Source organism: Streptomyces sp. NPDC027189 (assembly GCF_055566975.1).
Genome location: NZ_JBVHRI010000020.1, coordinates 1 through 115343 on the forward strand (window position 1 = coordinate 1; position 115343 = coordinate 115343).

The 115343-nt window shown below is 69.9% G+C and carries 94 protein-coding genes and 5 pseudogenes (1 of these 99 running past the window's edge); 55 read left to right on the forward strand and 44 right to left on the reverse strand.

Going from position 1 to position 115343, the window contains the following annotated elements; translation table 11 throughout:
* Positions 1 to 243 precede the first annotated feature (243 nt).
* Positions 244 to 609 (forward strand): ISL3 family transposase, encoded by a 366-nt coding sequence (locus ACZ4RZ_RS35530; RefSeq protein WP_467751146.1) that lies wholly within the window; start codon positions 244 to 246, stop codon positions 607 to 609.
* Positions 610 to 1143: 534 nt separating this feature from the next.
* Here the strand turns inward: ACZ4RZ_RS35530 and ACZ4RZ_RS35535 are convergent.
* Positions 1144 to 2235 carry an alkene reductase gene (locus ACZ4RZ_RS35535; RefSeq protein ID WP_467750967.1) on the reverse strand — a complete coding sequence of 364 codons (1092 nt, stop codon included), beginning with the start codon at positions 2233 to 2235 and terminating at the stop codon, positions 1144 to 1146.
* Positions 2236 to 2339: 104 nt separating this feature from the next.
* Here ACZ4RZ_RS35535 and ACZ4RZ_RS35540 point away from each other — a divergent pair, with 104 nt between their 5' ends.
* Positions 2340 to 2801 carry a MarR family winged helix-turn-helix transcriptional regulator gene (locus ACZ4RZ_RS35540; protein ID WP_467750968.1) on the forward strand — a complete coding sequence of 154 codons (462 nt, stop codon included), beginning with the start codon at positions 2340 to 2342 and terminating at the stop codon, positions 2799 to 2801.
* Here ACZ4RZ_RS35540 and ACZ4RZ_RS35545 read toward each other — a convergent pair.
* Positions 2795 to 3741: pseudogene (locus ACZ4RZ_RS35545) on the reverse strand (LLM class flavin-dependent oxidoreductase). The gene ACZ4RZ_RS35540 and the pseudogene ACZ4RZ_RS35545 sit on opposite strands and share 7 nt — an antisense overlap.
* Before the next feature lie 327 nt (positions 3742 to 4068).
* Entirely contained in the window at positions 4069 to 5184 is a 1116-nt protein-coding gene (locus ACZ4RZ_RS35550) for a CE1758 family FMN-dependent luciferase-like monooxygenase (protein ID WP_467750969.1), read from the reverse strand.
* Positions 5185 to 5420: 236 nt separating this feature from the next.
* Between ACZ4RZ_RS35550 and ACZ4RZ_RS35555 the strand changes: the two are divergent.
* The 3 genes and pseudogenes from ACZ4RZ_RS35555 to ACZ4RZ_RS35565 form a co-directional block, all read left to right on the forward strand.
* Positions 5421 to 5813, forward strand: a pseudogene (locus ACZ4RZ_RS35555) (transposase); the annotation flags it as partial.
* Between the two features lie 54 nt (positions 5814 to 5867).
* Positions 5868 to 6719: pseudogene (locus ACZ4RZ_RS35560) on the forward strand (IS5 family transposase).
* Complete coding sequence (locus ACZ4RZ_RS35565; protein ID WP_467751147.1) at positions 6688 to 7380, forward strand: arginase family protein; 693 nt, start codon at positions 6688 to 6690, stop codon at positions 7378 to 7380. Before ACZ4RZ_RS35560 ends, ACZ4RZ_RS35565 begins: the two are co-directional and overlap by 32 nt.
* Positions 7381 to 7389: 9 nt before the next feature.
* Here the strand turns inward: ACZ4RZ_RS35565 and ACZ4RZ_RS35570 are convergent, their stop codons facing one another.
* Both ACZ4RZ_RS35570 and ACZ4RZ_RS35575 read right to left on the reverse strand, forming a co-directional pair.
* Positions 7390 to 8730, reverse strand: coding sequence for a SpoIIE family protein phosphatase (locus ACZ4RZ_RS35570; RefSeq protein WP_467750970.1), 1341 nt, complete (start codon positions 8728 to 8730; stop codon positions 7390 to 7392).
* Positions 8727 to 9782 (reverse strand): PAS domain-containing protein, encoded by a 1056-nt coding sequence (locus tag ACZ4RZ_RS35575; protein WP_467750971.1) that lies wholly within the window; start codon positions 9780 to 9782, stop codon positions 8727 to 8729. Before ACZ4RZ_RS35575 ends, ACZ4RZ_RS35570 begins: the two co-directional genes overlap by 4 nt.
* Before the next feature lie 1324 nt (positions 9783 to 11106).
* Between ACZ4RZ_RS35575 and ACZ4RZ_RS35580 the strand changes: the two genes are divergently transcribed.
* The 3 genes from ACZ4RZ_RS35580 to ACZ4RZ_RS35590 are packed head-to-tail and all read left to right on the forward strand — an operon-like array spanning position 11107 to position 13288.
* On the forward strand, positions 11107 to 12171 hold the full coding sequence (locus ACZ4RZ_RS35580; RefSeq protein WP_467750972.1) for an aromatic ring-hydroxylating dioxygenase subunit alpha: 1065 nt from the start codon (positions 11107 to 11109) through the stop codon (positions 12169 to 12171).
* The gene (locus ACZ4RZ_RS35585; protein ID WP_467750974.1) at positions 12168 to 12353 is read left to right on the forward strand and encodes a hypothetical protein; all 186 of its coding nucleotides are present in this window, start codon (positions 12168 to 12170) and stop codon (positions 12351 to 12353) included. Before ACZ4RZ_RS35580 ends, ACZ4RZ_RS35585 begins: the two co-directional genes overlap by 4 nt.
* Entirely contained in the window at positions 12350 to 13288 is a 939-nt protein-coding gene (locus tag ACZ4RZ_RS35590) for a PDR/VanB family oxidoreductase (RefSeq protein ID WP_467750975.1), read from the forward strand. Before ACZ4RZ_RS35585 ends, ACZ4RZ_RS35590 begins: the two co-directional genes overlap by 4 nt.
* Here ACZ4RZ_RS35590 and ACZ4RZ_RS35595 read toward each other — a convergent pair.
* Positions 13239 to 14063: an IclR family transcriptional regulator domain-containing protein gene (locus ACZ4RZ_RS35595; protein WP_467750976.1), complete on the reverse strand. Its 825-nt coding sequence runs from the start codon at positions 14061 to 14063 to the stop codon at positions 13239 to 13241. The genes ACZ4RZ_RS35590 and ACZ4RZ_RS35595 overlap by 50 nt on opposite strands.
* A 187-nt stretch (positions 14064 to 14250) precedes the next feature.
* Here ACZ4RZ_RS35595 and ACZ4RZ_RS35600 point away from each other — a divergent pair, with 187 nt between their 5' ends.
* The 4 genes from ACZ4RZ_RS35600 to ACZ4RZ_RS35615 are packed head-to-tail and all read left to right on the forward strand — an operon-like array spanning position 14251 to position 17634.
* On the forward strand, positions 14251 to 15222 hold the full coding sequence (locus ACZ4RZ_RS35600) for an ABC transporter substrate-binding protein (RefSeq protein ID WP_467750977.1): 972 nt from the start codon (positions 14251 to 14253) through the stop codon (positions 15220 to 15222).
* Positions 15219 to 15992: an ABC transporter permease gene (locus tag ACZ4RZ_RS35605; protein ID WP_467750979.1), complete on the forward strand. Its 774-nt coding sequence runs from the start codon at positions 15219 to 15221 to the stop codon at positions 15990 to 15992. Before ACZ4RZ_RS35600 ends, ACZ4RZ_RS35605 begins: the two co-directional genes overlap by 4 nt.
* A gap of 35 nt (positions 15993 to 16027) precedes the next feature.
* Complete coding sequence (locus ACZ4RZ_RS35610; RefSeq protein WP_467751148.1) at positions 16028 to 16807, forward strand: ABC transporter permease; 780 nt, start codon at positions 16028 to 16030, stop codon at positions 16805 to 16807.
* 20 nt (positions 16808 to 16827) lie between these two features.
* Entirely contained in the window at positions 16828 to 17634 is an 807-nt protein-coding gene (locus ACZ4RZ_RS35615; protein ID WP_467750980.1) for an ABC transporter ATP-binding protein, read from the forward strand.
* Here the strand turns inward: ACZ4RZ_RS35615 and ACZ4RZ_RS35620 are convergent.
* Entirely contained in the window at positions 17606 to 19756 is a 2151-nt protein-coding gene (locus ACZ4RZ_RS35620) for a discoidin domain-containing protein (RefSeq protein WP_467750981.1), read from the reverse strand. The genes ACZ4RZ_RS35615 and ACZ4RZ_RS35620 overlap by 29 nt on opposite strands.
* Before the next feature lie 233 nt (positions 19757 to 19989).
* Here ACZ4RZ_RS35620 and ACZ4RZ_RS35625 point away from each other — a divergent pair.
* Positions 19990 to 20514, forward strand: a pseudogene (locus ACZ4RZ_RS35625) (IS200/IS605 family accessory protein TnpB-related protein); the annotation flags it as partial.
* Positions 20515 to 20560: 46 nt separating this feature from the next.
* On the opposite strand, the gene ACZ4RZ_RS35630 reads toward ACZ4RZ_RS35625, so the two are convergent.
* The 11 genes from ACZ4RZ_RS35630 to ACZ4RZ_RS35680 form a co-directional block, all read right to left on the reverse strand.
* A complete protein-coding gene (locus ACZ4RZ_RS35630) occupies positions 20561 to 22162 on the reverse strand; it encodes a glycoside hydrolase family 13 protein (RefSeq protein WP_467750983.1) in 1602 nt (533 codons plus the stop codon).
* Positions 22163 to 22228: 66 nt separating this feature from the next.
* Positions 22229 to 23104 carry a carbohydrate ABC transporter permease gene (locus tag ACZ4RZ_RS35635; RefSeq protein ID WP_467750985.1) on the reverse strand — a complete coding sequence of 292 codons (876 nt, stop codon included), beginning with the start codon at positions 23102 to 23104 and terminating at the stop codon, positions 22229 to 22231.
* Positions 23101 to 24069, reverse strand: a complete 969-nt coding sequence (locus ACZ4RZ_RS35640) for a carbohydrate ABC transporter permease (protein ID WP_467750987.1) — start codon at positions 24067 to 24069, stop codon at positions 23101 to 23103. The genes ACZ4RZ_RS35635 and ACZ4RZ_RS35640 overlap by 4 nt, the downstream gene beginning before the upstream one ends.
* Positions 24070 to 24077: 8 nt before the next feature.
* Positions 24078 to 25430 carry an ABC transporter substrate-binding protein gene (locus tag ACZ4RZ_RS35645; protein ID WP_467750989.1) on the reverse strand — a complete coding sequence of 451 codons (1353 nt, stop codon included), beginning with the start codon at positions 25428 to 25430 and terminating at the stop codon, positions 24078 to 24080.
* A gap of 163 nt (positions 25431 to 25593) precedes the next feature.
* The gene (locus ACZ4RZ_RS35650) at positions 25594 to 26592 is read right to left on the reverse strand and encodes a LacI family DNA-binding transcriptional regulator (RefSeq protein ID WP_467750990.1); all 999 of its coding nucleotides are present in this window, start codon (positions 26590 to 26592) and stop codon (positions 25594 to 25596) included.
* Between the two features lie 52 nt (positions 26593 to 26644).
* Positions 26645 to 27334 (reverse strand): GntR family transcriptional regulator, encoded by a 690-nt coding sequence (locus tag ACZ4RZ_RS35655; RefSeq protein WP_467750991.1) that lies wholly within the window; start codon positions 27332 to 27334, stop codon positions 26645 to 26647.
* Positions 27335 to 27391: 57 nt separating this feature from the next.
* Positions 27392 to 28393, reverse strand: coding sequence for a proline racemase family protein (locus tag ACZ4RZ_RS35660; protein WP_467750992.1), 1002 nt, complete (start codon positions 28391 to 28393; stop codon positions 27392 to 27394).
* 35 nt (positions 28394 to 28428) lie between these two features.
* Positions 28429 to 29328, reverse strand: coding sequence for a dihydrodipicolinate synthase family protein (locus ACZ4RZ_RS35665; RefSeq protein ID WP_467750994.1), 900 nt, complete (start codon positions 29326 to 29328; stop codon positions 28429 to 28431).
* A gap of 72 nt (positions 29329 to 29400) precedes the next feature.
* Positions 29401 to 30888: an FAD-dependent oxidoreductase gene (locus ACZ4RZ_RS35670; protein WP_467750995.1), complete on the reverse strand. Its 1488-nt coding sequence runs from the start codon at positions 30886 to 30888 to the stop codon at positions 29401 to 29403.
* A complete protein-coding gene (locus tag ACZ4RZ_RS35675; protein ID WP_406175696.1) occupies positions 30881 to 31180 on the reverse strand; it encodes a (2Fe-2S)-binding protein in 300 nt (99 codons plus the stop codon). Before ACZ4RZ_RS35675 ends, ACZ4RZ_RS35670 begins: the two co-directional genes overlap by 8 nt.
* The gene (locus ACZ4RZ_RS35680; protein ID WP_467750996.1) at positions 31177 to 32334 is read right to left on the reverse strand and encodes an NAD(P)/FAD-dependent oxidoreductase; all 1158 of its coding nucleotides are present in this window, start codon (positions 32332 to 32334) and stop codon (positions 31177 to 31179) included. Before ACZ4RZ_RS35680 ends, ACZ4RZ_RS35675 begins: the two co-directional genes overlap by 4 nt.
* Positions 32335 to 32410: 76 nt before the next feature.
* Here ACZ4RZ_RS35680 and ACZ4RZ_RS35685 point away from each other — a divergent pair, with 76 nt between their 5' ends.
* A complete protein-coding gene (locus ACZ4RZ_RS35685) occupies positions 32411 to 33820 on the forward strand; it encodes an aminopeptidase P family protein (protein ID WP_467750998.1) in 1410 nt (469 codons plus the stop codon).
* Between the two features lie 75 nt (positions 33821 to 33895).
* On the opposite strand, the gene ACZ4RZ_RS35690 is transcribed toward ACZ4RZ_RS35685, so the two are convergent.
* From ACZ4RZ_RS35690 to ACZ4RZ_RS35705, 4 genes are read right to left on the reverse strand one after another with little or no spacing between them, the layout of a single operon-like run.
* Positions 33896 to 34711, reverse strand: coding sequence for an ABC transporter permease (locus ACZ4RZ_RS35690; protein WP_467750999.1), 816 nt, complete (start codon positions 34709 to 34711; stop codon positions 33896 to 33898).
* Positions 34712 to 34721: 10 nt separating this feature from the next.
* Positions 34722 to 35612 (reverse strand): ABC transporter permease, encoded by an 891-nt coding sequence (locus ACZ4RZ_RS35695; RefSeq protein ID WP_467751001.1) that lies wholly within the window; start codon positions 35610 to 35612, stop codon positions 34722 to 34724.
* Between the two features lie 7 nt (positions 35613 to 35619).
* Complete coding sequence (locus ACZ4RZ_RS35700) at positions 35620 to 36819, reverse strand: ABC transporter substrate-binding protein (protein WP_467751003.1); 1200 nt, start codon at positions 36817 to 36819, stop codon at positions 35620 to 35622.
* Between the two features lie 37 nt (positions 36820 to 36856).
* A complete protein-coding gene (locus tag ACZ4RZ_RS35705) occupies positions 36857 to 37894 on the reverse strand; it encodes an ABC transporter ATP-binding protein (RefSeq protein ID WP_467751005.1) in 1038 nt (345 codons plus the stop codon).
* A 125-nt stretch (positions 37895 to 38019) separates the two neighbouring features.
* On the opposite strand from ACZ4RZ_RS35705, the gene ACZ4RZ_RS35710 reads away from it, so the two are divergent.
* Together ACZ4RZ_RS35710 and ACZ4RZ_RS35715 are read left to right on the forward strand one after the other, a co-directional pair.
* Positions 38020 to 38826, forward strand: a complete 807-nt coding sequence (locus ACZ4RZ_RS35710) for a FadR/GntR family transcriptional regulator (RefSeq protein WP_467751150.1) — start codon at positions 38020 to 38022, stop codon at positions 38824 to 38826.
* The gene (locus ACZ4RZ_RS35715; protein WP_467751007.1) at positions 38783 to 39562 is read left to right on the forward strand and encodes a PDC sensor domain-containing protein; all 780 of its coding nucleotides are present in this window, start codon (positions 38783 to 38785) and stop codon (positions 39560 to 39562) included. Before ACZ4RZ_RS35710 ends, ACZ4RZ_RS35715 begins: the two co-directional genes overlap by 44 nt.
* A gap of 54 nt (positions 39563 to 39616) precedes the next feature.
* Here the strand turns inward: ACZ4RZ_RS35715 and ACZ4RZ_RS35720 are convergent, their stop codons facing one another.
* Positions 39617 to 40273, reverse strand: a complete 657-nt coding sequence (locus tag ACZ4RZ_RS35720; RefSeq protein ID WP_467751009.1) for an MmyB family transcriptional regulator — start codon at positions 40271 to 40273, stop codon at positions 39617 to 39619.
* A 269-nt stretch (positions 40274 to 40542) separates the two neighbouring features.
* Here ACZ4RZ_RS35720 and ACZ4RZ_RS35725 point away from each other — a divergent pair, with 269 nt between their 5' ends.
* The 4 genes from ACZ4RZ_RS35725 to ACZ4RZ_RS35740 are packed head-to-tail and all read left to right on the forward strand — an operon-like array spanning position 40543 to position 44473.
* Positions 40543 to 41199 carry a helix-turn-helix domain-containing protein gene (locus ACZ4RZ_RS35725; protein ID WP_467751010.1) on the forward strand — a complete coding sequence of 219 codons (657 nt, stop codon included), beginning with the start codon at positions 40543 to 40545 and terminating at the stop codon, positions 41197 to 41199.
* A 32-nt stretch (positions 41200 to 41231) separates the two neighbouring features.
* The gene (locus tag ACZ4RZ_RS35730; protein WP_467751152.1) at positions 41232 to 41762 is read left to right on the forward strand and encodes a toxin-antitoxin system, toxin component; all 531 of its coding nucleotides are present in this window, start codon (positions 41232 to 41234) and stop codon (positions 41760 to 41762) included.
* Positions 41763 to 41775: 13 nt separating this feature from the next.
* Positions 41776 to 43011 (forward strand): MAB_1171c family putative transporter, encoded by a 1236-nt coding sequence (locus ACZ4RZ_RS35735; RefSeq protein WP_467751011.1) that lies wholly within the window; start codon positions 41776 to 41778, stop codon positions 43009 to 43011.
* Positions 42995 to 44473, forward strand: a complete 1479-nt coding sequence (locus ACZ4RZ_RS35740; protein WP_467751012.1) for an FAD-dependent oxidoreductase — start codon at positions 42995 to 42997, stop codon at positions 44471 to 44473. The genes ACZ4RZ_RS35735 and ACZ4RZ_RS35740 overlap by 17 nt, the downstream gene beginning before the upstream one ends.
* Positions 44474 to 44562: 89 nt before the next feature.
* Here ACZ4RZ_RS35740 and ACZ4RZ_RS35745 read toward each other — a convergent pair whose 3' ends face one another.
* On the reverse strand, positions 44563 to 45594 hold the full coding sequence (locus ACZ4RZ_RS35745) for an alpha/beta fold hydrolase (RefSeq protein WP_467751014.1): 1032 nt from the start codon (positions 45592 to 45594) through the stop codon (positions 44563 to 44565).
* Positions 45595 to 45834: 240 nt separating this feature from the next.
* Here ACZ4RZ_RS35745 and ACZ4RZ_RS35750 point away from each other — a divergent pair, with 240 nt between their 5' ends.
* A complete protein-coding gene (locus ACZ4RZ_RS35750; protein ID WP_467751015.1) occupies positions 45835 to 46071 on the forward strand; it encodes a hypothetical protein in 237 nt (78 codons plus the stop codon).
* A 149-nt stretch (positions 46072 to 46220) separates the two neighbouring features.
* Here the strand turns inward: ACZ4RZ_RS35750 and ACZ4RZ_RS35755 are convergent, their stop codons facing one another.
* Entirely contained in the window at positions 46221 to 46910 is a 690-nt protein-coding gene (locus tag ACZ4RZ_RS35755; RefSeq protein ID WP_467751016.1) for a 4'-phosphopantetheinyl transferase family protein, read from the reverse strand.
* Positions 46858 to 47766, reverse strand: coding sequence for a metallophosphoesterase family protein (locus tag ACZ4RZ_RS35760; RefSeq protein ID WP_467751017.1), 909 nt, complete (start codon positions 47764 to 47766; stop codon positions 46858 to 46860). The genes ACZ4RZ_RS35755 and ACZ4RZ_RS35760 overlap by 53 nt, the downstream gene beginning before the upstream one ends.
* A gap of 298 nt (positions 47767 to 48064) precedes the next feature.
* Here ACZ4RZ_RS35760 and ACZ4RZ_RS35765 point away from each other — a divergent pair, with 298 nt between their 5' ends.
* From ACZ4RZ_RS35765 to ACZ4RZ_RS35775, 3 genes are all read left to right on the forward strand, one after another.
* Positions 48065 to 49258 (forward strand): ATP-grasp domain-containing protein, encoded by a 1194-nt coding sequence (locus ACZ4RZ_RS35765; RefSeq protein ID WP_467751019.1) that lies wholly within the window; start codon positions 48065 to 48067, stop codon positions 49256 to 49258.
* Between the two features lie 126 nt (positions 49259 to 49384).
* Positions 49385 to 51067 (forward strand): carbohydrate binding domain-containing protein, encoded by a 1683-nt coding sequence (locus ACZ4RZ_RS35770; RefSeq protein WP_467751020.1) that lies wholly within the window; start codon positions 49385 to 49387, stop codon positions 51065 to 51067.
* Positions 51068 to 51171: 104 nt separating this feature from the next.
* Positions 51172 to 52158 (forward strand): D-cysteine desulfhydrase family protein, encoded by a 987-nt coding sequence (locus tag ACZ4RZ_RS35775; RefSeq protein WP_467751022.1) that lies wholly within the window; start codon positions 51172 to 51174, stop codon positions 52156 to 52158.
* Between the two features lie 4 nt (positions 52159 to 52162).
* On the opposite strand, the gene ACZ4RZ_RS35780 is transcribed toward ACZ4RZ_RS35775, so the two are convergent.
* From ACZ4RZ_RS35780 to ACZ4RZ_RS35795, 4 genes are all read right to left on the reverse strand, one after another.
* Entirely contained in the window at positions 52163 to 53047 is an 885-nt protein-coding gene (locus tag ACZ4RZ_RS35780) for a sulfotransferase family protein (protein WP_467751024.1), read from the reverse strand.
* Positions 53048 to 53222: 175 nt separating this feature from the next.
* Positions 53223 to 56270: an alpha-mannosidase gene (locus ACZ4RZ_RS35785; RefSeq protein WP_467751026.1), complete on the reverse strand. Its 3048-nt coding sequence runs from the start codon at positions 56268 to 56270 to the stop codon at positions 53223 to 53225.
* 28 nt (positions 56271 to 56298) lie between these two features.
* Positions 56299 to 57636 carry a 6-phospho-beta-glucosidase gene (locus tag ACZ4RZ_RS35790; protein WP_467751027.1) on the reverse strand — a complete coding sequence of 446 codons (1338 nt, stop codon included), beginning with the start codon at positions 57634 to 57636 and terminating at the stop codon, positions 56299 to 56301.
* Between the two features lie 52 nt (positions 57637 to 57688).
* On the reverse strand, positions 57689 to 58438 hold the full coding sequence (locus ACZ4RZ_RS35795; protein ID WP_406178218.1) for a DeoR/GlpR family DNA-binding transcription regulator: 750 nt from the start codon (positions 58436 to 58438) through the stop codon (positions 57689 to 57691).
* Positions 58439 to 58564: 126 nt separating this feature from the next.
* On the opposite strand from ACZ4RZ_RS35795, the gene ACZ4RZ_RS35800 reads away from it, so the two are divergent.
* From ACZ4RZ_RS35800 to ACZ4RZ_RS35835, 8 genes are all read left to right on the forward strand, one after another.
* The gene (locus ACZ4RZ_RS35800; protein WP_467751028.1) at positions 58565 to 59611 is read left to right on the forward strand and encodes a carbohydrate kinase family protein; all 1047 of its coding nucleotides are present in this window, start codon (positions 58565 to 58567) and stop codon (positions 59609 to 59611) included.
* 82 nt (positions 59612 to 59693) lie between these two features.
* Positions 59694 to 60980 (forward strand): ABC transporter substrate-binding protein, encoded by a 1287-nt coding sequence (locus ACZ4RZ_RS35805; RefSeq protein WP_467751030.1) that lies wholly within the window; start codon positions 59694 to 59696, stop codon positions 60978 to 60980.
* On the forward strand, positions 60980 to 61942 hold the full coding sequence (locus ACZ4RZ_RS35810; protein WP_467751031.1) for a carbohydrate ABC transporter permease: 963 nt from the start codon (positions 60980 to 60982) through the stop codon (positions 61940 to 61942). Before ACZ4RZ_RS35805 ends, ACZ4RZ_RS35810 begins: the two co-directional genes overlap by 1 nt.
* 12 nt (positions 61943 to 61954) lie before the next feature.
* Positions 61955 to 62791, forward strand: coding sequence for a carbohydrate ABC transporter permease (locus ACZ4RZ_RS35815; protein ID WP_467751033.1), 837 nt, complete (start codon positions 61955 to 61957; stop codon positions 62789 to 62791).
* Positions 62791 to 65808, forward strand: a complete 3018-nt coding sequence (locus ACZ4RZ_RS35820; protein ID WP_467751034.1) for a glycoside hydrolase family 2 TIM barrel-domain containing protein — start codon at positions 62791 to 62793, stop codon at positions 65806 to 65808. The genes ACZ4RZ_RS35815 and ACZ4RZ_RS35820 overlap by 1 nt, the downstream gene beginning before the upstream one ends.
* A 99-nt stretch (positions 65809 to 65907) precedes the next feature.
* Positions 65908 to 67764, forward strand: coding sequence for a LamG-like jellyroll fold domain-containing protein (locus ACZ4RZ_RS35825; RefSeq protein WP_467751036.1), 1857 nt, complete (start codon positions 65908 to 65910; stop codon positions 67762 to 67764).
* 28 nt (positions 67765 to 67792) lie between these two features.
* Positions 67793 to 69460, forward strand: a complete 1668-nt coding sequence (locus ACZ4RZ_RS35830; RefSeq protein ID WP_467751038.1) for a histidinol-phosphatase — start codon at positions 67793 to 67795, stop codon at positions 69458 to 69460.
* Entirely contained in the window at positions 69460 to 70308 is an 849-nt protein-coding gene (locus ACZ4RZ_RS35835; protein WP_467751039.1) for a hypothetical protein, read from the forward strand. The genes ACZ4RZ_RS35830 and ACZ4RZ_RS35835 overlap by 1 nt, the downstream gene beginning before the upstream one ends.
* Before the next feature lie 3 nt (positions 70309 to 70311).
* On the opposite strand, the gene ACZ4RZ_RS35840 is transcribed toward ACZ4RZ_RS35835, so the two are convergent.
* Genes ACZ4RZ_RS35840 through ACZ4RZ_RS35855 form a run of 4 tightly spaced genes read right to left on the reverse strand, consistent with a single transcriptional unit; the run spans position 70312 to position 74131 of the window.
* Positions 70312 to 70767 (reverse strand): MaoC family dehydratase, encoded by a 456-nt coding sequence (locus ACZ4RZ_RS35840; protein WP_467751041.1) that lies wholly within the window; start codon positions 70765 to 70767, stop codon positions 70312 to 70314.
* On the reverse strand, positions 70764 to 72290 hold the full coding sequence (locus tag ACZ4RZ_RS35845; RefSeq protein WP_467751042.1) for an acyl-CoA synthetase: 1527 nt from the start codon (positions 72288 to 72290) through the stop codon (positions 70764 to 70766). The genes ACZ4RZ_RS35840 and ACZ4RZ_RS35845 overlap by 4 nt, the downstream gene beginning before the upstream one ends.
* Before the next feature lie 51 nt (positions 72291 to 72341).
* On the reverse strand, positions 72342 to 73214 hold the full coding sequence (locus tag ACZ4RZ_RS35850) for an amidohydrolase family protein (protein WP_467751044.1): 873 nt from the start codon (positions 73212 to 73214) through the stop codon (positions 72342 to 72344).
* Positions 73214 to 74131 (reverse strand): SDR family NAD(P)-dependent oxidoreductase, encoded by a 918-nt coding sequence (locus ACZ4RZ_RS35855; RefSeq protein WP_467751045.1) that lies wholly within the window; start codon positions 74129 to 74131, stop codon positions 73214 to 73216. The genes ACZ4RZ_RS35850 and ACZ4RZ_RS35855 overlap by 1 nt, the downstream gene beginning before the upstream one ends.
* 410 nt (positions 74132 to 74541) lie before the next feature.
* On the opposite strand from ACZ4RZ_RS35855, the gene ACZ4RZ_RS35860 reads away from it, so the two are divergent.
* The 6 genes from ACZ4RZ_RS35860 (at position 74542) to ACZ4RZ_RS35885 (ending at position 80576) form a co-directional block, all read left to right on the forward strand.
* Entirely contained in the window at positions 74542 to 74970 is a 429-nt protein-coding gene (locus tag ACZ4RZ_RS35860) for a MarR family winged helix-turn-helix transcriptional regulator (protein WP_399090686.1), read from the forward strand.
* Positions 74967 to 75734 (forward strand): IclR family transcriptional regulator, encoded by a 768-nt coding sequence (locus ACZ4RZ_RS35865; RefSeq protein WP_467751047.1) that lies wholly within the window; start codon positions 74967 to 74969, stop codon positions 75732 to 75734. The genes ACZ4RZ_RS35860 and ACZ4RZ_RS35865 overlap by 4 nt, the downstream gene beginning before the upstream one ends.
* Positions 75735 to 75819: 85 nt before the next feature.
* Positions 75820 to 77082: a sensor histidine kinase gene (locus tag ACZ4RZ_RS35870; protein ID WP_467751048.1), complete on the forward strand. Its 1263-nt coding sequence runs from the start codon at positions 75820 to 75822 to the stop codon at positions 77080 to 77082.
* Positions 77079 to 77747 (forward strand): response regulator, encoded by a 669-nt coding sequence (locus tag ACZ4RZ_RS35875; RefSeq protein WP_467751049.1) that lies wholly within the window; start codon positions 77079 to 77081, stop codon positions 77745 to 77747. Before ACZ4RZ_RS35870 ends, ACZ4RZ_RS35875 begins: the two co-directional genes overlap by 4 nt.
* A gap of 249 nt (positions 77748 to 77996) precedes the next feature.
* Complete coding sequence (locus ACZ4RZ_RS35880) at positions 77997 to 80150, forward strand: MMPL family transporter (RefSeq protein WP_467751050.1); 2154 nt, start codon at positions 77997 to 77999, stop codon at positions 80148 to 80150.
* Between the two features lie 168 nt (positions 80151 to 80318).
* Entirely contained in the window at positions 80319 to 80576 is a 258-nt protein-coding gene (locus ACZ4RZ_RS35885; RefSeq protein ID WP_467751051.1) for a hypothetical protein, read from the forward strand.
* Here the strand turns inward: ACZ4RZ_RS35885 and ACZ4RZ_RS35890 are convergent.
* Together ACZ4RZ_RS35890 and ACZ4RZ_RS35895 are read right to left on the reverse strand one after the other, a co-directional pair.
* Positions 80545 to 81069 (reverse strand): hypothetical protein, encoded by a 525-nt coding sequence (locus ACZ4RZ_RS35890; protein WP_467751053.1) that lies wholly within the window; start codon positions 81067 to 81069, stop codon positions 80545 to 80547. The two genes, ACZ4RZ_RS35885 and ACZ4RZ_RS35890, sit on opposite strands and share 32 nt — an antisense overlap.
* Positions 81070 to 81114: 45 nt before the next feature.
* The gene (locus ACZ4RZ_RS35895; protein WP_467751054.1) at positions 81115 to 83796 is read right to left on the reverse strand and encodes an FAD/NAD(P)-binding protein; all 2682 of its coding nucleotides are present in this window, start codon (positions 83794 to 83796) and stop codon (positions 81115 to 81117) included.
* Positions 83797 to 84091: 295 nt separating this feature from the next.
* Here ACZ4RZ_RS35895 and ACZ4RZ_RS35900 point away from each other — a divergent pair, with 295 nt between their 5' ends.
* From ACZ4RZ_RS35900 to ACZ4RZ_RS35910, 3 genes are all read left to right on the forward strand, one after another.
* Complete coding sequence (locus tag ACZ4RZ_RS35900; RefSeq protein ID WP_467751055.1) at positions 84092 to 85354, forward strand: L,D-transpeptidase; 1263 nt, start codon at positions 84092 to 84094, stop codon at positions 85352 to 85354.
* 239 nt (positions 85355 to 85593) lie between these two features.
* Entirely contained in the window at positions 85594 to 87009 is a 1416-nt protein-coding gene (locus ACZ4RZ_RS35905; RefSeq protein WP_467751056.1) for a glycoside hydrolase family 16 protein, read from the forward strand.
* A gap of 15 nt (positions 87010 to 87024) precedes the next feature.
* Positions 87025 to 88551: a glycoside hydrolase family 64 protein gene (locus ACZ4RZ_RS35910; protein WP_467751057.1), complete on the forward strand. Its 1527-nt coding sequence runs from the start codon at positions 87025 to 87027 to the stop codon at positions 88549 to 88551.
* Positions 88552 to 88628: 77 nt separating this feature from the next.
* Here ACZ4RZ_RS35910 and ACZ4RZ_RS35915 read toward each other — a convergent pair whose 3' ends face one another.
* Complete coding sequence (locus ACZ4RZ_RS35915; RefSeq protein WP_467751059.1) at positions 88629 to 89525, reverse strand: helix-turn-helix transcriptional regulator; 897 nt, start codon at positions 89523 to 89525, stop codon at positions 88629 to 88631.
* A 146-nt stretch (positions 89526 to 89671) separates the two neighbouring features.
* On the opposite strand from ACZ4RZ_RS35915, the gene tkt reads away from it, so the two are divergent.
* The 7 genes from tkt (at position 89672) to ACZ4RZ_RS35950 (ending at position 98862) form a co-directional block, all read left to right on the forward strand.
* Positions 89672 to 91759, forward strand: a complete 2088-nt coding sequence (gene tkt / locus ACZ4RZ_RS35920) for a transketolase (RefSeq protein ID WP_467751060.1) — start codon at positions 89672 to 89674, stop codon at positions 91757 to 91759.
* Positions 91760 to 91778: 19 nt separating this feature from the next.
* Positions 91779 to 92924 (forward strand): transaldolase, encoded by a 1146-nt coding sequence (tal, locus tag ACZ4RZ_RS35925; RefSeq protein ID WP_467751062.1) that lies wholly within the window; start codon positions 91779 to 91781, stop codon positions 92922 to 92924.
* Between the two features lie 302 nt (positions 92925 to 93226).
* Positions 93227 to 94792 (forward strand): glucose-6-phosphate dehydrogenase, encoded by a 1566-nt coding sequence (gene zwf / locus ACZ4RZ_RS35930; protein ID WP_467751153.1) that lies wholly within the window; start codon positions 93227 to 93229, stop codon positions 94790 to 94792.
* A complete protein-coding gene (opcA, locus tag ACZ4RZ_RS35935) occupies positions 94789 to 95724 on the forward strand; it encodes a glucose-6-phosphate dehydrogenase assembly protein OpcA (RefSeq protein ID WP_467751064.1) in 936 nt (311 codons plus the stop codon). The genes zwf and opcA overlap by 4 nt, the downstream gene beginning before the upstream one ends.
* Entirely contained in the window at positions 95717 to 97366 is a 1650-nt protein-coding gene (gene pgi / locus ACZ4RZ_RS35940) for a glucose-6-phosphate isomerase (protein WP_467751065.1), read from the forward strand. Before opcA ends, pgi begins: the two co-directional genes overlap by 8 nt.
* A gap of 6 nt (positions 97367 to 97372) precedes the next feature.
* Positions 97373 to 98251 (forward strand): phosphogluconate dehydrogenase (NAD(+)-dependent, decarboxylating), encoded by an 879-nt coding sequence (gene gnd, locus ACZ4RZ_RS35945; RefSeq protein ID WP_467751066.1) that lies wholly within the window; start codon positions 97373 to 97375, stop codon positions 98249 to 98251.
* Between the two features lie 5 nt (positions 98252 to 98256).
* Positions 98257 to 98862: a histidine phosphatase family protein gene (locus ACZ4RZ_RS35950; RefSeq protein ID WP_467751067.1), complete on the forward strand. Its 606-nt coding sequence runs from the start codon at positions 98257 to 98259 to the stop codon at positions 98860 to 98862.
* A gap of 188 nt (positions 98863 to 99050) precedes the next feature.
* On the opposite strand, the gene ACZ4RZ_RS35955 is transcribed toward ACZ4RZ_RS35950, so the two are convergent.
* Complete coding sequence (locus ACZ4RZ_RS35955) at positions 99051 to 100013, reverse strand: hypothetical protein (protein ID WP_467751068.1); 963 nt, start codon at positions 100011 to 100013, stop codon at positions 99051 to 99053.
* A gap of 10 nt (positions 100014 to 100023) precedes the next feature.
* Positions 100024 to 101508: an APC family permease gene (locus tag ACZ4RZ_RS35960; RefSeq protein WP_467751070.1), complete on the reverse strand. Its 1485-nt coding sequence runs from the start codon at positions 101506 to 101508 to the stop codon at positions 100024 to 100026.
* A 339-nt stretch (positions 101509 to 101847) separates the two neighbouring features.
* Between ACZ4RZ_RS35960 and ACZ4RZ_RS35965 the strand changes: the two genes are divergently transcribed.
* The gene (locus ACZ4RZ_RS35965; protein WP_467751071.1) at positions 101848 to 104466 is read left to right on the forward strand and encodes a glycoside hydrolase family 31 protein; all 2619 of its coding nucleotides are present in this window, start codon (positions 101848 to 101850) and stop codon (positions 104464 to 104466) included.
* A gap of 8 nt (positions 104467 to 104474) precedes the next feature.
* Here the strand turns inward: ACZ4RZ_RS35965 and ACZ4RZ_RS35970 are convergent, their stop codons facing one another.
* Both ACZ4RZ_RS35970 and ACZ4RZ_RS35975 read right to left on the reverse strand, forming a co-directional pair.
* The gene (locus ACZ4RZ_RS35970; RefSeq protein WP_467751072.1) at positions 104475 to 106292 is read right to left on the reverse strand and encodes a bifunctional sugar phosphate isomerase/epimerase/4-hydroxyphenylpyruvate dioxygenase family protein; all 1818 of its coding nucleotides are present in this window, start codon (positions 106290 to 106292) and stop codon (positions 104475 to 104477) included.
* 158 nt (positions 106293 to 106450) lie between these two features.
* Positions 106451 to 107332 carry a shikimate dehydrogenase gene (locus tag ACZ4RZ_RS35975; protein ID WP_467751073.1) on the reverse strand — a complete coding sequence of 294 codons (882 nt, stop codon included), beginning with the start codon at positions 107330 to 107332 and terminating at the stop codon, positions 106451 to 106453.
* Between the two features lie 173 nt (positions 107333 to 107505).
* On the opposite strand from ACZ4RZ_RS35975, the gene ACZ4RZ_RS35980 reads away from it, so the two are divergent.
* A complete protein-coding gene (locus tag ACZ4RZ_RS35980) occupies positions 107506 to 108171 on the forward strand; it encodes a TetR/AcrR family transcriptional regulator (protein ID WP_399090755.1) in 666 nt (221 codons plus the stop codon).
* A 266-nt stretch (positions 108172 to 108437) separates the two neighbouring features.
* On the forward strand, positions 108438 to 109790 hold the full coding sequence (locus tag ACZ4RZ_RS35985; protein ID WP_467751075.1) for an MFS transporter: 1353 nt from the start codon (positions 108438 to 108440) through the stop codon (positions 109788 to 109790).
* 100 nt (positions 109791 to 109890) lie between these two features.
* Here ACZ4RZ_RS35985 and ACZ4RZ_RS35990 read toward each other — a convergent pair whose 3' ends face one another.
* Complete coding sequence (locus ACZ4RZ_RS35990; RefSeq protein WP_467751076.1) at positions 109891 to 110241, reverse strand: VOC family protein; 351 nt, start codon at positions 110239 to 110241, stop codon at positions 109891 to 109893.
* A 276-nt stretch (positions 110242 to 110517) separates the two neighbouring features.
* Between ACZ4RZ_RS35990 and ACZ4RZ_RS35995 the strand changes: the two are divergent.
* Positions 110518 to 110967: pseudogene (locus tag ACZ4RZ_RS35995) on the forward strand (MFS transporter); the annotation flags it as partial.
* A 94-nt stretch (positions 110968 to 111061) separates the two neighbouring features.
* Here ACZ4RZ_RS35995 and ACZ4RZ_RS36000 read toward each other — a convergent pair.
* Positions 111062 to 111502, reverse strand: a complete 441-nt coding sequence (locus ACZ4RZ_RS36000) for a PPOX class F420-dependent oxidoreductase (RefSeq protein ID WP_467751077.1) — start codon at positions 111500 to 111502, stop codon at positions 111062 to 111064.
* A gap of 74 nt (positions 111503 to 111576) precedes the next feature.
* Here ACZ4RZ_RS36000 and ACZ4RZ_RS36005 point away from each other — a divergent pair, with 74 nt between their 5' ends.
* Genes ACZ4RZ_RS36005 through ACZ4RZ_RS36015 form a run of 3 tightly spaced genes read left to right on the forward strand, consistent with a single transcriptional unit; the run spans position 111577 to position 114821 of the window.
* Complete coding sequence (locus tag ACZ4RZ_RS36005) at positions 111577 to 112155, forward strand: TetR/AcrR family transcriptional regulator (RefSeq protein WP_467751079.1); 579 nt, start codon at positions 111577 to 111579, stop codon at positions 112153 to 112155.
* Positions 112152 to 113564 (forward strand): MFS transporter, encoded by a 1413-nt coding sequence (locus ACZ4RZ_RS36010; RefSeq protein ID WP_467751080.1) that lies wholly within the window; start codon positions 112152 to 112154, stop codon positions 113562 to 113564. Before ACZ4RZ_RS36005 ends, ACZ4RZ_RS36010 begins: the two co-directional genes overlap by 4 nt.
* A 30-nt stretch (positions 113565 to 113594) precedes the next feature.
* On the forward strand, positions 113595 to 114821 hold the full coding sequence (locus ACZ4RZ_RS36015) for a serine hydrolase domain-containing protein (RefSeq protein ID WP_467751081.1): 1227 nt from the start codon (positions 113595 to 113597) through the stop codon (positions 114819 to 114821).
* A gap of 9 nt (positions 114822 to 114830) precedes the next feature.
* Here the strand turns inward: ACZ4RZ_RS36015 and ACZ4RZ_RS36020 are convergent, their stop codons facing one another.
* Positions 114831 to 115343 carry the 3' end of an NAD(P)/FAD-dependent oxidoreductase gene (locus tag ACZ4RZ_RS36020; protein ID WP_467751083.1) on the reverse strand. 633 nt of this gene lie beyond the right edge of the window, so 513 of the gene's 1146 nt are visible here — the last part of the coding sequence; the start codon falls outside the window, past its right edge — the gene reads right to left on this strand; its stop codon occupies positions 114831 to 114833.

A 115343-nucleotide genomic window follows, 5' to 3' on the forward strand; every position in this document is an offset into this window, starting at 1 on the left:
AACACATCGCCTTCCCCCTCGAACTGACCGCAGCAGCTTGACGACTTGGCATCGTGAGATGTCTACCTCGATCAGCGTTGGCAGGAAGGCTGCACGAATGCTTGGAAACTGTGGGAGGAGATCAAGGAACAGGGCTATCCCCGGGGCTACGCCAGCGTCCGTGACTACGTCAGCAGGACTCTTCGCGGCAAGCCCCAACCGGTCGGCCCCCGGCCGCCATCAGCCCGAGCCGTCACACGCTGGATCCTCACCCACCCCGACGCCCTACCCGAAGGCGATTGGGTCCAGCTCAAAACCGCCTTGGCCAACTGCCCCGAATTGACGACGCTCGCCGAGCACGTGCGCTCCTTCGCCCACATGCTCACCAACCTGCAAGGCGACCGACTCCCCGAATGGATCGAAGCGGCCAGCGCCACCACCGAACTGCCCAGCCTCCGCCACTTCGCTCAGCACCTCCTTCGCGACCTCGACGCCGTCACCGCCGGTCTCACCCTCCCCTGGAACTCCGGCGTCGTGGAGGGCCATGTCAACAGGATCAAGATGCTCAAGCGCCAGATGTTCGGCCACGCAGGATTCGAACTCCTCCGCAAGCGGGTTCTATTGGCGTGACCGTGCGTTACAGGACCACACGAAGTGAACCAGAGCCGGGACTCACTGATAAAGCCACCCATCGGGCCCAGCCACGGCGGCTACTGACTGACGACGTCGACATCCGGCTCCCGATCACGCTGGCTGTGCGGCGGGAAGCGGTTACCCACCCCGCCGTACGGACCGTGCGCGACGCCCTGCACCAGGAAGTCGCCGACCGCATCACCGAACTGATCCCTCAGTAGCTCCCGGTGCGATTCCCCGGACCCGACTGGTCCAGTCGGGGACCGGACTGGCAGAGCTCCAGCGCAAGTTGATCGCGGTTCCGGCGATGTCGCTGCCGATGCAACGGGCAGCAGCAGCGACATCAGCTCGGCGTGGTATCCGTGGCGGGTCGTCCGCTCGAGCGGGTTGATGGCGATCCACTCGACGCCGACCCTGCTATGGCCCGGTCCCACTTCGGCTCAGTATGCCGGTCAGGACCAGGCCCTTGGGCGCCCGGCGACGTTCAGGGCGTAGGCGCGCAGGCTCGTGTTCCTTTCTGCCGAGCGTCGTTCAGAGCACCGGCACCGTGCCGGTGAGGGACGGGTAGTCGGTGTAGCCCTGGTGGTCGCCGCCGTAGGCCTTGCTCAGGTCGGGCTCGGCGAGCTCGGCGTCAGCCGCGAGCCGGGCGACCAGGTCCGGGTTGGAGATGTAGAGGCGGGCGAAGGAGACGGCGTCGGTCTTCCCGTTGTCGACGAGGCCGAGCCGGCGCGTCTGTCCGGCGGTGTCGGCGTCGGCGGGGTTGAGGATGAATGTGCCGGACCAAGCAGCGCGGAGTACCGGCGTCAGGGAGGGGTCGCCTGCCTCGACGAGGTGGAGGTAGGCGAGTCCGAGCTTGTCGAGCTCGGCGACCAGTAGGGGGTACAGCGTGGTGTGGTCGTCCTCTGCGGTGTCGCCCAGGCCATTGGCCGGGGAGAGCCGGATGCCGGTGCGGTCGGCGCCGATGGCCGCTGCGACGGCCTTGGCGACTTCCAGCGTGAAGCGGATCCGGTTTTCGGGTGAGCCGCCCCAGCGGTCGGTGCGCTGGTTGGCGTTGGTGGTCAGGAACTGGTGGAGGAGGTAGCCGTTGGCGCCGTGGATCTCGACGCCGTCAAATCCGGCGGCGATGGCGTTGCGGGCCGCGCTAGCAAAGTCGGCGATGGTTGCGGCGATCTGCTCCTCGGTCAGCTCGTCGGGAACGACGTGCTCATGCAGCCCGGTCGGCGTGAAGATCTGGCCGGCCGCCTTGACGGGGGACGGGCCGACTGGGGTGAGAGCGCCGTGGCCGACGGCCTCCGTGGTGCTCGGGTGGCCGATGCGTCCGGTGTGCATGAGCTGCGCGACGAGCGTTCCGCCGGCCGTGTGCACGCTGTCGGTCACCTTCCGCCACGCGGCGACCTGCTCGTCGGAGTGCAGGCCGGGCGTGAACGGGTAGCCCTGGCCGATCGCGGACGGCTGGATGCCTTCGGTGATGACCAGCCCGGCGGTCGCGCGCTGGGCGTAGTAGGTGGCCGTGTCCGCCGTGGGCAGTGTTCCGTTGGCGCGGCTGCGGGTCATCGGTGCCATCACGATCCGGTTGCGCAGCTTCAGGCTGCCGGCGGTCATGGGCTCGAACGCGGTGGTCATGGGGTCTCCAAGATTCAGAATGGTCAGACTCTTAGCCGAACAACTAACTCTGGGAAGCCTATTCCTTGGCCGGTCAACTTTTTTCCCGAGAGTACGATCGTGGCATGCGAGAACAGGCAACGGAGCAGGTCACGCCCCTGATGGTGGGGGCGGTCAGCCACGCGATCTTCCGGGTAGCCCGACTTCACAAGGCGCTCGCGGGCAAGCTGCTGCGGGAGAGCGGGCTGCACCCGGGGCAGGAGCTAGTGCTGATGGTCCTGTGGGACCACGGCCCGCAGCGTCAGGTCGACCTGGTCGAGGCGATCGAGTCGGACGCTCCGACGATGGCCCGCAGTATTTCCCGGATGGAAAAGGCGGGGCTCGTACGCCGCAGCCCGTCGCCCACGGACGGCCGTGCGGTGATCGTCGAGGCAACGGAGGCCAGCCTGACGCTGCGCGCGAAGGTGGACGGTGCATGGGCGGAACTGGAGCGGCTGACCACTACAGGTCTCAGTGCAGCCCAGCAGGCTGAGATCCTGGCGAACCTCGGCCTGCTGGAGTCCGTGCTGGCGGATGTAAGTCACTGAGCTTCGAGCAGGGCCCGCGCGGCCGGGGCGATCTCCTCACCGTATCGGCGGATTAGATCGGGGTCGTCGCTCATCAGGATGAAGGTGTCGATGCCGCGCACCAGGCCTAGCTCGGCCAGGGCCTCGGGACGCGCAAGGTCCGGTCCGATGTTCAGCATCCGGCGGATCGCCGCCGGGTCGCGGTCGGCAGCGACTGCGGCATCGTCGATGCGCTTGTTCGCCTCGGTGACAGCGTCCAGGGAATCGAGGTAGCTCAGCGTGGGCAGCCAGCCGTCCGCGCGTGTGCCGACGAGGCGGAGGCTGCGCGGCTTGTAGGCACCGAGCCAGACCGGGATCCGGTGGGCTGGAGCCGGGCCGCGCTTGGCGCCGGCGAGGCGATAGAAGTCGCCCTCGAAGCGCGCTCCAACTCGCTGCTCGGTGTCCCACAGTTGCCTGACGACAGTGACCGCCTCGTCGAGTGCTGTGACGGCCTGCGCGGGACTTCGGCGGGGGCCGCCCATGCCGACGATCCCCTCCCAGAATGCTCCTGAGCCAAGAGCCAGCGCGAACCGCCCCCCGGAGAGCAGGTCCAGGGACGCGCCTGCCCGCGCGAGCATGGCGGGCAGGCGGAGCGGGAGGTTCGTGACGTTGAGGACAGGGTCACCCGGCTGGTGCGCGCAGCGACGAATGACAGCAATGTCCAGGAGTCGAGGAACGCTGGCTGGTATGGATGGTCCTGGAAGGTCACCAGGTCCAGCTCCGACTGTTCGGCGAGGACCGCCAGCTCGACGGGCGAGCGGGGATGTGCGGCGGCCGGGGTGATAAAGGCTCCGAACTCGGCGGGGCGACGAAGGGCACTCACCGGCCCCACCCCCTTCCTGCAGTTGCGGCCGCTGCGGGCCGGCGGCAGGGCTGTGATGGCGAGGGCGGGGCGGCGGCCTGCTGTGGCTAGGGCCGCCACCGCGCAGCGGAGGGGTCAGCCACAGGGCCTCCCGTTCCGGTCCGCCGCGACATGGCATGCATGAAACTCTCCTTGCATAGGAGCGCTGAGTCCGGTCAGACCATATCCATGCCACGGTCGACAGTGTCTGGCCGCTGATGATGTCGGCGGCGAGAGGGCGAGGGAAGACCACCAGGCCCACCGAGCGGGGTTTTTTACTCCAGTTGGGGGTATTCAGGGTGGGTCGACGCCCGGACAGGCGGTCCGAACGCGGTCAGACCAGGCATCGACCGTCAGCTCGGGCTGACTGGAGCCTAACCACGGGGGTGCGAGACGCGCTACGGAGGCTCATGTTTCGCTCTGTCGGCCAAGACGGCGTTGAGGGCCGGTCGTTCTGGCCCGCACAGGCCTTGCCACGTTGGGGTGGACGGGGCCGTCCGGGATGTGCGTGGGGCGGCGGGCGTCGAATTCTCGCCGGAGCACAGGCAGGATTTCGCCGAACAGGTCGAGTTGCTCCAGCACCTTCTTCTCCGGCACTCCGCCGGCATCAAGGTTGAACAGCTGGCGCTGGTAGTCGCCGAAGGTGTCTCGGAAGGACAGTGTCTTGTCGATGACCTGCTGCGGGCTGCCGACCGTCAGGGGCGTCTGCTCGATGGCGTTCTCCAGAGACGTGCCGCTGTACACGGGTATGCTGCGGAAATACGGGAGGTAGTCCCGCATGGCCTCCTGAGAGTTGCGATGCATGAACACATGGCCGCCGAGGCCTACTATCGCCTGATCAGCGCTACCGTGCCCGTGGTGCTCGAAGCGCTGCCTGTACAGATTCACCAGGCCGACGAAGTGCTGCCGGGGGAAGAAGATGTGGTTGGCGAAGAATCCGTCGCCGTAGTACGCGGCTTGTTCGGCGATCTCCGGACTGCGGACGGAACCGTGCCAGACGAAGGGCGGCACTCCCCCGAGTGGGCGCGGCGTGGAAGTGAAGCCCTGCAACGGAGTGCGGAACTTGCCCTCCCAGTTGACGACGTCATCTCGCCACAACCGGTGCAACAAGGCGTAGTTCTCGATGGCGAGGGGTATTCCCTCGCGCACGTCCTTGCCGAACCACGGATAGACCGGGCCGGTGTTGCCGCGGCCCATCATGAGGTCCACCCGCCCGTCCGCGAGGTGCTGCAGGACCGCGTAGTCCTCAGCGATTTTCACCGGGTCGTTGGTCGTGATCAGCGTCGTGGACGTGGACAGGATGATCCGCTCGGTCCGCGCGGTGATGAAGCCGAGCAGAGTCGTCGGCGACGATGCCACGAACGGCGGGTTGTGATGCTCGCCAGTGGCGAAGACGTCGAAGCCGACCTCCTCCGCCTTGATCGCGATGCGGGTCATCATCCGCAGCCGATCCCGCTCGGCCATGGGTTGACCCGAAGCGGGGTCAGCTCGGACATCGCCGATGGTGAAAACACCGAACTGCATCTCGCCTTTCCTCCTTCACTGCGTTGAACGTGTCGAGCGGCAGGATAACCGTCGATAGATGTCCGAACAACTAAATCTCGCTGGACGTTCCCGGGCCGGGAAAACCATGGCGCCAATCCCCATATGCCCTGATGAGCGGCGGACGCCGGGCCCAAGATGGCAGTGATTGTCCGGTCAAGTACCGTGGGGTGCTGGCAAGATGTTCCCGCTCTCCGCAACAGGCGACAGGGACTGGAGTGATCTGCAGCCTGCCCGGAATGGGCACTCAGCTCGGTGCCGAGTTCATCGCCGCCACCGGCGGCCACATGACCGCCTTCGCGAGCGCCGACCGTCTTGCCGGCTACGGAGGCGTGGCCCCCGCTGCCCGCGACTCCGGCCGCATCAGCGGCAACCACCACCGCCCGCGGCGCTACCACCGCGGCCTGCTGCGGGTGTTCTACCTGTCGGCGATGGCGAGCCTCAAATCCTGTCCAGCGTCGCGGACCTACTACGACCGCAAGCGCGCCGAAGGCAAGGGGCACAAGCAGGCCCTGATCGCGCTCGCACGGCGGAGAGTGAACGTCCTCTGGGCGATGATCCGTGACGGAGCGTGCTACCAATCCGAACCGAGTGTTGCACCCGCGGTTTGACAACAACGGCTTCATTGGGATGTTCTCTACGCTCAGTGATCACGAAGGACAGCCGTGCCCGCACTGCCATCTTGCCTGCTCGAACCCCTCTGGAACCAGTTTGTGGCGCTCCTGCCTGCTCGGGAGGAGTTCGCCGCGGGCCACCCGCTTGGCTGCCACCGCCGCCGTGTCTCCGACCGGACTGTGTTCGAGCACGTGGTGCTCGCTTTGGTCCATGGCTCGGGCTACGAACGGGTCTCCAGCCCCGGATGCTCTGACCGGACCATCCGTCGACGTGTCAAAGAGTGGGCTGAGCAGGGGATATCCGAAGTGGTGCACGTTCTCGCCCTGGAAGCGTACGACCGGATGATCGGCCTGGAACTGTCCGAGATATCCGTGGACGGTTGCATCACCAAGGCCCCGTGCGGCGGCCAGAGTGCGGGCCGGTCTCCGGTGGACCGCGGGAAACAGGGCCTGAAACGCTCGGTCGCCACTGATGCCCGCGGCGTCCCGCTCGGCCTGGTCGCGGCGGGAGCCAACCGCCATGACTCGCCCCTGCTCGGACCGACTCTCCACGCAGCAATGGGCCAGGTCGGGCCCCTGCCGGACGAGGTGAACGTCAACCTCGACCGGGGCTATGACAGCAACACATCCCGCGTTCTGCTCCGGGAGCTGGGCTTCACCGGTGAGATCGCCCGTAAGGGCGTGCTCGCCCCGATCCAGGCCGGCAAGCGGTGGGTCGTGGAACGAACGCACTCGTGGATGAACAGCTAAGGCAAGCTACGACGCTGCACCGAGAAGAGCAGCACCGTCGTCGAGTTCTACCTCCACCTGGCCGCAGCACTCGTCACGCTCCGCATGCTGATCCGCCACGCCACCATTCGCTACCGCTGGGATCAGCGTCGCACCACACGCCGCCTCAAGTGATCCATTTGCCGGTCGGTCTAAATTCCACTTCGACGCCCACGCGGACACGGCAGACATCCAGTTCGGCTCGCTCGTCGCCCACGGCACGCCGATGCGTCGGCTGGTCGAGTCCGGGGCTCTTCGGGGCGATCGCTTCCTGCAGGTCGGGCTCCGCGGATATTGGCCCGACGAGCCGGTTCTGGCATGGATGGCGCAGCACAAACTGCGTTCCTTCGAGATGACCGAGATCGTCGAGCGAGGGCTCGACGACTGTCTCACCGAGGCGTCGGGTATCGCGCTGGACGACTGCGAAGGAGTGTTCCTCTCGATCGACGTCGACGTCGTCGACCCTGGTTCCGCTCCTGGCACCGGCACGCCGGAACCGGGTGGCCTCTCCTCGCGTCAACTTCTCGACGCTGTGCGTCGCCTGTGCTACGAACTCCCCGTGGTGGGGCTCGACCTCGTAGAGGTCTCTCCGCCCTTCGACCACGCCGACGTCACCGCCCTGCTGGGCAACCGCGTCATTCTCGAGGCGCTCTCAGCGATCGCCCGGCGCCGCAAGGATCAACGCGAGGGCACCGCCTGGGACCGACGCGAACCCCTGCTCCACGGCCGGGAGGCTGAAGAGCAGCTCGCCCGCATCGCGAATGGCCGGCTCCGCGGACACCACCACGGACACTGATCCCGGTCGTCACAGGGAGAGTTCCTCGACTGCCACGAGTCCTGGTAGTCCTCCCGGTGCCCGCGACACCTCGGTCCAGATCGTCTTGCCGGACGGTGTGTAACGGGTACCCCATCGTTCAGTGAGCTGCGCAACGAGGAAAAGCCCTCGTCCCCCTTCGTCCTCCATGGCCGCCCGTCGAAGGTAGGGGGACGTGTGGCCGCTGTCTGAAACCTCGACGATCAGGCCATGTTCTCGGATGAGACGGAGACGGACTGGTGCGCCGCCGTACCGGATGGCGTTGGTGACCAGTTCACTGACGACGAGTTCGACGACGAAGGTCGTCTCGTCCTCCATGTTCCATTCAGCGAGTTTGTCGCAAGCCAGGGACCGGGTGCGGGCCACTTCGCCGGCCTCGGCGGGGATGTCCCACGTCGCCACCAGATGCTCGTCGAGGGAGTGCACTCGCACCAGGAGGAGAGCTGCGTCGTCGTCAGGTGGAACGGGGAGCAGGGTGCTGATGACCTCCTCGCAAGTCTGCTCCAGGAGTTGGGCGCGCGAACGCGAGAGCGTGTCGCACAGGGCCTGTACGCCTGCGTCGACGTCCTGGTCGCGGCGTTCGACGAGCCCGTCGGTAAAGAGGGCCAGCAAGCTGTCTTCGGGCAGTTCGATGTCAGTGCTCTCGAACGGCAGGCCGCCGAGGCCCAGGGGCGGACCGGCCGGCAGGTCCACAAGCTTGGCGTGTCCGTCATGCGTGACCAGGACTGGTGGTGGATGCCCGGCCCGTGCCAAGACGCAGTGCCGGGAGACTGGGTCGTAGACGGCGTAGAGGCAGGTCACACCCAGTGCCTGGTCCTCGTCGTCCAACGGCTGGGGCGCCCCGGTGCGGGCCACGAGATCGTCGAGACGGGAGAGCAGTTCGTCCGGTGCGAGGTCGAGCGCCGCGAGAGCTGCCACGGTGGTACGCAGACGTCCCATGGTGGCGGCGGCCCGCATGCCGTGCCCTGCGACGTCGCCGACGATCAGCCCCACTCTCGCGCCGGAGAGCGGGATCACGTCGTACCAGTCGCCGCCGACACCGACTGGCCCCGCCGCGGGCAGGTAGCGATGCGAGATCTCTACTCCGGTCGGTTGAGGCAACGTGCGTGGCAGAAGATCCTTCTGCAACATCAGCGCAGTCGCGTGTTCGAGGGTGTACCGGCGTGCGTTGTCCAGGCACACCGCGGTACGGGAGACCAGTTCCCACGCGAGAGCGATTTCCTCTTCGTCGAAGGCATCGCGTGGTGGGACCCGGGCGAAGGTCGCCAATCCGAGGACGGCGCCCCGGGCCGTCAGCGGTGCAGTGAGCGAGCCGGTCACGGGGTCGCTCACAGGTAGTCCCTCGGCCAGGCAGCGCCGAACCTCACCTCCGGCACCGCTGCTCGGGCGCCGGGCGTCGCATCGCACGATCGTAGGGCTACCCGGCGCAGGCTCGGCTCCGCGGTGCCGTCGTAGGGCGGAGGCTCCAGGCCGCTCAGCACCGGTTCGAGCACGTCCACCGTGACCGTGTCCGCGAATTCGGGCACCACCAGCTGCGCCAGATCCTCGGCCGTCTGTCGGATGTCCAGCGTGCCGCCGATGCTGCCAGTCGCCCGGCTCAGCAGAGCCAGACGCCGGCGCGCCACATAGCGGTCGGTGACATCGAACCCGACCTCGCAGACGCCGGTCGGCCGGCCTGCGTCGTCCTGCAAACGGAAGTAGGAGAACGACCAGACGTGCTCATGACGGGGGTCCGACTGGGGCGTGCTCCGGTAGCGGATGTCGATCACGGGCTCGCCGGTGTGCAGGGCCCTCCGTATGGGCTCCTCGACGTCCAGGACTGTCTCACCCTCCTCGCTGAGGAGCACTCCGTCCGGTATGACCTCCGGCAGGCGCCGCCCAGCGACCTCGTCCGAGGTGACGCCGAACTGCTTTTCGACCGCAGTGTTGATCCAGGCGACCCGGGCGTCGGTGTCGTAGACGCTCAGAGTCACGGGTGTCTGGTGGAACAGCCCGGCAAGTATGGCCTGGTCCATCGCGCACTGACGCAGCGATTCCACGTTCATCGCCACCATGAGCCAGACGGTTTGTGCCGGATCGAGTGGGCGCACGCTCAGTGCCACGGGCACCGTTCGTCCATCGCGCTGGCGCACCCGCCGGATTCCGCGGATTCCCGCCGGGGCCGGTTCCCCGAGCGGACGGTCGTCAGCAGGGGCACCATCATCCGCCACGACCTCGCCCAGCACCTCGGCGGCGGGGCGGCCCTGCACCTCGTCCGACGTGTAGCCGAACATGGTCTCGGCTTCACGGCTCCAGGCCACAAACCGCATCCGACTGTCCAGTACCGCGGTCGCGCGCCCGGCCATCAGGCAGCCAGGGCCTGGATCGTAGTCCGTGCCCGGCATGGTGTTGTGAGAGCCGATGAGAGTCATCTGCCCGTCCCAGTGCTGCGCGTGATCCGGGAGTCACCCAGACAGAATCACTGTACTGCTGACGACCCCGGCTGGGTCTTGAGCCGTTTGGTATCTGCCGCCCGAACTTGTCTGGGCTGCTCGGCAGGGAGGTCTGCCCCCCAACAGGTTCCCGTGGGCTGCTTAGGCGTGATCAAGCGTCGCGACGAGTAGCGGGTGGTGTTGCCGCCGGTGCCCTCACCAAACCTTGGTGGGTCGTGAACCGTGACAGCACAGTGCTTTCTAGACTGCGCCGTTCGCGGCGGGCGCACGGGCGTCTGTCACCCCGCGCGGCAGCGCCGATCTGACACAGAAGATGTGTGCCCCCCAACTGCCCAGCCAAGAGCAGGACTTGGATGAGCGCCACTCAAGGGGCCTCGCGGACCCGTGAACTCGTCGAGGTACCAAGATTTTCCCGTTCGGCGTTGGTGACGGCGAGCCGACCGAGGCTGTGCTGATGTCGGCGCCGAGGAATGGCAGTTCCGGTGGTGTACCGGATGTTGCGAGAGCGCCGGCTGCCGCGCGAGGCAGCGGGGCCTCTGCCACATGGCCCGACCACCGCGCGGCTCCCGGACGGCCCCTAAAACGCTCGGCAGGACGGTTTCGGCCAGGAACCATCAATCCCGAGCCGTCACGCATCAGCCGTCCCGCCTGAAGACATTTCCGCAGGACATGATCACGAAGGGCGACCGCCACCAGCAGCGAAGAATCCGCTGGTCAGCCCCCGCCCCTGGCAGCCGACCACCGCCACTCAGTGCTTCTTCAGCGGCTCATCGGCCCGACTGCTTGCCGCGCCACCCCCATCCGCAAGGCGAACCAGCACGCGACCTCATACCACCCTGACCAGCGGCAACACGCTCAACAGTCTGAAAGGGTGCGGATTCGACCCGGATTCGCCCCGAGGGGCCCCAGACTCCCAAACGAACAGTAGTTGACCTGCAGTGATGCTGATTCTTGCCGCTGTACCGAGCATCCGCCGACAGAGGAGTCTCACAATTGAAACTAAGTGGACATTGTTGGGCGATTAACGCCACGCTGCGAGTAGTCGCGCTCGCCGTCGCCGCCTCCGGCTCCCCCGAGCTCGAACCGAATGGCCGCACCACGCGGCACTCCACTCTGGCGATCAGAGGTTGACAGTACAAGGCTCTGACCAGCCTCTTTACAGAAGTTCTTCCGCCTGACAGAAGCCGCCTTGCCGAGCCGGTGCAAGCCTCACGACCCTGATTCCAACCACGGGACGCGGGGCGAGGACGCCCCGCCGACAGGGACGGGAACTGCCATGCCGCACATCACCGCTTTTGCCAGAAACCAGTGGTACGTCGCCGCCTACTCACGCGAGGTCGGGCGTGAGCTGCTTGGCCGGACGATTCTCGGCGAACCGCTCGTCTTCTATCGCACCGAGGACGACGGGACGGCCGTCGCCCTGTCCGACCGCTGCGTGCACCGCCGCTTCCCGCTCTCGGAGAGCCGGCTCGACGGCGACAGGATCGTGTGTGGGTACCACGGGTTCACGTACGACACGACGGGCGCCTGCGTGTATGTGCCCGGCCAGAAGCGGATACCGCGCACGGCGCGTGTGGCCTCGTACCCGGTCGTCGAGCTGGACTCGTTCGTCTGGGTCTGGGTCGGCGACCCGGCCCTCGCCGACCCGGGGGCCATCCCGCGGGCCCGGCACATGGACTCGCCGGACTGGACCACGGTGTCCGGCATGGAGCCCATCGACGCCGACTACGGCCTCCTCGTCGACAACCTGCTGGACCTCTCCCACGAGACCTATCTGCACGGCGGTTACATCGGCACGCCCGAGGTCGCCGAGACGCCGATCAGCACCGAGGTCGACGAGGGCGCGGGCATCGTGCGGGTCAGCCGGCACATGGACGACGCCGAGTGTCCGCCGTTCTACGCCCGTTCGACGGGCATCGAGGGCCGCATCACGCGCTGGCAGGACATCGAGTACTTCGCCCCGTGCCTGTATCTGCTGCACAGCCGCATCGCACCGGTCGGTGTGCTGCCCGAGGCGGACGGCACCGACCCGAACGCCTTCCACACCGAGATCACGTACGCGATCACGCCGTCCGGCGACGGCACGGTGTACGACTTCTGGGCGGTCTCCCGGGACTTCGCCCGCGACGACGAGGAAGTCACCACGTTCCTGCGGGACTTCAACCACACCGTCGTGATGCAGGACGTCGACGCGCTCAACCTGCTGCAGAAGACGCTGGGCACCGAGCGCACCGGCTACCAGGAGCTGAGCATCAACATCGACACCGGAGGTCTCGCCGCCCGACGCATCCTCGCGCGTCTGGTCGAGGAGGGCGACAAGCCGATGGAGAAGGTCCAGTGACGAGCCCGACCGGCGAGGTCTACCGCGTCGACTGGCTCCCGGGCACCGACATCCTGCACGGCACCTGCCACTGCGGCGCCGAGCACACCGCCCAGGACCCGATCGAGATGTGGGAGTGGATGCTCGCCCACCCCGAAGGCCACACACCCGAAGGACACGCACCGCAAGGACGCAGTTCATGACCTCCTACGAAGCCGAACTCGTCGTCGGGCGGCGGGAGTCCGCGGCCGACGGCGTGCTCGCCCTGACCCTGCGCCACCCGCTCGGCGAGGAACTCCCCTCCTGGGAGCCGGGCGCCCACATCGACGTCGTGCTCGGGCCGGGCCTGGAGCGGCAGTACTCGCTGTGCGGTGACCCGTCGGAACGTCGTGCGTGGCGGATCGCGGTGCTGCGGGAGCCGGACGGGCGCGGTGGATCCTCGTACGTGCACGAGCAGTTGGGCCAGGGCGACAAGGTCCGGGTACGCGGTCCGCGCAACCACTTCGGCCTCCGGCCCGCGCCCGGCTACCGCTTCATCGCGGGCGGCATCGGCATCACACCGATCCTGCCGATGCTGGCCGCGGCGCAGGCGGCGGGCGCGGAGTGGACGCTGCTGTACGGCGGTCGGACGCGCCAATCCATGGCATTCGCCGAGGAGTTGAGCCGCCGCTACGGGGACCGGGTGCGGATCGCTCCCCAGGACGAGACGGGGCTGCTGGACCTGGCGTCCGTGCTCGCGGAGGTCCCCGGGGGCACGCTCGTCTACTGCTGCGGTCCCGGCCCCCTGCTGGACGCGGTGGAGGAGATGTGCCCGAGCGGGCTGCTGCACGTCGAGCGGTTTCAGCCGAAGGTCCAGGAGAGCGGCCAGGACGGCGAGTTCGAGGTCGTGCTGGAGCGCACCGGCCGCACGGTGACCGTCCCCGCCGGCGTCTCCGTCCTCGACACCGTGCGGGCCGCCGGTGTCGAGGTGCTCTACTCCTGCACCGAGGGCACCTGCGGGACCTGCGAGACGGACGTCCTCGAAGGGACCCCGGACCACCGGGACTCGGTGCTCACGGACGAGGAGCGGGAGGCGGGCGAGACGATGCTCATCTGCGTGTCCCGCTGTCTCGGGAAGCGGCTCGTGCTGGACCTGTGAGCCGGAGGTCCCGGAGGTCCGCCTCGATGCGGGCCACGGTCGCCAGCAGGTGGGGCAGCAGATCGCGGCGTACGGACGCCACGGAGTTGCGGCTCGCGTGCACCGGGATGTTCACCGCCGCCACCACCTCGCCGTCCCGGTCCCGCACCGGGGCGGCGACCGAGCGCAGCCCCTCCTCCAGCTCCTGGTCGACGATGGCGTACCCCTGACGGCGTACGCGGCTCAGTTCCGCTTTGAGCAGCTCGGCCGAGACAATGGTGCGCGCCGTCAGGGGCCGCAGTTCGGCGCGGGCGAGCCGGGCGTCCACCTCCTCGTCCGGCAGATGGGCGAGGATCACCCGGCCCACGGAGGTGACATGGGCCGGGAAGCGCGTGCCGACGGTGATGCTCGCGGTCATGATGCGGCAGGTGGGCACGCGCGCCACGTACACGATGTCGTCGCCATCGAGGAGGCAGAGCGAGGACGACTCCCCCACCAGGACAGCGAGTTGCTCCAGATGCGGTTGGGCGAGTTCCGGCAGTGTGCTGCCGGAGAGGTAGGCGTAGCCGAGCTCCAGCACGCGCGGGGTGAGCCGGAACATCCGGCCGTCCGTGTGGACGTATCCGAGGTCGACGAGGGTCAGCAGGAAGCGACGGGCCGCCGCGCGGGTCAGGTCGCAGGCGCGCGCGACCTCACTGAGCGTCAGTTCCGGGTGGTCAGCGCCGAAGACGCGGATGACGGCGAGGCCGCGTTCGAAGGACCGGACGAAGTGGGGCGCGCGGGCTGCCGCAGGCATCGTCGCCTCCAGGTGGACGTACGGAGCGCGTTCTCCGGTCAGGCCGGGAGTGCGCTTCGATAACTGTCAACAATATTGTTAGCCAAAGGCATTGACCCCGCCAGACGCGGGCCCTACCTTCGCGCTGAGCACCATTGTGCGGTGTGCGCACACCTGTCGGAACACTGTCGTCTGCACAGGAGGAGCCATGCGTCGTCTGCTCGCCGTTCTCGCGGCCGGAGCCTTTCTGGTCGCCGTGTCGGCCTGTGGCTCGTCCGACGGCGGTGGCGCCTCGGACAAGAACGCGTCGTCCGGCGGTACCACCACGGTCAAGGTGGGGATCATCCCCATCGTCGATGTCGCCCCCCTCTATCTGGGCCAGGCGAAGGGCTTCTACAGCAAGCGTGGCCTGAAGCTGTCCATGACGACCGCGCAGGGCGGCGCGGCGATCGTGCCGGGCGTGGTCAGCGGCCAGTTCCAGTTCGGCTTCTCCAACATGACCTCGCTGATGATCGCCCAGTCCAACAACGTGCCCGTGAGGGCCATCGCCAACGGCGTCGCCTCAACGGGCGTGGCAGGCAAGGACTTCGGCGCCATCACGGTGAAGAAGGGCAGCTCCATCAAGTCGGCGAAGGACCTCGAGGGGAAGAAGGTCGCCGTCAACACCCTGAAGAACATCAATGAGACCGCGGTCCGCGAGTCGGTGCGCAAGGCGGGCGGCGACCCGTCGAAGGTGAAGTTCGTCGAGCTCGCCTTCGACCAGATGCCCGCCGCCCTCGGCAACGGACAGATCGACGCCGCCATGGTGGTCGAGCCCGCGCTCGCCACCGTCAAGAGCCAGGGCGGCACGGAGATCGCCTCGTCCCTGGTCGACGTCGCCAAGGACCTCACCGTCGCGATGTACTTCACCTCGACGCAGTACGCGCAGAAGAACCCGGACGTGGTGAAGAAGTTCCAGGAGGCCACCGCGGAGTCCCTCGCCTACGCCGACGCCCACCCGGACGAGGTCCGGCAGATCGTCACCACGTACACGAAGATCCCGGCGGCGGTGCTGGCGAAGGTGACCCTGCCGAAATGGCCGGCCGAAGCGAACCGCGCGTCCATCGAGGCGCTGGAGAAACTGGGCCGGCAGGACGGGCTCTTCAAGTCGACGCCCGATCTGGACAAGCTGCTCCCGTGAGGGGTGCGAACGCCGCACTGGGTGCGGCCGGGCTCGCGGCCTTCCTCGCGCTGGGCGAGACGGTGCCGCGGCTCGGCCTGGTCAAGGAGGACTACTTCCCGCCGACCAGCCGTATCGCCGACGCGTTGGGACAGGAAGTCACCGACCACGCCTTCTGGACCGCCCTCGGCGACACCCTCACCGGCTGGGCGCTCGGCCTGGCGATCGCGGTGAGCGCCGGAATCCTGGTCGGCGTCGTGATCTCGGTCGTGCCCCACCTGCGCGAGGCGACCGCCTCGACGATCGAGTTCCTCCGCCCGATCCCCTCGGTCGCTCTGATCCCTCTCGCCGTCCTCCTCTACGGCACCGAACTGCGCTCCGTGCTCCTCCTCGTCGTCTACGCGTCCTTCTGGCAGGTCCTCATCCAGGTCATGTACGGCGTCCAGGACGTCGACCCGGTCGCCGACGAGACGGCCCGCTCATACGGCCTCGGCACCTGGGCGCGCGTCCGTCACGTGCTCTGGCCCACGGCTCTGCCGTACGTCATGACGGGCGTCCGGCTGGCCGCCGCGGTCGCCCTCATCCTCACCATCACCGCCGAACTCGTCATCGGCGCACCGGGGTTGGGCGCGCGCATCGCGGTCGCCCAGACCTCGCAGGCCGTGCCCGAGATGTACGCGCTGATCGTGGTCACCGGCCTGCTCGGGCTGCTGATCAACGTGGGCGCCCGCACGGTGGAGCGGCGGGCGCTGGCCTGGCACCAGTCGGTGCGCGGGGAGGTGACGGTGTGAAGCGCGAAGAACCGGGCAACCCGCGGCGTGGCGCCGTGCGGCGCGCCCTGCTGCGGCTGCTCTTCGTCGTCGGCCTGCCCGCCCTGCTCCTCCTGGGCTGGTGGCTCGCCTCCGACGGCAGTACGAACGTGTACTGGCCGCCCCTGCGCACGATCCTGAAGACGTTCCCGGACGTCTGGACGGGCGAGCGGCTGCGCGCCGACCTGCTGCCCAGCATGGAGCGGCTGCTCGGCGGGTACGCGGCGGCGGCCGTCGTAGGCGTGGCACTGGGCACGGTCATCGGCTCGTACCGCAAGGTGCGGGCCGTGTGCGAACCGGTCCTGGAATTCCTGCGCGCGGTCCCGCCACCGGTCCTCGTCCCCGTCATCATGCTGTTCGCGGGCATCGGCGACACCATGAAGATCGCCGTGATCGCGAGCGGCTGCGTCTGGCCGATCCTGCTCAACACGGTCGAGGGCGTGCGCGCGGTCGACTCCGTGATGTCCGAGACGGCACGCTCGTACGGCATCACCGGAGTCGCCCGGCTGCGCAGCCTGGTCCTGCGCTCGGCGAGCCCGCAGATCTTCGCGGGCCTGCGCCAGGCACTGTCCATCGGCATCATCCTGATGGTCATCAGCGAGATGTTCGCGGCCAGCAACGGCCTCGGCTTCACCATCGTCCAGTTCCAGCGCGGCTTCGCGATCCCCGACATGTGGACCGGGATCCTCGTCCTGGGCCTGCTCGGCTTCCTTCTCTCGGTCGTCTTCCAGCTGATCGAGCGCCGGGTGCTCGGCTGGTACCACGGCTTGCGCGCGTCCTCCAGGCGGTCCCCGTGAAGCTCGCGAAAGGACGGTCCATGCTCGACGTACGTGGCCTGAAGAAGGTCTACGAAGGTTCCGGGCGCCGGGTGGAGGCGGTACGAGACCTCACCTTCACCGTGGAGGCGGGCGAACTCGTCTGTCTCGTCGGCCCGTCGGGCTGCGGCAAGACCACGCTGCTGAAGTGCGTGGGCGGGCTGCTGACACCGACCGCGGGAGAGGTGTCGCTGGCAGGCCGCCGGGTCAGCGGGCCGCCGCCGGGCATGGCCTTCGTGTTCCAGGAGTACGGGCGGAGCCTGTTCCCCTGGATGCGGGTCCGGGAGAACGTCGAACTGCCTTTGAAACAGAAGCCATTGAGCAAGGCCCGGCGCCGTGAGCTGGTCGCGGACGCGTTGGAGTCGGTCGGGCTCACGGATGCCGCGGGGGCCCATCCCTGGCAGCTGTCCGGCGGGATGCAGCAGCGTGTCGCCATCGCCCGCGCGCTGGCGTACGAGCCCGATGTGCTGCTGATGGACGAGCCGTTCGCGGCGGTCGACGCGCAGACGCGCGCCGATCTGGAGGACCTGGTGCGCGGGCTGTGGCGGCAGCGCGGGATCACGATCCTGTTCGTGACCCACGACATCGACGAGGCCGTCTACCTGGGCGAGCGGGTGCTGATCCTCTCCGCCTCCCCCACCGTCGTACAGGAGCAGTTGAAGGTCGATCTGCCCGACGAGCGCGACCAGTTGCACACTCGGGTCACCCCGCGCTTCGCCGAGCTGCGGACCCATGTGTACGAGCAGATCCAGGCGGCGAAGCGCGGGACGACCTCGGGCATCAGGACAGATACGCCTCCACCTCACTGAACTGGGCCGCCGGCCAGCCGGTGTTGGCGGTCACGTTCAGCCGCAGGTAGCGCAGGTTCGTTCCGCCGGGCAGGGTCACCGCGACCGTGTTCCCGGTGGCCGGGTCGAAGCGGTAGTCCTTGGAGGCCACGACCGTCGAGTACGCCGAACCGTCCGTGCTGCCCAGGACCGAGAGGGTCTGTGTGCGCGCCCCCCAGGCGGCGGCGGGCGGTAGCTTGAGCACGAGGCGGCGGGCAGCCAGGGCCGAGCCCAGATCGACCGTCCAGGCCTGTGGGAAGGCGTTGTTGGTGGACTCCCAGTAGGTGTTCGCGTCGCCGTCGACGGCCTTGCCCGGGGTGTAGATGTCCTGCGAGCCGGTGGCGGTGGCCGGGCGGCCCTTGGCGAGGTTGCGGGCCGGATCGGGGTCGGGGTTCCCGGAGCCGGGCTGCGGCCAGGTGGAGCAGTCGGCCCAGGTCGTGTCCCAGCCGGAGTTGCCGCCGCCGTTCGTCAGCGTGAAGGTGCCGGAGCCGGTCGGGTACGGGCAGTTGTACATGCCCGCCGCGCCCACGCCGGTCGCCTGGACATTGCTGAACTTCGCCGCGCCCTGCGACTCGGCCTGGACGACGACCGTGCCGACCTTGTTGACCGTGGCGCCGTCGACGGTGATGTTCTTCGTCGCGTAGCCGTGACCGCCGCCCGACACGAACTCGAAGGCGCTGTACGGGCTGTCGCTGACCGTCGTCCCCGTGATGTTGACGGTCGCCTCGATGGCGCTGTCGTACGAGTCGACGCGCAGCGCGCCCATCGGGTGATTCCAGTTGGGGTTCATCGCGCCCGCACGGACGAGGGTGTTCCCGGAGACGGTGATGGTCCCGGCGAGCGGGGAGAAGGGGTCGAGGAACTTCTGGTTGGAGATCGCGATGCCGCTGCCGAGGGCGTTGGTGTCGGAGACCAGGTTGTTGTTCACGGCGATGTCGGTGCCGCCGTAGATCGCTATGCCGTTGGCGAGGTTCGGCTGGGTGATGGTGTTGTTCTCGAAGCTGCTGTTGGTGTCCGGCGCATACAGCGACCACATGGCGAGCGCGTCGTCGCCGTTGTTGCGCAGGAAGTTGTTCCGGACGCGGACACCACGCGCGTTGCCGTTGAGGTTGAGGCCGTCGGCGGTGGTGTCGAGGATGCGGTTGTTCTCGACCACGAGGTTGTCGTTGTTGCCGGTCAGCCAGAGGCCCACCTTGAGGTGCTGGAGCCACATCCCGGAGACGCTGGAGTTCGGTCCCAGTGAGCCGTTGACGAAGTTGTCCGGGTTGGAATCGACGCGTTCGGTGACCTCACCGATGACGGCGAAGTCCTTGAGGTGCACGCCGCCCGACGAGCCGGTCTGGTCGATGAAGCGCGAGGTGTGGACGACGGAGTACCAGCTTCCGGCACCTTGCAGCGTGACGTTCTGGACACCGCTGAGCGAAGACGTCACCTTGTAATCGCCCGGCGGGATCCACACGACTCCCCCTTGCGCGGCGGAGATCGCGTCCCGGAAGGCCTGCGTGGAGTCGCCCTGGCCGCTGGGATCGGCGCCCTTGTCGGTGACGGACACCGACCCCGCGGGCCGGGTCGCGGCGGTGGCCACCTGCTCGAAGTCGGCGACGTCGACGGTGACTTGGGCGCTGGCCGCCTGGAAGGCGACCTTGTCGCCCGCCTGCACGTTCTGGCCGAGCAACAGCCGGGCGTCGTCGAAGAAGTGGTGGGTCTTGGCGCCGGCGATCCAGGAGGTGTCGACGTAGGAGTACTTGGAGGTGACGGTGAGCGTCTTGGCGAGCTTGACGCCGTTGACGTAGACGTCCAGCGTGCCCGACTGGCCGTCGGGGACGCTGTAGGAGACGTTCACCGCGTTGGAGGCGCGTGGCACGGTGAACTCGACGCGCTGGCCCGCGCTCAGCCGTACGGCCTGTCGCCCGGAGGCCTCCGAGGCGAGGGTGCCCTGGGTGTAGTCGGGGCCGATCTTCGTGCCCGTGAAGGTGGCGGACTCGGCCTCCACCGAGGTGAAGGGCAGGTCGGCGCCGGCAGCCGTCACCGCGGCGTGGGCGGTGGTGGCGCTGAGCATGCCCGCGGCGAGGGAGGCGGCCACCGCGGCCGCTGCTGCTGGCATGCGCCTGACAGATCTGGACATGTGCTGATCCCTTTCGTGTGGGGGTTGGGAACTGCTGCCACTTGGCCGATCAGGAGTGCGGTTTCGCGAGCATGAGTGAGCGCTGGTGCCGCGGTGGAGGACGTTTGTTCGTCGAATGTGTGACCTTTGCGGGTGGGGTTCGTTGGTCGGGGTGACACGATGGTGCGGCACCGGACGGGGGTGACGGGGTGGGTGGTCTGCGGGAGGTGGCGGCGATCGAAGACCTCGACTTCACCGACGGACGGTGCCGGGAGAAGCACGGCCGCAACAAACGCTTCCGCCGCCTCATCTCCCGCTTCCCCACCGCGAAACTCAAGGCCCGGCTGGTGGCGATGGCCGCCGAGCAGAACGTAGCGGTCGTCGCGGTCGACCCCGCTTACACCTCCCGCTGGGGCGCCCAGCACTGGCAGCAGCCTCTCACCAGCAGCACCCGCAAAGTTTCCCGGCACGATGCGGCGAGCATCGCGATCGGGCGACGCGCCCTCGGACACCCGATCCGGCGACGGACGGCACCGCCCCCACACGACCAGAGAGATCGTGCGGGGCATCGGACCGCCCAGGCCGCAGAGGAGACCCGCAGGCGCGAGGAACCCCGCCCCCGCATCCCCGGACCACGCACCAGATGCGTGCCGTCCGGCAGCGGAGCGAATGCGGGGAACCAGAACGCCCAACACCGTTCGGGGCGTCCGGCTGAGCATGGGTTCTGGCAACAGGACTCACTCCCACTCAGTCTGTAGGAACGGTGCCGGGATAGCGGGTTGGTGCGGCGGCCGGGCCGCGGTGTCAGGCGCGCAGCCAGGCCGCCGTGTCCTGGGGAAGCCGCCCCTCGGCGTCCAAAGGGCCGCTGGCGAGCAGGAGTCGGGAGTGCTCGGGAAGTTCGGCCGGAGTGTCGGAGAGGTTCACCGCGCAGCGCAGTCCGTCCGTGCGGGCGAAGACGAGGACGCCGTCGGGGGCGGGCAGCCAGCTGAGCGGACCGTCGCCGAAGCCCGGCTCGGTGCGGCGGATGCGGAGCGCCTCGCGGTAGAGCCTGAGCATCGAGTCGGGGTCGCCGGCCTGGCCGTCGGCGGCGTACGCGGGCCAGTCGGCGGGCTGCGGAAGCCAGGGCTCGCCCCCGAATCCGGCGTGGGGTGCCGCGGCCGCCCACGGCAGCGGAACCCGGCAGCCGTCGCGGCCCGGGTCCGTCCCCCCGGAACGGAAGTGCATCGGGTCCTGGATGCTGCCGGGCGGCAACTCCACTTCGGGCAGGCCGAGTTCCTCGCCCTGGTAGACGTAGACGGAACCGGGCAGCGCGAGCGAGAGCAGAGCGGCGGCCCGCGCCCGACGGGTGCCGAGAGCGAGGTCGGTCGGTGTGCCGAAGGCCTTCGTGGTGAAGTCGAAGCCGGTGTCCGTCCGGCCGTAGCGGGTGACCGTGCGGGTCACGTCGTGGTTGCACAGCACCCAGGTGGCGGGCGCGCCCACCGGTGCGTGCTCGGCGAGGGTCTCGTCGATCGACGTACGCAGCCGCCCGGCGTCCCAAGGGCAGGACAGAAAAGAGAAGTTGAAGGCGGTGTGCAGTTCGTCGGAGCGCAGATAGCGGGCGAAGCGCTCGCTGTCAGGGAGCCAGACCTCGCCGACGAAGATGCCGTCGTAGGCGTCGGCGACCGCGCGCCAGGAGCGGTAGATGTCGTGGAGCTCGTCACGGTCCACGTACGGGTGCGGATCGCGGCCCTCGACGAAGTCGGGCAGGGCGGGGTCCTTGGCGAGCAGCGCGGCCGAGTCGATGCGGACGCCCGCGACACCCCGCTCGAACCAGAAGCGCAGGACGTCCTCGTGCTCCTGGCGGACGGCCGGATGTGCCCAGTTGAGGTCGGGCTGCTCGGGTGTGAACAGGTGGAGGTACCAGTCGCCGTCGGGCAGCCGGGTCCAGACGGGTTCGGCGGAGCCGGCGAACTGGGACGGCCAGTCGTTGGGCGGGAGTTCACCGTGCGCGCCGCGTCCGGGACGGAAGTGGAAGAGTTCGCGCTCGGGACCTCCGGCCAAGGCAGCCTGGAACCACGGGTGTTGGTCGGAGACGTGGTTCGGCACGATGTCGACGAGGGTGCGGATGCCCAGTTCCCGCGCCTCGGCGATGAGTTTCTCCGCCTCGGCGAGCGTCCCGAAAGCCGGGTCGATCGCGCGGTAGTCGGCGACGTCGTAGCCGCCGTCGGCCATGGGCGAGAGATACCAGGGGTTGAACCACAGGGCGTCCACGCCGAGTTCGGCGAGGTACGGGAGTTTGGCGCGGACGCCCGCGAGGTCGCCGGTGCCGTCTCCGTCGCCGTCCGCGAAGCTGCGGACGTACACCTGGTAGATGACGGCGGAGCGCCACCATTCGCCCTGAGTGCGGGCAGGGGAAGGCTGTCCCACGGTGTCTGCCTTTCACGTAGAGGGAGTGCCGTCAGCCGGAGGGGGTGCCGTAGGCCCTTCGCGCTGTCAGCCCTTGGTGCTGCCCGCGCTGATCCCGGCGATGATGTGCCGCTGGAACACCAGGAACATCACGACCATGGGGATGCTCGCGATCACCATCGCGGCGATGAGCACGGTCAGCTGGATGTTCTGGGACAGCTGGACGAGTGCCACGCTGATGGGCTGCTTGTCGGTGTCGGAGAAGACCATCAACGGCCACAGGAAGTCCTGCCAGACGGCGACCAGGGCGAAGATCGACACGACGCCGAGCACGGGCCGGGACATGGGCAGCACGATCGACCACAGCGTGCGCAGCCGTCCGGCGCCGTCGATCTCGGCGGCCTCCAGGACGTCGCGCGGGATCTGGTCGAAGAAGCGTTTGAGGAGATAGAGGTTGAAGGCGTTGGCCACGGCGGGCAGCCAGATGCCGAGCGGGTCGTTGAGCAGACTGGTGTGGATCAGCGGGAGATCGGCGACAGTCAGGTACTTCGGGACCACCAAAGCCTGCGCGGGGACCATCAGCGTGGCGAGGATGCCGCCGAGGATCAGCTTCCCGAAGGCCGGCTTCAGCTTGGAGAGGGCGTACGCGGCGGCCGTGCAGAGGACGAGCTGGAGTATCCAGGCCCCGGTGGCCTGCACGACCGTGTTCCACAGATGGGTGGGCAGGTCCATCAGGTCCCAGGCGTCGGTGTAGCCGCTGAGGCTCCAGTGCTGGGGCACCAGGGTCGGGGGTGTGCGGGTGACCTCGTCCGGCGACTTCATGGCGCCGGTCACCATCCAGTAGACGGGGAAGAGGAAAGCGAGCGCGAAGAGCAGGACGACGCCCGTGAAGACGGTCCAGTAGACGGCCTTGCCGCGGGGGCGGGCGAGCGCGAGCGGTGAGACGAGTGTGCGCGTACTCACGAGTCCTCTCCTGTGGATCGGGTCAGCCGCAGATAGAGCGCGGAGAAGGCGCTGAGCAGGACGAGCAGCATCACGCTGAGGGCGCAGGCGCCGCCGAAGTCGTTGTAGAGGAAGGCGTACTTGTAGATCAGGTACAGGACCGTCACGGTCGCGTTCTCGGGGCCGCCGCCGGTGATCACGAACGGTTCGGTGAAGACCTGCATGGTGGCGATGATCTGCAGCAGCATCAGCATGAGGATGATGAAGCGGGTCTGCGGAATCGTCACATGGCGGATGCGCTGCCAGAGGTTCGCGCCGTCCAGCTCGGCCGCCTCGTACAGCTCTCCGGGGATGCTCTGCAGCGCTGCGAGGTAGATGAGGACCGTGCCGCCGAGGTTGGCCCAGGTCGCGACGATGACCAGGGAGACGAGGGCGGTGTCGGCGCCGTTGGACCAGTTCGAGGTGGGCAGGTGCAGGAAGCGCAGCGCCTCGTTGGCGAGGCCCGCTCCGGGATCGTAGAACCACTTCCACAGCAGGGCGCTGACCACCGGAGGGATCATCACCGGCAGATAGACCACGACTCTGAAGAAGGCCTTCGCGTGCCTCAGTTCATTGAGCACCAGCGCCGTCACGAAGGGGACGGCGAAGCCGATGAGCAGGGCGAGGAGCGTGAAGGTGAGCGTGTTGCGCCAGGCGGCGGTGAACTCCGGGTCGTGGAAGACGCGGGTGAAGTTGGCGGTGCCGACCCACTCGCCGCCCGAGCCCGGCGTGTACTTCTGGAAGGCGATCACGACCGCGCGGATCGCCGGATACCAGGAGAACAGGGCGAAGCAGAGCAGGCCGCCGATGAGGAATGCGTACGCGCGGGATTGGTCGGCCAGGCGCCGGCGCCATGGGCCCCCGGTCCGGCGCCCGGCCGACCGCGGCACCTCCGGCGCGCCCAGGGCGGCCGGAGGGAGTGCTGCGGGCTTCGATGCGGTCTTCATGAACGGTGTCAGCCTCGGGCCAGGATGGAGTCGATCTTCCCGGACGCGTCCTTCAGGAGCTGGTCGATGTCGGCGTCCTTCTTGGTGAGCACCGCGGAGACGGCACCGTCGAGGACCGAGTAGATCTGCTGGGCCTGCGGCGGCTCGATCTTCATCTGCAGGCTCTGGTTGCCGTCGAGGAATGCCTGGTAGTTCTCCACGGGAACGTTGGCGTTGGCCTTCTTGACCTGCTGATCCTTGGCGTCGGCGGCGCCGGTGAACAGGCGCGGCTCGGGCGGGCCCACGGGTGCGTTGTTCTGCTTGGCACGGGCGTAGTCACCGAGGAAGCCGTCGCCGGGCGTCAGGAACATGCTGTCGAGCCACTTGAGGCCGGCCTTGATCTGCTCCGGGCTGTCCTTCTTGTTGAACATGTAGCCGTCGCCGCCGATGAGCGTGCCCTTGCCGCCGGGCATGGGCGCGAGCGCGAGGTCCTTGTAGTTGCCGCCCTTCTCCTTCACCAGGATCGGGATGTTGTCCGGCGCGGAGAGGTACATCCCGAGCTTGCCCGAGCCCATCATCTGCTGGACGTCGTTGATGACCAGGAGCTGCTTGCTGCCCATGGAGTTGTCGGTCCAGCGCATGTCCTTGAGGTTCTGCAGAACGGCCTTGCCCTCGGGGGTGTCGACGGTGGCCTTCTTGCCGTCGGCGCTGACCACGTCGCCGCCCTGCGCGTACATCTCCGCGGTGAAGTGCCAGCCGCCCTGGTTCTGCGCGCTGTAGTCGGCGTAGCCGACGGTGCCGCCGCCGAGCGCGGCTATCTTCTTGGCGTCCGCGCGCAGCTCCTCCCAGGTCGCCGGGGGCTTGTTCGGGTCGAGGCCGGCCTTCTCGAAGAGCTTCTTGTTGTAGATCAGGCCCATGGAATAGCCGGTGCGCGGGACTCCGTAGATCTTGCCGTCGACGGTGTAGATGTCACGCAGCTGCTGCTGGATGGTGCTGTAGCTCTTGAGGTCCTTGACGTAACTGGTGATGTCGGCGGCCTGGTTGATGTCGACGACGTGCTTGGCGTCGGTGAAGTACGTGTAGAAGACGTCCTCCATCTGACCGCCGGCGAGCTTGGCGTCGAACGTCTTGGGGTCCTGACACGGGAACGCGTCGTGCGCGACGACGTCGATGTCCGGGTTGGCCTTCTCGAACGCCTTGATGTCGGCCTCGAAGAACGAACGGTCGACCTTGGCGCTCTTCGGCGGCATGCAGTTGACCGTGATGCGGGTCTTGCCACCCGCGGAGCCGTCGTCGCTCGAACCGCAGGCCGTGATCGCGGTCAGCGCGAGGGCGGAGGCCATGAGCGTGGTGCTGGTGCGGCGGAACCCGGGACTTCTCATCGGTGGACCCCTCTTGGGCAGGCGCAGGGAAGGCCCACGGCGGCGCACCGGGCGGTGCGGCGTCCGTGTCTGGCGCCGCACACTCAAGCACCGGCGACAAGGGTCCGCAATATGTCGCGCAGAATCTGTAATTATTTGACAGCCATGTGGATCTGACGGGGCTCTAGTGGCGAGGCGCTTGCGCGGTCGACCCACGGACCACCAACTCCGGCTCGAACAGCAGCTCCTCGGCGGTGACGCTGCTCCCGCCGATCTGAGCGTTCAGCAGCTCGACGGCCGCCCGCCCCATCGCCTCGATGGGCTGGCGGACCGTGGTCAGCGGGGGTTCGGTGCAGTTCATGAACGCCGAGTCGTCGTAGCCGACGACGGAGACCTCGCCCGGGACGGCAAGTCCCTTGCGGCGGGCGGCTCGTACGGCACCGAGCGCGAGCGGGTCACTGGCGCAGATGATGCCGGTGACCCCCCGGTCGAGCAGCCGGGTCGCGGCGGCCTGGCCGCCCTCCAACGAGAACATCGCCCGTGCGACGTGCTCGTCCGGCAGGTCGGGGGCGAGCGCGCGCGCCGCGGTGAGCTTGCGCTGCGAGGGCATGTGGTCGGCGGGCCCGAGGACGAGTCCGATGCGCTCGTGGCCGAGCGAGGCCAGATGGCGCCAGGCCTGTTCGACGGCGACGGCGTCGTCGCAGGAGACGCAGGGGAAGCCGAGGTGCTCGATGGCCGCGTTGACCAGCACCACCGGGATGTTGCGGTCCGCGAGCTGCCGGTAGTGGTCGTGCGGCGCGTCGGCCTGCGCGTACAGACCGCCCGCGAACACCACGCCGGAGACCTGCTGCTGGAGCAGCAGGTCCACATAGTCTGCCTCGGAGACGCCGCCCTTGGTCTGCGTGCACAGCACCGGGGTGAGGCCCAGCTGCGCGAGCGCCCCGCCGATCACTTCGGCGAACGCCGGGAAGATCGGGTTCTGCAGCTCGGGCAGTACGAGGCCGACGAGCCGCGCGCGTTCACCGCGCAGCTGCGTGGGCCTCTCGTAGCCGAGGACGTCGAGGGCGGAGAGCACCGCCTGCCGGGTGGAGTCGGAGACTCCGGGCTTGCCGTTGAGCACCCGGCTGACCGTGGCCTCGCTGACCCCGACCTTCTTCGCCACCTGAGCAAGTCGTCGCGTCATGTGCGCAAGAATAGCGCAAGAAATGAAAGCGGCTTGCGTAATGCGGAGGGGATTACCGGGCCGCCCACAGACCGCGGACATGACCCAGGTGGCGGGTCATCACTTCCCGGACGGCCGCCTCGTCGCGGGCCGTGAGCGCGTCGAGGAGTTCCAGGTGCTCCTCCGCGGAGGCCTCCAGGCGGCCCGCCTCGACGAGGGCGTGGAGACCGTAGAGGCGCGAGCGCTTCCGCAGGTCTCCGACGACCTCGACCAGATGGGCGTTGCCCGCGAGGGCGAGCAGACCGAGGTGGAAGCGGATGTCCGCCTCGACGTACGCGATGAGGTCACCGGCCGCCGCCGCGGTCACGATCTCCCGGGCGGCCGGACGCAGCGCCTCCAGCGAGACCAGGTCCGCGGTGGTGGCCAGCCCCACCACGGTGGGGATCTCGATGAGCGAACGGATGTGGGTGTACTCGTCGAGCTGCTTCTCGGAGACCGCGGTGACCCGGAAGCCCTTGTTGGGCACCGTGTCGACCAGGCCCTCCTTGGCGAGGTCGAGCATGGCCTCGCGCACCGGCGTCGCCGAGACGCCGAAGCGGGCGGCGAGGGTCGGCGCGGAGTAGACCTCGCCGGCGCGCAGTTCGCCGGCGATCAGCGCGGCCCGCAACGCGTCCGCGACGCGCTCACGGTAGCTGCTCTTCTTCCCGCCCAGCGTGGGCAGGTCGGGAGCGGCGGAGGGTGCGCTGCTGCGCTGGGCGGCCATGGGGTGTCTCCTCGTACGGGCATGTGCAATGTCACGCGCTACCAGTATCTCAGGGCCTCAGAGGACGAATCCGGCCGGGAACGGGTCGGAGGGATCCAGCAGGTACTGGGCGGTGCCCGTCACCCAGGCGCGGCCGGTGAAACTGGGCAGCACGGCCGGGATTCCGGCGACCTCGGTGGTGCCGAGCAGCCGCCCCGTGAACCGCGTCCCGATGAAGGACTCGTTCACGAACTCGGTGTGCAGCGGGAGTTCGCCGCGGGCGTGCAGCTGGGCCATGCGCGCGCTGGTGCCCGTACCGCAGGGTGAGCGGTCGAACCAGCCGGGGTGGATCGCCATCGCGTGCCGCGAGTGGCGGGCGGTGGCGCCGGGCGCGTACAGGTGGACGTGGTGGCAGCCGCGGATCGACGGGTCCTCGGGGTGGACGGGCTCGTCCTCGGCGTTGATGGCGTCCATCAGCGACAGACCGGCCTTGAGGATGTCGTCCTTGCGGGCACGGTCGAAGGGCAGCCCGAACTGTTCCAGCGGCAGGATCGCGTAGAAGTTGCCGCCGTAGGCGAGGTCGTAGGTCACCGTCCGCCCGTCGGCGAGCGTGATCTTGCGGTCGAGGCCGACGGCGAAGGACGGCACGTTCTTCAGGGTCACCGCTTTGGCCGCGCCGTCCTCGACCGCGACCTCGGCGACGACGAGGCCCGCGGGGGTGTCCAGCCGGATGGTGGTGACCGGCTCGACGACCTCAACCATGCCGGTCTCCACGAGCACGGTCGCGACACCGATGGTGCCGTGGCCGCACATCGGGAGATAGCCCGAGACCTCGATGTAGACGACGCCGTAGTCGCAGTCAGGACGGGTGGGCGGCTGCAGGATGGCGCCGCTCATGGCCGAGTGGCCGCGCGGCTCGTTCATCAGGAACTGCTTGATGTCGTCGCGGTGCTCACGGAAGTAAAGTCGCCGGTCATTCATGGTCGATCCGGGGATCGTGCCGATGCCTCCGGTGATGACCCGGGTGGGCATGCCCTCGGTGTGCGAGTCGACGGCGTGCAGGACGAGTTTGCTGCGCATGACGCTCCTGACTGATCGAGAGGGGTGTGAAGGGCTCAGGCGAGACCGGCGGCGACAGCCCGCTCCGTGGCCTCGCGAACGGCCGCCTCCTGCTCGGGCAGCAGCGGAACGCGCGGCGGCCGGACCAGGCCGCCGTGCCGGCCGACGATGTCCATGGACAGCTTGATCGCCTGCACGAACTCGACCTTCGAGTCCCAGCGCAGCAGCGGGTGCAGCTGACGGTAGAGCTTGCCCGCCGTGTCGAGGTCGCCGTCGACGGCGGCGCGGTACAGCTCGACGCTCGCGCCGGGCAGCGCGTTCGGGTAGCCGGCCACCCAGCCCTTGGCGCCCGCGACGGCGAGCTCCAGCAACACGTCGTCCGCGCCGATCAACAGGTCGAGCGTCGGGGCGAGTTCTGCGAGCCGGTAGGCGCGACGCACATCGCCGGAGAACTCCTTGACCGCGTGGACGTACCCCTCGCCGTGCAGCTTCGCCAGCAGCTCCGGGACCAGGTCGACCTTGGTGTCGATCGGGTTGTTGTACGCGACGATCGGGACGCCCGCTTTGGCAACCTCCTCGTAGTGGGCGAGAACGGAACGCTCGTCGGCGCGGTAGGCGTTCGGCGGCAGGAGCATCACGGACGCGCAGCCCGCGTCGCGTGCCTGCTCGGCCCAGCGGCGGGCCTCGGCGGATCCGTAGGCGGCGACGCCGGGCATCACGCGCGCCCCGCCGATGGCGGCGACGGCCGTCTCGACGACCTTCGCGCGCTCCTCGGGGGTGAGGACCTGGTACTCACCGAGCGAGCCGTTCGGTACGACGCCGTCGCAGCCGTTCTCGACCAGCCAGGCGCAGTGGTCGGCGAACTTCTCGTAGTTGACGGAGAGGTCGTCGTTCAGCGGGAGTGCGGTGGCGACGAGGACGCCGCGCCAGGGGCGGTGGTCAGGGGTGATGGCCATGAGGGTTCCCTCTCAATGGGGTGTGACATTTTACTGGCGGATGAGGATCGACGAGAGGCCGTGCCCCTCGGTTCAGTCGCCTTCCGGAGCGTCGGGACCTGCGGGCTCGCCGGGGTCCTCTCCGGCTGCGGCGAGTACCCCCAGCGGCACCGGTCGGGCCAGCAGCCGCCGCGCCGACGTCTGCGCGCACCCGGCGAGCCCCGCGACCGCGGGTTCGCACATACGGCCCTGGCACCAGCCCATCCCGGCGCGGGTGAGGAGCTTCACGGTCCGTACATCACCCGCGCCGAGTTCGCCGACGGCCCGGCGGATCTCACCGCCGGTCACCTCCTCGCACCGGCACACGACGGTGTCGTCGGTGACCTGCTCGGTCCAGTGCGCGGGAGGCGCGTACACGGTGTCGAGCGCGGCGAAGAACTCCCGCAATCTCGTACGGGACTTGGCGGCCGCGGCCCACTCGCGCGGGTCGGGTTCCGCGCCGGTGAGCCGGGCGGCGACGGAGCGGCCCGCGATGTGCCCCTCGGCGAGGGACAGCGCAGAGCCGCCGATACCGGTGGTCTCGCCCGCGGCCCAGACGCCGGGCACGTCGGTCCGCTGCTCCGCGTCGACGTACACGTCGGGCCCGTCGACGCGGCAGCCGAGCGACTCGGCGAGGTCGGTGTGCGCCAGCATGCCGTGTCCGACGGCGAGCGTGTCGCAGGGGATGCGCCGCTCGGTGCCCGGCCTTACCCGCCCGTCGTTGTCGAGCGCGGCGACGGTCACGGCGTCGAGCCGCTCCTCGCCGTGCGCCTCGACGACGGTGTGGCGTGCCATCACCTTGACGCGGTGACGGATGAGTTGAGCCGCGTACTGGGCACCCTCGGCAACCTTGCCGGGCTGGGCGGCCAGTGCCCGCGCCCTCCCCAGGAACGCCTTCGCACCGCGTGTCCATTGCGGGAACGCCTTCGCATCGTCCGTCCCTCGCAGGAACGCCCTCTGATCTGCGGACTCGACGAGCGCGGCGACGTCGACCCCGGCCGCGGCGAGCCCGGTCGCCACAGGGAGCAGCAACGGTCCGGTGCCGGCCACGACGGCGGTCCGCCCCGGCACGACCAGGCTCCCCTTGAGCATGGCCTGGGCTCCACCCGCGGTCACGACACCGGGGAGGGTCCAGCCGGGGAACGGCAGCACCCTCTCATACCCACCGGTGGCAAGGAGCACGGCGTCGGCGCGGACGGTGGCCGGGCGCTCCTGCTCCGGACCGAGCAGCGCGTGTACGGCAAACCCGTCGGGCTGTCGTTCCACGCACCACACATGGTGGTCCGCCAGGTGCAGGATCGTGCCCGCTTTCACGTGCCCGGCCAGTCCCCGCGCCAGCCGGTCCCACGTGCGCCACTGGTGATGGAGCGCCTGCGGCCGGCGCGCGCCGAGCCCGGGCGCGGGCCCACGGTAGAACTGCCCGCCCGCCGCGGCGCCGGAGTCGATCAGTGTGACGCGGATGCCCCGCGCGGCCGCCGCCAGGGACGCGGCGAGTCCCGCCGGGCCCGCGCCGATCACCGCGAGGTGCGGTCGGTCAGTCATCGTGGCCCGTGCCTTCCTGCGTCCGGATCGTGTCGCCCGGCCGCACCGGCACCAGGCAAGCCCGTTGGTTGGGACGATCGTTGACGGTCACGAGGCAGTCGAAGCAGACGCCGATGCCGCAGAAGACGCCGCGCGGACGGCCCGCGCCGCGGGTGCTGCGCCAGGAGGTGACGCCGGCGGTCCACAGCGCGGCGGCGACGGTCTGGCCGGGCAGCGCCTCGATCTCGCGGCCGTCGAGGGTGACGGTGAAGGCGGGTCCCGGCTGCGCCCGGACCAGTTCCAGGGGATTCACGCGGCCTCCTGCGGGAACCGGTCGGGCCGGAACGGCGCGACATCGAGGTCGGGTGTCTTGTCGGTCAGGATCTGCGCGAGGAGATGCCCGGTACCGGTGGCGAGCCCGATGCCCGCGCCCTCGTGCCCGCAGGCGTGGAAGAGGCCGGGCACCCGGGGGTCGGGGCCGATGGCGGGCAGGTGGTCGGGCATGTACGGCCGGAAGCCCAGGTACGTACGCAGGGCACGCACCCCTGACAGGAACGGGAAGAGTCGCGTCGCGCCCGCGGCCAGCGCCCGCAGGACCGGCAGCGAGAAGGACCGGTCGAAGCCGACCCGCTCCCGGCTCGCGCCGATCAGGATCGGCCCCGCGGCCGTTCCCTCGACGACGGGCGACGTCTGGAGCGCCGCCGAGTCACTGGCGACGTCGGCGACATAGTCCGCCGCGTACACCTTGTGGCGCACCAGTCGCGGCAGCGGCTCGGTGACAAGGACGAATCCGCGGCGGGGCAGCACGGGGAGGGAGACACCGGCCAGCGCGGCCACCGCCGAGCCCCACGTACCGGCCGCGTTCACCACGGCCGGGGCATGGATGTCGCCCCGGTCGGTCCGCACGCCCCGGACCGATCCGTCCGCCGTGCGCAGCACCTCGGTCACGGTCCGCCCGGTCAGCAGCCGTGCCCCCGAGGCCCGCACCAGATGCGCGGCGGCCAGGGCGGGCATCACCTGGGTGTCCTGCGGATAGTGCACGGCACCCGCGAGCCCGGGTGCCAACTGGGGTTCCAGGTCGTGGAGTTGGTCGGCCGCGACCGGCACGGCCGAGACCCCGGCCGCCCGCTGCCCCGCCGCGAAGGTCTCCAGCGTGGCCAGCCCCTCGGGCGTGGCGGCCACGACGACACCGCCCTTGGCCTCGTACTCGATCGCCGCTGCGAGCCCCGTCTCCCCCGCGAGGTCGGCCCACAGGCGCCCCGACAGCAGGGCGAGGTCGAGCTCGGGTCCGGGCTCCTTGTCGGAGACGAGCAGGTTCCCCTCGCCAGCGCCGGTCGTCCCGCCGGCCACCGGACCGCGGTCCACCAGGGCGACGTCAAGGCCCGCCCGAGCCGCGTACAGGGCGCAGGCCGCGCCCACCATTCCGGCCCCGACGACCACGACATCGCAGGTAAATGGCTTGCTCACATCAGTACTATGTCACATGCTTCTGTTGCTGGGAATGACCGCGAACAGTCGATGACTCACACAAGAGGTGCCTGACGTGGCCAAAGGCCGAAAGAACGGGCTGTACCGAGGAATCTCCGACGAGCTGTCCGCCCTGATGCGCACGGGCTGGGCCGACACCGAGCAACGCGATCTGCAACCGACCGAGCAGGCGCCCCACGCGGCCCGGCGCCGCGCGGCGCTCTCCGCCCTCTTCCCGGGCGAGCGGCTCGTCATCCCCTCCGGGAGCCTCAAGACCCGCTCGAACGACACGCACTACCCGTTCCGTCCGTACTCCGGTTACGTCCATCTGACGGGAGATCAAGCCCGGGACGGCGCCCTGGTGCTGGAGCCCCGCACGGACGGCGGGCACGACGCGCACTGCTATCAGCTCCCCCGCGACAGCCGGGACAGCGACGAGTTCTGGACGGGCATGACGGCCGAGCTGTGGATGGGCCGCCGCCGCTCCCTGGCCGAGTCGGAGCAGGTGCTGGGACTGCCCTGCCGTGACATCCGCACGATCGCCGAGGACCTGAAGGACACCGGCGTGCAGACCCGAGTCGTGCGCGGCCACGACCCGGTCATCGAAGCGGCGCTCGGCACGGACGAGGGGCGGGACGCCGAGTTCGAGGAGGCCGTCTCGGGGCTGCGGCTGGTGAAGGACGCGTGGGAGATCGGCGAGATGCGCCGGGCGGTGGATGCCACGGTCCGCGGATTCACCGATGTCGTGCGGGAGTTGTCGCAGGCGGTCGCCACCTCGGAGCGCTGGATCGAGGGCACCTTCTTCCGCCGCGCCCGCGTCGAGGGCAACGACGTCGGCTACGGCTCCATCTGCGCGGCCGGCGAGCACGCCACGATCATGCACTGGATGCAGAACGACGGCCCGGTCCGCCCGGGCGAACTGCTCCTGCTCGACGCGGGCGTCGAAACCCGCACCCTCTACACCGCCGACGTCACCCGCACGCTCCCGGTCAACGGCACTTTTACGCCGCTCCAGCGCAAGGTCTACGACGCGGTGTACGAGGCCCAGGAGGCCGGCATGGCCGCGGTGCGGCCGGGCGCCCGCTACCGCGACTTCCACGAGGCCGCCCAGCGGTCGATGACCGAACGGCTCGTGGAGTGGGGCTTCATCGAGGGCCCGGCCGAGCGGGCGTACGAGTTGGGCCTGCAGCGCCGCTTCACCATGGCGGGCACCGGGCACATGCTCGGGCTCGACGTCCACGACTGCGCCAGGGCCCGCAACGAGGAGTACGTCGACGGGGTGCTGGAGCCGGGCATGGTGCTCACCGTCGAGCCGGGCCTCTACTTCCAGGCGGACGATCTCACGGTGCCCGAGGAATGGCGCGGCATCGGCGTCCGGATCGAGGACGACCTCCTCGTCACGGCGGACGGCCACGAGAACCTGTCGGCCGGGCTGCCCCGCTCGTCCGACGAAGTCGAGGCCTGGATGCGGGAGTTCGCCGGTTAGCGGGGCCCGGCGGATGCGGCCGTTCTCATGGGGCGGGCCCGGCGGATGCGAACGATCCCGGTGGGCGGGGCCCCGCTAGATCCTGCTCTCGGCCGCCGTGTCCGCGGACAGCCGCTGCGCCACGTAGATCGGGATCACCGAGAGCAGGACTAGCACCGCCGCCACGACGTTCACGACCGGTGCCTGCTGGGGCCGTGTCATGTTGTTGAAGATCCAGATCGGCAGCGTCTCGATCCCGGGCCCGGCCGTGAACGTCGTCACCACGATCTCGTCGAAGGAGAGCGCGAACGCGAGCAGTCCGCCCGCCAGCAGCGCCGAGCGCACCAGCGGGAAGGTGATGTCGACGAAGGCCCGGAAGGTGTCCGCGCCCAGGTCCATCGCCGCTTCCTCGTACGAGCCGGACGTACGGCGCAGCCGCGCGACGACGTTGTTGAAGACGACCACGATGCAGAAGGTGGCGTGGCCGACGATCACGGTGAACATGCCGAGGCCGACGCCGAGCGGCTCGAGCACCGTGCCGAACGCCGAGTTGAGCGCGATGCCCGTGACGATGCCGGGCAGCGCGATCGGCAGGACGACCACGAAGGAGATGGCGTCGCGGCCGAAGAAGCTGTGCCGGGCGACCGCGAAGGCGATCAGCGTGCCGAGCACCAGGGCGATGGCGGTGGCGCCGAGCCCCGCCTTGACCGAGACCCACAGGGCCGCCCGGGCGCCCTCGTTCTCCCAGGCGACCGACCACCAGTGGAAGGTGAGCCCCGGCGGCGGCCAGCTCGCGCTGCGGTCCGGGTTGAAGGAGTTGACCAGGACGAGCGCGAGCGGGATGTAGATGATCGCGAAGCCGAGCCCGGCGGCGACGCGCAGCGCGATGCGCGCGGAACGGGAGAGTTGCACAGCGGGCTCCTCAGAGGCTGCTCAGGGCGCCCGTGCGGCGCATCGCGAGCAGGTACAGCACGATGACGACGACGGGGACCGTGCCGAGCGCGGCGGCCATGGGCAGGTTCAGTTCGATGTTGGAGTAGACGAGGTTGCCGATGAGCTGGGTCTTGCCGCCGACGATCTGCACGGTGATGTAGTCGCCGAGGCTGAGCGAGAAGGTGAAGACCGAGCCGGCGGCCACGGACGGCAGGACCATCGGCAGCACCACGGAGCGGAAGGTGCGTCCGGGGCGCCCGCCCAGGTCCGCCGACGCGTCGAGCAGGTTGGCGGGCAACTGCTCCAGTGCCGTGTGGATCGGCAGGATCATGTACGGCAGCCAGAGGTACGTCAGCGCGATGACCGCCGCGAACAGTCCGAAGCCGGGTCCGCTCATCCCGAACGGCTTCAGCATCCAGTCGGCCAGGCCTCCCTGAGAGAGGATCAGCCGCCAGGCGTACACCTTGACGAGGTAACTCGCCCACAGCGGCGTGAGGATGGCGACCACGAGCAGCGGGCGCCACTTGGGCTTGGCGATCCGGGCCGTGTAGAAGGCGACCGGGAAGGCGATCACCGCGCACAGGACGGTGACCGCGAGCGCGACGCCGATGCTGCGCAGGATCACCTGGCGGAAGACGGGCGTGGTGAACAGCGCGCGGAAGTTGTCGGTCGACCAGACCTTCACAACCTCGGAGGTGAAGGAGTTGGTCGTCCAGAACGCCGAGACGAAGAGCACGGCCAGCGAGCCGAGGTAGAGCACGGCCAGCCAGAGCAGCGGCGCGGTGAGCAGCAGGGACAGCCGCAGCCGGGAGTGTCGGTGCAGGGTCCCGGCGAGCCGCCGGACGGGGGACCGTCCGGCGGCCTGCGCGGTGGTGGTCATCGGTCGCTCAGCCCTTGATCTCGGTCCAGGCCTGGACCCACTTGGCGTACGGCACGCACTTGACGTCGGTACGGCCGTCGAGGCACTGCTCGATGGGCGTGTTCCAGAAGGCGATGTTCTTCCAGTAGGCCTCGTCGGCGGCGTGGAAGGTGTCGCAGAAGGACTTGTCACTGGTCTCGTCGCACGCCTTGGCGTTCGCCGGAGCCTCACCGAAGTACTCGGCGACCTGGGCGTTCACCTTCGGCGAGATGATCCAGTCCATCCACTTGTAGGCGCAGTTGGGGTGCTTGGCCTTGGCGGAGATCATCCAGGTGTCCGACCAGCCCGTGGAGCCCTCCTTGGGCACGAAGGCCTTCACCTTGGCGCCCTCGTCCTGCGTGAGGTTGGCAATGACCTGCCAGGTGGTGCCGACCACGGAGTCACCGCTCTTGAAGGCGGAGATCTCCTTGAGGTAGTCGCTCCAGTACTCCCCCACGTTCGCGCTCTGCTTCTTCAGCAGCGCGACGGCGGCGTCGAACTGCTTCTGGTCCAGCGCGTAGGGGTCCTTGATGTTCAACTCCGGCTTGGTCGCCTTGAGATACAGCGCCGCGTCGGCGATGTAGATCGGCGAGTCGTACGCGGTCACGTGGCCCTTGTACTTGGAGGCGTCGTCGAAGACGGCGGACCAGGAGGTGGGGGCGGGCGTGACCTTCTGCGTGTTGTACATCAGCAGGTTGGCGCCGCGGCCGTGCGGGATGCCGTACATCTGGCCGTCGACGGAGTTCCAGGCCCCGTCCTTGAGGCCGCTGAAGACATCCTTGTAGTTGGGTACGAGGTCGGTGTTGACCGGGGCCGCGTCGCCGGAGGCGATGAGGCGCAGGGAGGCGTCGCCGGACGCGGAGACGGCGTCGTACTGGCCGGTCTTCATCAGCTTGACCATCTCGTCGGAGCTGGCCGCGACCTTGGAGTTGACCTGACAGCCGGTCTGCTTCTCGAAGTCCCTGACCCAGTCCACCTTGGGGTCGTTGGAACCGTCCTCGACATAGCCGGCCCAGGCGATGAGGTTGACCTGGCCCTCGGTCTTGCCGAGCTTGGACTGCGCCTTCAGGTCAGGCGGGTTGAGCCCGGTCGACGAGGAGGAGCCGCCCGAGTCGGACGATCCACAGGCGGTGGCCGCGACGAGCACCGCGACTGCGGCGGCGGCCTGAAGGGTTCGGGTGAGGCGCACGACGTACTCCATACGTGATGGGGACTGAGCGTGGGAGTCAGCGGGGGTCGGGGACCTTGAAGGTGTGGCGGCGGTGCCACTGGAGCCGGACCCGGGCGCCGCGGTAGGCGGCGACGTCCTCGGAGGAGGTCTCCAGGTTCTGCTGGAGCGCGGTGAGGCGCCCTCCCGCGTCGAGGTCCACGAGGAAACGGGTGGCGTCTCCCAGATAGACGACCTCGGCGACGGTGCCGGTGGCGGTGGAGTGCTCCGGCTCGTCGGCCTCGGCGGACTCCTTGAGGACCCGGATCTTCTCGGGCCTGATGCTGTAGGTGCCCGGGGCGCCGACGACCTGCCGCGCGGACTGGCCTTCGAGCAGGTTGGAGGTGCCCACGAAGCCGGCGACGAAGGGGGTGGCGGGCCGTTCGTAGATCTCGGCCGGGGTGCCGACCTGTTCGATGCGGCCCTGGTTGAAGACGGCGATGCGGTCGCTCATCGTCAGGGCCTCCTCCTGGTCATGGGTGACGAAGACGAAGGTGATGCCGACCTCGCGCTGGATCGCCTTGAGCTCGACCTGCATCTGCTCGCGCAGTTTGAGGTCGAGAGCGCCGAGCGGTTCGTCGAGGAGCAGCACGCGGGGGCGTCCGACGAGGGCGCGGGCGAGCGCGACGCGCTGGCGCTGACCTCCGGAGAGCTGGCCGGGGCGCCGCTTGCCGAACCCTTCGAGGCGTACGTCGGCGAGCGCCTTGCGGGCTCGCACCAGCCGCTCGGGTTTGGGCACCTTGCGGACCTTGAGGCCGTAGGCGACGTTCTGCTCCACGGTCATGTGCGGGAAGAGCGCGTAGTCCTGGAAGACGGTGTGCACGTCCCTCTCGAAGGGGGCGAGCCCGGTGACCTCCTGGCCGGCCAACTCGATCCGCCCGGAGGTGGGGCTCTCGAAGCCCGCGATCATGCGCAGGACAGTCGTCTTTCCGGAGCCGGACGGGCCGAGCATCGAGAAGAACTCGCCGTCGGATATCGCCAGGTCGATCCCTGCCACCGCGGTCGTCTCGCCGAACGACTTCCGCAGATCCTGCAGCCGGATCGCGCTTCCCTCCATGGACGGGAACCTTTCTGGTGCACTCTTACGTTGACCGGAAAGATATGAAGTCATAGTTCAAAGCTCAAGACCCCCTTAAGGTAAAGGTTGAGTCATCGCACAAGGTGGTAGCCGTGAAGCAGCAGATGGATGGTGGTGCCCGGAGGGCCATCTTCACTCCGGTGGACAACCGGGCGCGCGTGGAGACGGTCGTCCGCAGACTCGGCGATGCCATCGAGCTCGGACTGCTCGCGGACGGGGAGCAACTGCCCGGCGAGATGGAGCTGGCCGGACAGCTCGGCGTGTCCACGGTGACCCTGCGCGAGGCGCTGATGGCACTGCGGCAGCAGGGTCTGGTCACCACCCGCAGGGGGCGCGGCGGCGGCAGCTTCGTGTCCCTCCCCGAGGTTCCCGGCGAGGAGCGGCTCAAGGCCCGACTCGCCGGCTGGAGCACCGAGGAGCTGCGCGATCTCGGCGACCACTGGGCCGCGGTGTCGGGCGCGGCGGCCCGGCTGGCAGCACAGCGCACGGAACCGGCCGACCTTCAGCAGCTGCGACGCACCCTTGAGGAACTGGCGTCCGCCGAGGACGCGGCGGCGCGCAGCCGTGTCTACGGCCGGTTTCATGTCGAGCTCGCCGCGGCGGCGCAGTCCGCCCGGCTGACCCGCGAACAGGTCACGCTCCAGACCGAGGTGGGGGCGCTGCTCTGTCTCGTGCTCGGGGACGACGAATATCGTGAAGAAGTCGCCGACCGTCACCGCTCCGTAATCTCGGCGGTGCAAGATGGGGCCCACGATTCGGCCAGAGCGCTGGCCGAGCGGTGCGTCCAGGATTCGACGGCGCGGCTCATCGCCCTCCGCCTCGCGATGCCGCGCACCGTGTCCGGTTCCCGTCCGCTGGAGGGCATCCATGAGCAGGAGCCCCGGCCCGGTCGGCGCCACGGGGACGCTTGACGCGACACCGGAGGCGGCCGTCGCCACTCAGGTCCGCTGCACGCTGGAGGCCGTGTTCGACGCGGTCGCCGAGACCCGGGCCGATACGGCGGCCCTGCTCACCCGGGTCGCCGCGCAGGGCCGTCGCCCCGCGACCGTGGATCTGGCCGCGCTGCGCCCCGGTCTCCATCTCCGGCTCGTCCGACAGGAGTTGGTGTCGGGCGTCGGGTTCGTCGCGGCGCCGGGGCTGCTCGGTGACGTACCGGCGTGGCTGGAGTGGTGGCAGACGGGCTCCGACGGGGACGTACGACCGCTGCTGCTCGACCTCGATCCGCGGCACTCCGCGTACTCCGACTACACGCACTGGGACTGGTTCGCCCTCCCCCGCGACACGGGGCAGCGCGCGGTCGCCGGACCCTATGTCGACTACCTCTGCTCCGACGAGTACAGCCTGACGCTGTCCGCCCCCGTCCAGCTGGAGGGCCGGTTCGTGGGGGTCGCCGCGGCCGACGTGTATCTTCGGCACTTCGAGGCGGCGGTCGTCCCGCTGCTGCAACGGCTGCCGGGCGCCGCCCACTTGGTGAACGCGCGCGGGCGAGTGGCCGCGTCCGCCGACCCCGCGCATCTGGCCGGATCGCTCACCAAGGGCCCGGACTTCGGGGCCGTACTGGCGGCGGCGCGGAGCGCGCGCTTCGAGGGGATGCGGCTGGTTCCGTGCGACGGCGTTCCGCTGGTGCTCGTGGTGCCGGCCGGCTGATACCTCGTGGGACGGTACGGCCGGGCACTTCGCCTGACGGTACGGCCGGCGGGCTCAGACCGCCCGCAGCTCCGCCGCGCCGTTGCGGGTCTTGCGGGCCTTGCGTGGTCCGGCGGTCGCGTTCCGCGCCTCGCGCAGGACCAGCGTCATCCGCGTATACCCCATGTCCTGAAGGCTCTTGGGGGTGTCGTCGACGATCCGGCAGTCCGTGCTGCCCCAGCGCGGGTCGGGGTGCACCAGCGGGCGTACGGCGCCGTCGTGCTCGACGGCGTCCGGGCCGACCGCGCGGATCCAGTGCGGCAGGCCGTGCCGGTAGGCGGCGTCCATGATGGGGTCCTGGGCGATGTCCCGGCGGATCGACTGGAGTCCACGGTCCTGGCCGTGCCGCTCCACGGCGGCGGCGAAGTGGGCCAGCATCGGCAGGCACCAGCTCGACTCGTGCTCACCGAGGACGGTGCTCGCATCGGGATGGAACAGGACGAACCGGAGGAAGTTGTCGCCGGGCATGGCCGTCGGATGGGGGCCGACGGCGCCGAAAAGTGTCTCGAACGCGGCGTTGGACAGAACGACGTCCCAGCGGTGGTCGAAGACGACGGAGGGGAACGGTACGGCCTCCAAGAGAGCGGCGTAGTCCTGAAGATACGCCTGAGCTTCGAGGCTCTCGGGGACAGGTCGCGGCTGTGACCGCTGCCTTCCTGCCTGGTACGCCATCGGGAGGTCACCCCTCTTGCCTCTGCGGCCTTCACGCGGCGCCCCGATCCTGCTGCCCAGGCAGTAGTCGTGTCAACTATCGTGGCATTTGGCGCCTGTTGACGGCTGAATCTCGCCACAGTTGTGGCGAGACCTGGATGTGAGTTCGAGCGAGGGGCTAGTCTCCGGGTGGTTCCTGACCTTCGTGACCGGTTGGTTCCTGACCTTCGTGACCGGTTGGTTCCTGACCTTCGTGAGAGCGACCTGAGAGAGACGTAGGAGATCTGTCGGTGACGGATGGCTTCGAAGTTCCGGGCGCCACGGCGACGGTTCTGCTGCAGGCCGTCGTGGCCCGGGTCACCGCACTCGCCGACCGGCTCGATGTGGAACACGCCGAGGTCTTCGACGTCAAGCGCCTGTCGTCCGAGTCCGGCGTCCCCGAATCCGTGGTGAAGACTCTGCTCAGCGGCCGCCCCGCCGGGGAGCCCGATCTGCAGGCCCGCTTCCTGCAACGCCTGGACCTGCTGCGCCGCACCCGGCTCAAGCCCAACGGACGCCGGTACACCCAGCAGGAGATCGCCGACGGCGCCGGGATGTCCCGGCAGCAGGCGGGGGCCCTCATCAATGGCGACCGGCGGCCCACCATGGAGCACTGCGACGCCATTCAGCGCTTCTTCCGGGTGCATGCCGGGTTCCTCACGGCCGAGGATTCCGAGGCGCTCGTGGGGGCCCTGCAGCGCTCGGAACAGGAGCTCCTTCAGCGACTCGCCGACCGCGAGCGCGCCGCGGCCTCGGTCGCGGACGACCCGCTGGAGCGGCTGCTCCTCGACCACGGCGTCCGCGGAATCGCCTGGCGGGCCGCGCAGTTGCCCACCGACCAGCACCGGGACAAGGTCGCCGAGTGGTTGGACATGCTCCTGGAGAGCGTCAAGCGGCCCGAGTCGTGAGCCGGGGGAGAACCGTGGGCATCGGAAAGGACATGCGCCGCCTGTGCGGCGAGTTGGTCGCGGAGCTCTCGCTCCCGGCACCGGCGCAACCCGCCGACCTCTACGCGGCGCTGTGCCACGCCATGAGCAGACGCCGCGGCCGTCCCGTCCAGTTCCGTACGGCCGCCTTCCCGCCCGGCACGGCCAGCGGGCTGTGGCTCGACATGGCCGAGCAGGACCTCGTCGTCATCGAGGAACGCACCGCGCCCGACCATCAGTTGGTGATCCTCGGCCACGAGCTGTGGCACATGAAGGCCGGCCACTGCAGTCACCACGTGGAGGGCGCAGCCGTCGCGGCCCGCTTATTGAGCGACAGCGCGGATCTGCAGGCGACCGTACTGAAGGTGGCCGCGCGCACTCGTTTCGACCTCGCCGACGAGAAGGAGGCCGAGAGCTTCGGTCTGCTGCTCGCCAGCAAGTGCCGTACGTGGCTTGCCGGTTCGTCGCTGCGCGGGCCGGTGCAGCGGGAGGGTCTGGCCGGCCGTATCGAGGCGTCCCTGGGCTATCGCGGCCCGCAGGGCTGAAGGTCTCGAGGAGATGGACGGATCGAGCTACTACGTCCCTGCCGTCGCCATGGGCGCCGCCATCGTCTTCAAGGGGCCCGCCCTGATCCGCGGCTGGCGCGACCCGCTGATGCGTTCCGTGGGCGTACTCCTGGCGCTCGCGGGCCTGGTGTTCCTCTTCGCGGCCCCGCCGACCATAGGCGAGGTCAATGAACTCACCGGGGTCCCCAACATCTCGGCGCCACTGGTCTATTGCCTGCTCAGCGCCTTCAGTGCGTCCTGTCTTGTGCTGATCATCAACTGGCGCGGCGGGCCGCCCGAGGTGACTCGCCGGCTCTCGCGCCGCTGGATCGCCGGGTACAGCGTGGTGGGCGTGGCGCTGACCGTGTTCTTCGCCCGGGGAGACGCCCCCGAGGAGCGGCTGCGGGACCTCGACACGTACTACGCCAACACGCCCTTCATCCGCGAGATGATCGTGCTCTATCTCGTGTCGCTCACCGTCGCGGGCGTCGCGATGAACATCATGTGCTGGCGCTGGGCGGTCCAGGTGCACGGCTGGCTGCGGGCCGGGCTGCTGATCATCGCGTTCGGCTCGCTGTGCAACATCCCTTACGCGGCGGCCAAGTTCACCGCCGTGGTGGCCCGCTGGAACGGCGGGAACCTGGACGGCCTGAGCACCAATGTGGCGCCCGCGCTGGCCTCCGTAGGAGCACAGATCACCGCGGTCGGCTTCTGCGTCCCGCTGGCCTGCCAGCGCATCGGGGACAGCTGGAACACCTGGTCGACGTACCGCAGACTCGGACCGCTGTGGCGCGAGCTGAAGCCGGTCTCCGCGCACCAGGACCGGGCGGTGCGGATCTCCTGGTGGTCCCCTGCCGAACTCCAGGTCACCCAGAGGGAGTCCGACATCCACGACAGCATGCTCAGCCTGTACCCCTACTTCGACTCCGCGGTGCGCGCCCACGCCTACGACGCGGCCGTGGCGGCGGGTTCCTCGCCCGCCCAGGCGCAGGCCGAGGCGGACGCGGCGATGGTGACGGCGGCGGTGCGGGCCAGGGCCGCGGATCCGGAGGGCAGGGTCATCAGCTCGACGGAGGCAGCCACGGCCGCGCCGGTGGCGGATGGATCCGTCGCCGCGTACGCGTACACCGAGGGCCCGCGCGACCTCGTGCGGATGTCCCTCGCGCTGAGTCAGTCACCCGTCGTCGCGGCTGCCCGGGGGCAGGCGCCGACCAGGTCGGAGAGCGACTTCCATGAACGAACCAGCTAGCGCCTCCCGGGACTCGGCTTCACCGGGCAGATCCGTTGACCCCGCACACCGTGCGTCGCCGGGTGGGGCCTCCCGTCGTGCCGTCGTCGTCGGCGGCGGGCCGGCCGGTCTGCTGGCCGCGGCCGCCCTGCACGAATACGCCGACGTCACCGTCGTCGAGCGCGACGCGCTGCCCGAAGAGGCCGAGCCGCGCAAGGGGCTCCCCCAGGCCCGTCACGCCCACCTGCTGTGGTCCGGCGGCGCCCGCGCGATGGAGGACCTGCTGCCCGGGGTGACCGACGCCTGGCTCGCCGCGGGCGCCCGGCGCATCCCGCTGCCGACCGGCCTCGTCTCCCTGTCGGCGCAGGGCTGGCTTCGGCGCTTTCCCGAGATGCAGTTCATGATCGCGTGCAGCCGGGATCTGCTCGACTCGGTCCTGCGTGCGCAGCTCGCCAAGAAGGAGCGCGTCACCGTACTGCAGCGCACCGAGCTCCTGGGTCTGGAGGGCGGAGCCTCCCGGGTGACGGGCGTACGGGTGCGGACGTCCGAGGGCGAGCAGCTCGTCCTGGACGCCGATCTGGTGGTGGACGCCTCGGGGCGCGGCTCACGGGCGAGCACCTGGCTCGACGCGCTGGGCGTGCCCGAGGCGCCGATGGACGAGGTGGACTCCGGACTCGCGTGCGCCAGCCGGATCTTTCGCGCTCCCGCGGGCACCGAGGACTTCCCGGTGGTCAACGTGCAGCCCGACGCGGCGCAGCCGGTGCCGGGCCAGTCCGCGACGATCGTGCCCATCGAGGGCGACCGCTGGCTGGTGACGCTCTCCGGCACGAGTGACGGCCAACCGACCGATTCCGCCGATGAGTTCGAGAGGTTCGCGCGCGGCGTCAGGCATCCGGTCGTGGGTGAGCTGATCGCGCACGCGGAGCCGCTCACGGACGTCGTGCTCAGCCGCAGCACGGTCAACCGGCGGCGCTTCTTCGAGACGGTGAAGGACTGGCCGGAGGGGTTCGTCGCACTCGGCGACTCCGTCGCCACGTACAACCCGGTCTATGGGCACGGCATGTCGGTGGCCGCGCAGGGCGCCGTGGCGTTGCGCGGGCTCGTGGCCGAACACGGGCTGAGGGCACCGGGGCTGGCGCGACGGGCGCAGCGTGCGGTGTCCGGTCCGGTGGCCGCTGCCTGGGACCTCGCGACGGGCACGGACATCCGCTACCCGGGCGCCATCGGCAAGCAGCCCGGGGGCGCGCAGAATCTGCTCGGCCGCTATGTGAACCGGCTCATGCTGACGGCGACCGAACGCCCGCTGGTCACCCAGGCCATGCTCACCGTGATGACGCTGTCCGGGCCGCTCCCCGCTCTCTTCAAGCCCGAGGTCGCCTTCGCGGTACTCCGCGGCCCACGGCGCCCGCCGCTGGCCGAACCGCCGTTCACGGACCAGGAAAGGACCATGGTCCGCGCCGAGGAGTCACCCGCCAGAGGCTGACACCGCACCGCGGGAGCGAGCGGACCTCACGGCGCGCCGCTCGCCTCCCGCACCCGGGGTTGCCGCCTGGGCCCACCGGCGCGCGGGAGTCACGTCGCGCTGCGTTCGCTCGCCTCCTGCAGGTCCCGTTCCACCGCGCGGTTCTGGGCGGTGTCCGGCCGGCCGGCCGCGGTGCCGGGGCGGCCTGCGCGCAGCAGCTCCCGCCAGTGCTCGCGGCTCCAGTCGGCCGGGTGCGTGGTGCTCGTGAACTCCTCGACCAGGGCCAGGAAGCGCGCCGGGTCGCTGTGGAAGGGGAAGTGGCCGGCGCCCTCGAAGATCTCCAGGCGGCTGCCCGGCATCGCCTGGTGCGCCCTGTACGCGTGGCGCACCGGCACCACGCTGTCCCGGTCGCCCCAGAGCAGCATCGTGGGCATGCCCTCCGTCAGATAGCAGCGGTCGAGCATGGTGACCGCCTGGCCGCGCCAGTCGACCACGGCGCGCAGGGTGCGGATGACGGCGCTGCGGGAGGTCGCGTCGGGCAGCGCGTCCACGAGGGTCAGCAACTCCGGAGCGTCCTGGCCGAGATCGGTGTCGAGAAGTCTCATCAGGCGGGCGAACAGCCCCACTTGGAAGCGCATTCCGGGCAGCCGCAGCGTGGACAGCATGAGGTGCGCGCCGGGCAGCGAGACGGCCCGCAGGACGGGGTTGACCTCACCCCCGACACCGCCCGCGCTGACCAGGATGAGCCGCTCGGTGCGCTCGGGGAACTGGTAGGCGAACTGCATCGCGACTCCGCCGCCCAGCGAGTGCCCGACCAGCGTGGCGGACTCGATGTCGAGCGTGGCGAGCAGATCGCGCACGCCGTTGGCGTACGCGGCCACCGAGTAGTCGGCCCGCGGTTTGTCGGAGGCCCCGTGACCGAGGAGATCGGGCGCGATCACCGTGTGGGTACGGGCGAGGTCGGGGATCAGCTCCGCCCAGGTCGCCGAGGAGTCGCCGATGCCGTGGACCAGCACGAGCGCCGGGCCCTCGCCCGCCATCCGGTAGGCGCGCCGGTAGCCGTGCACGACGCGGTGATGCAGGCGCAGTTCCCCGTCGCCCACCGAGCGCAGCCGCGGACGCCGAGGCGGTACGTCGACCACGGGCCCACCTCCTGTTCGCAGGCCGCCGCAACGGCGGACCCCCAGCTCTCCTGTCCAGCCTAGGGCCGCTGTCCCCCAAGGGATTTCCGCGAGGTTTCGCCTCCGCTAAGCGGGCGAACCACCGCGCACCGAAACGGGATTGTCAGTGGCAGACGGCAAGCTGGAGTCACGTACCGCCATGCACCACTCCATGTACCGCCATGTACCGCTTCGACAAGCCGACCCGGGGAGAGCCGTCCGATGCCGACCGCCGTACTGACCGACCACGAACGCGCCGCCGTGCAGGCCTACCTCCGTCTCCTGCAGACCGTACGGGCCGCCTTCGACAGCCCGCCGGACGGGCGCCGACCACCCATGGTGCCGCCCGCCGCACTCGCCGAGGCGGAGCGCGCGCTGGAGGCGGCGGGGCTCGCGGGCAACGAGGAGGCGTTCTTCCGGCTGCTGCACACCTGGTGCCCGGAGCCGACTCAGGCGTGAGGCACGGCAATCACGGCCGGACTCAGGCGTGCGGCACAACGATCACCACCAGACTCCGGCGTGCGGCACGACGATGACGACCGGATTCCGGCGTGCGGCACGACGATGACGACCGGATTCCGGCGTGCGGCACGGTGCCCAGGGCCGACTCAGGCGTGAGGCACCGTGACCACCGTCGCGACCAACCCCCGCTGGACGGTCCAGCGACCGTCGAAGGCCTCGACGCGCTCGCCGTCCACCAGCGGCCCCGGGACCAGGAGTTGGGCATGGAAACGCCCGGACAGGACGGGGCCCCCGGACGCGGCCCCGTGGACGATGTCGATGTCCGCCTCGGAGAAGTCCAGCCACTTCCTGGTCAGCGGGAACCACGCCTTGTAGACCGACTCCTTGGCGCTGAACAGCAGCCGGTCCCAGTGGACGTCGGGGATCTCGGCGCCGAGCCGGTCGAGCCGGCCCAGCTCGGTGGGCAGGGCCACGGCGTCGAGGACCCCCGCCGGGAGCTCCAGGTGGGGTTCGGCGTCGATGCCGAGGGAGGCCAGATCGGTGGCGCGGGCGAGCGCGGCGGCGCTGTAGCCGTCGCAGTGCGTCATGCTGCCGATCAGGCCCGACGGCCACTGCGGCGCTCCGCGTTCGCCCGGCAGCACGGGTCCCGGGGGCACGCCGAGCTTCTCCATGGCCCGCCGGGCGCAGGTGCGCACGGAGGCGAACTCGCGGCGCCGCTTCTGCACGGCGCGCGCCAGGAGCGCCTGCTCCTCGGGGTAGAGGGTCGCGCCCTCGTCCCCGTCGTCACCGTAGCTCTCCACGGCCACGACCGACTCCGGGAGCAGCTCCTCCATCACCGGCTCCGACCTCCATCGGCAGAATGCGGCGCAGCGTGCCCGGTGTGCCCGTTCGTGTGCGCCATTCGCGGGGGTAACCCACCGAGACCTCTTCGAAGCGGATGCCCTCGTGCCAGGTGGTCCGCGGAATGTGGAGATGACCGTAGACCATGGCCTCGACACGGAACCTGTGGTGCCAGTCGGCGGTCAGCGTGGTGCCGCACCACATCGCGAACTCGGGGTAGCGCAGGATGTCCGTCGGGTGACGGTCCAGCGCGTAGTGATTGACCGGGATCGTGGGCAGATCGTCCGGCAGTTCGGCGAGCCTGCGCTCGGTCTCGGCGACCCGGGCCCGGCACCAGGCCTCGCGGCTCGGGTAGGGGTCGGGGTGCAGCAGGTGCTCGTCGGCGCAGATCACGCCGGTGCCCTGGGCGTAGGCCAGCCCCTGGTCCTTGGTCACGCAGCCCTGTGGCAGGAACGAGTAGTCGTAGAGGAGGAAGAGCGGCGCGACGACCGCCGGGCCGCCGGGTCCGTCCCAGACCGGGTAGGGATCCTCGGGCGTCGTGACGCCCAGCTCCCGGCACAGTTCCACCAGGTGCTCGTAGCGGGCGACCCCGCGCAGTTCCACGGGGTCCTTCGGGTGTGTCCACAGCTCGTGGTTTCCGGGCGCCCAGATCACCTTGCGGAAGCGGCCGCTGAGCGTCTCCAGGGCCCATCGGATGTCGGCGACGATCTCCCCGACGTCACCGGCGACCAGGAGCCAGTCGTCGTCCGTCTCGGGGCGCATCTTCTCGACGATGGCGCGGTTCTCGGCGTATCCGATGTGCAGATCGCTGATGGCCAGCAGATTCCCGTGACCGCTGCCTGTCGACCGCACCCGTGACACCCCCGAAGAAGACGAATGGAAACACAAGAACACATCCGCCCCCCACGGGACAAGAACGGCCCGCCGCGGACCCTCCTCGCTTCGCTTCCCGGCGTCCATGACCTCTTGTCGAGCACTTCCGAAATCCGTAACACGCCCGTAGCAGCGCAGGGGCCGCACGCCCCTTATGATCGCCCCAACACGGCCGCCAGGAACCTCCTTTGGCGTACGGCGGCTTGGTGTTCCTCCCACTCCCCTGGCCGGGCACGGCCTGCTCCGCCGTGCCCGCGAACCGTGAAAGGTGGCCTGTATGGGCTCTCGCGTACGCGTCTGGCTCAACCGCACGTACGCGGAGAACGTGTTCTTCATGGATCAGCTGCGAAGTAATCCGCAGCACCGCGCGGTCGAGATCCATGCCACCCACGGCGACCCCGACTCTCCCGTGCTCGCCGCCGCCGACGTGGCCTCCCTGGAGCCCGAGGGGCTGTCCCCGCGCGCGTATGTCGAGTACGCCCTCGACCACTGCGCTCGCCACTCCATCGACGTGTTCGTGCCGGTGCTGCACCAGGCCGCCGTCGTGGCGCAGCGCGCCGAGTTCGCCGCGGCCGGTACGGCACTGCTGGCTCCGCCCACCGAGGCCGTGGCCGTCTTCCAGGACAAGGTCACCGCCTATGAGGCGGTCCAGGCGGTGGGCGTGCCGGTGCCGCCGTGGTGGCGGGTGCGCACCGCGGAGGAGCTGGTCACGGCGGTCGAGGCGCTGGAATCCGCAGGCCACAAGGCGTGCTTCAAGCCGGCGGCGGGGGCGGGCGGGGTGGGCTTCCGCGTGATCACGCGCGCCCCCTTCTCGCTCATGCACCTCAACGGATTTCCCAGCCCCTACGTGCCGCTGGATCTGGTCGTGGACGCGTTGCGCGAGGCCGACCACCCCGTCGACTGGCTGGTGATGCCGCGCCTGGAGCAGCCGGAGGTGTCGGTCGACTGCCTCACCGGGCCCGACGGGCGGGTCCGTATGGCGGTGGGCCGCACCAAGAACGGGCGGCGCCGCGGATTCACCCTGCACCCCTCGTGGATCGAGCCCGCGCGGCTGCTCGCGGAGGCCTTCGGACTGCACTATCTGACGAACATCCAGTTCCGCATGTACGGCGACGAGCCGGTCCTCATGGACGTCAACACCCGTCCGGCGGGCGGACTGCACCAGCTCTCGCAGTGCGGCGTCAACGCCCCTTGGGCAGCAGTGCAGTTGGCGCTCGGCGAGGAGACGGGCGAGGTGGTTCCGCCGTTCCTCGGGCAGGACTACACGGTGGTCTCGGGCCCCCGTCCGGTACGCGCGGTGTCGCTGCCGCAGCAGCGGACCGACACGCCCGCCCTGCTGCCCGACACGCCCGCCCTGCTGCCCGACACGTCCGCGGCTACACTGCCCGCCGTCCCCGCCCCGGCCGCGGAACCCGCGCCTTCCCCCGCCACGGAAACCGCACCCGCCACCGCCGCCATCGCATCGGCCTGACCGCACCCTCACCTACCGGTCTGGACCAATTCCCGCTCGGCATCTTGACAGCGAGATTGGTCCATACCAACTTGGTTGCGCACCTCTCAGCACTCCCGAACAACCCCATTTCTTCAGGGAGATCGCGTGCGCATCACACACCTCAGACGTTCCAGACATCGCTTCTTCGCTCTGCTCGGCACCGCCGCCCTGGCCCTGGCCGGGGCGGTCGCCCTGCCCGGTACGGCCCAGGCGGCCAACATCCTGACCAACCCCGGCTTCGAGTCGGGCAGCCTCTCCCCCTGGACCTGCACCGGGAACCTGGGCTCGGTGGTCTCCAGCCCCGTGCACGGCGGCTCCAAGGCCCTTGCGGGGGCGGCGAGTTCGAGTGACAACGCACAGTGCAGCCAGACTGTCTCGGTCCAGCCGAACACGACGTACAGCCTCTCCGGCTGGGTGCGCGGCAGTTATGTGTACCTGGGCGTGGACGGCGGCGCCTCGACCTGGACGACGTCCCCGTCGGCGTACAGCCAGCTGACTGTGTCCTTCACGACCGGCGCCTCGCAGACGAGCGCCAAGATCTATGTCCACGGCTGGTACGCGCAGGGCACCTACTACGCCGATGACATCAGCCTGGACGGGCCGGGCGGCGGCGGCTCCGACACCCAGGCGCCGACGGCGCCGACAAATCTGACCTCCACCGGCAAGACCTCTTCGAGCGTGTCGCTGTCGTGGGGCGCGTCCAGCGACAACGTCGGCGTGAGTGCGTACGACATCTACAGCGGCTCGAACCAGGTGCTCAGCGTGTCGGGCACGAGCGCAACGGTCAGCGGGCTGTCGCCGAGCACCGCCTACACGTTCACCGTCAAGGCGCGGGACGCGGCCGGGAACACCTCGGCGGCCTCCAACTCCGTGAGCGTCACGACGAACGCGGGCGGTGGCGGCACCGGCTTCAAGCAGGCGGCGCCCTACCTCTACCTCGGCTGGGGCGATCCGCCGAGCGCGACCTCGGTGATGAGCTCGACCGGTATCAAGTGGTACACGATGGCGTTCATGCTGGACGGCGGCGGCTGCAACCCGATGTGGGACAGCGCCCGGCCGCTGACCGGCGGCAACGACCAGACCGTGATCAACCAGATCCGCTCCGCGGGCGGTGACATCGTCCCGTCGTTCGGCGGCTGGCAGGGCAGCAAGCTCGGCGCCAACTGCTCGTCGGCGAGCGCGCTCGCCGGTGCGCTGCAGAAGGTGATCGACGCCTACGGCCTCAAGGCGATCGACATGGACATCGAGAACACGGACGAGTTCGAGAACGAGGCCGTCCAGGCGAAGATCCTGACCGCGCTGAAGACCGTCAAGGCCAACAACCCCGGCCTGAAGACGATCGTCACCTTCGGCACCTCGACGACCGGCCCGACCTACTACGGCAACCGGCTCATCGAGCAGGCGCAGTCGCTCAACGCCAACATCGACGTCTTCACGATCATGCCGTTCGACTTCGGCGGCGGCTCCGACATGTACGGCAACACCGTCAACGCCACCGAGGGACTGAAGGCCAAGCTGAAGTCCACCTTCGGGTGGGACGACGCGACGGCCTACTCCCACATCGGCATCTCCGGCATGAACGGTCTGTCCGACCAGCAGGAGAACACCACCCCGGCGATCTGGACCCAGATCCGGGACTGGGCGAACTCCCACCACATCGCCCGGCTCGCCTACTGGGCGGTCAACCGGGACCGGCCCTGCCCCGGCGGCGGCGTGGTGAGCAACTGCTCCGGGATCAGCCAGAGCAACTGGCAGTTCACCTCCATCACGGCCGGCTTCACGGGCTGAGGCACGGCTGACGGCGCGACCGTGCGGTGGGCCGTCCGGGACTTCCGGACGACCCACCGCACCACCCGGTCCGCCCCCAGGCTCGCGGCGGTCATACTCACGAGGTGACGACGACGCCTTCCGATGCGAGCACCGCGCCGCGCGCCCGACTGGGCAGCTGGCCCACCCCGCTCGAACCCGCTCCCCGGCTGGCCCGCGCACTGGGTCTCGGCGCGGGCGACCTGTGGGTCAAGCGCGACGACCTCACCGGACTGGGCGGCGGCGGCAACAAGATCCGCAAGCTGGAGTGGACGTGCGGGGCGGCCCTGGCGGAGGGCGCCACCACCCTGGTGACCACCGGAGCGCCGCAGAGCAACCACGCGCGGCTGACCGCGGCGGCGGGCGCCCGGCTGGGGCTCCGTGTCGTCCTCGTGCTCGCCGGGGCGGCCGGATCGTCGGCCTCCGGCAATCTCGCGCTCGACGGGCTCTTCGGCGCCACCGTCGTCTGGGCGGGCGACGGCGAGCCACTGGAGTCCCGGGCGCGGCAGGTGGTCGAGGAGCTGCGGCGGCGGGGCGAGGTCCCGGCGCTGATCCCCTTCGGAGGGTCCAGCGCGCTCGGCGCCCTCGGCTACGTCGAGTGCGCGCGCGAACTCCTGGGCCAGGCACCCGACGTGGCGAACGTCGTCGTCGCGCTCGGCTCGGGCGGCACCATGGCCGGACTCGTCGCCGAGCTCGGCGGCGCACGCGTGCTCGGCGTGCACTGCGGCGCCGTCGCCGACCCCGCCCGGACCGTGTCCGACCTGATCGCCGAGCTGTCCGGCAGGCCCTGCGCACCACAGGCGCTGCGGATCGGGCTCGACCAGGTCGGAGACGGATACAGCACGCTCACCGAACCGGTGATGAGTGCCCTGACCCTGGCCGCGCGCACCGAGGGCATCGTCCTCGACCCGATCTACACCGGACGCGCGATGGCGGGGCTGGTCGCGGCCGTCGAGGACGGCGACATCACCGCGGGGCAATGCACCGTCTTCCTGCACACCGGTGGTCTGCCCGGACTCTTCGGCCACCCCACGACGCTCGCGCGAGCGGAGGCCGCCCTCCTCGGCGAGTGACCGGTCAGCCCGCCGGATACCCCCAGGCACGCGCCAGCTCCGCCAGCCTGGGCGGCAGTTCGACCGCCGGATCGGCGCCGCGGGCGGGCTGCACGCGGCCCGACCTGATGGTGTCGCTCCAGTCGCCGAGCTGGGGGCGGAAGGTGCCGTGGTCCTGGGTGCCGTAGTCGAGCATGCCGCTCTCCCAGGGGACGCCGAGATGGTCGCAGAGGCCGCGGGTGGTCGTCTCCGGGTCGGCCGTGAGCTGTTCGTACGTGATCACGTGGGCGTCGAGGTTCTGGCGGGCCTCTTCCAGCTTCTCGCTGTAGTCGAGGACCTCGGCGGTGATGGCCTCGTGGTCGGGGTCCGAGCGGCGGTTGGTCAACGAGGTGATGACCGCGCCCGGGTGACGGAGCAGGACGATGTAGCGGGCGTTCGGCCAACATCGGTGCAGGCGGGGCCAGACGAGGGTGTTCGGCGGGGTCTTGTCGACGATGATCCGCTTGCCGCTGCGGGTGAGTTCGAGGTGCAGCAGCCGGTCCCACAGGGCGTGTTCCAGCTCGTCCTTGTCGAGCTCGAGGGCCTTCATGGCATCCACGGTGAAGTCGCGGGACAAGTGGACGTGGACGGTGCGCAGATGCATCTCGTGCGGGGCACGGATCTGGCTGTGGCTGTTGAGCAGGACTCGTAGCAGCGTCGAGCCGGAGCGCACGGAGGAGAGCACGAAGACGGGCGAGTCCACCAGGCGCGGGGCGCGCGGGGCGACGTACGACCGCTCGTCGGGAGTCCCGGGACTCCGGGGCGACGGCACGGCGTCCAGGATTCGCCGCGGCGGGCGCACCGCCTCGGCCATCAGCTTCCCCCTGCGCCTCAGCCCCTTGCCGATCGCGGCCATACGCGGGTCTCGCACGGTGACACCTCTCTTCTCTCGCGTCTCCCCCGCATCACAGGGGGGAAGGGAGAACTCCAGGTGTCGCGCAGGGAACGTGCCGTGGTCACGGCGGGTGGCGCACCCACCGTGACCAGGCCTCTTACCGCTTCCTTAATTCTTCGTGGGAACGGCGGTCACGTTCATGGCAGCGCGGTCACTCCTTCTCCACAGCCAGGCGCAGTGTCTGCACTTCGAAGGGGCGCAGCGCGACCGGGACCGCGTTCCCGTCGGTGTCCGCAGCCGAGAGCGGGCGCTCCAGGAGGTCGGTCACCTGGGCCCCGGCTAGTGGGAAGCCGGTGCGCAGGGTGCCGGTGGCACGGCCGCCGCGGGACTCGTAGAGGCGTACGACGACATCGCCCGAGGCGTCGTCGGCGAGCTTGACCGCCTCGATCGTCACGCCCTCGCCGTCGACGGAGACCACGGGCTCGGCGGGGCCGGCGGAATCGGCCACCCGCAGCGGCAGGTTGAGCGCGTAACCCTCCGCGACCGCGTCCTCGATGCTCGCTCCCGGGAGGAGGGAGTACGTGAAGCGGTGCTTGCCCTGGTCCGCCTCGGGGTCGGGCACGCGCGGGGCGCGCACGAGCGACAGCCGTACGGTCGTCGTCGTACCGCCGTCCTCGCGGACCGTGCGGGAGACGTCGTGGCCGTACGTCGAGTCGTTGATGACCGCGACGCCGTAGCCCGGTTCGCCGATGTGCACCCAGCGGTGGCCGTACACCTCGAAGCGGGCCGCCTCCCAGCTCGTGTTGGTGTGGGTGGGACGCTGGACGTGGCCGAACTGGATCTCCGCGGAGGAGTGCGGGGCCCTGATGTCCACCGGGAAGGCGGCCTTGAGGAACTTCTCGGCCTCGTGCCAGTCGATCTCCGTCTCGACGTCGATACGGGGGCTGCCGGCCCGGACGGTGATCGTCTGAACGATCTTCGAGCCCTTGCCGAACGACCGCTCCACGCGGATCGCGCCGAGCAGCGGGTCCTGGTCGACGACCGCGATCGAGTCGGCGTCCAGGAGGTCCGTGTAGCGGTTCATGTAGTGCTTGTCGACGTCCCAGGCGTCCCAGTAGTTGGGCAGGTCGGTGTGCAGGCGCAGCAGGTTGCCCTTGTCGGCCAGGACTTCGCGGTTTGCCTTGAGGTCACGTACGGAGGCCAGGGTGCCGTCCTCGGCCAACTCGACGCGTACGAGGCCGTTTTCGAGGACGCGACCGGTCACGACCACCGGCTGGGGCGGCTCGGCGGCCCCCAGCGGCGCACTGCCGTTCGCGGGTACCTCGGTGTACATGGGAACACCCACCGAGGTCCGTACCACCTCGGCCCGCTCGAACGGGCTGGTGTTGAAGGCCCGGGACTCGCCACCGCCCAGCGCGGCGACCGCCTCGGCCGTCAGCGCTTCCAGCTCCTCGGCCACCCGCGCGTATTCGGCCTCGGCCTCCCGGTGCACCCACGCAATCGAGGACCCCGGCAGGATGTCGTGGAACTGGTGGAGGAGGACCGTCTTCCAGAGCCGGTCGAGCTTCTCGTAGGGGTAGGCGTAGTCCGGCGCATGCAACGCGGCGGTCGTCGCCCACAACTCGGCCTCGCGGAGCTTGTGTTCGCTGCGCCGGTTGCCCTGCTTCGTGCGGGCCTGGGAGGTGTACGTGGCGCGGTGCAGCTCCAGGTAGAGCTCGCCGACCCAGACGGGGGCGTCCGGGTACTCCTCTCGGGCCTTGGCGAAGAACGCGTCGGGGTGCTCGACCACCACCTTGGGCGAGCCCTCCAGGTCGGCCAGCCTGCGCGCCCGTTCCATGATCTCGCGGGTGGGGCCGCCACCGCCGTCGCCCCAGCCGAAGGGGGCCAGAGATCTCGTGGCGGCGCCCTTCTCCTGGTAGTTGCGCGTCGCGCGGGCCATCTCCTCACCGCTGAAACGGGCGTTGTAGGTGTCGACCGGCGGGAAGTGGGTGAAGATCCGCGTGCCGTCGATGCCCTCCCACCAGAAGGTGTGGTGCGGGAACTTGTTGGTCTGGTTCCAGGAGATCTTCTGGGTCAGGAACCAGTCGTTGCCGGCGAGCTTGGCGAGCTGCGGGTAGGCCGCGTTGTAGCCGAAGGAGTCGGGCAGCCAGACGCCCTTGGTCTCGACTCCGAAGTGCTCGATGAAGAACCGCTTCCCGTGGATGAGCTGGCGGGCGATCGCCTCGCCGCCGGGCAGGTTGCCGTCGGCCTCGACCCACATGCCGCCGACCGGCGCCCACTGGCCCTTCTTCACGGACTCCTGGATGCGGGCCCACACCTGCGGGTAGTTGTCGCGCACCCACGCGTACTGCTGGGCCTGCGAGCAGGCGAAGATGAACTCCTCGTACTCGTCGGCGAGCGACGTGACGTTGGAGAAGGTGCGGGACGTCTTGCGCTTGGTCTCGCGGATCGGCCACAGCCAGGCGGAGTCGATGTGCGCGTGGCCCACGCCGGAGATCCGGTGGGCGCTGGCATGCGCGGGCTTGGCCAGGGCCGGGGCGAGGACCTCGCGGACGGCCGCCGCGCTGCCGGAGATGTCGTCCAGGTCCAGGGCGTCGAGCGCGCGGTCCAGGGTGTGCATGATCTCGTGGCGGCGCGGGTCGTGCTCGCCGAGTTCGAGCATCAGCTCGCGCAGCACCTGGACGTCCAGGTCGAGGTGCCAGACCTCCTCGTCGAGGATCGCGATGTCGGCCCGCTTGAAGACGTACAGCGGCTTGTCGCCGGCGGTCAGGACGTCGCCGAGCGGGGTCGGGCACGCGAAGTCGTTGGCGAGGATGTCGGGGTTCGAAGCCGCCTCGACGAGGTAGTCGACCGATTCCCCTCCCACCACCGGGTTGCCGATCGGCACGTACTGGTTGAGCGGGTTGACCGCCTTCAGCGGCGTCCCGTCCGCGCGGTGGACGAGGGCCTCGGCCTGGTTGCCCGGCCAGTCGCCGACGAAGCCCAGGTCGATGACGGCCTCGACACGCTTCCCGGCCCACTCCTCAGGGACCTGGCCGCGCATCTTGAACCAGGTCGTGCCCCAGGGCGGACCCCACGGGGTGTCCATCGCGAAGGGGTCGTAGGAGGCGGCCGCGGCCTCCTCGAACGGGACGGGCTCGCCGGGGGCCTGCCAGGCCTCGACCTCGAAGGGTACGGACGCGGCGTATATCGCGGCCTTGATGCGCTGGTCGTGGATGCGCTCTACGCGCTCCTCGATCCGGCGGCGTTCGTCGTGCATAAGAAGTCTCCAGGGAAGTGGAAAGCGCTTACTTAAGGTACGCCAGACCTGGGTGGACCAAGGTGTATCCGTCGACGAGTCTGCGTGCCACGTTCACGGAGTCCACGAGCGGATGCAGGGCGAAGGCCTTCACCGCGGTGGTGCGCGAGCCCGACTCGGCCGCGGACAGCACTTCGCGCTCCACCGCCTTGACCGCGCACACCAGCCCGGTCGCATGGTCGGGCAGCGGGTCCACCGCGACGGGATGTGCGCCGTTGGCGTCGACGAGGCACGGCACCTCGATGACGGCCTCCGTGTCGAGGACGGAGAGGGTGCCGCGGTTACGGACGTTGAGGATGAGGGTGGTGCGCTCGTCGCGGGCGATGGCCCGCATCAGGGCGAGGGCGACCTTCTCGTAGCCGCCGGAGAGGTCGTCGGCGTCGCGTTCGCCCGCGCCGGCCGTCTCCCGGTTCTCGGACATGTACGTGGCCTCGCGCTCGGCGCGGGTCCGGTCCCAGGCGGTCAGCGCGCCGGCGTCCGGGCGCTTCATCTCGTCGTAGAACCGGGCCTGCTGGTCGCGCAGGAAGGCGCCGCGGGTCTTCTCCGCCTCCTGGTAGGCGCGGACGGCTTCGCGGTTGAAGTAGTAGTAGTGCAGGTATTCGTTCGGGACGGCGCCCAGGGACTGGAGCCACTCGGGGCCGAAGAGCTTGCCCTCCTCGAAGGAGCCGAGCAGCTCCGGGTCGGCGAGCAGCCGCGGGAGTTCGTCACGGCCCGCGACGCGCAGCCCGCGGACCCAGCCGAGGTGGTTGAGGCCGACGTAGTCGATCCAGGCCTCGCGCGGGTTCGCGCCGAGGACCTTCGCGATCCGGCGGCCGAGGCCGACCGGTGAGTCGCAGATACCGATCACACGGTCGCCGAGGTGGCGGGACATGGCCTCGGTGACCAGCCCCGCGGGGTTGGTGAAGTTGATGACCCAGGCATCGGGGGCGAGACGGGCCACGCGCTGCGCGATGTCGACGGCGACGGGCACCGTGCGCAGTCCGTACGCGATACCGCCCGCGCCGACCGTCTCCTGGCCCAGGACACCCTGGTCCAGGGCGACCCGCTCGTCCGCCGCGCGCCCTTCGAGGCCGCCGACCCGGATCGCGGAGAAGACGAAGTCGGCGCCGCGCAGGGCCTCGTCGAGGTCGGTGGTGACGGTCACCTCGGGCGCGTCCGGCACGCCGGCCGCCTGCTCGGCGAGGACGCGCGCCACGGCGGAGAGCCGTCCGGCGTCCAGGTCGTGCAGCACGACCTGGGTGACGCGGCCCTCGGCGCGGTCCCCGAGGAGCGCCCCGTACACGAGCGGGACGCGGAATCCGCCGCCGCCCAGAATGGTCAGCCTCACGCAATTACCACCTTTGCAGTTCGTGCATTGACGCAGGACACGCGGCGAGGGCTCACGCCACGACCACTTGTACGCCCGCTTCCTCCAAGGAGGACCGCGTCGCCGCGTCCACCGGCGCGTTCGTCACCACCACGTCCAGATCCTCGGGGCCGCAGACCTTCGCCATCCCCGTCCCCGGGAACTTGGCCCGGTCCGCGAGCAGCACCACCCGCTCCCCGGCCTTGATCATGGCGCGTTTGACCGGCACCTCGACGACGGTCGTGTCCATCACCTGCCCGCCCGGCCGGACCCCGCTGGTGCCGAGGAAGAGCCAGTCCGCGTGCAGTTGGCGCAGGTTGTCCTCGGTGAGGAAGCCGACCAGGGAGCGGTACTCGCGGCGGACCATCCCGCCGAGCAGCACCAGCTCTATGTCCTCGTCGTCCACGAGTTCCTCGTAGACCACCAGGTTGCTGGTGATCACGGTGATCCTGCGGCCGTGCAGCTGCCGGGCCAGCCGGTACGCGGTGGTGCCGATGTCGAGGAGCACGGACTGACCGTCCTCGATGAGTGAAGCGGCCTTCGCGGCTATGGCGTCCTTCTCGGGTACGCGCACCTCGGCGACCTCGGCGAAGGGCTGGTCGCCCTCGTCCACGACCGCGCCGCCGTGCACCCGCGTCAGCAGGCCCTCCTCCTCCAGCTTCAAAAGGTCACGGCGGACCGTGGCGGGACTCACGCCCAGTTGTTCGGAGAGATCGGTCACGGCCGCGGGACCGCCGGAGCGCAGGGCCCGCAGGATGAGTTGATGTCGTCGCTCTGCCAGCACGGAATGAACAGTACTCGTCATTCCCCGTCATTTCTATGCTCGTTTCTGCTCGACTCTTGCCAAATGACGGAGAGGCGCGCACGATCCTGTGCACCGCTTGCAGACTTTTGACGAGAGGATGCGCCCGTGGGCGACGAAGGGCCCGATGTCCTGCTGACCGGGCTGCTCTTCTACGACCTCGTCCTCACCGGACTGGGCAAGCCGCCGACGCCGGGTGAGGAGATCTGGACCGCGGGCATGGGCGTGAGCCCCGGCGGTATCGCCAACCTGGCCGTGGCGGCCTCACGCTTCGGCCTGCGCACTTCCCTGGCCACGGTCTTCGGCGACGACCACTACGGCGCGTACTGCCGTGAAGTCCTCGCCGACCAGGAGGGCATCGACCTCTCGCTCTCCCGCACCGCGGACGGCTGGCACACCCCGGTCACCGTCTCGCTCGCGCTCCCCCAGGCTCTCGGCCCCGCTCGAGCAGGGGGGACCCCCATCCACGACCGCGCGCTGGTCACCCACGGCCAGGAACCCCCGTACTCGCAGGACACGCTGATGGGTGACCCGCCCGAGGCGCGCACCGCGCTGGTGCACATCGAGGCCGAGCCGCGCGCCTGGCTCGCCAAGGCGGCCGCGAACGGCACGCAGATCTACGCCGATGTCGGCTGGGACCCCACCCAGCAGTGGTCCACCGACCTCCTCGACCAGCTCTCCCTGTGCCATGCCTTCCTCCCCAACGAGGCCGAGGCGATGGCGTACACACGTACCGACAGTGCGGTGGCCGCACTCGGCACCCTCAGCGAACTGGTGCCGGTGGCCGTGGTCACGCGAGGCGGCGACGGCGCGGTGGCCGTGGACCAGACGACAGGCGAGTACGCCGACGTACCCGCCCTGGACATCGATGTCCTGGACCCGACGGGCGCCGGGGACGTCTTCGGCGCGAGCTTCGTCGCGGCCTCGCTCGGCGGCTGGCCACTCGAGGAACGGCTGCGCTTCGCGGTGCTGGCCGCCGGCCTGTCCGTGCGGCGGCACGGCGGTGCGCTTGCCGCGCCCGGCTGGTACGGCGTGCACCGCTGGTGGCACTCCCTCGACGACCCCGAACTACGGCGCGCGTACGGCTTCCTGGCCGACCGGATCCCGGCCGACCCGGGCCCGCCCGTCCAGTACGCGCCCGTCACCCCCCGCTGAACCCCCCGATCGGTACCTCTCGCTTTCGAAGATCGTCGAAGAACGTCGAAGAACGTCAAAGAACCGAAAGGCGGTGGGAGCTGTGCGGCTCTCACGAAGGGGCCTGCTGCGCGCGGGCCTGGCCGGTACGGCCGCCACGGCACTCGGCGGCCTGGCGACCGGCTGTGCCGTTCCGACCGGGTCCACCGGCCGGAACATGGTCATGTGGTACTGGAGCGGCGGGCTGAGCCCGAAGGTCGTCCAGGACGCCAAGACCCGCTACGACAGCTCGGTGAACCTGCAGGCCATCCAGATCGGCGGCTACTACCGCTCGAAGCTGATGACCACCATGACCGGGCACGCCCACATCCCGGACATCGCCGGGCTCAAGGGCGAGGACATGGCCTCGTACCTGCCAAACTCCGACCAGTTCGTGGACCTGCGCACGCTCGGCGCCGACAAGCTCAAGGACCAGTACCTGCCCTGGAAGTGGGATCAGGGCATCGCCGAGGACGGCTCGATGGTGGGCTTCCCGATCGACTGCGGTCCGGTCGCCCACTACTACCAGCCGGCCGTCTTCAAGAAGGGCGGCCTGCCGTACGAGCCGGCGGACGTCTCCAAGGAGCTGGACACCTGGGAGAAGTTCTTCGCGGCCGGCGAGCAGCTCAAGAAGCGCATCCCCGGCACGTTCATCCTCACCGACGCCCTCAGCGTCTTCGGCATCTCGGTGAACCAGACGACCAGGCGGTTCGTCGACAAGGACCGGCACTTCATCGGCGACCAGGAGCATGTGCGCACCGCCTGGGACCGCGCGGTCGAGGCCACCCGCCGCGGCCTTGTCTCGAAGATCGTCAACGGCACGCCGGACAACATATCGGCAACCGAGCGAGGCCTGCTGCCCAGCCAGCTGAACGCCTCCTGGGCGGCCGGCGACATCAAGCTCAACACACCGAAGACCAAGGGCAAGTGGCGGGTGGCGGCCTGTCCGGGCGGACCGTCGAACATCGGCGGTTCGTTCCTCGCCGTCACCAAGGCGTGCCGGGAGCCGGAAAAGGCCTTCGAGATGATCACCTGGATGCTCGACGCGGACAACCAGGCCCAGGGCTTCGTCGACTCGGTGCTCTTCCCGTCGACCCCCGCGTCGTACGGCATGAAGAAGCTCCGTGAACCCGACGCGTTCTTCGGCAACCAGATCACCATGGACGTCTTCGGCCCGGCCGCGCAGAAGATCCCGGTCGCCTTCAACAGCCCGTACGACATCGCGCTCAGCACCCCCATCAACGACGAGCTGCGGAACTTCTCCGTTCTCGGCAAGGACGAGAAGCAGGCCTGGAGGGACGCCATGAGCAAGTGCCGGCGCATCGCGGACCACCTGGGGGTGAGTTACTGATGGCTACCGCACCCGTGGTCGAGACACCCCCGGCGGTCGTCGCCAGTGCCCCCGTCGTCCACCAGAAGAAAGGCATCCTGAGCTACTGGCGGCTGTACGCCGCGATCTCCCCCTTCTATCTCCTGTTCCTCGCCTTCGGCCTGATCCCGGTCGGCTTCTCGCTCTACCTGTCCTTCCATCGCTGGGACGGGCTCGGCTCGATGGAGTTCGCCGGGCTGTCGCAGTACCGCTATCTGCTGTCGGACAGTCAATTCTGGACCGCGATCGGGAACACGATCATCATCTGGGCGCTGGCCACCTTCCCGATGATCTTCCTCGCCATGGTGACGGCCGTGCTGCTCAACTCGGCGGTCCGCTTCAAGAACGTCTACCGCTTCGCGTTCTTCCTGCCGAACGTCACCTCGATCGTGGCCGTCGCGATCATCTTCGGCTCGGTCTTCTCCACCAACTTCGGCCTGATGAACGCCGTGTTGCAGGCGCTCGGCCTGGACCAGGTGGCGTGGCTGAACAGTCCCTGGGGCATCAAGGTCGCCATCGCGACGCTGATGACCTGGCAGTGGACCGGCTACAACGCGATCATCTTCCTCGCCGGGCTCCAGACGATCCCGGGCGAGCTGTACGAGGCGGCGCGGATGGACGGCGCCGGGCCCGTGCAGACCTTCTTCCGCATCACGCTGCCGCTGCTGCGTCCGGTGCTGCTCTTCGTGCTGGTCATCTCGACCGTCACCGGACTGCAGAGCTTCTCCGAACCGCAGGTGCTGCTGCAGACCACGGACAACAACTCGTCGTTCGCGGGCGGTCCGGGACACGCGGGCCAGACGATGGTCCTCTACTTCTTCCAGCAGACCTTCGACAACAACGACTTCGGATACGGCGCCGCCGTCGCCTGGGGCATCTTCCTGGTCGTCATCCTCTTCTCGATCATCAACTGGCGCCTGGTGCAGCGCCGGGGCGAAGACTAGGAGACCGCCACCATGGCATCCATCAAGGGTTCACGGCAGCGGGGCACAGCCCTCCACCTGGTCCTGATCGTCGGCCTGCTGCTCTCGGTCTTCCCGTTCTACTGGGCCGTGATCATGTCGACGCACTCGTCGACCGAGATCTTCTCCTACCCGCCGAAGCTGCTGCCCGGCTCGCACTTCCTGGAGAACCTCCGCCACCTCTTCGACAACGTCGACTTCTTCGGGTCGATGTTCAACTCCCTGCTCGTGGCCGGCTCGGTCACGGTCCTGGTCCTCTTCTTCGACTCCCTCGCGGCCTTCGTCTTCGCCAAGTTCCAGTTCCCCGGCCGCCGGGTGCTCTTCGCCCTGATGATGGCGATCTTCATGGTGCCGGCGCAGCTCCAGGCCATCCCGCAGTTCGTGATCATGGCGAAGCTGGGCTGGATCGGCTCGATGACCGCGCTGATCGTCCCGGCGGCCGCCAACGCGTTCGGCATCTTCTGGATGCGCCAGTACATGAAGAGCGCCATCCACGACGAACTCCTCGACGCCTCCAAGCTCGACGGCGCCGGATTCCTGCGCCAGTACTGGCACGTGGCGCTCCCGGTCGTCCGGCCCGGACTCGCCTTCCTCGGCATCTTCACCTTCATGGGCCAGTGGAACGACTACGCCTGGCCGCTGATCGCCCTCACCAATCCGGACAACGTGACCCTCCAGGTCGCCCTGTCTCAGCTCAACGGCGTCCACGGCACCACCGACTACGGGATGGTCATGACGGGCGCGCTGCTGGCCCTCCTCCCGCTGCTGATCGTCTTCGCGATCGGCGCCAAGCAGATCATCGGCGACCTCGGCAAGGGGGCCATCCGCTGATGACCGATCCGTCGATCCGCGGACCAGTGCCCGCCGATCCCCTGATCGCCCTGCGCCCCTGGGAGGCACCTGAGGTGACCTCCTGGGGGCGGTTGCCTATGAACGCCGTGGACCGGCGTCCGGGCGCGCTGTCGCTGGACGGTGGCTGGCGGTTCCAGCTGCTGCCGGCCCCCGACGCCGCGCTCGGCGACTGGGCCCGGATCGAGGTCCCCGGCGCCTGGACCATGCAGGGCACCGACGATCTCCCCCAGTACACCAACTTCCGCATGCCGTGGCACGAGTTCCCGCCCGCGTCGCCCGCCGCCAACCCGACGGGCGTGTACGAGCGTGCTGTGGACGTCCCCGACGCGTGGGCCGGTCGCCGCGTCCTGCTCCAGGTCGGTGCCGCCGAGAGCGTGCTGCTGGTCCACGTCGACGGGCGGCCGGTCGGCATCTCCAAGGACTCGCACCTCGCGGCGGAGTTCGATCTCTCGGAGGTCGTCCGTCCCGGGCGGCGCGCCACCGTACGGCTCACCGTCGTGAAGTGGTCGGACGCCTCGCACATCGAGGACCAGGACCAGTGGTGGCACGGCGGGATCACCCGCTCGGTCCTGCTGTACGCCACCGATCCGCTGTATCTGGCCGACGTGACCGTACGGACGCGGCTCGACGGAGAGCTGCGGGTGGACTGTCAGGTCCGGAGCAGTTCCGGCGCACTGCCCGAGGGCTGGTACGTCACCGGAGAGCTGGATGGTCAACTCCTCGCTCAGGACGCGGAGTTCGACCGTTTCAACGCCGAGGACGGGCGGGTCTCCGACTTCCTCGGCGAGGCACGCCTCGGCGCGGTCGTGCGTGACGTCCGCCCGTGGACTGCGGAGACGCCCGAGCTGTACGGCCTGACCGTACGGCTGCACCGCGCCGACGGTTCGGTCGCCGACACCTCGTACCACCGCGTCGGCTTCCGCGAGGTCGAGATCCGCGGCCGTGACCTGCTCCTCAACGGCGAGCGGGTCTACATCCGGGGCGTCAACCGGCACGACTTCCATCCGCTGACGGGGCGGACGGTGTCGCAGCAGGACATGCGCGCGGACCTGGAGCTGCTGAAGCGCTTCGGGTTCAACGCGATCCGCACCGCCCACTACCCGAACGACCCGACCCTCCTCGACCTCGCCGACGAGCTCGGCTTCTACGTCGTGGACGAGGCGGACATCGAGGCGCACGACCACGCGCACGAGATCGCCGACGACCCGCGCTACACCAGTGCCTTCGTGGACCGCGTCGCGCGGATGGTGCTCCGCGACAAGAACCACCCTTCCGTCATCATCTGGTCCCTCGGCAACGAGTCCGACTACGGCGCCAACCACGACGCCGCCGCGGGGTGGCTGCGCCGCCACGACCCGACCAGGCCGCTGCAGTACGAGGGCGCGGCCAAGCTCGACTGGGCCGATACGAGCGTGGCGTCCGACATCGCCTGCCCCATGTACGCGCCCATCGAGGACTGTGTCGCCCACGCCCTCTCCGGGACGCAGACCAAGCCGCTCATCCAGTGCGAGTACTCGCACGCCATGGGCAACAGCAACGGCACGCTCGCCGACCACTGGGCCGCCATCGAGTCAACCCCAGGGCTTCAGGGCGGTTTCATCTGGGAGTTCTGGGACCACGGCATTCTCCAACGCGTGAACGACGGAAGACCGGCCGGGCGCGGTGGCGCCGGGCTGTATGACAACGGTGTCGCGGCGCCGGGCCACCGCTGGGCGTACGGCGGCGACTTCGGCGAGGCGATCCACGACGGCGCGTTCATCGCCGACGGGGTCGTCTTCCCCGACCGGACCCCGAAGCCGGTGATGTACGAGCACCGGGAGATCGCGGCGCCGGTCATGCTGACGAACTTCCACCACGAAGGGCTCGCCATCGCCAACCGCCAGCACTTCCGGGGGCTGGACTGGCTGGCCGCCGAGTGGGAGCTGTCGCTCGCGGACGGCGGCACTCTGACGGCTCCCGCCGAACTGCCCGACGTGGGCCCCGGCGAGTCGGCCACGGTTCCGCTGCCCTTCCCGCTGCCCGAGGACGCCGGCGAGGCGTGGCTGACGCTGCGCGTGACGACGGCGGGCGACGAGCCATGGGCGCCGCGCGGCACGGTGGTGTGCCTGCCGCAGGTGCGGCTGCGGGCGGCGTCCGGCAGGGAGGACGGCATAGGAGACGAGGACGTCGCGCAGGACGTCCCCGTGACGGGCGAGCCCGTCGACATCGACGAGGACGGACTCCTCGTTCACCCGCTGCTCACCGCCGCCCCCGTGCTCTCGTTGTGGCGGACCCCCACCGACAACGACGAACTGGGCGGCGTCGCGGTGCGCTGGCGCTCCTGGGGTCTCGACACGCTCGTACGCAAGGTCGTCGCCGTACAGCGTGAAGACGAGCGAAGCGAGACGGGGGTCCTTCCGGCCGGTGGCCGGGGGAGCGTCACCGTGCTCGCCGAGTACGACACCTGGGCGGGCACCGTGCGCCACGAGCAGGTGTTCACGCGCGTCGAGGGTGGTGTGCTCGTCGAGGAATCGGCAGAGCTGCCGGACGGCCTCGACGACGTGGCGCGGGTGGGCTCGGTCTTCGAGACCGTCGCCGGGCTCGATGTCCTGGAGTGGTACGGGCCGGGTCCCTGGGAGTCGTATCCGGACCGCTGCGCCGGCGCGCCCGTCGGCCACCACTCCCTGCCCGTGGACGAACTGTTCACCCCCTATCTGCGTCCGCAGGAGAGCGGCGGGCGGCACGGCGTACGACAGTTCACGCTGTCGGCGCCCGACGCCACCGGCCTCTCGGTCGCACTGGACGAACCGCGTCAGGTGTCCGTGACCCGGTACCGCGCCGAGGACCTGGCCGCCGCCACCCACCACGACGAGCTGGTGCCGCGGCCCGGCTGCGTCGTGCACATCGACGCCGCGCACCGGGGCCTGGGCACGGCCTCGTGCGGGCCCGACACCTCGCCCGAGTACCTCATCGACACCGGTACGCACCGCTGGTCCTGGACGCTGCGCGTGCTCTGACCTCGCTCGCACCCACCCTTTCGACACCTCCTCGCGCACCCACCCCTTCAACACCTCCCTGCGCACCCACCTCTTCGATGCCTCTTTGATGGAGCAGACGTGTGTACTTCGCATGCCCGGACGCAGGCCGATCAGGCCGCCGCCCAAGCCGACCAGGCCGACGCCGGAAGACGTAACTTCCTGCGGGCCACGGCGCTGATCGGCGCGGCGGCCACGACCGTCGCGCTGCCCGCGACCGCTCAGGCGGCCCCCCGTGAGGCGAGCCGGCGGCCCGACCCCGAGAGCCGCCGCTTCACCCTCGCCGTCATGCCCGACACCCAGTACCTCTTCGACGGCCCGAGCATCAACCCCGCGCCGATCGAGGCCTCGCTCCGCTACCTCCTGGAGCACGGCAAGGACGAGAACATCGTCTTCCTCTCGCATCTGGGCGACCTCACGGAGAACGGCGCACAGGCCGAATTCGACGCGGCGGGCAAGGCGTTCGAGCTCCTCGACCGGCGCGGTGTGGGCTACAGCGTGCTGGCGGGCAACCATGACATCCGGTCGTCCACGGACGACCAGCGGGGCGCGACCCCGTACCTGGACGTCTTCGGGCCGCAGCGCTTCGCGCGCAAGCGCACCTTCGGCGGTGCCTCGCCGGACGGCTACAACACCTTCCACCTCTTCACGGCGGCCGGCCGGCAGTGGCTCGTCCTCGCACTGGACTGGCGGCTGTCGGCGAAGGGCTACGCATGGGCGAAGGACGTCATCGCGGCGCACCCCAAGACGCCCGTCATCCTCACCACGCACGAGCTGGTCGTGGAGGACGACACCCTCTCCTCGTACGGACAGCGCCTGTGGGACGAGCTGGTCAATGATCACGACCAGATCTTCCTGACCCTCAACGGGCACTACTGGCCCGCCGCCCGCGCCACCCACAAGAACGCGGCCGGGAACGACGTACATCTTCACCTGACGAACTATCAGAACCGCTACTACGGCGGCGCGGCGATGATCCGCCTCTACCGCTTCGACCTCGACCGGAACACCATCGACGTCGAGACGATCTCGCCGTGGATCCTGGGCCGGGCCGCCCAGGGCCTCAACGAGCTGGAGCGGCAGGAGATCGAACTCAGCGGCGACGCGGACCGGTTCTCCGTCACCCTCGACTTCGAGGAGCGCTTCTCGGGCTTCGCTCCGGTGCCCGCCCGGCCGTCGCGGCCCGCCTCGCAGATGCTCGTCCGGGGCACGGTCGCGTACTGGCGCTTCGACGGCCACGCCGACGGTACGGCGGTCGAGGGCACGGTCCGCGATCTCTCCGGGCACGGGAACGACCTGACCGTGGTCAAGGTCGCCGACGGCGCACTCAGCTGGTCGTCGGCCCACCACCCGGACCAGCCGGGCCACGGCAGCCTCACCTTCCAGGGCGGCAAGCCTCCGCTGAAGGGCGCGTATCTGCGCACGGTCGACGGCGCCCCTCTCAACTCGGCGACCTTCCCGCGCGGTTACACCGTCGAGGCCTTCTACCAGCTTCCCGCCGACTGGGACGCCTCGCACAACGCCTGGGCCTCGCTGATCAGCCGCACCGGTACCGGCGGCGGCGCGGGCAAGACCGCGGACGACCCGGACGAGCCGCTCGCCACGCTCTCCCTGTCCGACGGGCCCGGCCCGCAGTGGGCGGTCCGGCCGCTCAACCAGCAGGGCATCACCACCAACTGGGGCGACGAGACGGCCCGCGAGCAGTGGTGGCACGTCGCCGTCGTCAACGACGGCTCCCACACCACGATGTACGTCCAGGGCTGCCCGGTCGCCCGCAATCCGCACGCCTCCGCCGTCGGGCTCATCTCACTCGGTCTGCCCTGGCTGCTCGGCGGCTACGAGTACGCGGGGAAGATCGACCAGATTCTGCACGGCCGGCTCGGCGACGTCCGGATCGTCGAGCGCGCCCTTCCCGTCACGTCGTTCATGAACCACTGATCCGAAGACCCGAGGGACTCACACGATCATGACCGAGCAGCAACTGCCCGCCTGGGCCGATCCGTCCGTCTCCCCCGCCGCACTGGACCCGCAGGGCATGTCGCGGCGCGGGCTGCTGCGCCGCGCGGGCCTGTTCGGGGCGGCCTTCGCGGTGGGCTCGCTCGCGACACCCGCGGCTGCCTCCGCCGGACGCTACGGCGGCAACGATCCGCGCCTCGCCTACCTCGTGGGCGACCACCACATCCACTCCGTCTACAGCCACGACGCGAAGTACACGTTCTCCCAACTCGCCCGGGCCGGCGCCCAGTACGGGCTCGACTGGATGGTCTTCAACGAGCACTCCAACTTCGGGCACGCCAACTACGGCGCGAAGCTGGAACACCAGGAGATCCTCAAGGCGCGCGCCCAGAACCCGCGCCAGCTGATCTTCCAGGGCCTGGAGTGGTACATCCCCGCCGCCGAGCACGCGACCGTCTTCGCCGCTCCCGGCCCGCACGAGGTGGACCTGCTCACCCAGTTCGAACTCGCCTACGACGGCAAGCTGTTGGGCTACACGGCGGGCTCTCCCACCCACCCGGACACGGCTCGCAACGAGGCGCACGCGGTCAAGGCCATCCAGTGGCTGGCCGCACAGCGCCGCACCGGATACGTCGACGACGTCCTCGTTCTCGCCAACCACCCGCTGCGCCTGGGCATCGACTCCCCGCACGAGATGCGCAACTGGCGCGACGCGGCCCCGGAGATCGTGATCGGCATGGAGGGCGCGCCCGGCGCCCAGGGCGGCGGCATCCCCGGCTGGGTCGGCTCGGGCCAGCAGCGCGGCGAGTACGTCAACAAGCCGTCCGAGAACTCCTTCGCCGGGTACCCGGAGGACGCGTACGTCCTGTACGGCGGCTTCGACTGGATGACGGCGACCGTCGGCGGCATGTGGGACGCGATGCTCGCCGAGGGGCGGCTGTTCACGATCACCACCAACTCCGATGTGCACCGTGTCGTCTTCGACACCTGGAAGAACGGCGACTGGGCGCCCGGGCAGAACTTCGACAACACCGGGCACATCCCGGACCCGGTGAACACCGACACGCAGCAGCCGGGCGGCGACTTCTGGCCCGGCCAGTTCAGCCGCACGCATGTGGGCGTGACCCGCTACGGCTACCGCGCGGTGATGGCGGGCCTGCGCGCGGGCCGGGTCTGGCTGGACCACGGCCATCTGCTCGACGGGCTGGACGTCCGGCTGAAGCGGGACTGCGACCACGGCCCGGGGGTGACCATGGGCGGCCGGCTGCGCGTCCGCAAGGGCGAGAAGCTCACGCTGAGCGTCACCGTGACGACCGCCTCGCGCCCCAACCCTCATGGAGTCCTGCCCGAGTTGGCGCACGTCGACGTGATCCGCGGCTCGGTGCGCGGCCCGGTGGCCGACCGCGACGACTGGCGGGCGCCCGACACCAGGGTCGTCCACACGCGTGATGTGAGCGGCCGGAAGGGGACCTACACCCTGCGCATCCCGCTGGTCGCCGGTGACGAGTCCTTCTACGTCCGGCTGCGCGGCAGCGACGGCAACCGCAACGGTGCCGGGTATCTCGGCGCCTCGATCGACCCGCACGGCCCGATTCCGCACGTGCCCGGCAACGGTGACCCGTGGGTCGATACGTGGTTCTATGCCAACCCGGTCTTCGTCGATGTGGCAGGTGTGTGATGAAACGTCAGTTCCTCGCTCTGGCCTCCCTGTTAGGCGCTTTCACGGTCGGCATGAGTACATCGTCCGCTGTCGCCGGCGAGCCCCGCTGGACCGAGTCCGGCACGGCGTACGTCGACTCGCTGAGCGGCGGCCAGGGGCTGGCGAGCCGCGCGAACGGCTCACTGCTCTACCGCGGGCTCGCCTCCATCCCCCTGGACATGCGGATCAAGGGCTGGAACCACGTGGGCGACCCGGACATCGCGCAGGGCTATGTGTTCGACGCCTATCAGGGGCCGGACACGGCGACGTCGAAGATGTTCGCCGTCACCACACCCGCCGGGAAGCGCTACGAGTACGTCCATCAGCTCGACCCGGGCGAGAAGCTGAACAACTCCTTCGCTACCGTGTCGCCCGACGGGCAGTGGCTGGTGTCGGGCGAGTGGGGCGACCAGAACCGGCTCCAGGTCTTTCCCGCTCCCCTGCTCAATCCCTCGACCCCGCGCACCGGCGGTGCCCTGCCGGAGGTCTGGCAGATCACCCTCGACAAACCGGTCCGTGACATCCAGGGCTGCGACTTCGTGAACTCCACCCGGCTGCTGTGCGCCTCGGACGACGGCTCGCGCACGCTCTTCCCCGAGGACCGGCCGCTGCTCCAGGTCGACCTGGACCGGAAGCTGGACGGTCAGCCGATCACGGGCCATGTCACCAGCCTCTTCGCCCTGCCGCAGCGCAGCCTGTGCACGAGCGGGACGTACGAGACGGAGGGCGTGGACTACGACGCCGTACGCGGCACGCTCCGGGCCGAGGTGGTCTCGCCCGGGGCGTGCGCCGTGGCGACGACCGTGTACGCGTACCGCGAGGGCTAGAGGTCAGGCGTAGAAACGCGACAGGCTCTGCAGGACGGCGGCGGGCTTCCCGCCGCCGTCGATCTCTATCGTGCCGTCGACGGCGATCTGCACCCCGCCCGGCACGTCCTCGACCGAGGCGAGCCTCGCGACCAGACGAATCCGCGAACCGACCTTCACCGGCGAGGGGAAACGCACCTTGTTCAGGCCGTAGTTGACCTTCGTCGACACGCCCTCGATCTCCAAGAGCTCGGTGAAGAGCGGGATGAAGAGGGAGAGGGTCAGATAGCCGTGCGCGATGGGTGCGCCGAAGGGGCCCTCGGCCGCCTTCTCCGGATCGACATGGATCCACTGGTGGTCGCCGGTCGCGTCGGCGAAGGTGTTGATCCGCTCCTGGGTGACCTCGATCCACTCACTGGTGCCGAGGTCGCTGCCCGCGAGCTTCTTCAGCTCGTCGAGACCGTTCACGGTGATGCTCATATGCGCTTCCCTGCTGACGAGTTGGTGGAGCCGTACCGCGTACGGACACGGGACTTGAGGAGCTTTCCGGAGGCGGTGCGCGGGAGTTCGTCCGCGATGACGACCGACTTCGGGATCTTGTACTTGGCGAGGCGCCCGGCGAGCGACGCGAGGACGGCGTCCGGGTCCAGGTCGGCCCCCTCGCGGGCGACGACGACCGCGCGCGGCACCTCGCCCCACTTGTCGTCAGCGACGCCGATGACCGCACACTCGACGATGTCGGGGTGGGCGAGGAGCAGGTCCTCGATCTCGGCGGGGTAGATGTTCTCTCCGCCGGAGATGATCATGTCCTTGATGCGGTCGACGATGAAGACATAGCCGTCCTCGTCGATCCGGGCGGCATCCCCGCTGCGGAACCAGCCGTCGGCGAAGGCGGCGGCGGTCTCGTCGGGCAAACCCCAGTACCCGGGCATGACGTGCGGGCCGCGGACGACCACTTCGCCCGTCTCCCCCACGTCGACCGGCGCGAAGTCGGGCCGTACGACCCGTACATCGCTGAAGAAGTGCGGCACCCCCGCCGAACCCGCCTTGCCGACCGCGTGTTCCGCGTCCAGGAAGAGGGTGCCGGGCGCGGCCTCGGTCATGCCGTAGCCCTGGAGGAAGGTGAGGCCGCGCTCCTGGTAGGCGGCTATCAGCGGAGTCGGCACCGGCGAGCCGCCGCAGGTGAGGATGCGCAGCGAGGACAGGTCGGCGTCGGCCCAGCGCGGATGCCGGGCCACCTGGTCGAACATGGTCGGCACACCGAACATGAAGGTGATCCGGTGCCGCTCGATCAGGTCGAAGGTGGCCGCCGGGTCGAAGGATTCGACCAGGACGCAGGTGCCGCCCTTGAGGAGCACCGGCAGGGTGAGCATGTTCAGCCCGGCCGTGTGGAACAACGGGGCCGAGACCAGGGCGCGTTCGTCGGCGATCAGGTCGTGGTCGACGAGGACGTTGACCGCGTTCCAGGTCAGATTGCCGTGGGTGAGCATCGCGCCCTTGGGGCGGCCCGTCGTGCCCGAGGTGTACATGATGATGCAGGTGTCGTCGGCGGTGACGGGCTGGTCGATCGCCTCGTCGGGGGCCCCGGCTATCAACTCCTCGTAGTGGTCGCCGACTTCGACGAACGTCCGCACATCGGTGCTGCCCGGCAGACCCGCGACGAGCCCCGCCAGCGACGGTGCGTACACCAGGGCCCTGGCGCCCGAATCGCCCAGCTGGTAGGCGATCTCGGCTCCGGCGAGGCGGGGGTTGAGCGGCACGAAGACCGCGCCCAGGACACCGGCGGCGAAGAGCGTTTCGAGGTACGCCGGGTGGTTGGGGCCGAGATAGGCGATCCGGTCGCCGCGGCGCAGGCCCAGAGCGCGCAGGGCCTGGGCGAGCCGGGTCGTGCGGGAATACAGCTCGGCGTAGCCGACACTGCTGTCGCCGTGGATCAGGGCGGTGCGGTGCGGGGTCTTGCGGGCCCGGCGTGCGGGCCATGACCCCAGTCCCTCATTGCGCATCTGTCTGCCCCTGTCCGTCGTCGCACATGGGATGGCACATGGGGTGGCCCCTTACGGCGTGAGTCCGAGCAGGCGGGCGGCGTTCTCCTTGAGGATCTTCGGCTTGACCTCGTCCTTGATCGGCAGCTTCTCGAAGTCGGCGAGCCAGCGGTCGGGGGTGAGGACGGGATAGTCGGAGCCGAAGAGAACCTTGTCCTTCAGCAGCGTGTTGGCGTACTGCACCAGCTGCTGCGGGAAGTACTTCGGCGACCAGCCGGACAGGTCGATGTGCACGCCCGGCTTGTGCGTGGCCACCGCGAGCGCCTCGTCCTGCCAGGGGAAGGACGGGTGCGCCAGGATGATCTTCAGATGCGGGAAGTCGGCGGCCACGTCGTCCACGTGCAGCGGGTTCGAGTACTTGAGCCGGATCCCTCCCCCGCCGGGCACTCCGGCGCCGATCCCCGTCTGTCCCGTGTGGAAGAGGGCGATCGTGCCGGTTTCCTCGATCACCTCGTACAGGTCGTACGCCACAGAGCGGTCGTTGGGGAAGAAGCCCTGGATGCTGGGGTGGAACTTGAAGCCCTTCACCCCGTATTCCTCGACCAGGCGGCGGGCCTGCTTCACCCCCGCCTTGCCGCGGAAGGGATCGATGGAGGCGAACGGGATCAGCACGTCCGGATTGGCGGCCGCGGCCTCGGCGACCTCCTCGTTCGGGACGGGCTCGGTGCCGGTGGCGGACTCGGCGTCGACCGTGAAGATCACGGCGGCCATCTTCCGCTCACGGTAGTGGGCGGCGGTCTCCTCCAGGGTCGGCTTCCGCTTTCCCTCGACCTTGAAGTAGGCACTGGAGGCGTCGTGCAGGTCCTCGTCGAGCGAGGAGTGGCCCTTCGACGACACCTCGGCGTGGGTATGGACGTCGATGGCGACGAGTTCGTTCAGGTCCATCACGCCTCCGGCAGCTTCGGCGCGGGGATCCCGACGGTCTGCGGTTCGGCACCGACCGAGGCGGCCCAGGCGTCGGCCAGGGTGTCCGGGGTCCAGCCGCCGTCCGCGTACGCCGCCTTGATCTCCTGCGGATGCGACCAGAGTGCCACCTTGTCACCGCCGATGCCGATGGCCTGCCCGGTGACGCCGCGGGCGGCCTCGGAGGCGAGGAACGGGACAAGGGCCGCGCAGTCCTCGGGGGTGCCGAAGCCCTCGCCCTTACGGAGGAAGTCGGGCAGCGGCTCGCCCTGCCTCATGGCCTCGATGTAGGGCGCGAAGGCCGGGATGGTCTCGGTCATCGCGGTCGCGGCGACCGGCACGATCGCGTTGACGGTGATGCCCGCGCGGCCCAGCTCCATCGACCAGGTGCGGGCCATGGCGGCGATGCCCGCCTTCGCGGCGGCGTAGTTCGTCTGACCGAAGTTCCCGCGCTGCCCGGCCGGCGAGCCGACCAGGATCAGGCTGCCGCCCTCGCCCTGCTCGCGCATCCGCACGGCGGCGGCGCGGGCGCAGGTGAAGGTGCCCTTGAGGTGGGTGGTGATCACCGCGTCGAAGTCCTCGTCGGTCATCTTCCACAGGACCTTGTCGCGCAGGATGCCCGCGTTGGTCACCAGGATGTCGAGCCGTCCGAACTCCTCCACCGCGCGGGCGACGAGCCGGTCGGCGGCCTCGGACGTGCCGACCGCGACCACCTCGGCGACGGCCCTGCCGCCGGCCTCGGTGATGGACTTGACGGCCTGCTCCGCCACGGCCTCGTCGACGTCGTTGACGACCACGCAGGCGCCGACGGCCGCGAGGGCGTGCGCGTAGGCCAGGCCGAGGCCACGGCCACTGCCGGTGACGACGGCGGCCTTGCCGGTGAGATCGATGCTGGGCACGAGGGGTCCCTTCGAAGCTTCGGATCAGCAAGCGCGGCCTGGAGCGCCGAGCTGCGGCTACGAGATCGAAGCTAAGGACAATAATTGTTGACGTCAATAGTTGTTGCCGACTCATCCGTGCGTCATGCTGTGCGTAGTACGGCGTGAAGCCGTGCGCGGTACGGCGTCATCGTGAGCGCGGTACGACGTCATCGTGAGCGCGGTACGACGTCATCGTGAGCGCGGAACGGCGTCATCGTGAGCGCGGTACGGCGTCATCCTCGTGAGCGCGGTACGGCGTCATCCTCGTACCGAACCACATCCGAACCGCCCCGCCCGGGGCCCGGCCCAGGGAGCCCGTCATCGCAGGTCAGCAGCGCGCGACAGAAATTGCCGGAGGCTCTGCCCCCATCGATGCCCAGGAGCCGTGGATGCGCGGACTGCACGCGGACACCGGCTACCTCCTGTACCGGCTGGGGCTGCGCTCGGGGCAGCTGTTCAACACGTTCCTGCAGGAGTCGGGGCTCCGCCTGCGCCATTACGCGCTGCTCCGCTTCCTCGCCACCTCCGAAGGAGCGCTGCAGCGGGAGTTGAGCTCGCGGCTCGGGTACGACCCGAGCGCGATCGTCGGGCTCGTCGACGACCTGGAGAAGCTCGGTTTCGCCGAGCGCCGTCCTTCACCGGACGACCGTCGCAGCCGGATCGTCGTGCTGACCGAGGACGGCCGGGCCTTCCTGCGCGACACCGACGAAGCCGGCCTGCGCGTCACGAACGATCTGCTCCAGCCCCTCGCCCCAGCCGAGCGAGCCACCCTGCACGCCCTTCTGCAACGGGTCGCGGAGACCGAACTCAACTCATGACCACCCTGTCCGTGCCCGACCGCCTGCTCGCCGTGCTCGCCGCCTTCGACCACGAGCACCCGGCGCTGTGCCTGTCGGACATCGGCCGCCGGGCCGGGCTCACCCTCACCACGGCCCACCGGCTGGTCGGCGCGCTCACCGAATGGGGCGCCCTGGAGCGGGACGAGGACGGCGTCTACCACGTGGGCCTGCGACTGTGGGAGATCGCGGCGCTCGCTCCGCGGGGCCTGGCGCTGCGGCAGATCGCGCTGCCGTACCTGGAGGACCTGTACGAAGCGACGCACGAGAACGTGCAGTTGGCGGTCCGCGACGGCTCCGAGGTCGTCTACATCGAGTGGATCTCCGGGCACTCCGCGGTCGGCGTCCGCATCCAGGTGGGCGCCCGCTGGCCGCTGCACGCCACGGGTGTGGGGCTCGCGCTCCTCGCGCACGCCGAGGCGGCGTTCCAGGAGGCGTACTGCGACCGCCCGCTCGCCTCGTTCACCCCGCACACCATCACGGATCCGGCCCGGCTGCGCCGCCTGCTGGCCGAAGTGCGGCGCACGGGGGCCGCGGTGAGCAGCCGTCAGGTCACCGACGACGCCCTGTCGGTGGCCGCTGCGGTACACGGCGCGGGCGGGACGGTCGTCGCGGCCGTCTCGGTGGTCGTGCCCGAGGCCGACGCTCAGGTACCGGCGTTGATCCCGGCGGTACGGCTGGCGGCGCGCGGGATCTCGCGGGCGCTCGGATGGCAGCCCGAAGCGCGGGCAGCGCGCGACTCGTAGGGCGCCGGATATCCCTCTCATCGGTGAGGACTTCGCCGCCCGGTGGTCGGGATACTGGGACGGCCCTTGCCCAGAGGAGCCGTGTATGTCCGCTCAGTCCTGGTTCACGCCCGCCGTCTCACGATGGCGGGCGGTGTTCTCCCCCACCGCAGTCCGATGGCGGTCGGTCTTCTCGCGGTTGCGCACGACGCATCCCTACGTCCTCGACACCGCGCTCGCCGCGCTGGTGCTGTTCGCCGCCTCGCTGCAGTGGATGTTCCCCGACGAGGGCGACGACCGGCTGTCGTGGCAGGGGTTCCTGCTGGCGGTCGGCACCGCGGTGCCGCTTGTGTGGCGGCGGCGGGCGCCCTTCCTGTCCGCCTGCGCGGTGTCGATCTGTACGCCCGCCATGGCGGTGTATCACGCGCCGCCGCCGAACGTCGCCTACGGCGGACTGGTCGTCCTCTACACCGTGGCCACGCTCTGCCCGCCCGTACAGCGCCGGTTCATGCTGGTGACCTGGCTGGTCGGTGCCTCGCTGACCATGATGGCCAAGGAACACGCCCAGCCCTTCGAGTACGCCTTCCATCTGACGAGCTTCCTCAGCGCGTACGCGCTCGGGATCCTCACCCGCGTCCAGCGCGCGTACACCGCGGAGCTGGAGGACCGGGCCCGCCGTCTGGAGCGGGAGCGTGCCGCCGACACGGCGCGGGCCACGGCGCAGGAACGCGCCCGGATCGCCCGGGACATGCACGACATCCTGGCCCACGCGGTGAGCCTGATGGTGGTGCAGGCCGAGGCCGGCCCGGTGGTCGTGCGCAGCGATCCGGAGCGCGCCGAGGCGGCCTTCGACGCGATCGCGACGAGCGGGCGCGACGCGATGCGACAGCTGCGGCGGATCCTCGGCGTGCTCAAGGAGGAGCAGGTGAACGGGGCATCGGCCCGGTTGCCGCAGCCCGGCATCGCGGCCCTCGCCGAACTGGTCGGCCAGGTCGCGGAGTCCACCGGGCTGCGGGTGGACCTGAGCACGACCGGCGCGCCCCGCCCGCTCCCCGCGGACACCGAGGTCGCCGCCTACCGGGTGGTGCAGGAGGCCCTCACCAACACCGTGAAGCATGCGTACGCTTCCACGGCACGGGTCGAACTCGACTGGACGGAGGACGCGTTGACGCTCACGGTGACGGACGACGGGCGGGGGCCGGGTACACGTGGGCCCAGCACGCCACCCGGCGGTCACGGGCTGATCGGCATCCGTGAGCGGGCCGCCGCCTGCGGGGGCAGCGCGGACTCGGGGCGCGGTCCCGACGGCGGCTTCCGGGTCGCGGTACGCCTGCCCGCGACCGCCGACCGGCAGGCGGCCCTGGGGTGAGCATCCGCGTGGTGGTCGCCGACGACCAGGAGCTGGTGCGCAGCGGCTTCAGCATGATCCTGGAGGCGCAGCCGGACATCGAGGTGGTGGCGGAGGCCGGGGACGGCGTAGAAGCCGTGGCGGCGGTACGGGAGCACGCGCCGGACGTGCTGCTGCTCGACATCCGTATGCCGCACATGGACGGCCTGGAGGCGGCCCGCCTGGTGTGCGCGGAGTCCGGCTGCAAGGTCGTCATGCTGACCACGTTCGATCTCGACGAGTACGTGTACGAGGCGCTGTACGCGGGAGCGAGTGGCTTTCTGCTCAAGGATGTTCGGCGCGACGACCTGGTGCACGCGGTCCGTGTCGTCGCGGCGGGCGACTCGCTCCTCGCGCCCTCGGTGACCCGCCGTCTGGTCGCCGACTTCATCCGGCGCCGTCACGCCGAGGCGGCGCCGGAACCCGCGCCGACCCGCCTCGGAACCCTCACCGCCCGCGAGGAGGAGACCCTGCGGCTGCTCGCCCGCGGCCTGTCCAACGCGGAGATCGCGACGACGCTCTTCGTGAGTGAACACACCGTCAAGACCCATGTCAGCAACATGCTGGGCAAGCTGGGTCTGCGGGACCGGGTACAGGCGGTGATCTGCGCGTACGAGACGGGTCTGGTGACACCCGGCGCCTCCTAGGGCCTGTCGTAGGCATCACGCCTGGGCCGCGGGGCTTGGCACGCACATCTGCGGCGTTGTCGTCGGTCGGCGACGCTCCGGCCTGTCCGACGGGCAGGCCCGGCTCCCTCGGAGGAGTGAGACCGGACCCGGTATCCCTCGCACGGGGGAGTTCCCGAAACCGCTCCTCCCGGCGATCCGGTGGCCCCCTGTCCGGCACGACGCTGAGTGGCGATGTCACCGACCGCACCCACCGCCGGGAGGCGTACCGTGCTCGCCACGATCTCCCGGGCGGCGACCCGCCGCCCGCTCACCGTGATCCTCGTCTGGCTGCTCATGCTGCTGATCGGCTTCGGCCTCGGCACGGGCGTGTTCAGCCGGCTCGTCGACTCGGTGCCCGATGTCCCGGGCACCGAGTCGGACCGGGCCGCCGCCTACCTCGACCGCGTCGACAAGAGCGGAGAGTCGATCACCGCCGTCGTCGCGGGCACCTCGGTCTCCGACCCCGGCCTGCGGTCCCAAGTCGGACGTGCAGTCGCCGATTTGCGTACGGTCTCGGGAATCGCCGACGTGCCCGACCCGTACACCACCCACGGGCTCACCTCCGAGGACGGCAAGGCCCTCGTCATCCCGGTGACGCTCAAGGGCGACCTGAAGTTCAAGGACAAGAAGGAGGCCGTGGACACGGCGGCCGAGCGCATCCGGCAGATCGACGCGCCCGAAGTCCACGTCAGCGGCGGGCTGTTGCTCGGCCAGCAGATGAGCGGGCGCGCCCAGGGGGACGTACAGCGGGCCGAGTTGATCTCACTGCCGGTCGTCCTGGCGCTGCTGCTCGTCGTCTTCGGCGGGCTGCGGGCGGCCGGGCTGCCACTGCTGGTCGCGATCAGCGGAGTGGCGGGCGCGTTCCTGGCGCTCTTCGCCTTCAGCCAGTTCACCGACATCTCGGTGTACGCGATCCAGGTCACCACCATGCTGGGCCTCGGACTCGCCGTGGACTACGCGCTGTTGATGGTGGTCCGCTTCCGCGAGGAGCGACGGCACACCGACGACGTCATCGAGGCCGTGCACCGCACCGTCGCCGGCGCCGGGCGGACCGTCCTGTTCTCCGGGCTCACGGTGGCCGTCAGCCTCACCGGGCTGCTGGTGTTCCCCAGCCCGTTCCTGCGCAGCATGGGGCTGGCCGTGGCCGCCGTGGTCGTCGTCGACATGCTCGCCGCGGTCACCCTGCTGCCGGCCCTGCTGGCGCGCTTCGGCGCCCGCATCGCACCGGCCCGCGCCCCCCGCGTGGACGCCGGCTCCAAGTCCGGCTCCAGGTTCGGCCTCAAGTCCGGCGCCGATCCCGACAATGAGGGCCGCGTCTTCGCCCGGCTCGCCCGGTTCGCCGCGCGCCGTCCTCTCGTCATCCTGGCCACCCTCGTCCCGGCGCTGCTGGTCCTCGCGCTGCCCGTCGCCGGAATGAAGATCAGCATCGGGGACGCCAAGCAACTGCCGTCCAACACCGAGGCACGGCAGCTGTACGACACCGTGGACGCCCACTTCCCGCCCGGCACCGGGGTCTCGCCGGTGACCGTGGTGGTGCGCCCCGGCGCGGCCGCGGACACGGTGGCCCGGATCCGTGCCCTCTCCGACACAACCGACTCCCGCGCCCTCCCGGGCGGCGCCACCCTGGTGCACCTCCAGCCGACCGGCAGCGTCGACGGCAAGGCGGCGACCGACCTGGTCGAGCGGGTACGGCAGGTACGCGGGAACGAGCCCGTCGAGGTCACCGGCGTAGCGGCCCGGCTGGTCGACTTCCGCGAGATGCTCGCCGAGCGGGCGCCCTGGGCGGCGGCCACCGTTCTGCTCGGCATCTTCGCGCTGCTCTTCGCCTTCACCGGCTCGGTCCTGATCCCGCTGCGGACCATCGCGACCACACTGCTCAGCCTGGGCGCCGCGCTCGGCGCGGTGGTCTGGGTCTTCCAGGACGGCCATCTGGCCGGGGCGCTGGGCGCCGAAGGCCTGGGCTCGCTCAGCCTGACGGCTCCGCCGCTGATCATCGCGATCGCCTTCGGACTCGCCATGGACTACGAGCTCTTCATCCTCGCCCGGATGCGCGAGACCTGGCTGCGGACCGGCGACGCCCAGGAGGCCGTGGTGACCGGTCTACGCCGCTCCGGACGCGTGGTCAGCTGTGCCGCACTGCTCCTCGCGATCGTCTTCGGGGCGTTCATGACCGGCGGCTTCTCCCCCATCCTGCAGATCGGCCTCGGGCTCACCCTGGCCGTCCTGATCGACGCGACCGTCGTACGGATGCTCCTCGTACCGGCGACGATGGCGCTGCTCGGGCGGCGCGCGTGGTGGGCGCCGGGCGCCATGCGACGGGCGCACGACCGGTTCGGGGTGAATGAGGAGGCGTCGCCTCAGCCTCAACTGACCAGTGTCTGACGGCCGGCCGTGTCGTTGTCGCGGGGCCGTTCCACCGGCTGCGTCACCTCGCCGCATGGTCGCCAGAAGCAACCCTTCCGGGTGTGCGGCGGTCTTACCAGGCGTCGTGCTCGGAGGGGCAACCTCGGTCGACTCATACTGGTAAACCGACTGGAAAGGGCGCACCCCATGGTGCTGGATCCCAACTTCTGCCTGGACGTTCCGGAGGGTTTCGACGACTCGGACGCTGAGACTGGGGTGCATCCCATCGCCAGGAAGCTGTTCCCCGCCACAACTGCCGCGGAAGCCTTCAGGAAGGCCCATGAGTGGCTGCGGGAACAAAGAGTCCGCCTGGCAGATGTGTCGTGGGATTTCCTTCACGGCGAGGACGAGCCCTACACGCTGAGCATCTATTTCACGTTCGAACTGGAACCCGAAGACACCTGACCACGACTGTGCAGTTGCGTTGGATCAGCCAGTCGTCGGTCCGGGTGTGCCGTCGCCGGACGCGCAATGGGCGCGGATCGAGCCGTTGCTCCGCGTCCGACCACGTTCCGTCCGCCACCGCGCGATCGAGCCGCCGCTCGATCGCCTCGGAGCTCGCGTCGAGTTCGGCACGCTCCTCCGCGTCTCGGCGCGAGTCCTCCTGGCGCTCAATCCGGTAACTGCCGTTCGTCGTCAGCTGTTGGGCGGTGACCGTTGCGGGCTCCTCCTGCGTGCGGAACTCGTAGCAGACCCTCTCGTTCGCACCCGCGAACAGCCGGACGAGATCGGTCACCCGCCCGTCCTCGACCTCGTCGTCCTCGACGTCGATCCCGGGCGTCTGCCAGACCTGTGCCTGCTCGGCGGCCGCCACCCCGCCTCGGGCGAGGGCCACGCGCAGTTCCATCACGACGTCCGCGGCGACCGCGGCGGGACTGCGGGGAACCGAGTGCGACACGCGTCGTCCACAGAGTCGAACAGGACCCGGTACGAGACGCCCCGTTCAGCCCGGCAGCGCGGCGAGCAGCCGCCGGTCCCGTGGGGCCGCCCCGCGGTCGAGGCGGGTGTCCAGCAGTCGCCGCGCCGCGTCGCAACGGCCCGCCGAGACAAGGGCGTACAGCAGGGTCTCCTCGACGACCTCGCGCTGGGCCGCACTGCCGCCCACCTTGCGGAGCACCGGCAGAAGGGCGTCGAGGCCGCGGGCGGCCTCGTGGAAGCGTTCCTCGACCAGAGCGGTGAAGGCCTGGCAGAGCGGGACGATGACCTCGCGCTGGACGGGGTCGGCCCCCGCGGCGTGGTCGCTCAGGCGGGCCAGGGCCGCCACGTCCCCGGCGGCGGCGAGAGCGACCGCCGCGTGCAGCGCGGTGAACGCGGTCGCCGGCCGCTCGACGACCTCGCGCGCGACGGTGTCGAGAACGTCCGCCGCGGGCACCTGCCCACGCCAGCTGTCGCTCAGCCGGGCCCGCCACAGCAGCGACCCGGAGTCGACCAGCGCCCGCACCCCGGTCACCCGCCCCGGCGCGAGCTGCGCGAACCACCGCTTGCGAACGGCGGCGCGGTCGTCCAGGGCGAGTTCGTGCAGCGCGATGTGCCAGGAGAAGTGCGCCCGGTGGACGGCGCCCCGGCCCTGCCCTGACACCCAGGCGTCGAGCCAGTCGCGGCCCACCTCGTGCGCACCGGACTCGTAGTGGACGTGGGCGAGCGCGTGCACGGCGTGCCCGGAGGCGGGCTCGGTGGCCAGGGCGCGGTGGGCCAGCTCGGCGGCCTCGTGGAAGCGGCCCTGTTCCTGGCGCAGGAAGGCCAGCAGCGAGGTGTGGAACCAGTGCCCGTCGTACGCGGGCGAGGTGCGCTCGACCAGGCGCAGCGCGTAGGCGTCGTCGAGGTCGTTGATGCCGGAGAAGGCAATGGTCGGCACGGCGGCGGCGAGCGCCAGCGCGTCGGCGGGGTGCCTGTCGAGATGCCCGAGCAGCGCGAGGGCACCCCCGTCCGAGGAGTCGCCGTGGACGCGCCGCGTGACGACGTCCACGAAGGAACGCTCCCGCTCGTCGGCCCGTTCGCGCGCCGAGCGCTGTGCGTCGGCGAGGGCCCTGGGTACGTCGACGTCGGCGCCGCACTCGTGACCGAGCAGGGCGAGCGCGGCGTGCGCGAGCGCGAATCCGGGGTCGAGGCAGACCGCGCGCGCGAAGGCGTCCTCGGCTCCGGCCCTGACCTTGAGGACCCGGTCGAGCCCGGTGCGATAGGCGGCGGCCGCCTCGGCGTGGGTGGACAGCGCGAGCCCATGCCCGTCGGCGGGCCGCCGGAGCACGGCTCGTCGGGGTGTCGACAGCGGCGCGAGCAACTCCTGGGCCAGCTCGGCGGCTTGGACACGGATCTCCGGGACGGCGGTGGTCTCCCACAGCTCGCCGCGGCGGGGAGCGCCGAGCGTGAACAGTCGGAGCTCACTGCGGCCTTCGGCGTCGAGGAGACGGCCGTCGCGGGTCGCGGCGCCCATGCCCAGCGGGCCGCGCACCGCGGCACCGGAGTCGAACAGCGAACGCCACAAGGGGTCTTCGAGACGCGGACCGGGTCCGGTGCAGTCGATGACCCAACCCACGTGTATTTCCTGACCGTTGGAGAGCGTGACCAGCACCGACCCGTCGTCCGGGGCGGCGGCGTCGGTGACCGCTCCGACGTGCACCCGCAGTCGCCGGGCGGTACGGGCACGGGCCACCGACTCGGCCGTCGTGGGCGCCATCCGATGGCGATGGGTGTTCCAGAGCGCCCCCTCGCGCTCCAGGAACTCGGCCCGCTCCTCGGGAGTGAGGCTGCGCCACAGCCGCGCGGTGTGCGGCCGCAGACTGTCGAGCGCCGGGCGCCAGTCGCCGCGGGTGCGGACGGCGCGGCCGATGTGCCGGTAGACCGTCCTGCGCAGCGCGGAGAGCGACGGCGCGTCGAGCCCGTCGGGGGCAGGCATCGCCTCGGCGGGGCCGATCGCGTGTGGCTGGGGCAGCAGGCCGCTGCGGGAGGCGGCGTGCACGGTGCGCCCGGGCCGGTCGAGGCTCAGGGCCAGGTCCACCGCGGTGAGTCCGGTACCCACCAGCAGGACGTCGGCCGATTCGGTGAGCGGACCGTCGAGGGCGCCCGGCGCCCAAGGGGACCGTATGAAGCGCTCGGACATGCGCAGTCCCGGCGGCGCCCAGTTGCCGCGCGCGGCGGCCGGCCCGGTGGCGAGTACCGCGCTGTCGGCCATCAGGCGTTGCCCACCGGCGAGTTGAAGCTCCACCCCGCCGCCGGGGGCGCGGGTACAGCTCTCCGCCCGGGTCCGCAGCCGGCGTACGGCGACCGCGCCATGGGCGCGGACGATCGCCTGGGCCAGCGTGTCGGCCAGATAGGCGCCGTACCGGTACCGAGTGGCGAAGTCGGCGCCCCTGACGGCGGGTTCGCCGTGCCGGCACAGCCAGCGGGTGAAGTGTCCGGGGTCGTCGGGATAGCAACTCATGCCGCTCGCGGGCACGTTGAGCCGATGCCGTGGGTCGGGGGTGGCGTACGCCGTGCCCCGTCCGGCCTCCGGGGCCGGGTCGACCAGGACCAGGTCGAGGGGCGCCCGGCGGCGCGCCGCCGTCTCGCACAGCTGGACGGCGGTCAGCGTGCCGGCCGCGCCCGCTCCGACGATGGCCACGGTGTGCCGCTTGCGGGCTGGAATCACGGATACCTCCGGCGGTGGTGTGCTGCGGACCGGTAAGCGGAACTCCTTCTTCACTATTCCGACCGGAGCGGCGGGGAACGGCCCCCTGGGCGAGGATCTCACCGGAAACTCAGAGCGCCGGTCGGCTGCTCATACTCTGTTCACAATCCCAGGCGGCCGGACAACCGTGGTTTCAGGCCGTCTCTTAGGGTGCCTTCACAGGAATCTCAGGTTGGGGCCCGCAGATTCAAAGCATCAACCCATGTAAGGGGCGCAGGATGCACCAGCAGTGGTGGTGATCTAGGAAAGGCGTGCCGTGGGCGTCCCTGAGATATCGAACCGGTCCGAGCGGAGAGCGAACCGGTCCGACCGGCCGGCGTGGTCGCGGCGCGGGATCCTCGCTGTGCTCGGCGGCGCGACGGCCACCGCTCTGACGGGCTGCTCCGGTTCGGCGGACGCCTCGGAGGGCACGAGCGCGACGCAGGCCGCGAGCAGCACGAAGGCCGAGGCCAAGGCCAAGAGACCGACGATCACCGTCACCCCCGCCGACGGCACGAAGAAGGCCGATTTCACGAGCCCGGTCGAAGTCACCGTGGTGAACGGCGCCCTGTCGACCGTCGAGGTCACCGGCAACGACGGTTCCACCCTGGCCGGATCCTTCAACGATGCCCGTACGAAATGGACCTCCGCCGAGAATCCGTACTCGGGCACCAAATACACGGTCACAGCGAAACCACAGGGTGCCGACGCGCACACGGCGACCTTCGTCACGAAGTCCCCCGGTGAGACCTTCGTGGGCTATTTCACTCCCGAGGCGAATTCGACCTCGGGTGTCGGCATGCCCGTGTCGATCAACTTCACCCAGGCCGTCAAGGACCGAGCCGCCGTCGAAAAGGCGATCACGGTGACGGCCGAGCCCGCGGTCGAGGTGGTCGGCCACTGGTTCAGCGACACACGGCTCGACTTCCGGCCCGAGGAGTACTGGGCCGCGGGCACCAAGATCACGCTGAGCCTGCGCCTCAAGGACGTCGAGGGCACCGACGGCGTCTACGGCACGCAGTCCAAGGACGTCACGTTCCACATCGGCCGACGGCAGGTCAGCACGGTCGACCTGGCGAAGAAGACGATGACGGTCGAGCGGGACGGCTCGACCCTCGCCGGCTACCGGGTGAGTGGCGGCGACTCCGACCACACCACGTGGTCCGGGATCCTGGTCATCAGCGAGCGCTTCAAGCAGACCCGGATGGAGTCCTCGACGGTCGGCCTCGGCGACGAGTACGACATCGCGGACGTCCCGCACGCCCAGCGCCTGACCACCTCCGGCACCTTCATCCACGGCAACTACTGGGCGTCGACGTCGGTCTTCGGCACCAGCAACACCAGCCACGGCTGTGTCGGCCTGCACGACGCCAAGGGCGCGAACGACAGCTCCGTGCCGGGCTACAAGTTCTACAACAGCTCGATGCTCGGCGACGTGGTGATCGTCAGGAACTCGGGCGAGAAGACCGTGAACCCGGCCAACGGGCTCAACGGGTGGAACCTGTCCTGGGCGGACTGGAAGGCGGGGAGCGCTCTGTAACGGTTTCACCGAAGGGGCGGGTACCGGCGGATCGCCGTGACCCGCCCCCTTCGCATGCACTCCCCTTCTTTCACGGCGTGAACTCCCGTGCGCCCAAAAGACTTTCTCGGCTTCACCTCTTGACGGCCGGAGTGACAGAGAGCACATTGTCCGCGCAGCTTGTTTGAGAGCGCTCTCAAATCGCGTGGGAGCGCTCCCCACCCCACCCGCGCACCCCACTCCGTACCGAAGAGGCACCCATGAGTGAAACTTCCGGCACACCTATCAGACGCGGCTCCCTACGGCGCGTACTCATCGCCGTGCTCAGCACCCTCGGCCTCGCGGCCGCCGCCGCCACGGCCGCCACGCTCCCCGCGAACGCGTCCGCCCCCACACCCCCGTCCGGCTGGTCCCAGGTCTTCCTCGACGACTTCAACGGGGCCGCCGGATCCGGCGTCAACACCGCCAACTGGCAGTACACGACGGGCACCAGCTACCCCGGCGGGCCCGCCGGCTTCGGTACCGGCGAGGTCGAGACAATGACCTCCAGCACCAACAACGTCTCGCTCGACGGCGCAGGAAACCTCCGGATCACCCCACGGCGCGACGCCGCGGGCAACTGGACGTCGGGCCGTATCGAGACGAACCGCTCCGACTTCCAGCCGCCCGCCGGCGGCAAACTCCGCGTCGAGGCCCGGCTCCAGATGCCGAACGTGACCGGCGCCGCCGCCAAGGGCTACTGGCCCGCCTTCTGGATGCTGGGCGCCCCGTACCGCGGCAACTGGTGGAACTGGCCGGGCGTCGGCGAGTTGGACATCATGGAGAACGTCCAGGGCATCAACAACGAGTGGGCCACGATGCACTGCGGCACCAGCCCGGGCGGCCCCTGCAACGAGAAGTCCGGCATCGGCGGCCAGAAGGTCTGTGAGGGCACGACCTGCCAGGGCGGCTTCCACACCTACGCCGTGGAGTGGGACAAGTCGACCAGCCCCGAGGAGATGCGCTTCTACCTCGACGGGGTCAACTTCCATACGGTCAGGCAGAGTCAGGTCGACGCGACGACCTGGGCCAACGCCACCAACCACGGCTACTTCATCATCCTGAACGTCGCGATGGGCGGCGAGTTCCCGGCGGCGTTCGGCGGCGGCCCCGACGGCGGCACGGACCCCGGCCACCCGCTCGTGGTCGACTACGTCCAGGTCCTCCAGTCGACCGGTGGTGGCGGCACGACCCCGCCGCCCACTACCCCGCCGCCCTCCGGCAACCGTGACGCCTACAGCGCGATCCAGGCCGAGTCGTACGACGGGCAGGCAGGCGTCGGCACCGAGACCACCACGGACACGGGTGGCGGCCAGAACATCAGCACGCTCGCGAACGGCGACTACGCGCTCTACAAGGGCGTCAACTTCGGTTCCACGGCGGCCAAGCAGTTCTACGGCCGGGTCGCGAGCGGCGCGGCGGGCGGCGTCAGCGGACTCGTCGAGGTGCGCCTCGACAGCCGTACGAGCGCGCCGATCGGCAGCTTCGCGGTGGCCAACACCGGTGGCTGGCAGGCCTGGCGAACGGTGCCCGCGAACATCAGTTCCGTCACCGGAACCCACGACGTCTATCTGACCTTCACCAGCGGTCAGCCGGCGGACTTCGTGAACGTCAACTGGTTCGACTTCGGCCACTGACACGGGAGTTGACGAATGATCACATACTCCCCGGCCAGGTCCAGGGTGCCACGCCCCGAGGTCAGGCGGCTGGTGACGGCCGTCCTGACCGCCCTCCTCACGGTGCTGGCGCTCGGCCTGGCCGGGGCGGTGCCTGCCAGCGCCGCCGCCGACTACACCCAGGGCGTCACCTCGACCGGCTCCGGTTCGGTCCAGATCTGGTTCAAGCCGACCACCCCAGCGTCCCTGGTCGATGTGCACTACCTGTCCCCCAGTGCCGGTCAGCAGAACTTCCGGATGGCCAACAACGCGGGGATCTGGCAGCAGAACGTCGGCGGCCTGCCGAGCGGCTTCACCCTGGAGTACTGGTTCACCTACGAGAAGGGCGGACCGCTCTACGACACCCCGCATTTCACCTACACCGTCGGCAGCGGCGGTGGGGGCGGTGGCGGGGGCGGCACCGGCAGCTTCCCGATCACCTTCCATAACAACACCCGTGGGACGTACGCGAATTCACAGATCTACGTCACCGTGCTCGGTCAGGTGACGCCCGGTCAGTGGTCGTACATGAAGTCCGACGGGACCATGACCCGCATCAACCACCTGGACGCGAACGCGCCCGGACACCTGACCAAGAACGGCGTGAACTACCCCAACATGTCGTTCACGCTCGCCCAGTCGGGCGGCTCGGTCCCCTCCCCCACGTCGATCCGGGGCGGCCGGATCTACGTCTCCCTCGGCTCGCCCCTGTACATCCCGGTCTCCCCGGACGACCAGGGCTGGGGCGGCCCCGACCTGCGCAACCCGAACGACCCCAACACCGACGTCTACTACGACTGGTACGAGTACACGTATGTCTTCGGGCAGGTGGCCTTCGGCGGCAACACCACGCAGGTCGACCAGTTCGGCTTCCCGATGACCTCACGGCTGACGCAGGCGTCGAGCGGCTACGACACCACGCGGGGCATCACGCTGACCCGCGCCCAGGTCATGTCCCAGTACGCCGCCTCGGTGGGCGCGGCCTTCAAGCCGCTGCAGAACACGTACCGGATCATCGCCCCGCGCTCCTCCAACCTCTTCCTCGCGGGAGGCTCCCAGGCGAACTACCTCCAGTCGTACGTCGATCAGACCTGGTCGTACTACTCCACCCATCCCTTCAAGCTGACCCGGCTCGGTGAGACCTTCTCGGGACAGGTCTCCGGGAACACCCTCACCTTCACCAAGAACGGCGCCGGTCCCTACACGCTCCAGAAGCCGTCCTCCCCGGACGTCGTGGCCTGCGCGGGCGCGCTGGCCTCGGGCAGCGACCCGGAGAAGCAACTCGGCGCGGAGTTCTGCGCCGCGTTCAACCGGGGCGTGGCTCTCGACACCTCGGCCTGGTACACCCCGTCCGCCTACTACACCGGAGGCATCAAGAACGACTACGCCGCGTTCCTGCACACCGTTGGTCTCGACAAGCGTGCCTATGCCTTCCCCTACGACGACATCAACGACCAGTCGTCGGTGCAGATCCTGGGCAACGCGAACCCGCCGACCGGGCTGACGCTCGGCATCGGCTGGTGATCCACACTCGGTGAAGAAGTAAAGAGGGGGGCGGGCCCGACGGCCCGCCCCCTTTCGGCGCGGCAACGCCCGCCCCCTCAGCGCAGCTCCGCCCGGAACGCCGCCGGGGTCGTGTCCGTGTGCTGGTGGAAGAACTTGGAGAAGTTGGCCGCGTCGGGGAAGCCGACGGCGACGCCGATGCGGCCGATGGGCATCTCCGTGTGCGCGAGGAGCCGTTTGGCCTCCAGGATCACCCGCTTGTCGATGAAGCCCTTCGGGGTCTCGCCGGTGGCCGCGCGCACCGCGCGGACGAGAGTGCGGCGGGAGTAGCCGAGGGCGTCGGCGTACGCGCTGACGCTGTGGTTGGTGGCGAAGCCCTTCTCGACCGCGTCCCGGAAGCGGGTGAAGGTGGTGTCGGTCCGCTCGCGCGCCGCCTCGGCGGAGCTCGCCGCGAGATGAGCGAGGCGCAGCAGGAACGCGGTCAGGGAGTGCCGCAGTACCGCGGTGTGCAGACTGAGCGGCAGCGTGGTCGTGTCGTTGTACTCGCGCTCCAGCTGGGCGAGGGAGTCCTCCAGGGCGGCGAGCTGGGCCGCGTCGGGGTGCAGCAGCGGGGGCTGGTCGTAGCGGTAGAGGCCGGTCGCCTCGACCGTGGCGCGGGGCAGGAAGCCGGGCTGCATGATCAGGGCGGTCCCCCGGTACTCGTCTCCCCTGGAGAAACGGTGGACTTGACCCGGCCGGATCCACAGCAGATCGCCGGCCGTGACCTCGTACTCGGTGAAGTCGACCATGTGCGTCACCGGCCCCCCGCGGAACAGCATCACCACGTGGAAGTCGATGCGGTGCACACGGTCCAGGGGTGCCTCCTCGGCCCAGGCGCGGTCGGGCTCCATCGGTCGGACCTGCATGCCGACGCCGCTCAGGCTCAGGTCGATGGGGAAGGGAAACGTTCTGATCCCGTCGTCTTCTCGGGCGGCTCGGGTGGTTCTGTCTGCCATGTCCCTCTCGCGTCGGCTCGGTACGGCGCTCCGTGTCCCACTTTCACCGAAGGCTGACACACGGGCACCTTCCCCGGCAAAAGTCAGACTTTTAGTTTTGAACGCGTCCGAGCACTTACCCCGCTCCTATCGAGGACTTCTTGAAGATGAGCACGCAGACACCCGACAGCTTCTCCGACGGATTCGAGTGGACCGAGCTGGACCGGCGTGCCGTCGACACCGCCCGTCTCCTGGCGGCCGATGCCGTACAGCAGGTCGGAAACGGCCACCCGGGCACCGCGATGAGCCTGGCCCCGGCCGCGTACACCCTCTTTCAGAAGGTGATGCGTCACGACCCCGCCGACCCGGAGTGGACCGGCCGCGATCGCTTCGTCCTCTCCCCGGGCCACACCTCGCTGACCCTGTACACCCAGCTCTTCCTGTCCGGCTACGAACTCGGACTCGACGACCTGAAGGCGTTCCGTACGCACGGGTCCAAGACGCCGGGCCACCCGGAGTACGGACACACGGCGGGCGTCGAGACGACGACCGGCCCGCTCGGCCAGGGTGTCGCCAACGCCGTGGGCATGGCGATGGCCGCCCGCTACGAGCGCGGCCTCTTCGACCCCGAGGCCCCCGAGGGCGAGTCCCCGTTCGACCACACGATCTGGGCGATCGTCTCGGACGGCGACCTGGAGGAGGGCATCTCCGCCGAGGCCTCGTCCCTCGCCGGCCACCAGAAGCTCGGCAACCTCGTCTTCGTCTACGACGACAACCACATCTCCATCGAGGGCGACACGGCGACGGCGTTCTCCGAGGACGTGCTGAAGCGCTACGAGGCGTACGGCTGGCACGTGCAGCGGATCGAGCCCGCGCTGGGCGGCGACATCGACGTCCACGCGCTGTACACGGCGCTGAAGACGGCGCAGGCCGAGATCGAGCGCCCCTCCATCATCGCGATGCGCACGATCATCGCCTGGCCCGCGCCGAACGCCCAGAACACCGAGGCCTCCCACGGCTCCGCGCTCGGCGCCGAGGAGATCGCCGCCACCAAGCGGATCCTGGGCTTCGACCCCGAGCGGACCTTCCAGGTGGACGCCGAGGTCCTGGACCACGCCCGCACCGCCCTCGACCGGGGCGCCGAGGCACACGCCGCCTGGGACAAGCAGATCGCCGAGTGGCGCACCGCGCAGCCCGAGCGCGCGGGGCTCTTCGACCGTGTCGTCGCCGGTCAGCTGCCCGAGGGCTGGGAATCCGCGCTGCCGGTCTTCGAGGCGGGCACGTCCGTGGCGACCCGCGCCGCCTCCGGCAAGGTCCTGCAGGCGCTCGGCGGTGTACTCCCCGAGCTGTGGGGCGGCTCCGCCGACCTCGCCGGCTCGAACAACACCACCATCGACAAGACCTCCTCCTTCCTGCCGAAGGGCAACCCGCTGCCGGAAGCCGACCCCTACGGCCGCACCATCCACTTCGGCATCCGCGAGCACTCGATGGCCGCCGAGATGAACGGGATCGCGCTGCACGGCAACACCCGTATCTACGGCGGTACGTTCCTGGTCTTCTCGGACTACATGCGCAACGCCGTGCGCCTGTCCGCGCTGATGCAGCTCCCGGTGACGTATGTGTGGACGCACGACTCCATCGGCCTCGGCGAGGACGGTCCCACCCACCAGCCGGTCGAGCACCTCGCCTCGCTGCGCGCCATCCCCGGCCTGAACATCGTCCGCCCGGCCGACGCCAACGAGACGGCGATCGTCTGGGCCGAGATCCTCAAGCGGCACGCCATCAACCCGGCCCCGCACGGTCTCGCGCTCACCCGTCAGGGCGTGCCCACCTACGAGGCCAACCCCGAGGCGGCGAAGGGCGGTTACGTCCTGCGCGACTCCTCCACCGAGACGCCGGACGTCGTCCTCATCGCCACCGGCTCCGAGGTGCAACTCGCCGTCGCCGCGCGCGAGCGGTTGGAGGCCGAGGGCGTGGGGACGCGTGTCGTGTCGATGCCGTCCGTGGAGTGGTTCGAGGAGCAGTCCGCGGAGTACCGCGAGAGCGTCCTTCCGCCGTCCGTGAAGGCCCGCGTGGCAGTCGAGGCAGGCATCGGCCTGACCTGGTACCGCTACGTCGGTGACCACGGGCGCATCGTTTCTCTGGAGCACTTCGGCGCCTCCGCCGACGCCAAGACCCTGTTCGCCGAGTTCGGCTTCACCGCCGAGAACGTCGCCGCCGCCGCGCGGGAATCTCTTACCGCAGTCCGCGGTTGATCCGATCGCACAAAGGAAGATGATCACTGTGACCGAAGCAACCGCGACCGCGGTAACCCTGAAGCGCCTCTCCGACGAAGGCGTCTCCATCTGGCTCGACGACCTCTCCCGCAAGCGGATCGCGTCCGGCAACCTCGCCGAACTCATCGAGACCAAGCACGTGGTGGGGGTCACCACCAACCCCTCCATCTTCCAGGCCGCCATCGGCTCCGGGGAGGGGTACGAGGAGCAGCTGGCCGATCTCGCGGTGCGCGGCGTGACGGTCGACGAGGCCGTCCGCATGATGACGACCGCGGACGTGCGCGCCGCCGCCGACATCCTGCGCCCGGTGTACGACGCGACCGGCGGCCGTGACGGCCGGGTCTCCATCGAGGTCGACCCGCGCCTCGCCCACCACACCGAGGCGACCGTCGCCGAGGCCAAGCAGCTCGCCTGGCTGGTCGACCGCCCGAACGTGATGATCAAGATCCCGGCGACGCAGGCCGGTCTCCCGGCGATCACCGAGGTCATCGGCCTCGGCATCAGCGTCAATGTCACGCTGATCTTCTCGCTGGAGCGCTACCGCGAGGTGATGGACGCCTACTTGGCGGGCCTGGAGAAGGCGCAGGCGGCCGGGATCGACCTGTCCACCATCCACTCGGTCGCCTCCTTCTTCGTCTCCCGCGTCGACAGCGAGATCGACAAGCGGCTGGCGAAGGCCGGCACGGACGAGGCGCTCGCCCTCAAGGGCAGGGCCGCGCTCGCCAATGCCCGGCTCGCGTACGAGGCCTACGAGGACGTCTTCGGCGGTGCCCGCTGGACCGCCCTCGCCCCGTCCGGCGCCCACAGGCAGCGCCCGCTGTGGGCTTCGACGGGCGTCAAGGACCCCGCGTACAAGGACACGCTGTACGTCGACGAGCTGGTCGCGCCGGGCACGGTCAACACGATGCCGGAGGCGACCCTGAACGCCACCGCCGACCACGGTGACATCCACGGCGACGCGGTGACCGGCGGCTACGCCCAGGCGCGCGCCGACCTGGCTGCCGTCGAGGCGCTCGGAATCTCGTACGACGAGGTTGTGAAGCAGCTGGAGGACGAGGGCGTCGCGAAGTTCGAGGCGGCCTGGCAGGAACTGCTGGAGGCCGTCGCGACCTCGCTCAGCGGCAAGGGGGTCGAGGGGGAATGACCAAGAATGAAGCGCTTCCCGACAGCGCCGCGCAGCATGCGGCCGCCGCGGCGAAGGGACTGGGTGACGCGGCCGTGGAACCGGCTGCGGTGACGGCGGAATCCGGCGACCCGCACACGGCACCGGCGGAATCCGGCGACACGAGCGCGGCATCGGCGGAATCCGGCGGCACGAGCGCGGTGACGGCGGAATCCGGCGGCACGAGCGCGGTGACGGCCGACGTAGCGGGACCCGGTCACGTCGACCCGGAAGCGGCTGACGCGACATCGGTATCCGGGCACGCGAACACCGAGTCGGCCGACATGACACCGCAGGCACTCGCCGAGACGCTCGGCCTCCCGGTGTCCGACTGGGACAACCCGCTCCGTGACCCGCGCGACCGCCGCCTCCCCCGGATCGCGGGCCCCTCCGGCCTGGTCATCTTCGGCGTCACCGGCGACCTGGCCCGCAAGAAGCTGATGCCGGCCGTCTACGATCTCGCCAACCGCGGTCTGCTCCCGCCGGGCTTCTCGCTCCTCGGCTTCGCCCGCCGCGAGTGGGAGGACCAGGACTTCGCGCAGGTCGTCCACGACTCGGTGCGCGAGCACTCCCGTACGGAGTTCCGCGAGGAGGTCTGGCAGCAGCTCGCCGAGGGCATGCGGTTCATCCCGGGCGACTTCGACGACGACACGGCGTTCAAGCAACTGCGGTCCGCGGTCGAGGAGTTGGACTCCTCGCGCGGCACCAGCGGCAACTACGCCTTCTACCTCTCCGTACCGCCGAAGTTCTTCCCGAAGGTCGTCCAGCAGCTCAAGAAGCACGGCCTTGCGGACGCTCCGGAGGGCTCCTGGCGGCGCGCGGTCATCGAGAAGCCGTTCGGCCACGATCTGGCCAGCGCACGTGAGCTCAACGCGATCGTGCACGACGTGTTCGACCCGGACCAGGTGTTCCGCATCGACCACTACCTCGGCAAGGAGACCGTCCAGAACATCCTGGCGCTCCGCTTCGCCAACCAGATGTACGAGCCCATCTGGAACCGGTCGTACGTCGACCACGTCCAGATCACCATGGCCGAGGACATCGGCATCGGCGGCCGGGCGGGCTACTACGACGGCATCGGCTCCGCCCGGGATGTGATCCAGAATCACCTCCTCCAGCTGATGGCGCTGACGGCCATGGAGGAGCCGGCCGCCTTCGACGCCGAGTCGCTGCTCACCGAGAAGCTCAAGGTGCTCAAGGCCGTGAAGCTCCCGGAGAACCTGGGCGAGCACACGGTGCGCGGCCAGTACGCGGCGAGCTGGCAGGGCGGCGAGAAGGTGCGCGGCTATCTGCAGGAGGACGGCATCGACCCCGAGTCGACGACCGACACCTACGCCGCCGTCAAGCTGGAGGTCGACAACCGCCGTTGGGCGGGCGTCCCCTTCTATCTGCGCACCGGCAAGCGCCTGGGCCGACGGGTGACGGAGATCGCGGTGGTCTTCCAGCGCGCGCCCCACTCCCCCTTCGACTCGACGGCCACCGAGGAGCTCGGCGCGAACGCGATCGTCATCCGCGTCCAACCCGACGAGGGCATGACGGTGCGCTTCGGATCGAAGGTGCCGGGTACGTCGATGGAGATCCGGGACGTCACGATGGACTTCGCCTACGGCGAGTCGTTCACCGAGTCCAGCCCTGAGGCGTACGAACGGCTGATCCTGGATGTCCTGCTCGGCGACGCCAATCTCTTTCCCCGTCACCAAGAGGTGGAAGAGTCCTGGAAGATCCTCGACCCGATCGAGGGGTACTGGGACACGCACGGCAAGCCCGCGCAGTACCCCTCGGGCAGTTGGGGCCCGAAGGAAGCCGACGAGATGCTCGCACGAGACGGACGGAGCTGGCGCAGGCCATGAAGATCGACCTGACCGACACCACGGCAAGCAAGATCAACAAGGCGCTCGTGCAGGGGCGCCGGGCCATCGGCACCCCCGCCGTGGGCATGGTCCTGACGATGGTCATCGTCACCGACGAGGAGAACGCGTACGACTCCATCAAGGCGGCCGAGGAGGCCTCGCGCGAGCACCCCTCGCGCACCCTGGTCGTCATCAAGCGCGTCGCCCGCACCCCGCGCGACCGCACCAACTCCCGCCTGGACGCGGAGGTGCGCGTCGGCTCGGACGCGGGCACCGGTGAGACGGTCGTGCTGCGGACGTACGGCGAGGTGTCCGACCACGCCGACTCCGTGGTCCTGCCGCTGCTGCTGCCGGACGCCCCGGTCGTCGTCTGGTGGCCGGTGGACGCGCCGGAGGTGCCTTCGAAGGACCCGCTGGGAGCGCTGGCGCAGCGCAGGATCACCGACCTGTACGCCGTGGAGTACCCCCTCGAGACCCTGGAGACAAGGGTTCGCTCGTACGCGCCGGGCGACACCGACCTGGCCTGGACCCGGCTGACGCCGTGGCGCTCGATGCTGGCCGCGGCCCTGGACCAGGCCCGGATGAAGGTGATCTCGGCGGCCGTGGAGGCCGAGGCGGACAACCCGGCCGCCGAACTGCTCGCCCGCTGGCTGGAGGCCCGGCTGAACGTCAAGGCCGAGCGGGTCGTGACCGCCGGACCGGTGGTGACCGCCGTGCGGCTGGGCACCGAGAAGGGCGAGATCGTCATCGACCGCCCCGAGGGCCCGCTGGCCACCCTGTCCCTCCCCGGGCAGCCCTCCCGCACCCTCGCGCTGAAGGTGCGCACCACGGCCGAGCTGATCGCCGAGGAGCTGCGCCGCCTCGACGCGGACGAGATGTACGCCGTCGCCCTGCGGGGCGAGGGCACCAAGGAGAGCCCCCGTCATGTCTGACTCCCCCAAGCTCACGCGGCGTCCGGAGTGGGTGGCCCTGGAGGACCACCGCGCGGACGGCCTGCTCCACCCGCGGCTGCGTGAGCTGTTCGCCGCCGACCCCGCGCGCGCCGAGCGCTATGTCGTGCGGGTCGGCGACCTGCGGATCGACTACTCCAAGCACCTGATCACGGACGAGACCCTCGCCCTGCTCCAGGAACTGGCCACCGCCACCGATGTGTTCGGCCTGCGCGACGCCATGTTCCGCGGCGAGAGGATCAACGTCACCGAGGACCGCGCGGTGCTGCACACCGCGCTGCGTGCCCCGCGCGACGCGGTCATCGAGGTCGAGGGCGAGAACGTCGTCCCGGCGGTGCACGCGGTGCTCGACAAGATGGCCGACTTCGCCGAGCGCGTCCGCTCGGGTGAGTGGACCGGACACACCGGCAAGCGCATCAAGAACGTCGTGAACATCGGCATCGGCGGCTCCGACCTCGGCCCGGCGATGGCGTACGAGGCGCTGCGGGCATTCACGGACCGGTCGCTGACCGTACGGTTCGTGTCCAACGTGGACGGGGCGGACCTGCACGAGGCCACCCACGACCTGGACCCGGCCGAGACGCTGTTCATCATCGCGTCCAAGACATTCACGACGATCGAGACCATCACCAACGCGACCTCGGCGCGCTCGTGGCTGCTCGCCGGGCTGGGGGGCGAGGAGAAGGCCGTCGCCAAGCACTTCGTGGCGCTGTCGACGAACGCCGGGAAGGTGTCGGACTTCGGCATCGACACGGCCAACATGTTCGAGTTCTGGGACTGGGTCGGCGGGCGCTACTCCTTCGACTCGGCGATCGGTCTGTCACTGATGATCGCCATCGGTCCCGACCGCTTCCGGGAGATGCTCGACGGGTTCGGGATCGTCGACGAACACTTCAAGAGCGCTCCGGCCGAGGCCAACGCGCCTTTGCTGCTGGGCCTGTTGGGCGTCTGGTACGGCAATTTCTTCGATGCCCAGTCACACGCCGTACTGCCGTACTCCCACTACCTGTCCAAGTTCACCGCGTACCTGCAGCAGCTGGACATGGAGTCCAACGGCAAGTCGGTGGACCGCGACGGCCACCCCGTGGAGTGGCAGACCGGGCCGGTCGTGTGGGGCACGCCGGGCACCAATGGGCAGCACGCCTACTACCAGCTCATCCACCAGGGCACGAAGTTGATCCCGGCCGACTTCATCGGCTTCGTCAACCCGGTCGACGAACTGAGCGACGAACTCAAGGACCAGCACGACCTGCTGATGGCGAACTTCTTCGCGCAGACCCAGGCGCTGGCCTTCGGCAAGACGCCGGACGAGGTGCGCGCCGAGGGAGTGCCCGAGGAACTGGTCCCGCACAAGACGTTCAAGGGCAACCACCCGACGACCACCATCCTCGCGAGCGAACTGACGCCCTCCGTCCTCGGCCAGCTGATCGCGCTGTATGAGCACAAGGTGTTCGTCCAGGGCGCCATCTGGAACATCGACTCCTTCGACCAGTGGGGCGTCGAGCTCGGCAAGGTCCTCGCCAAGCGCGTCGAGCCCGCCCTCACCGAAGGCGCGGACGTCCCCGGGCTCGACCCCTCCACCGCCGCCCTTGTGGCCGCTTACCGAACTCTCCGGAAGAAGTGAACTGACATGCAGCTCGGACTCATCGGCCTCGGCAAGATGGGCGGCAACATGCGCGAGCGGATACGCCGCGCGGGCCACACCGTCGTCGGCTACGACCGCAATCCCGACCTCGCCGACGTGAGCAGCCTCGCCGAACTCGTCGGCAAGCTCGAAGGCCCGCGCGTGGTCTGGGTGATGGTGCCGGCCGGCGCCCCCACCCAGTCCGTCGTCGACGAGCTCGGCGACCTCCTGGAGCCCGGCGACACCGTCGTCGACGGCGGCAACTCCCGCTGGACCGACGACGAGAAGCACGCCGAGGAGCTCGCGGCCAAGGGCATCGGCTTCGTCGACGCGGGCGTCTCGGGCGGCGTGTGGGGCCTGCAGAATGGTTACGCCCTCATGGTCGGCGGCGACGCCGAGAACATCGCGAAGGTCCAGCCGGTCTTCGACGCGCTCAAGCCCGAGGGCGACTTCGGTTTCGTCCACGCGGGCAAGGTCGGCGCGGGCCACTTCTCCAAGATGGTCCACAACGGCATCGAGTACGCCATGATGCAGGCCTACGCCGAGGGCTGGGAGCTCCTGGAGAAGGTCGACTCCGTCACCGACGTCCGGGAGGTCTTCCGCTCCTGGCAGGAGGGCACGGTCATCCGCTCCTGGCTGCTCGACCTCGCCGTCAACGCGCTGGACGACGACGAGCACCTGGGCAAGCTGCGCGGCTACGCGGAGGATTCGGGCGAGGGCCGCTGGACCGTCGAGGCGGCCATCGACAACTCCGTCCCGCTGCCCGCCATCACCGCCTCCCTCTTCGCGCGGTTCGCCTCCCGCCAGGACGACTCCCCGCAGATGAAGATGATCGCGGCGCTGCGCAACCAGTTCGGCGGCCACGCCGTCGAGTCCGCGAAGTAGCGGCGATGGGTGACCTCCTGCTGGTCCGCCACGGTGAGACCGAGTGGAGCGTGTCGGGCCGGCACACCAGCTGGACCGACCTGCCCCTCACCCAGCACGGCGAGGAACAGGCCAAGTCCCTCGCCTCGCTGCTCGCCGGACGGACCTTCGCCCTCGCGCTCACCAGCCCGCTCGGCCGCGCGGTACGCACCGCCGAACTCGCGGGCATCCACGGGGCCGTACCCGATCCCGATCTGCACGAGTGGGACTACGGTGCGTACGAAGGCGTCACGACCGTCGAGATACACCGCACCAGGCCCGACTGGTACCTGTGGAGCGACGGGGTGCCGCCAGGTCCGGCCGGTCACCCGGGCGAGTCACCGGCCGAGGTGGGGCAGCGCGCCGACCGCGTGCTGTCCCGGATCGAGACCGCGCTCGGCGGCGGTGACGTGATCCTCGTCGCGCACGCCCACTTCCTGCGGGTGCTGACGGCCCGCCGGCTGGGGCTTCCCCCGGCGGACGGGCGGCTGTTCCAGCTCGCCACGGGCACGGTCAGCCGGCTCTCCACCGAGCACGGGCGTCCCGTGATCGCCGAGTGGAATGCCACAGGTACTTCTGCTGCCGTCCGTTAGTTTCCACGGCGCTGTAGAAACCGAAGAGGCCCGGTCCGCCCGCTCGGGCGGACCGGGCCTTTGCCTACGTATGGAGGGCCGCGGTCGGCTGACCGTCACTCAGGACCTGCCGCCACCGGCATCGGCCGCCCCGGGACGGCCGGCCTGCGACTTCCCGGCGTACCTCGGCTGGGACACCTGACCGCCGCTCACACCCCGCGGGACGGCCGTTTGCGCCATTTCACGAACTCCTTCTCCGGGTCACCGGTGTACGACCACGGCGTCCGGCTGGCCCGCTGCCCGATCATCCCGAACAGCGCGGTGGCGATGTCCGCCGTGCCGGCGTAACAGGCGGCGTGCGTCAGATAGTTGAGGTCGCGCACCTCCCAGGGCGTCACGGGGCCGTCCGGGCGCGCCGTGATCCAGCGCTGCCAGGTGCGCCGTACGTCGCTGACGGCCGCGTCGTGGTTCCAGTGCTGGCCGAGCCCGACGACGGCTTCCCGCTGGCCCTTCGCCCCGTCGAGGATGTAGCGGTACTCCTCGACCCGGGCGAACTGCACCAGGACGGGCAGCGCGCAGCCTGGCGGTGCCACACCGGCCGCGTCGCGGGCGAAGTCGTACATGAGGCCGTGCGTGCCGTGCCAGCGCGACGAGTAGTAGTGCAGGATCTGGAGATGGCCCTCCATGCTGTACGGGTCGCGGCCGTGCAGTTCGTCCCACCAGCGGCCGAGTTCCTGGCGGCGTACGCCGGTGGGATAGAGCCGGGCGACCGTTATCAGGGAGATCCAGGGCGTCGGGTCCTCGGGGTGGGCCTCGGCGGCCTGGAGGCAGGCCATCACCGCCCGGTCGATGCGGTTCTGGTCGACGGGCACGCCCCGGCCCGCGGCGATGGCCAGGTTGAAGGCCCGGGCCACGTCGGTCGCGGCCCGCAGCACCAGAGCGTCGGCGCTGCGGGGTTCGGCGGCCAGCCAGGACTCGACCGTGGAATTGCCCGCGCAGGCCGGTGCGAGCAGCCGGATCCGGTGGCTGCGCACGGACCAGTCGGCACTGCCGTCCCGCAGCAGCTCCCGCAGGCCCTGCCAGCGGCCGATGACGATGTCCTGACGGGCCGAGGTGAGAGGTCTGTCCCCGCAGTCGGGGTCGAAGTCGGGGGTGAAGCGGTCTCCCGCCATCGGGTCCCTCTCAGAAGTCGGTGGGGAGACCCTCGTGGACGCGGGAGCGTTCGGTCGCCGCCGCGGTGGAGTAGCCGTCGGGGATGTAGTCGGCCTCGACGACCTGGGTGGCGTCGAGCTTGGCGGGCCGGTAGTAGTCGCTGCCCTGCTTCCAGTACCAGAGCATGGGGATCAGGCCGACGGCGATGCCGCCGATGCCGATCGCGATCGACGCGCTGCTCAGGTCGCCCAGCGACTCGACGAAGATCCAGAACATGAACAGGGCACCGAGGAACGGCCACAGCCCGCCGAAGAGGAAGTTGGACGGAGACTTCAGCAGCATCTTGCGGTAGGCGACGACCACGGCGATGCCGGCGAGGCCGTAGTAGACGGCGATCTGCAGGCCGATCGCGGCGATGGCGTCGGAGAGGATGTCACCGACCGAGCCGAGGGCGTTGGAGGTCACGAACATCACCAGGGCGACGGCGCCGACCACGACGATGGCGACCCACGGGGTGTTCCACTTGCGGTGCACGCGGCCCAGCGCGGTCGGCATCGTACGGTCGCGGCCCATCGCGAACAGCGAGCGGGTGACCTGGATGAGCGTGGTCTCCAGGGTGGCGATGGTGGACAGCATCACGGCGATGATCAGCAGCTTGCCGCCCCAGCCCGGCCAGATCTCCTCACCCAGCACACCAAGGACGTTGGCGTCGTTGTCCTGGATCTGCTTGTCGGTGAGGATGATGTTCACCGCGATGGTGAACACCTCGAAGAGCAGGAAGACGATGCCGACACCGATCAGGCCCGCGAGTCCTGTGGTGCGGCGGCTGTCGCGGGTCTCCTCGCTGAGGTTGCTGGTGACGTCCCAGCCCCAGTAGTAGAAGGCGGCGATGAGCGCGCCGGACGCGAATCCGCTCACCCCGTCGAAGTGGCCGAAGCCGAGCCAGGACCACTCGAAGGTACGGGCGTTGCCGCTGTGCAGCAGGGCGCCGACCGCGAAGACGGCCAGAATGGCGAGCTCCACACCGGACATGACGAGCTGGGCGCGCACGGTGAGCCGGGCGCCGCCGAGCACCACGAACAGCATGACCAGGAACCAGGCCGCGCCGACCGCCGTGGCCAACGCGGTGTTGTCCGCGAGCCCTTCGTCGAAGAGGGAGAGCGTCATCGCCCCCGCGGGCAGCGAACCGGCGACCATGAAGATGGTCGCGGAGATGACCAGGGCCCAGCCGCTGATGAAGCCGAGGAAGGGGTGGAGCGTGCGGCCGACCCAGGAGTAGCTGGCACCCGCGTTGACGTCGATCCGGCCGAGGTAGCTGAAGGCCAGCGCGATGCCCAGCATGGGTATCGCGCAGTACAGGAGTGCCGCGGGACTGGCGAGGCCCACCGCGCCGACGAGGACCGCGGTGGTCGCGGCCAGCGAGTACGCGGGGGCGCTGCCCGCGACCGCCATCACAACCGTGTCGAACGTACCGAGGGCGTTGGCCTGAAGCCCTCTGCCCCTGTTGTTGCTCATGCTCGCGCTGCTTTCCGTCCTGCACGGCGCGCGGGCAGACACGCCCGACAACGCCATGTGTTCAGTGGGGGGTGTGAAGGTCGATGCCGTACAACCGCCGTCATCGGGCAGAGGGTCGCTCCGCAGGTGAGGTGATGATAGCGGTGGCGGTTCGCCTTTCAATGTCAACTGGCCGGTAATTTACGCCCGTCCACGGCGCCGGCCGCGGCGACACCCAGGTGAGATCCATTGACATGAACCTGCACGCGCGGCCACTCTTCATGCTTGAACATGCACGATCCGACGCGATTTCAAGCACCTGCAAACACAACATCGTTGGTTTGAGTGGAGATGCGTACCGTGCGAAGACTTCGACACCGTTCCTGGGCCATGGCGGGGCTCGCCACCACCCTGGCCTTCACCGTGCTGAGCGCCCCGGCACGGCCCGCGCTCGCCGCGACCCCGCCGAGCGCCGTTCTCGACGACACCCACCGGAGCGTCAGCTGGCAGAGCCCCGTCTACGCCAAGGGCACGTCCGGCGGTACCGAGAGCTGCCCGTCTGCCGCCGACGACCCGGACAACAAGGTCTGCGACCGCTTCGACGTGAACGTCTCGGTACCCGGGGGGTATTGGGCCGACAACCCCGAGGGCGGTGTACCGATCTCGATCGAGTGGCAGCACCCCACCGACGACTTCGACCTGTACATCTACGACGACGCGGGCAAGCAGGTCGCCTCCAGCGCGGGCACCGCCGACCCCGAGGCCACGGTGATCCCGAACGCGTCGGGGACCTACCACGTGCTGGTCGTGCCCTACGACGTGCACGACAACTCGTATACCGGCAAGGCGTATCTGCCCGAGACGACGGACGCGGGAGATCTCACGTCGTTCAGCGGCGGCGACGGCAGCTACACCATCGAGGCCGGGCAGCTCACGGCGAAGGCCGACTTCCTGGCGGGTGGCCAACTGCGCCTCCAGGCCGACCCGTCCGGATCGCTCTCCGACCCGGCGGGCACGGCCATCGTCCGCAAGCAGCCCGCGGTTCAGAAGAACACGACGTCCTTCGACGCGGGCGCGTACTACGGCGTCCGCTCCCCCGACGCGGTCCTGCGGGTCTACAAGAAGCCGCTGCGCTTCGGCCTCTACAAGGCCGACAACCGCACCCCCGTCTGGCAGGAGGACAAACCCCTTCGCTGGTCGACGAGCGGCATGCGGCAGAGCCTGGCGCGCGGCGCCGACGAGCAGTTCTTCGGTGGCGGTGAGCAGAACGGCAGCTTCGCGCACCGGGATCAGACGATGTACGTGGCCAACAACTTCAACTGGAACGAGGGCGGTTACAACAACTCGCAGCCCTTCTACCTCTCCAGCGCGGGCTACGGCGTCTTCCGCAACACCTTCGCGCCGGGCGTCTACGACTTCGGCTCACCCGTGCGGACCGGACAGCAGGAACGGCGCCTGGACGCCTACTACTTCCTCGGTGACGCGAAGAAGGTGATCGGCAAGTACACCGCGCTGGTGGGCAAACCGTTCATGCCGCCGGTGTACGGGCTCGAACCGGGCGACTCCGACTGCTACCTGCACAACGCCAACCGCGGCGAACGGCACACCCTCGACGCGCTGAAGATCGCCGACGGCTACACGTCGCACGACATGCCACTCGGCTGGATGCTCGTCAACGACGGCTACGGCTGCGGTTACGAGAACCTCGCCGAGACGGCCAAGGGCCTCCAGGACCACCATGCCCAGCTCGGCCTGTGGACCCAGGACGGCATCGACAAGCTCGCCGACCAGGTGAAGGCGGGCCAGCGCGTGGCCAAGCTGGACGTGGCCTGGGTCGGCAACGGCTACGGTTTCGCACTCGACGCCTGCGACAAGGCCAAGGCGGGCATCGAGGAGAACAGCGACGCGCGCGGCTTCGTCTGGCTCCCGGTGTCCTGGGCGGGCGCCCAGCGCTGCGGCGTCCTGTGGAGCGGCGACCAGAAGCTGTCGTGGGACTACATCCGCTGGCAGATCCCGACGTATGCCGGGGCCACCCTGTCCGGCATCGCGTACAACACCGGTGACGTGGGCTCGATCTACCGCCACGACGCCAAGATGTACGCCCGCGACCTCCAGTGGAAGGCGTTCCTGCCCGCCATCATGACCATGGACGGCTGGGCCTCCGACATCACCACCGGCAAGCCCGCCGACCAGCAGCCCTGGCTGGACGGCGAGCCGTACACCTCCATCAACCGCAAGTACCTCCAGTTGAAGGAGCGCCTGCTCCCCTACATGTACACGCTCTCCGCCGAGGCGTCGAAGACGGGCGTGGGCGCGGTCCGTCCGCTGTGGCTGGAGTACCCGGACGACCCGAACACCCTGGGCGCGGACGCCAAGTACGAGTTCCTCGCGGGATCCGACTTCCTGGTCGCCCCGGTCTACCAGGACTCCGAGACCCGCGACGGCATCTACCTCCCCAAGGGCACCTGGACCGACTACTGGACGGGCCGCACCTACCAGGGCCCGACGACGGTCAACGGTTACCACGCACCGCTCGACACCCTTCCCCTGTTCGTGAAGGAGGGCGCGATCGTCCCCATGTGGCCCAAGGGCACGACGAGCTGGCAGACCCGCGACCGGCACGAGCTGGACTGGGACCTTTACCCGGAGGGGAACAGCGGTTACACGCTGTACGAGGACGACGGCGTGACACGCCGGTTCACAGCGGGCGCGTCGGCGACGCAGCGCGTGACGGTGAACTCCTCCTCGCGGATCACTGAGGTCACCGTCGGTGCGAGCGTGGGCAGTTACCAGGACAAACCGGCAGCCCGCTCGTACCGCTTCACCGTGCACGGCCAGTCCGCGCCGCGCCAGGTGCTCCTCGACGGGCGACCGCTGCCGCGGGACGCCTGGTCGTACGACAGGGACACCGGGGTGACGACGGTCAGGACGCCCAGCCTGTCGCTGGACCGCGCGTTCTCCGTACGGCTCACGCGGTAACCCCGCGCTCAACGCCCCGGTCGCACCGCGTGCTGCGCGGCGAGGCGCACCGGGGCGTTCTGCGCGCCGTAGCCGCGGTAGCCGCCGTCGCGCTGGACGAGTTCGAAGAAGACGCGGCCGATGGTCTCGGTGTAGCAGTGGCGGAACTCGCCGTCCTGGTCGCGGTCGTAGAGGATGCCCAGTTCGCGGTACGTCTCCAGCTCGCCGTCGGCGAACTCATGCCGTGCGGCCAGGTCGTCGTAATAGTTCGCGGGCATCGGCAGCAGGCGGCCGCCCGCCTCGCGGAAGCGGCGGGCCGCGGTGACCACGTCCTGCGTGGCGAGGGCGATGTGCTGGGCGCGGCCGGCCTCGTCGGTGGGGGCGGGGCCGACGCCGAGGGCGATGCGGACGCTGCCGTCGGCGTTGGTGACGGCACGGCTGCGGTGCAGCCCGTACGGGTCGGCGACGTCCACGCTCTCCTGCGCGCTCAGCCCGAGCACGCTGCGGTGGAAGAGGGCGGCCTCGTCGAACTGGTGCCAGGGCTGGGTGAGCGCCAGGTGGTCGATGCGGGTCACTCGCCGCGGGTCGTCCCGGTCGTGTTCGACCTGCCTGAAGTCGCTGGTCCAGCTCGGAAGTTCGGCTCGGCCGGTCGCGCAGAAGAACAGTTCGGTGCCGTCGGGGGAGGCCACCGCGTCGAGGGGCGCGTCCTCGAGGGCACGGCGGCGCGGCAGCACGGGGGCGAGCAGGGCTTCGGCGCGCCGGGCCGCGGCGGCCGGGTCCGGTGACTCCAGGCCGATGGCGGCGAGTGCGGTGCCGTCACGGCGGGCGGCCGGTCCCGTGTTCACGAGGACGCGCGCCTCGCCCTGCTGCCACAGGTCCACCGGCTTGCTGCGGTGGCGGGCCGTGCGGGTGAAGCCGAGGGCGCCGAGCACCGCGGCGACGGGTGCGACGTCGGGGGTGACGAGCTCGGCGAAGGCGACACCGGTCGGCACCACGGGGGCGGGCGGGGTCGCGAGGCCGGTCGGCTCCTGGAGCAGGGGTCCGGTCGCTTCTTGCAGGACGAGGAGGGAGCGCCGGGCGTCGACAGCGGTCGGCCCCGCCTCGGCCTGCCGGAAGACGTCGTTGAAGACTTCGAGGGAGAGCGGGCCGCCGTAACCGGCGCGCATCACATGCCCCAGCAGCCCCGCGATGTCGAAGCCGCCCTGGCCCGGGAAGCAGCGGTAGTGGCGGCTCCACTGGAGCACGTCCATCGCCATCAGCGGGGCGTCGGCCAGCTGCAGGAAGAAGATCTTCTCGCCGGGGATGTCCTCGATTCCCTTGGGGTCGGAGCCGCGGGCGAGAATGTGGAAGCTGTCCAGGCAGGTGCCGAGGCAGGGGTGGTCCGCGGCTTCGACGATGCGCCAGGCATGGTCGTACGTACTCACATGGCGGCCCCAGGCCAGCGCCTCATAGGCCACGCGGATGCCGAAGTCCTGGGCCAGATCGGCCAGTCGGCGCAGCTGACCGGCGGCGAGCGCGTCGTCGTCGACGGCGAGCGGGGAGACGCTGGAGCACACCAGGACGGTGTCGGCCCCCAGGCGGCGCATGAGCTCGAACTTGTGCCGCGCCCGGCGCAGATTGCGCGCGAACTCGTCCTCGGGGACTGCCTCGATGTCGCGCATCGGCTGGTACAGGTCGATGCTCAGGCCGAGGTCGGCGGTGCGGGCACGGATTTCCTCGGGTGTGAGGGGGCTCGCGAGCAGGTCGTTCTCGAAGATCTCGACGCCGTCGAAGCCGGCCCGGGCCGCGGCGGTGAGCTTCTCGGTCAGCGATCCGCTGAGCGAGACGGTGGCGATGGACGTACGCACGTTTGATGCTCCTTCGGTATTGCTCCACTGCCACGGACGGCTCGGGAATGCGCGGGCTCGGGGCAAGCCCCCCGTAGGGGGCGCGGGGAACTGCGCGAGCATCCCCCACGGACCCGCAGCCGCCCCATCACCGCGACCGCCCCACTCCCGAGGCGCCCTCAGTTCCGGACGCCCGCGGCGCCCGCGCCCGCCAGCTCGGCGATGTCCGCCAGCATCCGCGCAGTGTCCGGCTCCCGCCCGGTGAACAGCCGGAACGCGTCCGCAGCCTGGAAGACGGCCATGCCACCACCATCGAGAGCGGCGCAGCCCATCGCACGGGCGGTGCGCAGCAGCTCGGTCTCCAGGGGCCGGTAGACGACTTCGGCGACCCACAGTCCGGGCCGCAGCAGCTCGGCCGGGAACGGCAGCCCGGGGTGAGCGGCCATCCCGGTGGGCGTGGCGTGGACGATGCCGTCCGCGCGGGCGAGAAGGGAGCCGAGCGCGTCGGGCGTCGCGGCGGCGGCACGGCCCTCGCCGAAGTGGCGGTTCAGGGTGGCGGCGAGGTCGGCGGCCCGCTCGGGCATCGCGTCGACGACCGTGATGTGGCCGGCGCCCAGCGTGAGCACGGCGTGCGCGACGGCCGCGCCCGCGCCGCCCGCGCCCAGCTGGACGACCCGCTCCAGGGAGACGTCGGGCAGACCGCGCGCGAAGGAGGCCGCGAAGCCGGTGACGTCCGTGTTGTGCCCGATCGCGCGGCCGTCCTCGAAGACGACGGTGTTGACCGCGCCGAGCGCCTCGGCCCCCACGGAGAGCTCGTCGAGGTGGCCGATGACCAGCTGCTTGCAGGGGTGCGTGATGTTCAGCCCGTTGAAGCCGAGGTCGCGTGCGGCGCGTACGAGATCGCCCACCGCCTCCGGGCCGACGCCGAGCGTGTCGATGTCGATCAGCCGGTACAGACAGCGCAGGCCCTGCCGGTCGGCCTCCCGCTCGTGCAGCGCGGGGCTGAGCGAGGGTCCGATGCCGGATCCGATGAGGCCGACGAGATACGAGTTCTGGGGCACGGCGGACCTCCGGGGGCTAGCTAATGTACGAACTGGTTCGTTAGTAAGTGATACCAGGATGTCGCGCCTTCCGGAAGACCCGGACAGGAAAGCCCGCCGCGGGGCCCTGCTTCTACAATCGCGGGCACCGGCCCACCACCAGGAACCGCGGCCCTCTCGCTCGAAGGAACCCGATGACCAGCGTCGAAGAACCGGCACGACCCAACGGGCGCATTCGTGACGCCGCCCGCACCAAGGCCGAGATTCTCGACGTGGCGACCCAGGAGTTCGCACGCGCCGGTTACACCGGCGCCCGCGTCGACGAGATCGCCGCCCGCACCCGCACCACCAAGCGGATGATCTACTACTACTTCGGCGGCAAGGAGCAACTGTTCACGGCCGTGCTGGAGCGCGCGTACTCCGTGATCCGGCAGGCCGAACAGGAGCTGGACGTCGAGCACCTGGACCCGGTCGCGGCCATCCGCCGGCTCGCCGAACTGACCTTCGACCACCATGAGGCGCATCCCGACTTCATCCGCCTGGTGAGCATCGAGAACATCCACGAGGCGGAGCACATCGCCGCGTCCGAGGAGCTCGGCAGGATCGGCTCGCCGGCACTCGACGTGATCCGCCGGATCCTGGAGACCGGCCGGAAGTCGGGTCTGTTCACGGCCGACGTCGACGCCGTGGACCTGCACGCGATGATCAGCGCGTTCTGCTTCTTCCGGGTCGCCAACCGGCACACCTTCGGCGCCCTCTTCGGCCGGGACCTGGTCGCTCCCGACCAGCGGGAGCACTACCGCACCATGCTCGGCGACATGGTCATCGCCTACCTGACCGCGGACCGGGCGACGGACTGAGAACCCCCTCCCAGGACCACTCCGCGGACCAGGAACGCGATGATCCTTCGGCACAACCCCTTGACACCCGGGAAACGTCGGCGCAACATCCGTAGCCATCCGCTACTAACTATCCAGTGGGTTAATTAACCGGGAGCGCGGCGGTCAAGCAGCCCGCACCCGGCGCAGCCGACCCGTACACCCCCAGGGCCCCGGCACCTCTCCCCCTCCGCCACTCCCGTCCCCGGAGTCCCTCCGTTCTCGGAGTTCCCTCGAAGGAGCACGCCGTGTCCGTCCCCGCCGCCCCGCTCGACGCGCCTCCCGGCCAGCCCCGGAAGGCCGCCATGGCCGCCTGGATCGGCAGCGCGCTGGAGTACTACGACTTCTTCATCTACGGCAGCGCCGCCGCCCTGATCTTCCCGAAGGTCTTCTTCGACGAGTCGGACCCGGCCACCGCGACCCTGCTGTCGCTGGCCACATTCGGCGTCGCCTACGCCGCCCGTCCGATCGGCGCGCTGTTCCTCGGCCACTTCGGCGACCGCCTCGGCCGGAAGAAGATCATGGTCTTCACGCTGATCCTGATGGGTCTGTCGACGTTCCTCATCGGCTGTCTGCCCACCCGCGCGCAGGTCGGCGGCCTCGCCCCGGTCCTGCTGGTCCTCTGCCGTGTCCTGCAGGGCATCTCCGCGGCCGGGGAGCAGGCGAGCGCCAACTCGATGACGCTGGAGCACGCTCCGCCGAACCGCCGGGGCTTCTTCACGAGCTTCACGCTCAGCGGCACCCAGGGCGGTCAGCTCCTCGCCACCTTGGTCTTCCTCCCCGTCGCCGCACTGCCCGAGGACCAGCTGCTCTCCTGGGGCTGGCGCGTCCCGTTCTGGCTGAGCGTCGCGGTCGCCGTCGTCGGTTACGTCATCCGCCGCACGCTCCAGGAGACCCCGGCCTTCACCCGGCAGGCCGCGACCGAAGGCGTCGCCAAGCTGCCTCTCGCCGTGCTGTTCCGTGAGCACTGGGCGGACGTCCTGCGGGTCGTCGCGGGCGCTCTGATCGCCTCGGTCAGCACGATCTTCACGGTCTGGGCGCTGGCGTACGGGACCAGTGACTCGGTCGGCCTGTCCCGCTCGCAGATGCTGTGGGTGGGCGCGCTGGCCAACCTCGTCGCGCTCGGCGCGATCCCCGCGTGGGCCACGCTCTCCGACCGCATCGGACGCCGCCCGGTCTATCTGATCGGTGCCGCGGGCAGTGCGGTCCTGATGTTCGCCTATCTGTGGGCGATCTCCACGGGCTCCTACCCCCTGGTCCTGCTCTTCGGCATCCTCGCCTTCGGTGTCGTCTACAGCGCCGCGAACGGTGTCTGGCCCTCGTTCTACGGCGAGATGTTCTCCACCCGCGTCCGGCTCTCCGGCATGGCCATCGGCACCCAGATCGGCTTCGCCGTCGCCGGGTTCGCCGTCACCTTCGCCGCGCAGATCGCCGGCCCGGGCGGCGACGACTGGTCGTCCGTGGCCCTGTTCACCTCGGCCCTGTGTCTCCCGCCGGTGCTCGCCGCACTCACCGCCCGCGAGACGCACAAGGTGCCCACCGAGCTGCTCGGCGAGCGTGTGCCGGGGGAAGCCGCGCAGCGTGAGGCCGTGACGGCCTGACATCCGACCACCTCATGACCGCCCAAGTCCCCGACTGCACAGGGCTGTTCGGGGACTTGGGTATGCCGTGGCAGGCCACTGGTGACCAGCAGGCGCCGGGCTAAAGGTCGTGTGCCCGGGGATGGCGCGGCTCGTACAGACCGATCTCGCCGCCGCCTGGCAGCCGGAAGCCCGTCATGCGCCCCCATCGGGCGTCCGTGAGGGGCCGTGTGAACTCGACCCCCTTCTCCTTGAGTTCGGCCGTCGTCGTCTCGACGTCGTCGCACATCAGCATCAGCTCGTGCGACGGCTCGCCCTCTGCCGGATGGAAGGCGAACTCCGCCGGCGGAGCCTTGAAGATGAGCCAGCCGTGCCCCGCGTCCACGTGCGCGAGCCCCAGTACGTCCCGGAAGAAGACGCGGTCGGCCTCCGCGTCACGGGTGTAGATCACCACATGTGCCCCATTGATCACGCGCGGAGGCTAGTAGGACCGAAGCCCCGCGGCAAGCGCGACGCGCCTCGGCCCGCCGGCTCAGCCCGGCGGTTCTCTCGGCACCCGACCTGACGTCCTCCGCCGCCCGGGACATCCACCGCCCATGTGACGGTCGTTGCGCGATCACATGAGTGCGGCCCGTGATGGCCACCGACCAGACGGGATCCAGCGTGCCCCCGCACTCCCCGCTTCCGGCGCCTCCGCACACACGGCGGCTTGCACCTGACACCAATGTCAGGCTTGACCCTACGCGGCATGCGAAGCGAAACGACGACACAACCGGTCCTTCCGCACCGTCGAGTTGACGACGACAAGCTCCCCCTCGGGGCCCTCCTCGCGCTGGCCACCGCCGTGTTCATCACCAGCCTGACCGAGACACTGCCCGCGGGAGTGCTGCCCGCGATGAGTGCCGGCCTCGGTGTCGGGGAGTCCGCCATGGGACAGTCCGTCACGATCTACGCGGTCGGGACCGCGCTCGCGGCGATCCCTTTGTCGGCGGCCACGGCCGGCTGGAAGCGCGGGCGGCTGCTGCTCACGGCGATGGCGGGGTTCGCCGCGACCAACACGGTCACGGCGGCCTCGACGGCGTACCCCCTGATCATGGCGGCCCGGTGCGTCGCCGGGGTGGCCGCGGGACTGGCCTGGGCGCTGCCGGCCGGATACGCACGACGTCTGGCGCCACCTCACTTCCGGTGCAAGGCGATCACTCGTCAGCGCCTCGGCGACCGGCCGGGGCCTCCATGCCATCGAGGCACGCACGGGAGACGGCAACGGCAACGGCAACGGCAACGGCAACGGCTCAGCGTTCCCGGGGAATGCCGTACGCCCGGTCCACGTGCAGCCGTAGTACGAGACGGCGGTCGCGGACCATGGCTGCCCGGTAGTCGTCCCAGTCGGGGTGCTCGCCCAGGACGTCACGGTAGAGCCGGATCAGCTCCTCGACGGTCTCGTCGTGCGGGTCCTCGGCTACGGGCGTCAGTTCGGCCGTGCCCTCGGCGACCGTGTAGGCCCAACGGTCCTCGCTGGTCACGTGATACGAGGCCCGTGGGTCCCGGCGCAGATTGCGGGTCTTGGCGCGGTCGTCGGTGAGCGAGACCCGGACGATCCGCTCGTCGGGGTCGTAGGCGTGGCTGACGTTCGACAGCTGGGGCCGTCCGTCCTTCTTGAGGGTGACGAGCACCCCGCCCTTGTACTCGGAGAGCAGCTTGAGCAGTGCGTCCTGCGTCGCGTCCTGAGTCATGTATCGACCAACCTCCGGGAGGCAGCCCCCATTCCCGCGTAGACACTGTCTACGCGACCTGGTAGACAGTGTCTATGAGCGAATCGGAGAAGGGGCTGCGGGACCGGCTGGTCGAGGTCGGTGTCGACCTGGTGACCAAGGAGGGCGCACAGGTCCTGACCCTGCGGGAGATCGCCCGGCGCGCCGGTGTCTCCCACGGAGCCCCGCGCCGCTACTTCCCGACACATCTGGACTTGCTGTCGGCCATCGCCCGCCGGGGCTTCGCCGACCTGGGCGCCCGCGCCGCGACGGCGATCGGCGACGGCGAGGCAGGCCCTCGCGACCAGCTCCAGGCGCTGGGGAGGGTCTACCTGGACTTCGCGCTCACCCAGCGCGGAATGTACGAGCTGATGTTCCGTCATGATCTGCTGGAGAGCGGACAACTGGGGCTGCGCGAGACGAGTCTGCCGCTGTTCGGTGTCCTGGTGGACCTGGTCGGCCGGGTGCGGCCCGAGGCCGACGGCCCGGTCGTCGCGGGCGCGCTCTGGGCGAACCTGCACGGAATCGCCCAGCTCTGGGGCTGGGGCAGCCTCCAACTGGCCACGGGCGCCGACGACTTCGTACCCCTGTTGGAGGCCGCGCTGGACGCGCACCTCGGGCCGGAGGAGCGGTGAAGTCGCCCAACTCGGCGGTCCATCGCCGGCTCACCCTGGCGGGCAGCGTCCTCGGTGCCGTGATCGTGGCCCTGGACGGAACCGTGCTCACGGTCGCGCAGCCCACGCTGCAACGCGATCTGGACGCCTCGTTCGCACAGGTCCAGTGGACCAGCACCGGCTATCTCATCGCGGTGGCCAGCCTGTTGGTGTTCGCGGGTCGGCTCGGGGACCGGTACGGCCATCACATGGTCTTCGCCGTAGGCATTCTGGGCTTCGGCGCCACGTCGGCGGGGATCGGTCTCGCGCCCGGCATCGGCTGGGTGATCGGGCTGCGGGTCGCGCAGGGCGTGTTCGGCGCGCTGCTGCAGCCGGCCACGCTCGGGATGCTGCGCGCCGCGTACCCTCCCGACCGGCTCGGGATGCCCATCGCGCTGCGCACGAGCGCCATCGGTCTCGCGGCCGCCGCCGGTCCGCTGGCCGGCGGGGCGCTGGTCACCCATCTCGGGTGGCGGGCCGTCTTCTTCCTCAACGTGGTGCCCGCCCTCGTGATGGGGGCATTGGCGCTCGTCGTCCGTGGTCCGGCCCGGGGCAGGGCCCCGGCGGCCGGCGGGCTCGACGTGCCCGGCGCCTGCCTGCTCGCGGTGGCCCTGGTGAGTCTGGTGCAGACCCTGATCGAGATACCGGAGGCGGGCTGGACGACGGCGACCCTGCTCGGCCTGATCGTCGTCACGGTCGCCGGAGCCGCGTTCGTACGCCATGAACGCCGTACCGCGAGCCCGCTGGTCCCGTCCGATGTCCTCGGCTCGGCGGCCATCGGCGCGGCCCTCGGCATTCTCGTGGTCGCGTCGGCGTCGATGCTGGGCGCGCTGTTCGCCGGCAGCTACTTCCTCCAGGAGACCCTGGGCCTGGACCCGTCGCAGACCAGCCTGAGGGCACTGCCCGGTGCCGTGATGATGGTGCTCGGCGCTCCCCTGTCCGCCGTACTCCTGCGCAGGTTCGGCGCACGCCGGACGACACTGGCCGGGACGGGCGTCCTCACGCTGGGCCTCGTTGTGTTGTCCCGGCTCGACGAGGCGTCGACCACGGTGCAGATCGGCACCGGCTTCCTGCTGCTGGGCGCCGGCTTCGCGACGGTGATGGTCACCGCGACGGCGGTCGTCGTACGGCACGCCTCGGCGGAGTCGGCCGGCGTGGCGGGCGGGCTCCAGCAGACGGCGATGAACGTCGGACCCACGCTGGGGGTCGCTGCGGCGGCCACGCTGATGACGCTCACGACCGGTGTCGCGATGGGTCCCCCGCTGACGGCGCTCGCGGCGCTGTCCGCGACCGGTGTGCTGCTCGCCCTGAAGCTTCCGGGTGGCGCGGGTGTCGTGACCGCCGGTCAAGGTCCGCCGGGGGACGCTTCACCCCTCCGTACGAGACCATGAAGGACTAGAGCCGCAGCCCAAAGGAGAGTCATGGGAGACCTGCGACAGGAGGTCGAGCCGCGCGAGGCCGGCCTCGATCCACAGGGGCTGGCCCGCCTCGACCAGCACTTCGCCCACTTGGTGGACGACGGCCGACTGCCCGGCTACCTCGTGTCCGTGGCCCGGCACGGCCGTGTCGCGCACCTCACCACGTACGGCTGCCGTGACCGCGCGGCCCGACTCCCCGTGGAGAGCGACACCTTGTGGCGGATCTACTCCATGACCAAGCCGGTCACCTCGGTCGCCGCACTGATGCTCCTCGAAGAGGGGCACCTCCGACTCGACGACCCCGTGGCCGACTTCCTCCCCGCCTTCGCCGACCCTCGGGTCTACGTCAGCGGATCCGGCCCCGACACGAAGACCCGCCCGGCCGGACAACCGATCCTGCTCCGTCACTTGTTGACGCACACCGCGGGTCTGACCTTCGGCTTCTACCACTCCCACCCCGTCGACGCGCTCTACCGTGACGCCGGTGTGGAGTCGTCGGTGCCGCCGGGCGCGAACCTGGCCGAGACCATCGACGTCTACGCCTCCCTGCCGCTCCAGTTCGAGCCGGGCACCCAGTGGAACTACTCGGTCGCCACCAATGTCCTCGGCCGTGTCATCGAGGTGGTGTCCGGCCGGGATCTCGACGACTTCCTCCGCGAGCGGATCTTCGTCCCGCTCCGGATGGCGGACGCCGGGTTCTGCGTCACCGACGAGCAGGCCGGCCGGCTCGCCGAGCTGTACGGGGAGGACGACAAGGGCGGGATCACCCCGATCGCCGGGCTCCCGCTGCACGGCCGCCCCCGCTTCCTGTCCGGCAGCGGCGGCATGGTGGCCACCGCCCACGACTACCACCGCTTCACGGAAATGCTCCGCCGCCGCGGCGACCTCGACGGAACCCGCCTGCTGACCCCCGAGACCGTGGACACGATGGTCTCCAACCACCTCCCCGGCAACGCCGACCGCCGCACCTTCGGCAGCCCCGTCCACCAGGAACCCGGCAACGCGGGCCTCGGCTTCGGACTCGGCGTCTCCGTCGTGGTCGACCCGGACGTCACCCGGTCCCCCGCCGGCGAGGGCGCGTTCGGCTGGAGCGGAGTGGCCAGTACGACGTTCTGGGTCGACCCGCGCCGCGACCTGACCGTGCAGTTCTTCACGCAGGTCCGCCCGACGACGTCCAACTCGCTCTTTCCCGAGCTCAAGCGGCTCGTGCACGAGGCGGTGCTCGACTGACCCGGCGGGTCACACGAGGTTGATCTCCGGGCGCAGCGCGTCGGCGGCGAAGCGGTCCGCGCTCAGCGGGCCGATGTCGACGAAGGGGGCGCTGCCCAGGTACAGATCGCGGACGACCTCGCCGACGGCCGGACCCTGCAGGAACCCGTGGCCCGAGAAACCGGTCGCGTACAGGAAGCGCGAGCACGAACTCGCCTCGCCGATCAACGCGTTGTGGTCCGGGGTGATCTCGTACAGGCCCGCCCAGCCGCCCGTCCTGCGCAGGTCGAGCAGGGCGGGGGCGCGCCGCTCCATCGCCGCGTAGAGGTGCGGGATCCAGCGGTCGTGCGTCTCCGTGGAGAAGCCCGGGCGCTCGTCGGGGTCGGACATGCCGAGGAGGAGACCGGGGCCCTCGCGGTGGAAGTAGAGGCTGGTGGTGAAGTCGATGGTCATGGGGAGGTCGGACGGCAGTCCCCGGACGGGTTCGGTGACGGCGACCTGGCGGCGCAGCGGCTGCACCGGGAGGTCCACGCCGGCCATCGC

Coding starts and splice junctions, on each gene's coding strand:
- ACZ4RZ_RS35650 (WP_467750990.1), bottom strand. CDS start 26,592: ATGACGCGACGACTTGCTCAGGTGGCGAAGAAGGTCGGGGTCAGCGAG.
- ACZ4RZ_RS35550 (WP_467750969.1), bottom strand. CDS start 5,184: ATGCAGTTCGGTGTTTTCACCATCGGCGATGTCCGAGCTGACCCCGCT.
- ACZ4RZ_RS35720 (WP_467751009.1), bottom strand. CDS start 40,273: ATGGCGTACCAGGCAGGAAGGCAGCGGTCACAGCCGCGACCTGTCCCC.
- ACZ4RZ_RS35955 (WP_467751068.1), bottom strand. CDS start 100,013: ATGGCGGGAGACCGCTTCACCCCCGACTTCGACCCCGACTGCGGGGAC.
- ACZ4RZ_RS35705 (WP_467751005.1), bottom strand. CDS start 37,894: ATGGAGGGAAGCGCGATCCGGCTGCAGGATCTGCGGAAGTCGTTCGGC.
- ACZ4RZ_RS35765 (WP_467751019.1), top strand. CDS start 48,065: ATGGGCTCTCGCGTACGCGTCTGGCTCAACCGCACGTACGCGGAGAAC.
- ACZ4RZ_RS36015 (WP_467751081.1), top strand. CDS start 113,595: ATGGGAGACCTGCGACAGGAGGTCGAGCCGCGCGAGGCCGGCCTCGAT.
- ACZ4RZ_RS35915 (WP_467751059.1), bottom strand. CDS start 89,525: ATGGCAGACAGAACCACCCGAGCCGCCCGAGAAGACGACGGGATCAGA.
- ACZ4RZ_RS35655 (WP_467750991.1), bottom strand. CDS start 27,334: ATGGCCGCCCAGCGCAGCAGCGCACCCTCCGCCGCTCCCGACCTGCCC.
- ACZ4RZ_RS35740 (WP_467751012.1), top strand. CDS start 42,995: ATGAACGAACCAGCTAGCGCCTCCCGGGACTCGGCTTCACCGGGCAGA.
- ACZ4RZ_RS35715 (WP_467751007.1), top strand. CDS start 38,783: ATGAGCAGGAGCCCCGGCCCGGTCGGCGCCACGGGGACGCTTGACGCG.
- ACZ4RZ_RS35670 (WP_467750995.1), bottom strand. CDS start 30,888: ATGACTGACCGACCGCACCTCGCGGTGATCGGCGCGGGCCCGGCGGGA.
- ACZ4RZ_RS35905 (WP_467751056.1), top strand. CDS start 85,594: ATGAGTGAAACTTCCGGCACACCTATCAGACGCGGCTCCCTACGGCGC.
- ACZ4RZ_RS35615 (WP_467750980.1), top strand. CDS start 16,828: ATGCTCGACGTACGTGGCCTGAAGAAGGTCTACGAAGGTTCCGGGCGC.
- zwf (WP_467751153.1), top strand. CDS start 93,227: ATGACACCGCAGGCACTCGCCGAGACGCTCGGCCTCCCGGTGTCCGAC.
- ACZ4RZ_RS35575 (WP_467750971.1), bottom strand. CDS start 9,782: ATGCCGGGCACGGACTACGATCCAGGCCCTGGCTGCCTGATGGCCGGG.
- ACZ4RZ_RS35535 (WP_467750967.1), bottom strand. CDS start 2,235: ATGACCACCGCGTTCGAGCCCATGACCGCCGGCAGCCTGAAGCTGCGC.
- ACZ4RZ_RS35830 (WP_467751038.1), top strand. CDS start 67,793: ATGACCGAGCAGCAACTGCCCGCCTGGGCCGATCCGTCCGTCTCCCCC.
- ACZ4RZ_RS35810 (WP_467751031.1), top strand. CDS start 60,980: ATGGCTACCGCACCCGTGGTCGAGACACCCCCGGCGGTCGTCGCCAGT.
- ACZ4RZ_RS35590 (WP_467750975.1), top strand. CDS start 12,350: ATGACCTCCTACGAAGCCGAACTCGTCGTCGGGCGGCGGGAGTCCGCG.
- ACZ4RZ_RS35665 (WP_467750994.1), bottom strand. CDS start 29,328: ATGGCCATCACCCCTGACCACCGCCCCTGGCGCGGCGTCCTCGTCGCC.
- gnd (WP_467751066.1), top strand. CDS start 97,373: ATGCAGCTCGGACTCATCGGCCTCGGCAAGATGGGCGGCAACATGCGC.
- ACZ4RZ_RS36000 (WP_467751077.1), bottom strand. CDS start 111,502: ATGACTCAGGACGCGACGCAGGACGCACTGCTCAAGCTGCTCTCCGAG.
- ACZ4RZ_RS35710 (WP_467751150.1), top strand. CDS start 38,020: ATGGATGGTGGTGCCCGGAGGGCCATCTTCACTCCGGTGGACAACCGG.
- ACZ4RZ_RS35750 (WP_467751015.1), top strand. CDS start 45,835: ATGCCGACCGCCGTACTGACCGACCACGAACGCGCCGCCGTGCAGGCC.
- ACZ4RZ_RS35645 (WP_467750989.1), bottom strand. CDS start 25,430: ATGAGAAGTCCCGGGTTCCGCCGCACCAGCACCACGCTCATGGCCTCC.
- ACZ4RZ_RS35870 (WP_467751048.1), top strand. CDS start 75,820: ATGTCCGCTCAGTCCTGGTTCACGCCCGCCGTCTCACGATGGCGGGCG.
- ACZ4RZ_RS35885 (WP_467751051.1), top strand. CDS start 80,319: ATGGTGCTGGATCCCAACTTCTGCCTGGACGTTCCGGAGGGTTTCGAC.
- ACZ4RZ_RS35640 (WP_467750987.1), bottom strand. CDS start 24,069: ATGAAGACCGCATCGAAGCCCGCAGCACTCCCTCCGGCCGCCCTGGGC.
- ACZ4RZ_RS35910 (WP_467751057.1), top strand. CDS start 87,025: ATGATCACATACTCCCCGGCCAGGTCCAGGGTGCCACGCCCCGAGGTC.
- ACZ4RZ_RS35860 (WP_399090686.1), top strand. CDS start 74,542: ATGCGCGGACTGCACGCGGACACCGGCTACCTCCTGTACCGGCTGGGG.
- tkt (WP_467751060.1), top strand. CDS start 89,672: ATGAGCACGCAGACACCCGACAGCTTCTCCGACGGATTCGAGTGGACC.
- ACZ4RZ_RS35660 (WP_467750992.1), bottom strand. CDS start 28,393: ATGCGCAGCAAACTCGTCCTGCACGCCGTCGACTCGCACACCGAGGGC.
- ACZ4RZ_RS35620 (WP_467750981.1), bottom strand. CDS start 19,756: ATGCCAGCAGCAGCGGCCGCGGTGGCCGCCTCCCTCGCCGCGGGCATG.
- ACZ4RZ_RS35730 (WP_467751152.1), top strand. CDS start 41,232: ATGCGCCGCCTGTGCGGCGAGTTGGTCGCGGAGCTCTCGCTCCCGGCA.
- ACZ4RZ_RS35835 (WP_467751039.1), top strand. CDS start 69,460: ATGAAACGTCAGTTCCTCGCTCTGGCCTCCCTGTTAGGCGCTTTCACG.
- ACZ4RZ_RS35540 (WP_467750968.1), top strand. CDS start 2,340: ATGCGAGAACAGGCAACGGAGCAGGTCACGCCCCTGATGGTGGGGGCG.
- ACZ4RZ_RS35595 (WP_467750976.1), bottom strand. CDS start 14,063: ATGCCTGCGGCAGCCCGCGCGCCCCACTTCGTCCGGTCCTTCGAACGC.
- ACZ4RZ_RS35600 (WP_467750977.1), top strand. CDS start 14,251: ATGCGTCGTCTGCTCGCCGTTCTCGCGGCCGGAGCCTTTCTGGTCGCC.
- ACZ4RZ_RS35840 (WP_467751041.1), bottom strand. CDS start 70,767: ATGAGCATCACCGTGAACGGTCTCGACGAGCTGAAGAAGCTCGCGGGC.
- tal (WP_467751062.1), top strand. CDS start 91,779: ATGATCACTGTGACCGAAGCAACCGCGACCGCGGTAACCCTGAAGCGC.
- ACZ4RZ_RS35735 (WP_467751011.1), top strand. CDS start 41,776: ATGGACGGATCGAGCTACTACGTCCCTGCCGTCGCCATGGGCGCCGCC.
- ACZ4RZ_RS35820 (WP_467751034.1), top strand. CDS start 62,791: ATGACCGATCCGTCGATCCGCGGACCAGTGCCCGCCGATCCCCTGATC.
- ACZ4RZ_RS35865 (WP_467751047.1), top strand. CDS start 74,967: ATGACCACCCTGTCCGTGCCCGACCGCCTGCTCGCCGTGCTCGCCGCC.
- ACZ4RZ_RS35695 (WP_467751001.1), bottom strand. CDS start 35,612: ATGACCACCACCGCGCAGGCCGCCGGACGGTCCCCCGTCCGGCGGCTC.
- ACZ4RZ_RS35980 (WP_399090755.1), top strand. CDS start 107,506: ATGACCAGCGTCGAAGAACCGGCACGACCCAACGGGCGCATTCGTGAC.
- ACZ4RZ_RS35845 (WP_467751042.1), bottom strand. CDS start 72,290: ATGCGCAATGAGGGACTGGGGTCATGGCCCGCACGCCGGGCCCGCAAG.
- ACZ4RZ_RS35785 (WP_467751026.1), bottom strand. CDS start 56,270: ATGCACGACGAACGCCGCCGGATCGAGGAGCGCGTAGAGCGCATCCAC.
- ACZ4RZ_RS35580 (WP_467750972.1), top strand. CDS start 11,107: ATGCCGCACATCACCGCTTTTGCCAGAAACCAGTGGTACGTCGCCGCC.
- ACZ4RZ_RS36005 (WP_467751079.1), top strand. CDS start 111,577: ATGAGCGAATCGGAGAAGGGGCTGCGGGACCGGCTGGTCGAGGTCGGT.
- ACZ4RZ_RS35850 (WP_467751044.1), bottom strand. CDS start 73,214: ATGGACCTGAACGAACTCGTCGCCATCGACGTCCATACCCACGCCGAG.
- pgi (WP_467751065.1), top strand. CDS start 95,717: ATGTCTGACTCCCCCAAGCTCACGCGGCGTCCGGAGTGGGTGGCCCTG.
- ACZ4RZ_RS35815 (WP_467751033.1), top strand. CDS start 61,955: ATGGCATCCATCAAGGGTTCACGGCAGCGGGGCACAGCCCTCCACCTG.
- opcA (WP_467751064.1), top strand. CDS start 94,789: ATGAAGATCGACCTGACCGACACCACGGCAAGCAAGATCAACAAGGCG.
- ACZ4RZ_RS35950 (WP_467751067.1), top strand. CDS start 98,257: ATGGGTGACCTCCTGCTGGTCCGCCACGGTGAGACCGAGTGGAGCGTG.
- ACZ4RZ_RS35960 (WP_467751070.1), bottom strand. CDS start 101,508: ATGAGCAACAACAGGGGCAGAGGGCTTCAGGCCAACGCCCTCGGTACG.